102 protein-coding genes, 2 rRNA genes and 4 pseudogenes are annotated in these 110,986 nt (G+C 65.7%); 65 read left to right on the forward strand and 43 right to left on the reverse strand.

What is annotated here, in order from left to right; translation table 11 throughout:
• Together rrf (AC1DGC_RS10565) and rrf (AC1DGC_RS10570) are read left to right on the forward strand one after the other, a co-directional pair.
• Window positions 1-109 (forward strand): 5S ribosomal RNA (rrf, locus tag AC1DGC_RS10565); the annotation flags it as partial.
• Window positions 110-239: 130 nt separating this feature from the next.
• Window positions 240-354: ribosomal RNA gene (gene rrf / locus AC1DGC_RS10570) — 5S ribosomal RNA — on the forward strand.
• Between the two features lie 906 nt (window positions 355-1,260).
• Here rrf (AC1DGC_RS10570) and AC1DGC_RS10575 read toward each other — a convergent pair.
• Window positions 1,261-2,991: a M28 family metallopeptidase gene (locus AC1DGC_RS10575; protein ID WP_478047819.1), complete on the reverse strand. Its 1,731-nt coding sequence runs from the start codon at window positions 2,989-2,991 to the stop codon at window positions 1,261-1,263.
• Window positions 2,992-3,043: 52 nt separating this feature from the next.
• Entirely contained in the window at window positions 3,044-3,706 is a 663-nt protein-coding gene (locus AC1DGC_RS10580) for a DUF4097 family beta strand repeat-containing protein (protein WP_259210203.1), read from the reverse strand.
• 97 nt (window positions 3,707-3,803) lie between these two features.
• Here AC1DGC_RS10580 and AC1DGC_RS10585 point away from each other — a divergent pair, with 97 nt between their 5' ends.
• Together AC1DGC_RS10585 and AC1DGC_RS10590 are read left to right on the forward strand one after the other, a co-directional pair.
• The gene (locus AC1DGC_RS10585; RefSeq protein ID WP_478047820.1) at window positions 3,804-5,129 is read left to right on the forward strand and encodes a murein hydrolase activator EnvC family protein; all 1,326 of its coding nucleotides are present in this window, start codon (window positions 3,804-3,806) and stop codon (window positions 5,127-5,129) included.
• A 124-nt stretch (window positions 5,130-5,253) separates the two neighbouring features.
• Window positions 5,254-6,711 (forward strand): S41 family peptidase, encoded by a 1,458-nt coding sequence (locus AC1DGC_RS10590; RefSeq protein WP_478047821.1) that lies wholly within the window; start codon window positions 5,254-5,256, stop codon window positions 6,709-6,711.
• A 109-nt stretch (window positions 6,712-6,820) separates the two neighbouring features.
• Here the strand turns inward: AC1DGC_RS10590 and AC1DGC_RS10595 are convergent, their stop codons facing one another.
• Window positions 6,821-7,513, reverse strand: a complete 693-nt coding sequence (locus AC1DGC_RS10595) for a rhomboid family intramembrane serine protease (protein ID WP_259210206.1) — start codon at window positions 7,511-7,513, stop codon at window positions 6,821-6,823.
• A gap of 227 nt (window positions 7,514-7,740) precedes the next feature.
• Here AC1DGC_RS10595 and AC1DGC_RS10600 point away from each other — a divergent pair, with 227 nt between their 5' ends.
• Window positions 7,741-9,084: an outer membrane protein transport protein gene (locus tag AC1DGC_RS10600; RefSeq protein ID WP_259210207.1), complete on the forward strand. Its 1,344-nt coding sequence runs from the start codon at window positions 7,741-7,743 to the stop codon at window positions 9,082-9,084.
• Window positions 9,085-9,217: 133 nt separating this feature from the next.
• The gene (locus AC1DGC_RS10605) at window positions 9,218-9,811 is read left to right on the forward strand and encodes a hypothetical protein (protein WP_478047822.1); all 594 of its coding nucleotides are present in this window, start codon (window positions 9,218-9,220) and stop codon (window positions 9,809-9,811) included.
• Here the strand turns inward: AC1DGC_RS10605 and AC1DGC_RS10610 are convergent.
• Window positions 9,781-10,271, reverse strand: a pseudogene (locus AC1DGC_RS10610) (ThuA domain-containing protein). The gene AC1DGC_RS10605 and the pseudogene AC1DGC_RS10610 overlap by 31 nt on opposite strands.
• Before the next feature lie 373 nt (window positions 10,272-10,644).
• Between AC1DGC_RS10610 and AC1DGC_RS10615 the strand changes: the two are divergent.
• Window positions 10,645-11,289, forward strand: a complete 645-nt coding sequence (locus AC1DGC_RS10615; protein WP_394164871.1) for a hypothetical protein — start codon at window positions 10,645-10,647, stop codon at window positions 11,287-11,289.
• 94 nt (window positions 11,290-11,383) lie between these two features.
• Here AC1DGC_RS10615 and putA read toward each other — a convergent pair whose 3' ends face one another.
• Window positions 11,384-14,608 (reverse strand): bifunctional proline dehydrogenase/L-glutamate gamma-semialdehyde dehydrogenase PutA, encoded by a 3,225-nt coding sequence (putA, locus tag AC1DGC_RS10620; RefSeq protein WP_259210211.1) that lies wholly within the window; start codon window positions 14,606-14,608, stop codon window positions 11,384-11,386.
• Between the two features lie 12 nt (window positions 14,609-14,620).
• Between putA and AC1DGC_RS10625 the strand changes: the two genes are divergently transcribed.
• From AC1DGC_RS10625 to AC1DGC_RS10655, 7 genes are all read left to right on the forward strand, one after another.
• Complete coding sequence (locus tag AC1DGC_RS10625; protein WP_394164872.1) at window positions 14,621-14,800, forward strand: hypothetical protein; 180 nt, start codon at window positions 14,621-14,623, stop codon at window positions 14,798-14,800.
• Window positions 14,801-14,883: 83 nt separating this feature from the next.
• Entirely contained in the window at window positions 14,884-15,360 is a 477-nt protein-coding gene (locus tag AC1DGC_RS10630) for a DUF2244 domain-containing protein (protein ID WP_259210213.1), read from the forward strand.
• A gap of 11 nt (window positions 15,361-15,371) precedes the next feature.
• Window positions 15,372-16,310, forward strand: coding sequence for a cytochrome c oxidase subunit II (gene coxB / locus AC1DGC_RS10635; protein ID WP_259210214.1), 939 nt, complete (start codon window positions 15,372-15,374; stop codon window positions 16,308-16,310).
• 64 nt (window positions 16,311-16,374) lie between these two features.
• Window positions 16,375-17,985 carry a cytochrome c oxidase subunit I gene (gene ctaD, locus AC1DGC_RS10640; RefSeq protein ID WP_259210215.1) on the forward strand — a complete coding sequence of 537 codons (1,611 nt, stop codon included), beginning with the start codon at window positions 16,375-16,377 and terminating at the stop codon, window positions 17,983-17,985.
• A gap of 7 nt (window positions 17,986-17,992) precedes the next feature.
• Window positions 17,993-18,127: a hypothetical protein gene (locus AC1DGC_RS10645; protein ID WP_259210216.1), complete on the forward strand. Its 135-nt coding sequence runs from the start codon at window positions 17,993-17,995 to the stop codon at window positions 18,125-18,127.
• Window positions 18,124-18,720, forward strand: a complete 597-nt coding sequence (locus tag AC1DGC_RS10650; RefSeq protein ID WP_259210218.1) for a cytochrome c oxidase assembly protein — start codon at window positions 18,124-18,126, stop codon at window positions 18,718-18,720. Before AC1DGC_RS10645 ends, AC1DGC_RS10650 begins: the two co-directional genes overlap by 4 nt.
• A 21-nt stretch (window positions 18,721-18,741) precedes the next feature.
• Window positions 18,742-19,617: a cytochrome c oxidase subunit 3 gene (locus AC1DGC_RS10655; protein ID WP_259210220.1), complete on the forward strand. Its 876-nt coding sequence runs from the start codon at window positions 18,742-18,744 to the stop codon at window positions 19,615-19,617.
• A gap of 42 nt (window positions 19,618-19,659) precedes the next feature.
• On the opposite strand, the gene AC1DGC_RS10660 is transcribed toward AC1DGC_RS10655, so the two are convergent.
• Window positions 19,660-19,878: a twin transmembrane helix small protein gene (locus tag AC1DGC_RS10660; protein ID WP_070208839.1), complete on the reverse strand. Its 219-nt coding sequence runs from the start codon at window positions 19,876-19,878 to the stop codon at window positions 19,660-19,662.
• A gap of 57 nt (window positions 19,879-19,935) precedes the next feature.
• Between AC1DGC_RS10660 and AC1DGC_RS10665 the strand changes: the two genes are divergently transcribed.
• The 6 genes from AC1DGC_RS10665 to AC1DGC_RS10690 all read left to right on the forward strand — a co-directional run bounded on the left by AC1DGC_RS10665 (window position 19,936) and on the right by AC1DGC_RS10690 (window position 25,243).
• Window positions 19,936-20,670 carry an SURF1 family protein gene (locus AC1DGC_RS10665; protein WP_478047823.1) on the forward strand — a complete coding sequence of 245 codons (735 nt, stop codon included), beginning with the start codon at window positions 19,936-19,938 and terminating at the stop codon, window positions 20,668-20,670.
• 18 nt (window positions 20,671-20,688) lie between these two features.
• Window positions 20,689-21,273: a hypothetical protein gene (locus AC1DGC_RS10670; protein ID WP_259210222.1), complete on the forward strand. Its 585-nt coding sequence runs from the start codon at window positions 20,689-20,691 to the stop codon at window positions 21,271-21,273.
• Window positions 21,274-21,284: 11 nt separating this feature from the next.
• On the forward strand, window positions 21,285-22,493 hold the full coding sequence (locus AC1DGC_RS10675; RefSeq protein WP_394164876.1) for a COX15/CtaA family protein: 1,209 nt from the start codon (window positions 21,285-21,287) through the stop codon (window positions 22,491-22,493).
• Window positions 22,494-22,497: 4 nt separating this feature from the next.
• Window positions 22,498-23,400, forward strand: coding sequence for a heme o synthase (gene cyoE, locus AC1DGC_RS10680; RefSeq protein ID WP_394164877.1), 903 nt, complete (start codon window positions 22,498-22,500; stop codon window positions 23,398-23,400).
• 722 nt (window positions 23,401-24,122) lie between these two features.
• Window positions 24,123-24,497: a hypothetical protein gene (locus AC1DGC_RS10685; protein ID WP_478047824.1), complete on the forward strand. Its 375-nt coding sequence runs from the start codon at window positions 24,123-24,125 to the stop codon at window positions 24,495-24,497.
• Window positions 24,498-24,502: 5 nt separating this feature from the next.
• A complete protein-coding gene (locus tag AC1DGC_RS10690) occupies window positions 24,503-25,243 on the forward strand; it encodes a hypothetical protein (protein ID WP_394164878.1) in 741 nt (246 codons plus the stop codon).
• Window positions 25,244-25,294: 51 nt separating this feature from the next.
• On the opposite strand, the gene AC1DGC_RS10695 is transcribed toward AC1DGC_RS10690, so the two are convergent.
• The 6 genes from AC1DGC_RS10695 to rpsU form a co-directional block, all read right to left on the reverse strand.
• Window positions 25,295-26,293, reverse strand: a complete 999-nt coding sequence (locus AC1DGC_RS10695) for a bile acid:sodium symporter family protein (protein WP_394164879.1) — start codon at window positions 26,291-26,293, stop codon at window positions 25,295-25,297.
• 51 nt (window positions 26,294-26,344) lie between these two features.
• The gene (locus AC1DGC_RS10700) at window positions 26,345-26,875 is read right to left on the reverse strand and encodes a protein tyrosine phosphatase family protein (protein ID WP_478047825.1); all 531 of its coding nucleotides are present in this window, start codon (window positions 26,873-26,875) and stop codon (window positions 26,345-26,347) included.
• Between the two features lie 14 nt (window positions 26,876-26,889).
• On the reverse strand, window positions 26,890-28,620 hold the full coding sequence (dnaG, locus tag AC1DGC_RS10705; RefSeq protein WP_259210228.1) for a DNA primase: 1,731 nt from the start codon (window positions 28,618-28,620) through the stop codon (window positions 26,890-26,892).
• Between the two features lie 63 nt (window positions 28,621-28,683).
• A complete protein-coding gene (locus tag AC1DGC_RS10710) occupies window positions 28,684-29,640 on the reverse strand; it encodes a YihY/virulence factor BrkB family protein (RefSeq protein ID WP_449336078.1) in 957 nt (318 codons plus the stop codon).
• A gap of 163 nt (window positions 29,641-29,803) precedes the next feature.
• Window positions 29,804-30,250: a GatB/YqeY domain-containing protein gene (locus tag AC1DGC_RS10715; protein ID WP_259210229.1), complete on the reverse strand. Its 447-nt coding sequence runs from the start codon at window positions 30,248-30,250 to the stop codon at window positions 29,804-29,806.
• 136 nt (window positions 30,251-30,386) lie between these two features.
• The gene (gene rpsU, locus AC1DGC_RS10720) at window positions 30,387-30,602 is read right to left on the reverse strand and encodes a 30S ribosomal protein S21 (protein ID WP_002808376.1); all 216 of its coding nucleotides are present in this window, start codon (window positions 30,600-30,602) and stop codon (window positions 30,387-30,389) included.
• Between the two features lie 166 nt (window positions 30,603-30,768).
• Here rpsU and tsaD point away from each other — a divergent pair, with 166 nt between their 5' ends.
• On the forward strand, window positions 30,769-31,794 hold the full coding sequence (gene tsaD, locus AC1DGC_RS10725) for a tRNA (adenosine(37)-N6)-threonylcarbamoyltransferase complex transferase subunit TsaD (RefSeq protein WP_394164881.1): 1,026 nt from the start codon (window positions 30,769-30,771) through the stop codon (window positions 31,792-31,794).
• 12 nt (window positions 31,795-31,806) lie between these two features.
• Here the strand turns inward: tsaD and AC1DGC_RS10730 are convergent, their stop codons facing one another.
• Window positions 31,807-32,469: a hypothetical protein gene (locus AC1DGC_RS10730; protein ID WP_478047826.1), complete on the reverse strand. Its 663-nt coding sequence runs from the start codon at window positions 32,467-32,469 to the stop codon at window positions 31,807-31,809.
• Between the two features lie 393 nt (window positions 32,470-32,862).
• On the opposite strand from AC1DGC_RS10730, the gene folB reads away from it, so the two are divergent.
• The 3 genes from folB to AC1DGC_RS10745 all read left to right on the forward strand — a co-directional run bounded on the left by folB (window position 32,863) and on the right by AC1DGC_RS10745 (window position 36,848).
• On the forward strand, window positions 32,863-33,231 hold the full coding sequence (gene folB, locus AC1DGC_RS10735) for a dihydroneopterin aldolase (RefSeq protein ID WP_259210232.1): 369 nt from the start codon (window positions 32,863-32,865) through the stop codon (window positions 33,229-33,231).
• A gap of 27 nt (window positions 33,232-33,258) precedes the next feature.
• A complete protein-coding gene (locus AC1DGC_RS10740; RefSeq protein ID WP_394164883.1) occupies window positions 33,259-34,536 on the forward strand; it encodes a mechanosensitive ion channel family protein in 1,278 nt (425 codons plus the stop codon).
• 137 nt (window positions 34,537-34,673) lie between these two features.
• Window positions 34,674-36,848: a glycoside hydrolase family 3 N-terminal domain-containing protein gene (locus tag AC1DGC_RS10745; RefSeq protein ID WP_394164884.1), complete on the forward strand. Its 2,175-nt coding sequence runs from the start codon at window positions 34,674-34,676 to the stop codon at window positions 36,846-36,848.
• 1,030 nt (window positions 36,849-37,878) lie between these two features.
• Here the strand turns inward: AC1DGC_RS10745 and AC1DGC_RS10750 are convergent.
• Window positions 37,879-38,835, reverse strand: a pseudogene (locus tag AC1DGC_RS10750) (PQQ-dependent sugar dehydrogenase); the annotation flags it as partial.
• Between the two features lie 176 nt (window positions 38,836-39,011).
• On the opposite strand from AC1DGC_RS10750, the gene yiaA reads away from it, so the two are divergent.
• Window positions 39,012-39,449 (forward strand): inner membrane protein YiaA, encoded by a 438-nt coding sequence (gene yiaA / locus AC1DGC_RS10755; protein WP_259207407.1) that lies wholly within the window; start codon window positions 39,012-39,014, stop codon window positions 39,447-39,449.
• A 28-nt stretch (window positions 39,450-39,477) separates the two neighbouring features.
• On the opposite strand, the gene AC1DGC_RS10760 is transcribed toward yiaA, so the two are convergent.
• The 7 genes from AC1DGC_RS10760 to AC1DGC_RS10790 all read right to left on the reverse strand — a co-directional run bounded on the left by AC1DGC_RS10760 (window position 39,478) and on the right by AC1DGC_RS10790 (window position 46,127).
• Window positions 39,478-39,825: a hypothetical protein gene (locus AC1DGC_RS10760; RefSeq protein WP_394164346.1), complete on the reverse strand. Its 348-nt coding sequence runs from the start codon at window positions 39,823-39,825 to the stop codon at window positions 39,478-39,480.
• Window positions 39,826-39,932: 107 nt separating this feature from the next.
• On the reverse strand, window positions 39,933-41,231 hold the full coding sequence (locus tag AC1DGC_RS10765; RefSeq protein ID WP_449336132.1) for an APC family permease: 1,299 nt from the start codon (window positions 41,229-41,231) through the stop codon (window positions 39,933-39,935).
• On the reverse strand, window positions 41,228-42,037 hold the full coding sequence (locus AC1DGC_RS10770) for a L,D-transpeptidase family protein (RefSeq protein WP_394164344.1): 810 nt from the start codon (window positions 42,035-42,037) through the stop codon (window positions 41,228-41,230). Before AC1DGC_RS10770 ends, AC1DGC_RS10765 begins: the two co-directional genes overlap by 4 nt.
• Before the next feature lie 30 nt (window positions 42,038-42,067).
• Window positions 42,068-42,916 (reverse strand): MurR/RpiR family transcriptional regulator, encoded by an 849-nt coding sequence (locus AC1DGC_RS10775; RefSeq protein ID WP_259207395.1) that lies wholly within the window; start codon window positions 42,914-42,916, stop codon window positions 42,068-42,070.
• A 174-nt stretch (window positions 42,917-43,090) separates the two neighbouring features.
• Window positions 43,091-44,197, reverse strand: a complete 1,107-nt coding sequence (locus AC1DGC_RS10780) for a dipeptide epimerase (RefSeq protein WP_259207394.1) — start codon at window positions 44,195-44,197, stop codon at window positions 43,091-43,093.
• Window positions 44,194-45,636, reverse strand: a complete 1,443-nt coding sequence (locus AC1DGC_RS10785) for a C40 family peptidase (protein WP_478047827.1) — start codon at window positions 45,634-45,636, stop codon at window positions 44,194-44,196. The genes AC1DGC_RS10780 and AC1DGC_RS10785 overlap by 4 nt, the downstream gene beginning before the upstream one ends.
• Before the next feature lie 44 nt (window positions 45,637-45,680).
• The gene (locus AC1DGC_RS10790; RefSeq protein WP_394164342.1) at window positions 45,681-46,127 is read right to left on the reverse strand and encodes a hypothetical protein; all 447 of its coding nucleotides are present in this window, start codon (window positions 46,125-46,127) and stop codon (window positions 45,681-45,683) included.
• 135 nt (window positions 46,128-46,262) lie between these two features.
• Between AC1DGC_RS10790 and AC1DGC_RS10795 the strand changes: the two genes are divergently transcribed.
• The 10 genes from AC1DGC_RS10795 (at window position 46,263) to hglS (ending at window position 58,064) form a co-directional block, all read left to right on the forward strand.
• A complete protein-coding gene (locus tag AC1DGC_RS10795; protein WP_478047828.1) occupies window positions 46,263-47,759 on the forward strand; it encodes a transglutaminase-like domain-containing protein in 1,497 nt (498 codons plus the stop codon).
• A gap of 43 nt (window positions 47,760-47,802) precedes the next feature.
• Complete coding sequence (locus AC1DGC_RS10800; protein ID WP_394164340.1) at window positions 47,803-50,829, forward strand: TonB-dependent receptor; 3,027 nt, start codon at window positions 47,803-47,805, stop codon at window positions 50,827-50,829.
• A gap of 97 nt (window positions 50,830-50,926) precedes the next feature.
• Window positions 50,927-52,516, forward strand: coding sequence for a serine hydrolase domain-containing protein (locus AC1DGC_RS10805; protein WP_478047829.1), 1,590 nt, complete (start codon window positions 50,927-50,929; stop codon window positions 52,514-52,516).
• Entirely contained in the window at window positions 52,470-53,207 is a 738-nt protein-coding gene (locus AC1DGC_RS10810) for a M15 family metallopeptidase (protein WP_478047830.1), read from the forward strand. Before AC1DGC_RS10805 ends, AC1DGC_RS10810 begins: the two co-directional genes overlap by 47 nt.
• Window positions 53,208-53,265: 58 nt before the next feature.
• On the forward strand, window positions 53,266-53,643 hold the full coding sequence (locus AC1DGC_RS10815; protein ID WP_259207379.1) for a hypothetical protein: 378 nt from the start codon (window positions 53,266-53,268) through the stop codon (window positions 53,641-53,643).
• Window positions 53,644-53,863: 220 nt separating this feature from the next.
• Window positions 53,864-54,286 carry an EF-hand domain-containing protein gene (locus AC1DGC_RS10820; RefSeq protein ID WP_259207377.1) on the forward strand — a complete coding sequence of 141 codons (423 nt, stop codon included), beginning with the start codon at window positions 53,864-53,866 and terminating at the stop codon, window positions 54,284-54,286.
• Window positions 54,287-54,401: 115 nt separating this feature from the next.
• Window positions 54,402-54,815, forward strand: a complete 414-nt coding sequence (locus AC1DGC_RS10825; protein WP_259207375.1) for a hypothetical protein — start codon at window positions 54,402-54,404, stop codon at window positions 54,813-54,815.
• A 48-nt stretch (window positions 54,816-54,863) separates the two neighbouring features.
• Window positions 54,864-55,613: an HAD family hydrolase gene (locus AC1DGC_RS10830; protein WP_449336126.1), complete on the forward strand. Its 750-nt coding sequence runs from the start codon at window positions 54,864-54,866 to the stop codon at window positions 55,611-55,613.
• 31 nt (window positions 55,614-55,644) lie between these two features.
• Window positions 55,645-56,193 carry a hypothetical protein gene (locus AC1DGC_RS10835; RefSeq protein ID WP_478047831.1) on the forward strand — a complete coding sequence of 183 codons (549 nt, stop codon included), beginning with the start codon at window positions 55,645-55,647 and terminating at the stop codon, window positions 56,191-56,193.
• Between the two features lie 503 nt (window positions 56,194-56,696).
• Complete coding sequence (gene hglS, locus AC1DGC_RS10840; RefSeq protein WP_478047832.1) at window positions 56,697-58,064, forward strand: 2-oxoadipate dioxygenase/decarboxylase HglS; 1,368 nt, start codon at window positions 56,697-56,699, stop codon at window positions 58,062-58,064.
• A 238-nt stretch (window positions 58,065-58,302) separates the two neighbouring features.
• Here the strand turns inward: hglS and AC1DGC_RS10845 are convergent, their stop codons facing one another.
• The gene (locus tag AC1DGC_RS10845) at window positions 58,303-59,817 is read right to left on the reverse strand and encodes an acetyl-CoA hydrolase/transferase family protein (protein ID WP_478047833.1); all 1,515 of its coding nucleotides are present in this window, start codon (window positions 59,815-59,817) and stop codon (window positions 58,303-58,305) included.
• Window positions 59,818-60,347: 530 nt separating this feature from the next.
• On the opposite strand from AC1DGC_RS10845, the gene glnE reads away from it, so the two are divergent.
• The gene (gene glnE / locus AC1DGC_RS10850; RefSeq protein ID WP_478047834.1) at window positions 60,348-63,167 is read left to right on the forward strand and encodes a bifunctional [glutamate--ammonia ligase]-adenylyl-L-tyrosine phosphorylase/[glutamate--ammonia-ligase] adenylyltransferase; all 2,820 of its coding nucleotides are present in this window, start codon (window positions 60,348-60,350) and stop codon (window positions 63,165-63,167) included.
• 59 nt (window positions 63,168-63,226) lie between these two features.
• Here glnE and AC1DGC_RS10855 read toward each other — a convergent pair whose 3' ends face one another.
• The 7 genes from AC1DGC_RS10855 to AC1DGC_RS10885 all read right to left on the reverse strand — a co-directional run bounded on the left by AC1DGC_RS10855 (window position 63,227) and on the right by AC1DGC_RS10885 (window position 67,876).
• Entirely contained in the window at window positions 63,227-63,853 is a 627-nt protein-coding gene (locus tag AC1DGC_RS10855) for a hypothetical protein (RefSeq protein WP_478047835.1), read from the reverse strand.
• Window positions 63,854-63,924: 71 nt separating this feature from the next.
• Window positions 63,925-64,479, reverse strand: coding sequence for a queuosine precursor transporter (locus tag AC1DGC_RS10860; protein WP_449336121.1), 555 nt, complete (start codon window positions 64,477-64,479; stop codon window positions 63,925-63,927).
• 75 nt (window positions 64,480-64,554) lie between these two features.
• Window positions 64,555-65,082 carry a hypothetical protein gene (locus tag AC1DGC_RS10865; RefSeq protein WP_394164331.1) on the reverse strand — a complete coding sequence of 176 codons (528 nt, stop codon included), beginning with the start codon at window positions 65,080-65,082 and terminating at the stop codon, window positions 64,555-64,557.
• Between the two features lie 29 nt (window positions 65,083-65,111).
• Window positions 65,112-65,633, reverse strand: a complete 522-nt coding sequence (locus tag AC1DGC_RS10870; protein ID WP_394164330.1) for a hypothetical protein — start codon at window positions 65,631-65,633, stop codon at window positions 65,112-65,114.
• A 61-nt stretch (window positions 65,634-65,694) separates the two neighbouring features.
• Window positions 65,695-66,558 (reverse strand): DUF2145 domain-containing protein, encoded by an 864-nt coding sequence (locus AC1DGC_RS10875; RefSeq protein WP_478047836.1) that lies wholly within the window; start codon window positions 66,556-66,558, stop codon window positions 65,695-65,697.
• A 51-nt stretch (window positions 66,559-66,609) separates the two neighbouring features.
• Window positions 66,610-66,831, reverse strand: coding sequence for a hypothetical protein (locus AC1DGC_RS10880; protein WP_478047837.1), 222 nt, complete (start codon window positions 66,829-66,831; stop codon window positions 66,610-66,612).
• Between the two features lie 73 nt (window positions 66,832-66,904).
• A complete protein-coding gene (locus AC1DGC_RS10885) occupies window positions 66,905-67,876 on the reverse strand; it encodes a mitochondrial fission ELM1 family protein (protein ID WP_449336117.1) in 972 nt (323 codons plus the stop codon).
• Between the two features lie 129 nt (window positions 67,877-68,005).
• On the opposite strand from AC1DGC_RS10885, the gene AC1DGC_RS10890 reads away from it, so the two are divergent.
• The 3 genes from AC1DGC_RS10890 to AC1DGC_RS10900 all read left to right on the forward strand — a co-directional run bounded on the left by AC1DGC_RS10890 (window position 68,006) and on the right by AC1DGC_RS10900 (window position 70,693).
• Entirely contained in the window at window positions 68,006-68,596 is a 591-nt protein-coding gene (locus AC1DGC_RS10890; RefSeq protein WP_259207345.1) for a malonic semialdehyde reductase, read from the forward strand.
• An 87-nt stretch (window positions 68,597-68,683) separates the two neighbouring features.
• The gene (locus tag AC1DGC_RS10895) at window positions 68,684-69,385 is read left to right on the forward strand and encodes a YceI family protein (protein WP_478047838.1); all 702 of its coding nucleotides are present in this window, start codon (window positions 68,684-68,686) and stop codon (window positions 69,383-69,385) included.
• Between the two features lie 456 nt (window positions 69,386-69,841).
• Window positions 69,842-70,693, forward strand: a complete 852-nt coding sequence (locus AC1DGC_RS10900; RefSeq protein WP_478047839.1) for a hypothetical protein — start codon at window positions 69,842-69,844, stop codon at window positions 70,691-70,693.
• A 1,052-nt stretch (window positions 70,694-71,745) separates the two neighbouring features.
• Here AC1DGC_RS10900 and AC1DGC_RS10905 read toward each other — a convergent pair.
• From AC1DGC_RS10905 to AC1DGC_RS10915, 3 genes are all read right to left on the reverse strand, one after another.
• A complete protein-coding gene (locus AC1DGC_RS10905; protein ID WP_394164324.1) occupies window positions 71,746-72,183 on the reverse strand; it encodes a hypothetical protein in 438 nt (145 codons plus the stop codon).
• Window positions 72,184-72,240: 57 nt separating this feature from the next.
• Window positions 72,241-73,038, reverse strand: a complete 798-nt coding sequence (locus AC1DGC_RS10910) for a siderophore-interacting protein (RefSeq protein WP_259207336.1) — start codon at window positions 73,036-73,038, stop codon at window positions 72,241-72,243.
• A gap of 103 nt (window positions 73,039-73,141) precedes the next feature.
• Window positions 73,142-73,645: a PadR family transcriptional regulator gene (locus AC1DGC_RS10915; protein ID WP_394164323.1), complete on the reverse strand. Its 504-nt coding sequence runs from the start codon at window positions 73,643-73,645 to the stop codon at window positions 73,142-73,144.
• A 753-nt stretch (window positions 73,646-74,398) separates the two neighbouring features.
• On the opposite strand from AC1DGC_RS10915, the gene aceE reads away from it, so the two are divergent.
• From aceE to AC1DGC_RS10935, 4 genes are all read left to right on the forward strand, one after another.
• A complete protein-coding gene (aceE, locus tag AC1DGC_RS10920; protein WP_259207332.1) occupies window positions 74,399-77,086 on the forward strand; it encodes a pyruvate dehydrogenase (acetyl-transferring), homodimeric type in 2,688 nt (895 codons plus the stop codon).
• Window positions 77,087-77,319: 233 nt separating this feature from the next.
• Window positions 77,320-78,123: a DNA-methyltransferase gene (locus AC1DGC_RS10925; protein ID WP_478047997.1), complete on the forward strand. Its 804-nt coding sequence runs from the start codon at window positions 77,320-77,322 to the stop codon at window positions 78,121-78,123.
• A gap of 335 nt (window positions 78,124-78,458) precedes the next feature.
• Window positions 78,459-80,012, forward strand: a complete 1,554-nt coding sequence (locus AC1DGC_RS10930) for an AAA family ATPase (RefSeq protein WP_478047840.1) — start codon at window positions 78,459-78,461, stop codon at window positions 80,010-80,012.
• Window positions 79,981-80,574, forward strand: a complete 594-nt coding sequence (locus tag AC1DGC_RS10935; RefSeq protein ID WP_478047841.1) for a hypothetical protein — start codon at window positions 79,981-79,983, stop codon at window positions 80,572-80,574. Before AC1DGC_RS10930 ends, AC1DGC_RS10935 begins: the two co-directional genes overlap by 32 nt.
• Before the next feature lie 167 nt (window positions 80,575-80,741).
• On the opposite strand, the pseudogene AC1DGC_RS10940 reads toward AC1DGC_RS10935, so the two are convergent.
• A pseudogene (locus AC1DGC_RS10940) lies at window positions 80,742-81,133 on the reverse strand (integrase core domain-containing protein); the annotation flags it as partial.
• A 2-nt stretch (window positions 81,134-81,135) separates the two neighbouring features.
• Between AC1DGC_RS10940 and AC1DGC_RS10945 the strand changes: the two are divergent.
• Window positions 81,136-81,737: pseudogene (locus tag AC1DGC_RS10945) on the forward strand (integrase core domain-containing protein); the annotation flags it as partial.
• A 117-nt stretch (window positions 81,738-81,854) separates the two neighbouring features.
• On the opposite strand, the gene avs5 reads toward AC1DGC_RS10945, so the two are convergent.
• The 3 genes from avs5 to AC1DGC_RS10960 all read right to left on the reverse strand — a co-directional run bounded on the left by avs5 (window position 81,855) and on the right by AC1DGC_RS10960 (window position 85,952).
• Entirely contained in the window at window positions 81,855-84,134 is a 2,280-nt protein-coding gene (avs5, locus tag AC1DGC_RS10950) for an AVAST type 5 anti-phage protein Avs5 (RefSeq protein WP_478047842.1), read from the reverse strand.
• Between the two features lie 691 nt (window positions 84,135-84,825).
• Window positions 84,826-85,599 (reverse strand): HNH endonuclease, encoded by a 774-nt coding sequence (locus AC1DGC_RS10955; RefSeq protein WP_478047843.1) that lies wholly within the window; start codon window positions 85,597-85,599, stop codon window positions 84,826-84,828.
• 137 nt (window positions 85,600-85,736) lie between these two features.
• Window positions 85,737-85,952 carry a hypothetical protein gene (locus tag AC1DGC_RS10960; RefSeq protein ID WP_478047844.1) on the reverse strand — a complete coding sequence of 72 codons (216 nt, stop codon included), beginning with the start codon at window positions 85,950-85,952 and terminating at the stop codon, window positions 85,737-85,739.
• A gap of 333 nt (window positions 85,953-86,285) precedes the next feature.
• On the opposite strand from AC1DGC_RS10960, the gene AC1DGC_RS10965 reads away from it, so the two are divergent.
• The 9 genes from AC1DGC_RS10965 (at window position 86,286) to AC1DGC_RS11005 (ending at window position 91,046) form a co-directional block, all read left to right on the forward strand.
• A complete protein-coding gene (locus tag AC1DGC_RS10965) occupies window positions 86,286-86,585 on the forward strand; it encodes a SymE family type I addiction module toxin (protein ID WP_478047845.1) in 300 nt (99 codons plus the stop codon).
• 200 nt (window positions 86,586-86,785) lie between these two features.
• The gene (locus AC1DGC_RS10970; protein WP_478047846.1) at window positions 86,786-87,112 is read left to right on the forward strand and encodes a hypothetical protein; all 327 of its coding nucleotides are present in this window, start codon (window positions 86,786-86,788) and stop codon (window positions 87,110-87,112) included.
• A 164-nt stretch (window positions 87,113-87,276) separates the two neighbouring features.
• Window positions 87,277-87,666 (forward strand): DUF1963 domain-containing protein, encoded by a 390-nt coding sequence (locus tag AC1DGC_RS10975; protein WP_478047847.1) that lies wholly within the window; start codon window positions 87,277-87,279, stop codon window positions 87,664-87,666.
• 43 nt (window positions 87,667-87,709) lie between these two features.
• A complete protein-coding gene (locus AC1DGC_RS10980; protein ID WP_478047848.1) occupies window positions 87,710-88,042 on the forward strand; it encodes a hypothetical protein in 333 nt (110 codons plus the stop codon).
• 491 nt (window positions 88,043-88,533) lie between these two features.
• Window positions 88,534-88,860: a hypothetical protein gene (locus AC1DGC_RS10985; protein ID WP_478047849.1), complete on the forward strand. Its 327-nt coding sequence runs from the start codon at window positions 88,534-88,536 to the stop codon at window positions 88,858-88,860.
• Between the two features lie 18 nt (window positions 88,861-88,878).
• On the forward strand, window positions 88,879-89,259 hold the full coding sequence (locus AC1DGC_RS10990) for a zeta toxin family protein (RefSeq protein WP_478047850.1): 381 nt from the start codon (window positions 88,879-88,881) through the stop codon (window positions 89,257-89,259).
• A 397-nt stretch (window positions 89,260-89,656) separates the two neighbouring features.
• Window positions 89,657-90,298 (forward strand): DUF1629 domain-containing protein, encoded by a 642-nt coding sequence (locus AC1DGC_RS10995; protein WP_478047851.1) that lies wholly within the window; start codon window positions 89,657-89,659, stop codon window positions 90,296-90,298.
• Between the two features lie 174 nt (window positions 90,299-90,472).
• On the forward strand, window positions 90,473-90,676 hold the full coding sequence (locus AC1DGC_RS11000) for a DUF1963 domain-containing protein (protein WP_478047852.1): 204 nt from the start codon (window positions 90,473-90,475) through the stop codon (window positions 90,674-90,676).
• A gap of 121 nt (window positions 90,677-90,797) precedes the next feature.
• Entirely contained in the window at window positions 90,798-91,046 is a 249-nt protein-coding gene (locus AC1DGC_RS11005) for a hypothetical protein (protein ID WP_478047853.1), read from the forward strand.
• Between the two features lie 300 nt (window positions 91,047-91,346).
• Here the strand turns inward: AC1DGC_RS11005 and AC1DGC_RS11010 are convergent, their stop codons facing one another.
• Window positions 91,347-92,213, reverse strand: a complete 867-nt coding sequence (locus AC1DGC_RS11010) for a hypothetical protein (RefSeq protein ID WP_478047854.1) — start codon at window positions 92,211-92,213, stop codon at window positions 91,347-91,349.
• Between the two features lie 320 nt (window positions 92,214-92,533).
• On the opposite strand from AC1DGC_RS11010, the gene AC1DGC_RS11015 reads away from it, so the two are divergent.
• Window positions 92,534-93,034, forward strand: coding sequence for a hypothetical protein (locus tag AC1DGC_RS11015; RefSeq protein WP_478047855.1), 501 nt, complete (start codon window positions 92,534-92,536; stop codon window positions 93,032-93,034).
• A 762-nt stretch (window positions 93,035-93,796) separates the two neighbouring features.
• A complete protein-coding gene (locus AC1DGC_RS11020) occupies window positions 93,797-94,297 on the forward strand; it encodes a hypothetical protein (protein WP_478047856.1) in 501 nt (166 codons plus the stop codon).
• Between the two features lie 211 nt (window positions 94,298-94,508).
• Here the strand turns inward: AC1DGC_RS11020 and AC1DGC_RS11025 are convergent, their stop codons facing one another.
• From AC1DGC_RS11025 to AC1DGC_RS11035, 3 genes are read right to left on the reverse strand one after another with little or no spacing between them, the layout of a single operon-like run.
• Complete coding sequence (locus AC1DGC_RS11025) at window positions 94,509-95,552, reverse strand: XVIPCD domain-containing protein (RefSeq protein ID WP_478047857.1); 1,044 nt, start codon at window positions 95,550-95,552, stop codon at window positions 94,509-94,511.
• 21 nt (window positions 95,553-95,573) lie between these two features.
• A complete protein-coding gene (locus AC1DGC_RS11030; RefSeq protein WP_478047858.1) occupies window positions 95,574-95,936 on the reverse strand; it encodes a hypothetical protein in 363 nt (120 codons plus the stop codon).
• Window positions 95,933-96,535 (reverse strand): hypothetical protein, encoded by a 603-nt coding sequence (locus tag AC1DGC_RS11035; protein WP_478047859.1) that lies wholly within the window; start codon window positions 96,533-96,535, stop codon window positions 95,933-95,935. The genes AC1DGC_RS11030 and AC1DGC_RS11035 overlap by 4 nt, the downstream gene beginning before the upstream one ends.
• Before the next feature lie 548 nt (window positions 96,536-97,083).
• On the opposite strand from AC1DGC_RS11035, the gene AC1DGC_RS11040 reads away from it, so the two are divergent.
• The 4 genes from AC1DGC_RS11040 to AC1DGC_RS11055 all read left to right on the forward strand — a co-directional run bounded on the left by AC1DGC_RS11040 (window position 97,084) and on the right by AC1DGC_RS11055 (window position 102,885).
• A complete protein-coding gene (locus tag AC1DGC_RS11040; protein WP_478047860.1) occupies window positions 97,084-97,296 on the forward strand; it encodes a DUF1963 domain-containing protein in 213 nt (70 codons plus the stop codon).
• 178 nt (window positions 97,297-97,474) lie between these two features.
• The gene (locus AC1DGC_RS11045) at window positions 97,475-98,116 is read left to right on the forward strand and encodes a DUF1629 domain-containing protein (protein WP_478047861.1); all 642 of its coding nucleotides are present in this window, start codon (window positions 97,475-97,477) and stop codon (window positions 98,114-98,116) included.
• Between the two features lie 31 nt (window positions 98,117-98,147).
• Complete coding sequence (locus AC1DGC_RS11050; RefSeq protein WP_478047862.1) at window positions 98,148-101,612, forward strand: XVIPCD domain-containing protein; 3,465 nt, start codon at window positions 98,148-98,150, stop codon at window positions 101,610-101,612.
• 127 nt (window positions 101,613-101,739) lie between these two features.
• Window positions 101,740-102,885 (forward strand): YncE family protein, encoded by a 1,146-nt coding sequence (locus tag AC1DGC_RS11055; protein ID WP_478047863.1) that lies wholly within the window; start codon window positions 101,740-101,742, stop codon window positions 102,883-102,885.
• A 63-nt stretch (window positions 102,886-102,948) separates the two neighbouring features.
• Here AC1DGC_RS11055 and AC1DGC_RS11060 read toward each other — a convergent pair whose 3' ends face one another.
• On the reverse strand, window positions 102,949-103,635 hold the full coding sequence (locus AC1DGC_RS11060; RefSeq protein ID WP_478047864.1) for a hypothetical protein: 687 nt from the start codon (window positions 103,633-103,635) through the stop codon (window positions 102,949-102,951).
• 116 nt (window positions 103,636-103,751) lie between these two features.
• On the opposite strand from AC1DGC_RS11060, the gene AC1DGC_RS11065 reads away from it, so the two are divergent.
• On the forward strand, window positions 103,752-104,801 hold the full coding sequence (locus AC1DGC_RS11065; protein ID WP_478047865.1) for a hypothetical protein: 1,050 nt from the start codon (window positions 103,752-103,754) through the stop codon (window positions 104,799-104,801).
• A 685-nt stretch (window positions 104,802-105,486) separates the two neighbouring features.
• Here the strand turns inward: AC1DGC_RS11065 and AC1DGC_RS11070 are convergent.
• Window positions 105,487-106,605, reverse strand: a complete 1,119-nt coding sequence (locus tag AC1DGC_RS11070; protein WP_478047866.1) for a hypothetical protein — start codon at window positions 106,603-106,605, stop codon at window positions 105,487-105,489.
• A 191-nt stretch (window positions 106,606-106,796) separates the two neighbouring features.
• Here AC1DGC_RS11070 and AC1DGC_RS11075 point away from each other — a divergent pair, with 191 nt between their 5' ends.
• Window positions 106,797-107,606: an alpha/beta fold hydrolase gene (locus AC1DGC_RS11075; RefSeq protein WP_394164300.1), complete on the forward strand. Its 810-nt coding sequence runs from the start codon at window positions 106,797-106,799 to the stop codon at window positions 107,604-107,606.
• 8 nt (window positions 107,607-107,614) lie between these two features.
• Window positions 107,615-107,788 (forward strand): hypothetical protein, encoded by a 174-nt coding sequence (locus AC1DGC_RS11080; protein WP_394164299.1) that lies wholly within the window; start codon window positions 107,615-107,617, stop codon window positions 107,786-107,788.
• A 46-nt stretch (window positions 107,789-107,834) separates the two neighbouring features.
• Here AC1DGC_RS11080 and AC1DGC_RS11085 read toward each other — a convergent pair whose 3' ends face one another.
• A complete protein-coding gene (locus AC1DGC_RS11085; RefSeq protein WP_259207285.1) occupies window positions 107,835-108,737 on the reverse strand; it encodes a class I SAM-dependent methyltransferase in 903 nt (300 codons plus the stop codon).
• A 112-nt stretch (window positions 108,738-108,849) separates the two neighbouring features.
• On the opposite strand from AC1DGC_RS11085, the gene AC1DGC_RS11090 reads away from it, so the two are divergent.
• The 3 genes from AC1DGC_RS11090 to AC1DGC_RS11100 all read left to right on the forward strand — a co-directional run bounded on the left by AC1DGC_RS11090 (window position 108,850) and on the right by AC1DGC_RS11100 (window position 110,774).
• A complete protein-coding gene (locus AC1DGC_RS11090) occupies window positions 108,850-109,383 on the forward strand; it encodes an RNA 2'-phosphotransferase (RefSeq protein WP_478047867.1) in 534 nt (177 codons plus the stop codon).
• Complete coding sequence (locus AC1DGC_RS11095; protein WP_478047868.1) at window positions 109,380-110,165, forward strand: hypothetical protein; 786 nt, start codon at window positions 109,380-109,382, stop codon at window positions 110,163-110,165. Before AC1DGC_RS11090 ends, AC1DGC_RS11095 begins: the two co-directional genes overlap by 4 nt.
• A 126-nt stretch (window positions 110,166-110,291) precedes the next feature.
• On the forward strand, window positions 110,292-110,774 hold the full coding sequence (locus AC1DGC_RS11100) for an REP-associated tyrosine transposase (RefSeq protein WP_259207277.1): 483 nt from the start codon (window positions 110,292-110,294) through the stop codon (window positions 110,772-110,774).
• Window positions 110,775-110,986 lie beyond the last annotated feature (212 nt).

The following is a 110,986-nucleotide window of genomic DNA, read 5'->3' on the forward strand; positions in this document are numbered from 1 at the left end:
GAAATTAGCGCTGTGGAACCACCCGATCCCATCCCGAACTCGGAAGTGAAACGCAGCTGCGCCGATGGTAGTGTGGCTCAAGCCATGCGAGAGTAGGTCATCGCCAGGGTTTATACCCAAAACCCCGCTGCTCACGCAGCGGGGTTTTTCTTTTTTTGCAGGCACCCGGTTTTCGAAGGTGCTTGTTTCTCGGAAGAGACCCATGCCGAGCTGGCGCAACGCGCTGCTCCAACCGTCTCCCTGGTGAAATTAGCGCTGTGGAACCACCCGATCCCATCCCGAACTCGGAAGTGAAACGCAGCTGCGCCGATGGTAGTGTGGCTCAAGCCATGCGAGAGTAGGTCATCGCCAGGGTTTATACCCAAAAACCCCGCTGCTCACGCAGCGGGGTTTTTTCTTTGTGCGTCTTCCCGGCGTCGATCGTGCTCCTGTCTAGGCACAGTCCCGGCATCGCTTCAGCGTGTTCCCGCCTCGGTAGAGCCGAGTCATGCTCGGCTGCTTTCCCCACACCTGTGCATGATCCCCACCGCTGCGGTGCCGAGCATGGCTCGGCACTACCGGGCCGTAGGAAATGCGCTCACCTGAGGTGATTGACATGGCTGGGCACTGTCCCTGTGTCGGTTCCCCGTGTCCCTACCTCGGTAGAGCCGAGCCATGCTCGGCTGATGTCCCCACCCCTCTGCATGAKCCCCACCGCTRCGGTGCCGAGCATGGCTCGGCACTACCKGRCCGYAGGRAATGCGTTCACCTGAGGTGACTGACATGGCTGGGCAYTGTCCCTGTGTCGGTTCCCCGTGTCCCTGCCTCGGTAGAGCCGAGCCATGCTCGGCTGCTTTCCCAACACCTCTGCATGAGCCCCACCGCTACGGTGCCGAGCATGGCTCGGCACTACCTGACCGCAGGGAATGCACTTACCTGCGTTGCCGAGCATGGCTCGGCGCTACCTGACCGCAGGGACTGCACTCACCTGCGTTGCCGAGCATGGCTCGGCACTACCCGACCGCGGGAAATGCACTCACCTGGCCCGCCACGGTCGTTTCCCGAGCCCCTCGATCCTGCCTGCGACCGCATCCACGCATGCACCCCTGATCCCGATCCCCTGTAAACACGGCCTTGCCCATCCTTGCCACGCCATTACCGGGCCGAGGGACATCTACCGGCTGCTGGCGCGCTACCGGCGGCCGATCACGTGCGGAGCCCCCAACAAAAAACGGCGCCCCAAGGCGCCGTTTCGTGTTCAACCTGACAACCGCGAGCCGCTCAGGGGGCCGGTGCTGCCGGTGTCGGGGCAGCGCCCTTGTCCTTCATCATCGCGTCGCGCGCCGCCTTGAACGGGTTGCCGTCATACCAGTTCGGCCAACGATCGCCGCCAGCCAGCTCCTTGCCCACCCCGTACAGCAACTGCAGGTCTTCCACGGTGCCGTCCAGCTTCCACGTGGCCGGGTCGAACTCATCCTTCGGCCCGTGGTAGCGGTCGCGACCATACGCTTCGGCTGCCTTGCGGCCGGCCTCGACGCCGCCGTCGCGCAGGTCTTCGCCGCCATCGGCATACAACGCCGGCACGCCGGCCTTGGCGAAGTTGAAGTGGTCCGAACGGAAGTAGAAGCCGCTCTGCACCGAGGTCTCGCCATGCAGGGTGCGGCCCTGGTTGGCGGCCAGCGGCTTGAGCATGTCCTCCAGCTCGGAACTGCCGAATCCGGTCACGGTGACATCCTTGGCGCGGCCGGCTACCGACATCGCGTCGATGTTGATCACACCGGCGATCTTGTCCAGCGGGAAGGTCGGATGGCTGACGTAATACTTGGAGCCCAACAGGCCCGACTCCTCCAGCGTCACGGCCAGGAACACCACCGAGCGCTCCGGCGCCGGTTGCTGGTGCGCCATCGCGTCGGCCACTTCCAGGATCCCGGCCACGCCGGTCGCGTTGTCGACCGCACCGTTGTAGATGTTGTCGCCCTGCTCACCCTCGTGCTTGCCCAGGTGATCCCAATGGGCCATGTACAGCACCGCTTCGTCGGCTCGCTTGGTGCCCGGCAGCACGCCGACCACGTTGCGCGATTTCTTCTCGGCGATGGTGCTCTTCAGGTCGAACGAGACCTTGGCCTTCAGCGAGACCGGCTTGAAGCCACGCTTGCTGGCGTCCTTGTAGGCCTTGTCCAGGTCCAGCCCGGCGTCGGCGAACAACTGGCGTGCCGCCTCGGCGCTCAGCCAGCCCTGCGCAGGCAGGCGTGCGTCCGGATCGTCCTTGGCCGGCAGGTCGTACTGCGGGCCCGCCCACGAGTTTTTCACCACGTCCCAGCCGTAGGAGGCGCCGGCCGTGTCGTGCACGATCAGCGCGGCAGCGGCGCCCTTGCGTGCGGCCTCTTCGAACTTGTACGTCCAGCGCCCGTAATAGGTCATGCGCTTGCCGTCGAACAGCTTGGCGTCGTCCACGTGGAAGCCGGGGTCGTTGACGAACATCACCACCGTCTTGCCCTTCCAGTCCTGGCCGGCGTAGTCGTTCCACTTCTGCTCCGGCGCATCCACGCCATAGCCGACGAACACCAGCTCACTGCCATCGACCTTTACCTCCGGCTGCCCGCTGCGGGTGCCGATCACCATGTCGGTGCCGAACGCGAGCTCGCGGGTCTTGCCGGCCTGGTCCAGCCTGAGCACGGTGGACTCATCAGCCGTGGTCTCGGTCATGGCCACGTCCTGGAACCAGCTGTCGCCGTTGCCCGGCTGCAGGCCGATGCGCTGCATCTGGTCGCGGATGTAGTTGACGGTGAGCTCTTCGCCCTTGCTGCCCGGGGCGCGGCCTTCAAACGCATCCGAGGCCAGCGTCTTGACCAGCTCGGCGAAGTCGGCCGCATTGATGTCGGCGGCAAAGGCATGGCTGGCCGTGGCGGCAGGTGCCTGCGTGGCGGCGGTCGGCGGCGGTGCGGTGGCTTCGCCCTTGCACGCGGCAAGGGCGGCGGTGGCGGCAAGGCACAACAGAAGTTTGCGGGGCATCATCGATTCCTGGATCCAGTGGGCCGGTGCACAGGGGCACCGGGAAAGGGTATCAATCCTGCGGTGCGGCGTCGGTGTCGAAGGTCAGCGGTTGTGCACCGCTGACCGGGCCGATATGCGCGGTGCGGTGCACGTACAACGTGACCTCGCGCTCGAACTGCAGGCTGCCGGCGACGCTGGCCTTCGGGCCGATGATCACGCGCGGCTTGCGACCGCCGGTCAGCGACAGGTTGAAGTTGGGCTTCTTGACCCGGATGCCGCCCTCGACCTGCGAGCCCACCCCGACCGTGATGTCACCGTTGACCGTGTCGATGTTGCCGTTGAGCCGCGTCTCGACGAGTCCGATGCCGCCGTTGACGGTCTCCAGGTTGCCCTCGATCACACTGCCGCGGTCGATGAAAATGCCGCCGTTGACGGTCTCCACGTTGCCGGCAGCGACCACGTCGCGCCCGATCCGCAGGTTGCCGTTGACCGTGGACACACCGGTGGTGCGCGCACGGTCGCCGACCTTGATGCTGCCGTTGACCGTCTGGATCTCGGCCGTGACCACGCCTTCGTCGACGGTGATGCCGCCGTTGACCGTTTCCAGGTCACCGTAGACCTGGCCACCGGTGGCGTGGATGCTGCCGTTGACCTTGCTGATGTCCTCGCTGGCCAGGGCCGGTGCGCAAGGCAGCACCAGGGCCAACAGCAACAAGAGCGAAATGCGTTTCATGGTGACCTCGTATCGGGTATGCGGCTGGCAGGCCGCCTGTGGGGATGTCACCATGCATCGCTACAATCCGCATCTGCCTGAAGTCACTGGAAAGCCCTTGCGCCACAACGCCTTGCCCTCACGCCGGAATAACAAACCGTCGCCCGGAGACCGCGGCGGCATCGTCCCGCCCTGGCTGGCGCGCGGGCTGTTGCTGGCGCTGGCAGTGCTGGTGGCGGGCCCGGTGCTGGCACAGAGTTCCAAGGAAGCCGAGCGCAAGCTGCAGAAGCTGCGCACCGAGCTCAAGGACGTGGCCCAGGAGCGCAGGACCCTGGAGGGCCAGCGTGGGCAGGCCTCGCGGCAGTTGCGCGATGCCGATGAAAAGGTCGCGCGCACCGGGCGGGTGCTGGCCCAGACCGAAACCGCGCTGCAGCGCGAAACCCGTGCCATGGAGGAGCTGCAGCGCAAGCGCAGCGACCTGCAGGCCGGCATGACCCGGCAGCGCGACGAGCTCGCGTCCCTGCTGCGTTCGGCCTACCGCATCGGCAACAACGCACCGCTCAAGTTGCTGCTGTCCCAGGACCGCGTCGCCGACGCCAATCGCAGCCTGGCCTATCACCGCTACCTGCAGCGCGAGCGCGCCCGGCGCATCCAGCGGATCACCCACGATCTGGCCGAACTGCAGGCCGTGGAAGCCCAGATCGTCGAGCGCCGCCAGGCGCTGGAAGGCACCCGCCAGCAGCAGAAGCAGCAGGCCGCCACCCTGGCCAACGACCGTCGTACCCGTGCGGAGACCGTGGCCAGCCTGGAGGAGCGCTACAAGGACCGCAGCGAACGCGAGAAGGCCCTTGGCCAGGATGCCAAGGCGCTGGAAACGCTGTTGGCCAACCTGCGCGCCGCCGCCGCGCGCGCCGAGGCCGAACGGCGCGCTGCCGCGCGCAAGGCGGCCGCCGAGAAAGCCGCCGCGGAAAAGGCCGAACGCGCGGCGGCCGCCAACGGCACCCGCCCGCCGCCGCGCCCGGGCAAGACCCCGCCTGCGGTGGCCTCGGCGCCGCCGCCCAAGGTGGGTGGGCTGGGCTGGCCGCTGTCGGGCAACCTGTTGGCGCGCTACGGCGGCAAGCTGCCGGATGGGCGCACCAGCAGCGGCGTGCTGATCGGCGCGCCGGCCGGCAGCACGATCACCGCCGTGGCCGACGGGACCGTGGTGTTCTCCGACTGGATGACCGGCTACGGCATGATCCTCATCGTCGACCACGGCAATGGCTACATGAGCCTGTATGCGCACAACGACACCCTGCTTCGCGATGCCGGGGCCACGGTCAAGAAGGGCGATGCGGTGGCCAAGGTCGGCAACTCCGGCGGGCAGGGCGTGACCGCGCTGTACTTCGAGCTGCGTCGCAATGGCCAGCCGGTCGATCCGGGCGGCTGGCTGCAGCGACGCTGACACCCAGCCAAACGGCGCACGGTCGCAGCGCCGCGGGTTCAACGGGAATTTATCGTCGCTTCGCGCATAATCGGGCGACGCACCCCGTGCGTGTTTTCCGTCCCCCGCCGACCTGGAGTGCTTCATGCGCGTAGCCCGTACCGCCACCTTGCTGCTGGCCCTGCTGCCTGCCGTGTCCTGGGCGCAGCAGACCAGCGAGGCCGCCAGCAGCGCCAGTGACGCCGCCAGCAACGAGGAAGCGGTGACATCGCGGGTACCGCTGGAAGAGATCCGGCGCTATGTGGCGGTCTACAACGCGGTGCGCGCCGCCTACGTGGACCCGGTGGATGACAAGAAATTGATGCAGTCGGCCATCCGCGGCCTGCTGCTGGACCTGGATCCGCACAGCACCTACTTCGACAAGGAAGACGCCGAGGCCTTCGACGAGCAGGCCACCGGTGCCTACGACGGCATCGGCGTGGAGCTGCAGCAGCAGCCGGACAACAGCAGCCTGAAGGTGATCTCGCCGATTGACGACACCCCGGCCGCGAAGGCCGGCATCCTCGCCGGCGACCTGATCATCGCCATCGACGGCAAGCCGATCAGCGCCATCGAGGCCACCGAGCCGCTGCGTGGCAAGGCCGGCAGCAAGGTGGTGCTGACCCTGGTGCGCACCGGCAAGCCCAAGCCGTTCGATGTCACCGTCACCCGCCAGACCATCCGCGTGACCAGCGTGCGCAGCCGCATGCTGGAGCCGGGCTATGGCTACATCCGCCTGAGCACCTTCCAGGCCGATACCGGGGCCGATTTCCAGAAGCAGGTCGGCCAACTGCAGCAGCAGGCCGGGGGCAAGCTCAAGGGCCTGGTGCTGGACCTGCGCAGCAACCCCGGTGGCCTGCTCACCGCGGCGGTACAAGTGGCCGACGACCTGCTCGACAAGGGCAACATCGTCAGCACGCGCGGTCGGATCTCGATCAGCGATGCGCGCTTCGACGCCACCCCGGGCGACCTGTTGAAGGGCGCCCCGGTGGTGGTCCTGGCCGACGCCGGCTCGGCCAGCGCCTCCGAGGTGCTGGCCGGCGCGCTGCGCGACAACGGCCGCGCCCGCGTGGTCGGCAGCCGCACCTTCGGCAAGGGCTCGGTGCAGACCGTGTTGCCGCTGGACAACGGCGACTCGGTCAAGCTCACCACTGCCCGTTACTTCACCCCGAGCGGCAAGTCGATCCAGGCCACCGGCATCGTGCCGGACGTGGTGCTGCAGCCGGACAAGCGCGACGGCGATGACGAGCTGCCGGCCAGCCTGGCCGACTACAGCGAAGCCACCCTGCCAGGCCACCTGCGCGGCGACGAAGAAGGCGGCGACGGCTACAAGGCCGGTGACGTGCTGCCCGGCGATGGCCCGATCAACGCTGCGCTGGCGGAGCTGAAGCAGCCGGGGTCGGTGGTCGCCAGGCAGAAGGCCGAGGGCGCCAGGACGGCGGCGCAGAAGAAGCCCGAAGCGAAGCCCGAAGCCAAGCCCGAAGCCAAGCCCGAAGCCAAGCCCGAAGCCAAGCCGGCGGACGTGCCGGCCAAGCCCTCAGCAGACGTGCCAACCAAACCGTGACCGGTAGTGCCGGCCGCTGGCCGGCGCTGCAGTCGACCGGCGTTGCGGAAAGCGGCCAACGGCCGGCTCCAGCGGGCGCATCCGCGCCTAGCCGCAGCCGACCGCCGATTCAGAATCCGTGTCGCTTGCGCAGCCGGCGGGCGATCGCGGCGCGCACGTACACGCCGTAGCCCAGGCCGAACAGGAAGCCGGCGATGTGCGCCCACCAGGCCACCATGCCGAAGCTCGGGCCGATGTGGGCGAACACCACCTGCAGCCCCGCCCAGACGCCGATCAGCAGGTAGGCCGGGGCGCGCACGAATTCCAGGAACAGCCCCAGCGGGATCACCACGCCCAGGCGTGCGCCGGGGAACAGCGCCAGGTAGGCGCCGATCAGCGCCGACACCGCGCCGCTGGCGCCGATGATGATCTGGTCGGGACTGCCCATGGCGTAGATGGCGGTCAGGTTGGCGATCGCCCCGCCGACCAGGAACAGCAGCATCAGCCGCCACGGGCCCAGCACCCGCTCGGCCGGCAGCCCGAAGATCAGCAGGAACACCAGGTTGCCCAGCAGGTGCGACCAGTCCGCATGCAGGAACAACGCGGTGAACAGGCGCAGCACGCTGCCGTCCTGCAGGGTCGCCCACCAGTCCTGTGGATGGGTCAATCCCGTCGACAGCGCGCCCCAGTCCAGCCACAGGCTGCGACGGGCATCGTCCGGCCGCGAGATCGACCACAGGAACGCCAGCCACAGGGCGGCGAACAGCAGCGGGGTGGCCCAGCGGAAGGCGGACTTCTTGCGGGAAGGGATCGACACGAACATGGATGGCGCTAGCCTAGCGCGGCAGCAGCCCCGACGGGGAATTGTCGGCTTCAGCCTGAATAGCCGCTGGGGCGGCCCACGTTATTGTTTCATTAACCGGTCTCGGTATACTCCAATACGGCGTCGTATGTCGGGAGGGGAATCCGGCGCGTTGTTCCGGCCGCAAGGCGCGGGATGACGCAGGCGCGCGTTGCCAAACATCACCGCAATTCCGGAGAGAACCAAACATGCATACCGCTTCCACGCTTGCCCGCGTCACCGCCCTGGCCGTCGGCATTGCCGGTGTCCTGGCTGTCGGCCACGTCCACGCTGCTGCCTTCCAGCTGAAGGAAAACAGCGCCAAGGGCCTCGGCCGCGCCTTTGCCGGTTCCGGCAGCGCCCAGGGCGACGCCTCCATCATCGCCGTCAACCCGGCCGGCATGCGCCAGCTGGAAGGCACCCAGATCCAGGGTGACCTGAGCGCGATCAGCTTCTCGGCCAAGTACAGCGGCACCGGCCGCAAGCCGACCGGCCAGCCGCAGACCGGCGGCAATGGCGGCGACGCCGGCATGATCGCGCCGGTCCCGGCCGCGTACTTCCACATGCCGATCGGCGAGCAGGCCCACTTCGGCGTGTCGCTGACCGCTCCGTTCGGCTTCAAGACCGAATACGACAACGGCTGGGTGGGTCGCTACAGCGGCCTGAAGACCGACCTGAAGGCGATCGACCTGGGCTTTGCCGCCTCGTACGACGTCAACCCGTACGTGTCCTTCGGCGCCTCGGTGTTCGTTGAGCACCTGACCATCGAGCTGAGCAACAACATCGACTTCGGCACCGCGCTGGCGCAGTCGCGCGTGCCGGGCTTCGCCCCGGGCAGCGCCGATGGCAAGCTGACCGTGGAAGGCGACAACAATGCCGTGGGCTGGACCGTCGGCGGCTTGTTCAGCCCCGATGAGAACACCCACATCGGCATCAGCTACCGCTCCAAGGTCGAGCACAAGATCACCGGCGGCGACGCTACCTTCGACGTGCCGGCCAACGCCGCTGCTGTGCTGGCCGTGGCCCAGCCGGGCCGCTTCACCAGCACCTCGGGCAAGGCCACGCTGACCCTGCCGGCCTCGGCCACCCTGAGCGTGACCCACAACGTCAACGACCGCTGGACCGTGATGGGTGACGTCACCCGCACCGCCTGGTCCACCGCCTTTGACCAGGTCACCATCGACTACGCCTCGGCGCAGCCGGACTCGGTGCTGGAATTCGGCTACCGCGACACGACCTTCGTCTCGCTGGGCACCGACTTCAAGCTGAGCGACACCGTCACCCTGCGCGGCGGTATCGCGCTGGATCAGACCCCGACCACCAACGCCCACCGCGACGTGCGCGTGCCGGACACCAGCCGCAAGTGGCTGTCGCTGGGCGTGGGCTGGACCCCGTCGGAGAACATCGAGTACAACTTCGGTTATACCCACCTGTTCACCAGCGATCCGGACGTGAACATCGCCGGTACCACCAACAACCAGGGCAACTCGCTGACCGGCAAGTACAAGGTCCGCGGCGACGTGCTGGCCGCGTCGGTCAACTACAAGTTCTGATCGACACAGCCGCACCGGTTGTTTGAACGGCAGAAGGCCCCGCGAAAGCGGGGCCTTTTGTTTGCGCCGCGTCCGCCGCGCGCCGCGAGCGCATCCCTGTCGGCCCCGCTCTTGGTGACCGGCGCTTGTCTGCATGCACGCGGGCTTCCGCTCCACCGCATGTGCAGGGCACTCCGGCGGCGACGCCTTCAGTAGACTGGCGGCCCGTTTGCATCCCATCGTCATGGACCGCCGATACCTCAAAAAGATGCGCGCTTACTGGGCGCGCGAAGAAGCGAAGAACCTTCGCTATCTTCAGAAGACGCTTGCCAAATCGACCTGGTTCGATCTCTGGCACGTGCACCCGGACTGGTATGGCAAAGCTGCACGTGACCCGTCCGACCGCGAGGCCGTCGCGCATTCCGCCTTGCGCCTGCTCGACCATGCGCAGCGTTCGCTCGATGCAGACGCACGCGAGGCGCAGTGTTGGGCGCAACTGCATCCGAACACGATGAACGACGGGGTGTACCTTCATTCGGCCAATCCCAATGGTCGGGCGAACTACCCGCATGAGTTCACCGGCTACATCTGGGGGGCGACGATCCCGGTGTGGCTGGAAGCGCTGCTCGACGCCTCGCGCTTCGAGGTCGGTGCGAAGGACGGCGAAGACGGGACGATCTACGTGGTGAGGGCGCGCGCGAGGGTGCTCGATGCCACTCAGCAGCGCGACGATGAGCCGGCCGCGTAGCGCAGCCCCTGCCGCAACTGCGCGACGAAGTCTTGATCGCGATACACCGCCTCGTCATGACCCAGCCCGGTGTACCAGCTGTGGCCGCCATCGAAGGTGTGGCACCAGGTGATCGGGTGGTCATCGCCCATCCACCGCCATCGTAAAGACGTTCGTCCACCGTGGCGACCACGTGCGCGCGCGCGTGGGTTGTCGCGGTAGGTGTAAATTTCGCCGCGTATCGGCCAGGCCGTGCCACGTGTGCGGCCATCGCGTTCGGGCTGTACGCGGGTGTCCTGCAGGCCCGGTGGATGTGCCCTGAAGTAGGCGCCCACCCGTGCGCCATACCACGCCAGTCGTACTCGGTATCGGCCGCCGCATGGAGGCCGGCGAAGCCGCCGCCAGCGCGGATGAAGCCTTCCAGCGCACGCTGCTGCGCGGCATCGAGCACGTCGCCGGTGGTATTGGCGAACACGACCACGCGGTAGCGGGCGAGGCGGACCGGCGTGAAATCGGCGGTCAACCTCGGTGGCGTCGGCCTGCATGCCTTCGGCGGCGGTCACGCGTTGCAGCGTGGCGATGGCGGTGGGGATTGCATCGTGGCGGACCTGCACGGTGCGCGTGGACACCAGGACGCGGTCGGCCGCCGGCGCCGCGCAGGCCGTGGGCCCGGGCATCGATGCCAGCAGAACGATCGGGAGCAGGGCAGCGCGGATGTCCGGATTCTGCCACGGTGTTGGCCCATTGCAACGATGGGGATGGGCCTTTTCAGCGCGGTCCGCGCCGGCCCAGCGCGTACAATCCCGCACCGCTCCCGCACGGCGGGAGTCATGCTGTCTGACAAGGATCTGTACATGTCGTCTCTCGCGTTTCGTTCCACCCTTTTCCTGGGCCTGGCCGCACTGTCGGCCCCTGCCTGCGCGGCCGATTTCGGCGCCTGTTTCACCCTCACCCCGGGCCTGACCTGGTCCACCGCCGATGCAACGCTGACCATCGAGAAGGCGACTTTCGCCGGCAAGGAGGCGATCAAGGTCAACAGCGCCGGCGGCGGCATCGGCACGGCCAGCTACTTCGATGCCAGCGGGCGCGCCTTCCTGGGCGAGGAGCGCTACGGGATTTCCGCCTGGGGTGGGGAGGCGGGCACGCCGGTGATGACCGACGCCTTCAACCCCGCGCCGACGTTCCCGGCGACGGCCAAGCCGGGCGACCGCTTCCAGTACACCGGGAAGGGCGAGCGCACCCACCACGTCGAAGAGACCGTCGAGCCGCTCGACTTCGAGGGGTTCTCGGATTACACCTTCGTCGGCTTCGAGGACGTGGACGTGGAGATCGATGGCCAGCCGCGCACCTTCAAGGCCACCTGCCACCTCAGCGCGAGCTTCGAGGACAACCGCATGGAGGGCTGGTACGCCCCCGGTTTCGGCCGCATCCGGTTCGAGCGCTACATGGGCAACGAGTTGCTGATGCGCGATGAAATCGAGTCGATCGACGCCCCGTAACCGCGGCCGCGGCGCGGCGCTGCATGGCGCCGGATGACGCCCACAAAAAACCCCGCGTTCGCGGGGTTTTTCGTTCAACACCTGCTGCCGTGCATCAATCGCCCAACGTCAGCAGCGAGGCATTGCCACCGGCCGCGGTGGTGTTCACGGTGACGGTCTTTTCGGTGGCGAAGCGCAGCAGGTAGTGCGGGCCGCCGGCCTTGGGGCCGGTGCCGGACAGGCCCTGGCCGCCGAACGGCTGCACGCCCACCACCGCACCGATCTGGTTGCGGTTGACGTAGACGTTGCCGACATTGATGCGCGAGGAAATGCGCTCCACGGTTTCATCGATGCGCGAATGCACGCCCAGGGTGAGGCCGTAGCCGGTGGCGTTGATCTGATCGATCACCGCGTCGAGCTGGTCGCCCTTCCAGCGGATCACGTGCAGCACCGGCCCGAAGATTTCCTTGTGCAACTGGTCCAGGTTCTTCAGTTCGTACGCGCGCGGGGCGAAGAAGGTGCCATGCGCGGCCGCTTCGCTGAGTTCGGCGGCAGCGATCAGGCGCGCTTCCTTCTCCATGCGCACGGCGTGGTCCTGCAGGATCCGCAGGGCGTCGGCATCGATCACCGGGCCGACGTCGGTGGACAGCAGGCCCGGGTCACCGACCTTCAGTTCGGCCATCGCGCCGGACAGCATGGTCATCACCTTGTCGGCGATGTCGTCCTGCACGAACAGCACGCGCGCGGCCGAGCAACGCTGGCCGGCCGAGGTGAACGCCGAACCGATCGCATCCTTGACCAGCTGTTCCGGCAGCGCCGAGGAGTCGGCGATGAAGGCATTCTGGCCGCCGGTTTCGGCGATCAGCACGCCAATAGCGGCGTCGCGCGCGGCCATCGCGCGGTTGATCGCGCGGGCGGTGTCGGTGGAGCCGGTGAAGGCCACGCCGGCCACGCGCGGGTCGGCGGTGAGCGCGGCACCGACGGTGGCGCCGTCGCCGGGCAGGAACTGCACCACGCCTTCGGGCACGCCGGCCTCGAGCAGCAGCTGCACCGCGTAGTAGCCGATCAGGTTGGTCTGCTCGGCGGGCTTGGCGATGACGCTGTTGCCGGCGGCGAGCGCGGCGGCCACCTGGCCCAGGAAGATCGCCAGCGGGAAGTTCCACGGGCTGATGCAGACGAACACGCCGCGGCCGTGCAGCTGCAGTTCGTTGGACTCACCGGTGGGGCTGGGCAGCTTCTCGGCATGGCCGAACTGTTCGCGCGCCTGCTTGGCGTAATAGCGCAGGAAATCGACGGCTTCGCGCACTTCGGCGATGCCGTCGGGCAGGCTCTTGCCGGCTTCCTTGACGCACAGCGCCATGAACTCGGGCAGGCGCGCCTCGAGCTGGTCGGCGGCGTGTTCCAGGATCGCGGCGCGGCTGGCGGCCGGGGTGCGGTTCCACGCCGGCTGCGCGGCCACGGCATTGGCCAGCGCCTTCTCCACGGTGGCGCTGTCGGCCGGCTGCCACTGGCCAACCACCTGACGGGTGTCGGCCGGGTTGGTCACGTTCAACAGCGCGCCGGTCGGGTTGGCGCCGGGCACCAGCGGTGCGGCCTTCCACGGCTTCACGGCGGCGTTGAGCTGCTCGGCCAGGGCGCGCAGATCGTTGTCGTTGGCGAGATTGACGCCCATGGAGTTCTTCCTGTCATGGTTCTGGCTGCGCAGCAGATCGACCGGCAGCGGGATTTTCGGATGCGGGATGGACGCGAAGGAGGACACCGCCTCGACCGGATCGCGGATCAGGTCGTCGATGGCCACCGCGTCGTCGGTGATGCGGTTGACGAAGCTGGAATTGGCGCCGTTTTCCAGCAGGCGGCGCACCAGGTACGGCAGCAGGTCTTCATGCGAACCGACCGGCGCGTACACGCGGCACGGCACGTTCAGGCGATCGGCCGGCACCACTTCGGCATACAGGTCGTCGCCCATGCCGTGAAGCTTCTGGTGCTCGTACTGGCCCCCCTTGGCGATCGCCTTCACCGCGGCGATGGTGTGCGCGTTGTGCGTGGCGAACATCGGGTAGAGCGCATCGGCATGGGTGAACAGCCGATGGGTGCACGCCAGGTAGGACACGTCGGTGTTCTGCTTGCGGGTGAACACCGGGTAGGCGGGCAGGCCATCGATCTGCGCGCGCTTGATTTCCGCGTCCCAGTACGCGCCCTTGACCAGGCGGACCTGCAGGCGGCGACCGATGCGGCGGGCCAGGTCGGCCAGGTAATCGATCGTGTACGGGGTGCGCTTCTGGTACGCCTGCACGACCACGCCGAAGCCTTCCCAGCCCACCAGCGAAGCGTCGGTGACCACCGCTTCGATGATGTCCAGCGACAGCTCCAGGCGGTCGGTTTCCTCGGCATCCACGGTGCAGCCGATGCCATAGGACTTGGCCAGCTGCGCCAGCTCCAGCACGCCCGGGACCAGGTCGGCCATGACGCGCGCGCGCTTGGCGTGCTCGTAGCGCGGGTACAGCGCGGAGAGCTTGATCGAGATGCCCGGGGCCGCGTTGACGTCGCCATCGGGGCGGCCACCGCGCGCCTTGTGGTCACCGCCGATGGAGTGGATCGCGCGGCGGTAGTCTTCCAGGTAGCGCTTGGCGTCCTTCATGGTCAGCGCGCCTTCGCCAAGCATGTCGAACGAATAGCGGTAGCTGGCGTTGTCGCCCTTGTGCGAGCGCGACAGCGCTTCGTCGATGGTGCGGCCCATGACGAACTGGTGGCCCATGATCTTCATCGCCTGGCGCACGGCCAGACGGATCACCGGCTCGCCCACGCGGCCGATCAGGCGCGCGAACGCACCGGGCACGTCGGCGCGGGTGGCATCGTTGATCTGCACCAGGCGGCCGGTCAGCATCAGGCCCCAGGTGGAGGCGTTGACCAGCACCGAGTCGCTGCCGCCCATGTGCTTCTTCCAGTCCGCATCGCCGAGCTTGTCGCGGATCAGCTTGTCGGCAGTGTCCTGGTCGGGGATGCGCAACAGCGCTTCGGCCACGCACATCAGCAGCACGCCTTCTTCGCTGCCCAGGTCGTACTGGCGCATGAAGGCTTCGATCGCGCCCTGGTCCTTCGCACGCACGCGCACGCGCGCCACCAGGTCGGCGGCCACCGCCTGCACCTGCGCCTGTTCGGCGGCGGGCAGGCGGGCCTGCTCCAGCAGTTCGCGCACATGGCTGGCCTCGTCCTTCATCCAGGCATCGGTGATCGCCTGGCGGAACGCGGGGGGAGGCGTCGGCAGCTCGGGCGACAGCAGCGGCGGACGGAGAGCGCCGGACGGGGCCGGGGCAGGAATCGGTGCGGAGGGTGCGGTCATGCCGGTCGGCTCGTGGAAAACTTGACCATTTTAATCGTTTTTCTGGCCGCGGAAGCAATATCCACGGCAACCCTCATCATGGTCATAGCCTTTGATACAAAGGGATTCGGCGTTTCACAACGGGGCGCCGGTTATTGTGCTGATTTCGTCAAAAGTGCCGCCGATCTCGATGCTGTATTGCACCATTCCTGAAAGTGTGAATGGACCCTTGCTACTGTCGCGAGTGCAGGGCTACCATCGAGACGTTTCCCGCGGCAGGAAAACGCGGTTGCGACATGATCGAGGTGCTGACAGCTCCGGACGGATCAGGGACGCGACTGCGGCTGCGTCCCCCACGGGCGCTCGATGCCCGGCAGTTCGTCCTGTTGTTTGCTGTGTTGTGCGGGGTGATGGGGTTGGCGGCCAGCCTGGGTTGGTTGGCCGGCAACGTATTTGCCCCGTTGTTCGCGCTGCTGTACAGCCTGTTGCTGGCAGCGGCACTGCGTAGTGTGTGGCGTAGTGGAGAACGGCAGGAAGAAATCCGGGTGGTTCCGGCGTGTGTGGAGGTCATCCCCGCACCCGGGCACTCGCCGGTGTTCAGCGCGCACCCGCACTGGGTCCGCCTGATCGCCGACGAGCAGAGGGTCCGGCTGGCGTCCAGCGGCAGGCAGGTGGAAGTGGGGGCTTTCCTCGCACCGGCCGAACGCAGGGCACTGGCTCAGAAACTAGAAGGCTTGCTCGCGGCCAGCGATGGCTGCAACCGACGACGCTAAGGGTCTAGGCAATGAAGCAACGCATCAAGTGGGGCAGTACGTTCGGGAAGACAGCAACAAGCGGGGCCGCGCTGCTGGCGCCCGCATTGGCGTGGGCCCAGGCGGCCGACCCCAAACCGTGGCAGTTGAACATGGGCAAGGGGGTGACCCAGAGCGCGCGGTTGGCCTGGGAATCCAACCTGTTCTCGCTCTGGGTGTGCACGATCATCGGCATCCTGGTGTTCGGCGCGATGTTCTACGCCATGTTCAAGTTCCGCAAATCCAAGGGCGCGGTCGCCGCCACCTTCAGCCACAACACCAAGGCCGAGGTGATCTGGACGGTGATCCCGGTGATCATCCTGGTGGTGATGGCCTGGCCGGCCACGGCCAACCTGATCAAGTTCTACGACACCCGCGATTCGGAAATGACCGTCAAGGTCACCGGCTATCAGTGGATGTGGAAGTACGAATACCTCGGCGAGGATGTCACCTTCACCAGCCGCCTGGACCGCGAGTCCGACCGCGTGCGCCAGAGCGGCACCGTGCCCACGCTGGAATCGCACCCGCATTACCTGCTGGAAGTGGACAACCGGCTGGTGCTGCCGGTGGATACCAAAGTCCGCTTCGTGATCACCTCCGACGACGTCATCCACGCCTGGTGGGTGCCCGCGTTGGGCTGGAAGCAGGACGCGATCCCCGGCTTCATCAACGAAGCCTGGACCAACATCGAAAAACCCGGCGTCTACCGCGGCCAGTGCGCCGAGCTGTGCGGCAAGGACCATGGTTTCATGCCGATCGTGGTCGAGGCGGTGTCCAAGGAGGACTTCAAGAAGTGGCTGGCCTCGCGCAAGCCTGCGCCGGCTGCTGCTCCCGAGGCGGCTCCGGCGGCACCCGCGCCGGCCCCGGCTGAGGCGGCACCGGCCGCCACGCCCGAACCGGCCGCGGCGGCCCCGGCAGACAGCAACGCCTGAAATCGAGCCACGCCTGCCAACCGGCAGGCGGGGGTACCACCGGATCCAGTGAGGTGTAGTTGCGATGGCGCATTCCGCAGTTGACCACGACGGGCACCACGGGCATCAGCAGAGCTTTGTGGAGCGTTGGTTGTTCTCGACCAACCACAAGGACATCGGCACGCTCTACCTGCTTTTCAGCTTCATCATGTTCATCATCGGCGCGGCCATGAGCGTGGTGATCCGCGCCGAGCTGATGCAACCGGGCCTGCAGTTCGTCAAGCCCGAGTTCTTCAACCAGATGACCACCGTGCACGCACTGGTGATGATCTTCGGCGGGGTGATGCCGGCCTTCGTCGGCCTGGCCAACTGGATGATCCCGCTGCAGATCGGCGCGCCGGACATGGCCCTGCCGCGCATGAACAACTGGTCGTTCTGGTTGCTGCCGGTGGCCTTCAGCCTGCTGCTGGTCACCTTGTTCCTGCCCGGCGGCGCACCGGCCGGTGGCTGGACGCTGTACCCGCCGCTGTCGCTGCAGGGCGGCTACAACGTGGCCTTCAGCGTGTTCGCCATCCACGTCGCCGGCATCAGTTCGATCATGGGCGCGATCAACATCATCGCCACCGTGCTCAACATGCGCGCGCCGGGCATCGACCTGCTCAAGATGCCGATTTTCTGCTGGGCCTGGCTGATCACCGCGTTCCTGCTGATCGCGGTGATGCCGGTGCTGGCCGGTGCGGTGACCATGCTGCTCACCGACAAGTTCTTCGGTACCAGCTTCTTCAACGCGGCCGGCGGCGGCGACCCGGTGATGTTCCAGCACATCTTCTGGTTCTTCGGGCACCCGGAGGTGTACATCATGATCCTGCCGGCCTTCGGCGTGGTCAGCGAGATCATCCCCACCTTCAGCCGCAAGCCGCTGTTCGGTTACCAGGCCATGGTCTACGCGGTGGCTGCCATCGCGTTCCTGTCGTTCATCGTCTGGGCCCACCACATGTTCACCGTGGGCATGCCGTTGGGCGGCGAAATCTACTTCATGTTCGCCACGATGCTCATCTCCATCCCGACCGGGGTGAAGGTGTTCAACTGGGTCAGCACCATGTGGCGCGGCTCGCTCACCTTCGAGGCGCCGATGCTGTGGGCGGTGGCCTTCGTCATCCTGTTCACCATCGGTGGGTTCTCCGGGCTGATGCTGGCCATCGTGGTGGCCGACTTCCAATACCACGACACCTACTTCGTGGTCGCGCACTTCCACTACGTGCTGGTGACCGGCGCGGTGTTCGCGTTGATCGCGGCGGTGTACTACTGGTGGCCCAAGTGGACCGGGCGCATGTACAGCGAGAAGTGGGCCAAATTCCACTTCTGGTGGTCGATCGTGTTCGTCAACCTGCTGTTCTTCCCGCAGCACTTCCTCGGCCTGGCCGGCATGCCGCGGCGCATCCCCGATTACAGCGTGGCGTTTGCCGACTGGAACATGATCAGTTCCATCGGTGCGTTCGGCATGTTCGCCACGCCCTTCATGATGGCCGCGATCCTGCTGGCGTCGCTGCGCAACGGCGAGAAGGCGGCTGACCGTGCCTGGGAAGGCGCACGCGGGCTGGAATGGACCATTCCCTCGCCGGCACCGGCGCATACGTTCACCACGCCGCCGACGATCCGCCCCGGCGACCTGGCTCATGACGACATCACCCACTGAGGCAACCATGGACAGCCATCCTGACATTGCCGAGGTACAGGCCCTGCAACGCCGCCGCGCACAGCGCACCGCCTGGAAGGTGGGGCTGGTGGCGGTGGCGGTGTACGTGGGCTTCATCCTCAGCGGGGTGATCGGGCGATGAGCGCAGACCGCCCGGTCGCCCCCGCGCGCACGGCGGGCCTGCCCCGCCTGATCGGGGTGGCGCTGGCGGTGTTCGTGCTGACCTTCTCGCTGGTGCCGTTGTATCGGATCGCCTGCGAGAAGGTGTTCGGGGTGCGGCTGGAGCGTGGTCCGGGCGCAGCGGCCGGCGGCGCGGTCGCCACCGGCAAGCGCACCGTGCGGGTGGAATTCGATGGCGGCGTCAACTCCAAGCTGCCCTGGGCCTTCCACCCCGAACAGCTGACCATGGACGTGGTGCCCGGCGAGCTCAACGAGGCGCTGTACTTCGCGCGCAACGACAGCGACCGCGCGCTGGTCGGCAGCGCGGTGCCCTCGGTGGCACCGGCCAAGGCCTCGGGCTATTTCAGCAAGACCGAGTGCTTCTGTTTCACCGCGCAGACCCTGCAGGCGGGCGAGAAGCGCGACATGCCGGTGCGTTTCATCGTCGATCCCGACCTGCCGGCCAACATCAAGACGATCACCCTGTCCTACACCTTCTACAAGAACGACGCGCTGTCCGCGCAGCTGCCTGCCGCCGCCGCGGCGGTCCCGGCCAACGCGCACGCCGCTCCCTGATACGCACCGGATCCTGAGACCATGGCCCAGCAAAATCCCGATGCCACCGTGTATTTCGTGCCCACGCACAGCAAATGGCCGTTCATCGGTTCCATTGCGATGATGGTGACCATGGTCGGCGTGGCCAGTTGGCTCAACGATTCCAGTTGGGGCAAGTGGACCTTCTATACCGGCATCGCGATGCTGGTGCTGACCCTGTTCTGGTGGTTCAGCGACGTGGTGCGCGAATCCCAGGCCGGCAGCTACAACCGCCAGGTCGACGGCTCGTTCCGCATGGGCATGGTCTGGTTCATCTTCTCCGAAGTGATGTTCTTCGGTGCGTTCTTCGGGGCGCTGTTCTACACCCGCAACCTGGGTCTGCCGTGGCTGGGCGGCGAGGGCGACCGGGTGATGACCAACGAGCTGTTGTGGACCGGCTACTCGGCGGCATGGCCGACCAACGGCCCCGGCGCGATCGGTGGCCACTTCCAGACCATCCCCGCGTGGGGCCTGCCGCTGATCAACACCCTGATCCTGCTCACCTCCGGTGTCACCCTCACCATCGCCCACCATGCGCTCAAGGCCGGGCATCGCCGTCAGCTGCTGGTCTGGCTGGGGCTGACGGTGGCACTCGGCGTGTTCTTCCTGACCCTGCAGGCCGAGGAATACATCCACGCCTACAAGGAACTCAACCTCACCCTGGGCTCGGGCATCTACGGCTCGACGTTCTTCATGCTCACCGGCTTCCACGGCGCGCACGTGCTGCTCGGCACGATCATGCTGGGCGTGATGTGGCTGCGCTCGGCCAAGGGGCACTTCACCCGTGACAACCATTTCGGCTTCGAAGCGGCCGCGTGGTACTGGCACTTCGTCGACGTGGTGTGGCTGATGCTGTTCCTGTTCGTCTACGTGCTGTAGCGTCGGCGCGACACCGCGTGCCGCACCGAGGCGGGTGCGGTTTCAGCCGCCGATGCCGTGGGGTTTGATCCAGCCGGTGTAGATGCCGATGGCCACCAGCGCGATCAGTGCCACCGACACCGCGATGCGGCGGGTGAGCGCGTTGACGGTGCGCTTGGTCTGGCCGCGATCGACCAGCAGGTAATACAGCCCGGCGCCCAGATTCCAGACGATGACGATCAGAAACGCGATTACCAGCAGGGTCTTCAACGAATCATTCATGCGCGGCTCGATGGCGGGGCGGGTACGCCTATATCACCGCGTTTGGTCGCCGTTGTCATGATGCGCAAGCACACACGCCTGATCGCCTGGGTGGCCGCGCTGCTGGTGATCGTCGGTTTCTGCCAGCTGGGGCGCTGGCAACTGCAGCGCATGCACGAAAAACAGGCCCTGCTCGACCAGCAGGTCCCCGTGCGTGTGCAGGCGCTGCGCCTTGCCGAGGCGCTGGCGGCACCGCTGCGGCTGCGTTGGGTGGAGGACCGCGGCCGTTACCTGCCGGGCACCGTGCTGCTGGATAACCAGACCCGCGCCGGGCGCGCCGGCTTCAAGCTGTACCAGCCGTTCCTGAGCGAAGACGGGGCGCACGTGCTGGTCGACCTGGGCTGGCAGCCGATGCCGTCGGACCGGGTGCTGCCCCGCCTGCACGTACCGCAGGGGCCGGCCCGCATTGCCGGGCTGCTGGCGCCACCACCGGCCAGCGGCATCGCGCTGGGCCCGGCGCTGGCCACCACCCCGCAGGCCGGCGTGTGGCTGGCCAACCGCCTGCCACCGGACGAGGTGGCGCGCGCGCTCGGCTTGCCGCCGCGCAGCTTGCCCGAGCGGGTGCTGCGGCTGGACCCGGCGCTGCCCGGCGGCTATGCGCGCGACCTCGACCTGCTGCCCAACACGCTGCCGCCCAGCCGCCATCTCGGCTATGCGGTGCAATGGTTCGCGCTGGCGTTGACCGTCCTGGTGGTCGCGCTGGTCCTGGAATTCCGCCTGCGTCGCCGCCCTGCCGCCGGTTCCCGGCGCTGAGCGTCCCAACATGAGAAAATGCCGCCCATGAATGCCACTTCCCAGGATCGGCTGCCCTCGCGCTCACGCGGCCGCTGGACGTTGATCGCCTTGTTCGCGCTGTTCTTCGGCGCAATGGCCCTGGCCGGCGTGCTGCGCTTCTCCGGCTGGCAGCCCACCGCGCACCGCAACGCCGGGCAGCTGCTGCAACCGCCGGTCGATCTGCGCCAGCGCCCGCCGCTGCTCGCCGATGGCCAGGTCTATCCGTGGAACCCCGACGCGCGCACCTGGCGCATCCTGGTGGCGCCGTCTGCAGGCTGTACGAGCGAGTGCGTCACTTTGTCGCAGGGATTGGGCAAGGTGTGGCAGCTGTTCGGGCATAACGCCGATAATGTCGAGATCCTGTGGCTGGGCACGCCGCCGGCCGAGGTCCAGGGCTTGCCCGCATTGCGCGCGCTGCGCGACCAACCGGCCCTGCGTTCCGCCCTTCCCGCCGTGGATGACGCCGCCGGCACGCCGGTGTATGTGATCGACCCCAACGGTTTCGTGATCATGCGCTACGCACCGGGATTCGATATGGCCGGTCTGCGCAAAGACCTGGCCACGCTGCTGAAACTGAAGTGAGTTCCGTTTAGATGAGCCTTTCCGCACGCCCGGTGCTGCACCGCAATTTCCACCGTCTGGCGTGGTTTGCGCTGATCATGACCGCCAGCACGATCATGTTCGGTTCGTTCGTGCGCCTGTCCGATGCGGGCCTGAGCTGCCCGGACTGGCCGACCTGCTATGGCCGGGTCACCTGGCCGCAGCATGCCGCCGACGTGGTGGGCCACGAGGCCGCCAAGATCCGGCCGCTGGAAACGCACAAGGCCTGGCGCGAGCAGGTCCACCGCTTCCTGGCTGGCGCGCTGGGCATCGAGATTCTCACCCTGGCGCTGCTGGCCACGCGTCGTCGCCGCTGGGGCAGCACCGCGGTGGTGACCGCGTGCGTACTGGTGGCCACCGGCATACCGCTGTACATGATGGGCATGCACGTACCGGCCAGCATTCTGGCCATCCTCGGCGAGGCCATCCTGCTGATCGCCGCGCTGCGCTGGAACAACATCGACCTGGCCCGCGCCGCGTTGCTGACCCTGGCGGTGGTGATCTTCCAGGCGCTGCTGGGCATGTGGACGGTGACCTGGCTGCTCAAGCCGATCGTGGTGATGGGGCACCTGCTGGGCGGCATGTTGATGTTCAGCCTGCTGGTGTGGATGGCGTGGCGTGCCACGCACATGCCGATCACGCTGGTGGAAGCACCGAAGCTGAAGTGGCTGATCCGGGCCGGCGTGGCCGTGCTGGTGCTGCAGATCGCGCTGGGCGGCTGGGTCAGCGCCAATTACGCCGCGCTGGCCTGCGGCGGTGGCAGTGCGTCGCTGGACAACTTCCCGCGTTGCGTCAGCCAGTGGTGGCCGCAGCATGATTTCAAGGAAGGCTTCACCCTGTGGCGCGGCATCGGCGTGGACTACGAAGGCGGCGTGCTCGATGGCGCCTCGCGGATCGCGATCCAGCTGGCGCACCGGATGATGGCGATCGTGGTGGCGGTGTACCTGCTGTGGCTGTCGGTGCGCCTGTTCAAGCTGCCGAGCATGCGCGGCTGGGCCAGCGCATTGGGCCTGCTGGTGGTGCTGCAGATCACCCTGGGCATCCTCAACGTCAAGTTGGCCGTGCCGCTCGAAGTGGCCGTCGCGCACAGTGGCGGGGCCGTGGCGCTGCTGTTCGTGCTGGTGACGTTGCTGGCACGCCTGCGCGCGCCGGATGCGGACGGCAAGGCCGTCTCCGCGTCGTCCACCGTGCAGGCAGGCTGACGGCATGGCCAGTTACCGTCAGTACTGGGACCTGACCAAGCCGAAGGTCGTCGCCCTGATCGTGTTCACCGCACTGGTCGGGATGTTCCTGGCCATTCCGGGGGTGCCCACCGCGCAGCAGGCCATCGACGGCGCGCTGGGCTTCCTTGGCATCTGGCTGGCCGCCTCGGCCGCCGCGGCGATCAACCAGCTGCTGGACGCGCGCATCGACGCGCAGATGGCGCGCACCTCGTGGCGTCCGTTGGTGGTGGGCAAGGTCAAGCCGTGGCAGGTGCTGGTGTTCGCCGGCATCCTGATCGCGTTGTCGATGACGATCCTGGTGGTCTGGGTCAATGTCATCACTGCGGTGCTCACCTTCGCCTCGCTGATCGGTTACGCGGTGATCTACACCGTGTACCTCAAGCGCGCGACCTCGCAGAACATCGTCATCGGCGGCCTCGCCGGTGCCACCCCGCCGTTGCTAGGCTGGGCGGCGATCACCGGCATGCAGGGCCCGTGGGACTGGGCCTATGCGTCGCTGCTGGTACTGATCATCTTCATCTGGACCCCGCCGCATTTCTGGGCACTGGCGATCTTCCGCCGCGAGGATTACGCCAAGGCGGAAATCCCGATGCTGCCGGTCACCCACGGCGTGGCGTATACCCGCAAGTCGATCATGGTGTATTCGATCGCGCTGGCCGTGGTGAGCATTCTGCCGGTGGTACTCGGCATGAGCGGCGTGTTCTACCTCGGCGGGGCGATCGTGCTCAACGCGGTGTTCCTCTGGTACGCGTGGCGCATGCTCAACCCGCCGGACGAACTGTTCTCGATGAAGATGTTCGGCTACTCCATCTTCTACCTGATGGCGCTGTTCGCCTTCCTGATGGTGGACCACTGGATGTTGCCCTGGTTGCGTCAATCGCTTTGAATCGGTGGTTTGCCGGCGCCATTGCTTCTTGACCAAGCATGAAGTGACGGAATAAAGCGATGGCGCTGGGGTGGTCGGGATGGCGTCTGGTGCGGCGGTGCCTGCGGCCGGCAGCGCCAGCGGACGACTCTGCTGCGCAGATCACATGGCGTGCAGGCGACGCGCGCCTGATCGTACCGGGCGAGTGCCACGGCGCCCCTGAAACGCCTCGGGTCGTGGCCGATCTTGTCGAGCGCTACAGCCGCGACAGTGACATGGTTTCGCTGGCGATGGAGATGCCGATGAGCGGGAACGTCGCGCGCCCGCGCTCCCTGCGCTCCAATGGTGATTCGGACGCGCATGAAGCACTGCGGACCTCCCCGTTCTGGCTCGCCGAGGACGACCAGCACGACGGGCGGCAGTCTGGCCATGCTCGGCGCTGCGGATACAGGGACGCGATGCAGGCGTCGCCGACTATGACGTGGAGACCGGATTGTCCGCTTGAGACGGGGCGCACAATGACGTCGTGGCCGCGCACTTACGCCGGTAGTTCAGCGCACTGCGGCCCGGTGCCCTGATGCGGGGATTGACGGGCAACGTGCCTGTGGGCCGTCGGTGTATGCCGCGTCGGTCTGTCGGTCACCTATCAGCTTTCAAAAACTCGGATCAGTGACTCGTTCTTACTCTCGGATGGCGGCCTATAGAGTCGGTGCGAGCTGGCTCGCCAAGCAGAGGGAGTTACCATGAAATCAACAAAAGTTCTTGGCTATAGCATCCTGTTGATGTCTGGGTTTACCGGTTGGAACGCATCCGCAGAAGTAAAGGCCATTAGTCGCGCGAACTGTATGGGCTTTGTCAATGAATCAATTACCTATGACAGGCCGCAGTTCAGAAGCATACAAGGCTCTGCGGCCAGTAGGCACATTCCATTGGGAAACACGCAGCCTAAACATATCCTGGGTGCACCAAACAATGGCGCATTTGCATGGCGCTTCTATGCAGGCGACAGGTCAGATCCTGAGCGAATGCTCGTGCGTGGGTATCACACCTGGATTCTAAACAGAATTGTACATACACGGCATACCGCCGCTGCCGACTGCAGTCTTAGCGAATGGTGATCTCAATGAAATCGACGTCAACCCTGGTATTGATTGCCATGCTGTCGCCAATCGCAGTTGCGCACGCTGAGTCGAGCGACGTGGATGCCGTTGGGCAATGGCTGCAGGCGCGCGCGATGCGTGCTGCGTCCAGCGACGATTTTGCCGACGCACGACAGGCCGCTGATGAAGGTAGCTATCGCATCGTTAAGTTGGCCGATCTGGATGCTCCGGAGGCAGTCAAGGAGCAACTTCGGGCGCAGATTGGTCGCAGTCGAAATGAGCCGATTCGTGTTCCTGGTGGGGCTATCCCATCGCAATCTGAATTACTGAAAACCTTGCCGAGAACTCAGCGATCGGATGCGATTCTGCGCCAACGCCTGCCGAGTCCGCCGACCAATCTTCTGGGGACGGTGCTCGGTGCCGCGGAGGTGATCGGCATGGAGCCCAGTGGTGCATTGAATGGTGTGAATTCCACCGGCTTGACGCGGTTCTATCGGTTGAGCGACGTGGGCATCGTCGCGTTCAATGAGGAGAACTTCCGGGTTCCCGGTACCCTCATTGAGGTCATTGCCGAAGCCCAGAACACCGCGGTCAACGGCTCGCCTGCGCAGTTCGAGATGAATGTTGATGGCCAAGGACGTGGTCGCGTGGTGTTGTCGTGGGCGGCCGGGGAAAAGGCGTACACACTCACGGCAACCGGCGACAGCGACGTGGATCACAAGGCGCGCGTACTGCAGGAGATCGCTGCGGCAATCACTGATTGATCCTGAGCAGCCTGGAAGTGAGGTCTGACAAACGGAGGCAGTCGAGCGAGCTCAACTGCCTCCGTCACCCTTCACCGGCTCCACCGGATCACGCGCATACCGCTGGGCGATCATCGCGCAGACGATGAGCTGGATCTGGTGGTAGATCATGATCGGCAACACGATCGCGCCCAGGCTGCCGCCAGCGAACAACACCTTGGCGATCGGAACGCCCGTGGCGAGGCTCTTCTTGGACCCGCAGAACAGGATGGTGATCTCGTCTTCGCGGTTGAAGCCCAGCCGGCGTGCGATGAAGCGGATCAGCGGCATCGCGATGCCGAGCAGGACGGCGGCCACGACCGCCACGGTCAGCAGCGACAGCAGCGGCGTCTTGCTCCACAGGCCTTCGCTGACGGCCTCGCCGAACGCCGAATACACCACCAGCAGGATGGTGGCCTGGTCGGTGTAGCGCAGCAGCGCGCGCTGGCGCTCCACCCAGCCGGCAATCCATGGGCGCAACAGGTGGCCGGCCACGAATGGCACCAGCAGCTGCAGCATGATGCTGACGATGGCCTGCACCGGGTTGTGCATGCCGCCCTCGGTGCCGGCCAGCAGGGCCAACAGCAGCGGGGTGAGGAACACGCCGAGGATGCTCGACAGCGAGGCGCTGCAGACCGCCGCCGGGACGTTGCCGCGCGCCATCGAGGTGAAGGCGATGGACGACTGCACGGTGGACGGCAGCGCGCACAGGAACAGCACGCCGATGTACAGCTCGGGCGTGAGCAGCCAGCCATCCAGTGGTTTGAACAGCAGCCCCAGCAGCGGGAACAGCACGAAGGTGCAGGCCAGGATGGTCAGGTGCAGGCGCCAGTGCAGGACGCCGGCCACGATCGACTCACGCGGCAGGCGCGCGCCGTGCAGGAAGAACAGCGCGGCGATGGCCACGTCGGTGACGTCGTCGAGCACCATCGCCGCCGCGCCGTGCATCGGCAGGAGGGAGGCCAGCAGCACGGTGCCGAGCAGGGCGAGGGTGAAGTTGTCCGGTCGCAGGCGCGACCACCAGGGCTTCATGCGCGGCATGCTCCTGTCATGGGGAAAAAGAATGCGGGAACGCGCGCGGGCTCAACGCGCGCCGGCCTGTTCGATGCGGGCGCGGGTGGGCGCCTCCAGCGAGGTCATGCCGGCCTTGCGGCCGAATTCCAGGGCCTGGTCCAGCGAAGCTCCCTGGCGTGCCTGCAGCAGCGCCAGCAAGGCACCGGCGCGGTTGCCGGAGGCGCAGTGCACCAGCACCGGTCCCTGGCTGTTCTCCAGCACGGCGTGGAGTGCGCGTGCATTGGCCTCGGTGAGGCCGGCGGCGCCGGCCACCGGGATGCGCACGTAGCGCAGGCCCAGCCGTTCGGCGGCGGCGGTCTCATCGAAACCCCGATCTTCCTCGGGCTGACGCAGGTCGATCACGGTGCGCACGCCGGCGTCGGCGGCCTGGTGCAGCTGCGCGGCGCTCGGCTGGCCCGCGCTGTAGAGCTGGGGGCGTGGCTGCGCGAAGGGCAGCTCGCTGGCCCAGGCGCACGGGGCCAGCGCGATCAGGGTGGCCAGCGTGCCACGCAGCAGGCAGCGGGCGAACGCTGCGGCGGGATTCACGGTGGGAAGCGCCATGGCGGCTCCGTCAGTCAGAAGCGGAGGGTGCTGCGCGCCTTCAGCAGTTCACGCAGCTCGTACTTGTCAGTATCGTCCAGACCCTGCTGGCCCTGCTTTGCCTGAAGCTCGTCAAGGCGTTGCATCAACAGCTGTTTTTCCAGCTGGGCCACGGCATCGTGCAGTTCCTGGGTCCACATCGCCTCGTCGCCAGGCAAGGTCTGCGCGGCCAGCTTGTGCAGCGATTCCTGTTCTTCGCGGCCCTCGAAGTGCTCCAGCAGCGCGCCGGTGCTGATGTCGGGGCGCTGCTCCACCAGGCCCAGCAACTCCAGCAGCAGCTCGATGCCGGGCAGGCGCAGGCCGTTGAAGTGATGCCCTTCCAGGGTCATCGCCAACGACGGCTGCTGCAGCAGGATCGCGATCGCCGCGCGCACCAGGCTGCGCCGCTGGGTGGGCGCGACCGCGCGCGAGGGCGGGCGCGAGGGCTGTGCAGCGGCGCTGGGCTTGGCACCCAGCCCGGTCAGCGTGGTCAGCTGCTGCTTCATCAGGTCGCCAAAGGCGCCATCGGGGATCTGCGCCAGCATCGGCTTGGCCCGCTCGGCCAGCCGCGCCTTGCCATCCAGCGTGGCCATGTTGACCTCGCGGGTGAGCTCGTCGAAGAAGAACTGCGACAGCGGGGTGGCCTGCTGCAGGCGCGCATCGAAGGCCTCGCGGCCCTCCTTGCGCACGATGGTGTCGGGGTCTTCGCCATCGGGCAGGAACAGGAAGAACGCCTGGCGGCCGTCCTTCATGCGCGGCAGCACCGACTCCAGCGCGCGCCAGCCTGCACGGCGGCCAGCGGCGTCACCGTCGAAGCAGAAGAACACGTCCGGCGCATTGCGGAACAGCAGCTCGGCGTGGTCCGGGGTGGTGGCCGTGCCCAGCGTGGCCACCGCCTGGGTGACCCCGTACTGGAACAGCGAGACCACGTCCATGTAGCCTTCGACCACGATCAGCCGCTCGATCTTCTGGTTGGCCTGGCGCACCTGCCACAGGCCGTACAGTTCGCGGCCCTTGTGGAACAGCGCGGTCTCGGGCGAGTTGAGGTACTTGGGGCCGTCATCCTTCTCCATGACCCGGCCGCCGTAGGCGATCACCCGGCCGCGGCGGTCGAAGATCGGGAACATCACCCGGTCGCGGAACTTGTCGTAGACGTGGCCGCGATCGTTCTTGGAAAACAGCCCGGCGCGGTCGAGCAGCTTCATCCGCCGCTCGTCCTTGCCCAGCGCATCCTTCAGTGCGCTGTAGCCGTCGGGCGCGTAACCGATCGCAAAGCGGGTACGGTTTTCTTCGTCCACGCCACGCTGGTCGAGGTAGGCGCGGGCCTTGTCGCTGCCTTCCAGCGACTTCTGGAAAAAGCGCGTGGCCGCATCCAGCGCCGAGTACAGCTCGCGGCTGTCGTCCTGCTGCTGGGCGGTGCGCGGCTGGGTGTCGCGCGGCACTTCCATGCCCACGCGCTTGGCCAGTTCGTCGACCGCGTCGAGGAACTCGAGGCGGTCGTAATTCATCAGGAAGCTGATCGCGGTGCCATGCGCGCCGCAGCCGAAGCAGTGGTAGAACTGCTTGGTGGGCGAGACCGTGAACGAGGCCGAGCGCTCGTCATGGAACGGGCAGCGCGCGGCGTACTCCTTGCCCTGGCGCTTCAACGGCACGCGGCTGCCCACCACCTCGACGATGTCGGAGCGGGCCAGCAGGTCGTCGATGAATGCGTCGGGGATACGGGCCATGGGCAGCAGGCAGGGGCATGGCCGGCGACGGCCACGCGCGGAAGCGAGGGTCGGACTAGTCTACTAGCTGCCGGTCGCTTCGCCCGGTTTCGGCTCGGGGATCCCGGCCACGGCCAGGTGATGACGCGCGCGCAGGCGCTCGTCGATTACTGCCGTCATCAGCGCGCCCACGAAGAACACCACGGTGGCGTAGTAGATCCACACCAGCGAGATCACCAGCGCGCCCATCGAGCCGTACGCGCTGCCCGGGGCGACGGTGGCGATGTACAGGCCGATGGCGTAGCGGCCCAGCGCGAACAACGCCGAGGTGATCGCCCCGCCGATGAACGCCTGGCGCCACGCGACGCGGCGGTCGGGCAGGTAGTGGTAGAGGAAGGCGAAGCCCACCGTGTACAGCGCCAGGCTGGTCAGGTAGCCCACCGCCGGCAGCACCGAGGGCAGCTGTGCGAAGGCGACCTGCAGCATGGTGGTGGCGGTCATCGACAGGATCAGCAGGAAGCCCAGCGCCAGCACCACGCCGAACGAGAACACGCGCTTGCGCAGCCAGGCCACGAGGCCGTCGAGGCGCTCGCCACTGGTGTTGAAGATCAGGTTCAGCGCGTTCTGCAGCTGGGCAAACACCGCCGTGGCGCCGATGAACAACAACAGGGTGCTCCACACGCCGGCCAGCGAGCCCACATCGGGCTGGTTGTCGGCGTTCTTGAGCACGGTGTCGGCGACAGTGGCGGCACTGCTGCCGGCCACGTCATTGATCTGCGTGATCAGGGCCTGCTGCGCGGGCGGGTACAGCGAGGCGGTCAGCCACAGCAGCAAGACCAGCAGCGGCGCCATCGAGAGCAGGGCGTAGAAGGAGACCGAGGCGGCCTGGGTGAGCACGTCGATATCGACGAAGCGCTTGCCCACGGCCATCGGGAAGCTGCGTTGCAGCCGGTCGACGTACTTGTGCAGGCGTTGCGGTACGCCGGCGTGGGCGGGCGTGGGAGCGGCGTCGGGAGCGGGGGCGGGCGGCAGTGAAGACATGCCACCGATTTTTGCAGGCCCGGGTCGAAGGCGGGGTGAAGCGGGGCGTGCGTCGATGCACCACCATCCACTCTCGGTGCCTGCCGCAATGCCGGTGGTGCCGGATGTTGGCGCATCCGGCCGGGCAGGTAGCGACCGTGGGTCGCTACCTGCCCGGCGCCGATCACCCGGCCAGCTGCTGCTTGACCAGCTTGGACACCAGGCCCATGTCGGCCTGGCCGGCAAGCTTGGGCTTGAGCGCACCCATCAGCTTGCCGATGTCGGCGGGGCTGGCTGCGCCGGTTTCGGCGATGGCGGCCTGGATGGCGGCCACGATCTCGGCTTCGCCCAGCTTGGTCGGCAGGTACTGGTCGATGACCAGGATTTCCTCGCGCTCGATGACCGCCAGGTCTTCGCGGTTGGCCGCTTCGAACTGGCTGACCGAATCCTTGCGCTGCTTGACCATCTTTTCCAGCACGGCCAATACGGCGGCGTCGTCCAGCTCGATGCGCTCGTCCACTTCCTTGCGCTTGATATCGGCCAGCATCAGGCGGATCACGCCCAGGCGGTGCTTCTCGCCGGCCTTCATGGCCGCCTTCATGTCATCGGTGAGCTGCTGTTTCAGGCTCATGGAACACCTCGTATCGGTCAAAAGTGCGGGACGGACGCCAGAACGACTGGAACGCAAAAAGCCGGTAACGCTCGCGCGTTCCGGCTTCGGCTCCGCCGCGACAGACACAGGGCCTGCCGCATCGAAGTTGCGTAGATCAGTACAGGCGCTGACGCTTGGTGACGTCGCGCGAGGAGCGACGCAGCTGACGCTTCACAGCAGCAGCAGCCTTACGCTTGCGCTCCTGGGTCGGCTTTTCGTAGAACTCGCGCTTGCGGGTTTCGGCCAGCACGCCGGCCTTTTCGCAGGTGCGCTTGAAGCGACGGAGCGCAAACTCGAAGGGCTCGTTCTCGCGGACTTTAACGCTGGGCATGGAATCTCCGGGACACAGTAGAACCGGGTCACGCCCGGTGAGAGCCGCACATTATAGCGGCGACAAAAGAAGTTGCAACCCACCCCGGCGAACTTCTTGGCCACAGGTGGTGTCGGGTGGGCTGGCGGTAACGCTGCCGGGGCCTCAGCGGTCCATAATACCCGGTATGCGAGTCCTTGGTATCGAATCTTCCTGCGATGAGACCGGCGTGGCGGTGTACGACACCGCCCTGGCCGGCCCGGACGCCCTGCGCGCCCATGCGGTCTACAGCCAGATCGCCCTTCACGCCGAGTACGGCGGGGTGGTGCCTGAACTGGCCAGCCGCGACCACGTGCGCAAGCTGCTGCCGCTGATCCGGCAGACCCTGGCCGAGGCCGGGATGGACGTGGCCGACATCGACGGGGTGGCCTACACGGCCGGCCCCGGCCTGGTCGGGGCGTTGCTGGTGGGCGCGGGCGTGGCCCGCTCGCTGGCCTGGGCGCTGGAGGTGCCGGCGGTCGGCGTACACCATATGGAGGGGCACCTGCTGGCCCCGCTGATGGAAGACGACCCGCCGCAGGCACCGTTCGTCGCCCTGCTGGTGTCTGGCGGTCACACCCAGCTGGTGGCCGTGGACCGGATCGGCCAGTACCGCCTGCTTGGCGAGACCCTGGACGACGCGGCGGGCGAGGCCTTCGACAAGACCGCCAAGCTGATGGGCCTGCCGTACCCGGGCGGACCGCAGTTGGCTGCGCTGGCCGAGCGCGGCACCCCGGGGCGGTTCAAGTTCACCCGCCCCATGACCGACCGCCCGGGGCTGGATTTCAGCTTCTCCGGTCTGAAGACCCAGGTGCTGCTGGCCTGGCGCGATAGCGACCAGAGCGAGCAGACCCGGGCCGACATCGCCCGTGGCTTTGAAGACGCGGTGGTCGATACCCTGGCGATCAAGTGCGAGCGCGCGCTGGATGCGGCCGGCACCGATGTGATCGTGGTGGCCGGCGGCGTGGGCGCCAACAAGCGCCTGCGCGCCAAGCTGCAGCAGATGGCCGCCCGCCGCGGCGGCCGCGCCTGCTTCCCGCGCCCGTCGCTGTGCACCGACAACGGCGCGATGATCGCCTTTGCCGGCGCGCTGCGCCTGGAGGCTGGCCAGCACACCCCGCCGCAGGTGCAGGTCACCCCGCGCTGGGATATGGCGACGCTGCCGGCGGTGTGAGTACTCCGCCGGTCACGGCGGGCGATTGCGCAGCAGCGGGGTGACGGCCTCATGCCCGGCCATCCAATCGGCGGTGCGTGTACAGCGCAGCGCCACCAGCCGCTGGATGGCGGCGAAATCCTCGTCCAAGGCGCGCGCAAAGATGGGTTCATGGTGGGCGATACGGTTGCGCAGCCGCCGGATCTGCTCCAGATCATTGTGTATGCGGGCGCGGGTGACATGCCGGGGCGCAGCCTCGCTGGCGCCGGGAAGTACGGTCCCCATGCATCGTGACCACACCCGGACATCGAAGCGTTGCGTGAACATCTTCTGCCAAAACACGAAGCTGAGCGTGGAGACAACCTGCGCGGTGCCGTGACTGCAGCGTGTGGTCGCGCGTTGCAGTTCACGGCGTGGGTTGTAGCCGCTGCTTGGACTGGGCAGGCTGTCGGCGAAGCCCTGCACCCACGGCCATCGTGGTCCGTGAATCCGGGTCAGTGCATCTGAAACCGCGTTGCGGATGACCACTTCGCCGATATGCAGCGGCACCAGGAAGGCGGCGGAAATGCGGGCATTCCACAGATACAGTTCAAGCGGGGTACTACGGGTATCGAGGCGGGCCACAGCGTTCTCGTACGTGCCCATCCGGTCGGCTGACAGCGCCCGCTTCACGGCATCTTCGATCTGCATGGTCATCGCATCCCTGGTCCCTGGAGACGATCGAGGCTACGAGCGTGGCTGGATGCCGGGCATCGGGAATCCGGCCGTTGCGTGATTGTTCTGATTACCGTTTTTCCTCATTCGATTGCCGCGTTCAATTGAGGCGTCGCAAACCACGCGCCCCGTCCCGTTTTGCGTCAACAATGGTTGACGCGGCCGGGTCGGCCCCGTAATTTTCCGCCTACGCGCCACCGGGACTCGCGGATGGGAATCCCATCTCCCCCCGGGGACAAGAGGTAAGCAAAGGGTCCCGAAAGGGGCCCTTTGTCTTTTCCGCCTCGGGCGCTGCACCAGGGCGCCTGCCCCTGGTTCCCGGCACGTTCCGGGCCGGGCCGTTACCATGTCCGGCATCTTCCACGTGGCATGGCTATGGACAAGGTATTCATCGAAGGGCTCGAGATCGATGCCCTGATCGGCATCTACGACTGGGAACGGCGGATCCGCCAGACCCTGCGTTTCGACCTGGAAATGGGCTTCGACAACCGCCGCCCGGCCGCCAGCGACGACATCGCCGATACGCTCAACTACAAGGCGGTGAGCAAGCGCATCGAGCAGTTCGTGCGCGAGTCCGATTTCGGCCTGGTTGAAACCCTGGCCGAGCGCATCGCCGAGATCGTGCTGCGTGAATTCAAGGTGGAGTGGCTGCGGCTCAAGCTGAGCAAGCCCGGTGCGGTGCGCGGTGCGCGCGCGGTGGGCGTGATCATCGAGCGCAGCGCGCCGTCCCCGGCACACCCCTGACAGCCCCCAAACGGAGATCGATACACGATGTTGAATGCAGTAGTGGCGGTACGTTGGCTGGACGACCTGCAGCGCGCGCTGGAACCCTGGCCGTGGGCCTATACGGGCGCGGTGCTGTGCCTGCTGGCGCTGGCGGCGTGGCTGGCCAATTTCGTCACCAAGAAAATCCTGCTGCGCGGCCTGCGCGGGTTGATCAACCGCCTGCCCGGCGGCGCCGCCCACGGCGGGCGCGGCAGCAACGTGATGCGGGTGGTGTCGCGGTTGTCCAACGTGGTGCCCAGCCAGGTCATCGCCGCCGGCATCACCGTGGTGCCCGACCTGCCGCCGCCGCTGGTGGCCTTCGTCATCGGGGCCTGCCAGGCTTGGGCGATCCTGACCGTGACGCTGGCGATCTCGCACGCGCTGGATGCGGCCAACGACATCTACGAGCGCCGCCCCGACGCACGCAACAAGCCGATCAAGGGCTACCTGCAGGTGGCCAAGATCGTCATCTTCGTCATCGCCGGGCTGTCGATCGTGGCCACCCTGGCCGGCGTGGACCTGCGTTACCTGGTGACCGGCCTGGGCGCGGCCACCGCGGTGCTGATGCTGATCTTCCAGGACACCATCCTGTCGCTGGTGGCCAGCGTGCAGATCAGCGGCGATGGCCGGGTGCGGCTGGGCGACTGGATCGAGATGCCCAGCCAGAACGCCGATGGCGATGTGATCGATATCGCCCTGCACACCATCACCGTGCAGAACTTCGACAAGACCATCACCACCATTCCGACCAAGAAGCTGGTCACCGAGTCGTTCAAGAACTGGCGCGGCATGCAGGAGGCGGGCGGGCGCCGGATCAAGCGCGCGCTGTACCTGGACCAGCACAGCGTGGGGTTCGTGGAGGCGCCGATGCTGGCGCAGCTGGAGCAGTTCGCGGTGCTGGGCGACTACCTGCGCGACAAGCAGGCCGAGCTGCAGCAGTGGAATGCCGGGCTGCAGGCCAAGGGCATGGCGGCGGTCAACGCGCGCCGGGTCACCAACCTGGGTACCTTCCGCGCGTATGTGGAGCGCTACCTGCAGCAGCACCCGGGCATCCATACGGACATGACCTTGCTGGTACGGCAACTGCAGCCGACCACCGAAGGCCTGCCGCTGGAAATCTACTGCTTCACCCGCAGCACGGCCTGGGGCGAGTACGAGGGCGTGCAGTCGGACGTGTTCGACCACCTGCTGGCGATCCTGCCGGCCTTTGGGCTGCGCGTGTTCCAGGCCTCCAGCGATGCCATGTTGATGGCGGGGCAGCAGCGCCTGGCCGCCGCAGAGTAAGCTCCTGAGCCTGCGTCGCGGTGCTCGCGGCGACGGGCGCTTCCCCCGCGGGAAGAAAAATGAACGCCAAAATCATTCACAACGGGTCCGGGAACGCTAGAATCCCGGCCTTGTAAACGTTTTCATAAGGACAGCCGGTGGCCGCCGATCGTATCGAAACCCTCATTGCCCAGATGACCGTCGAAGAAAAAGTCGGCCAGCTGGGTGTGTTCGCCGACATGGTCCGGCCGTTCGCCCCGGACGTGAATCCGGAAGCCAACGTGCTCAACGCCGACCAGGTGCTGCAGCAGGTGCGCGAGGGCAAGGTGGGGTCGCTGTTCAACGGCGTGGGCGTGGAAGCCGGTCGCCGCATCCAGCAGGTCGCGCTGGAAGAAAGCCGCCTGGGCATTCCGGTGATCCTGGCCGCCGATGTCATCCACGGCATGCGCACCGTGTTCCCGATCCCGCTGGGCGAAGCGGCCAGCTTCGAGCCGGACCTGGCCGAGCGCACCGCCCGCGCCACCGCGGTGGAGGCCACTGCTGCCGGCCTGCACTGGACCTACGCGCCGGCGGTGGACATCGCCCGCGACCAGCGCTGGGGCCGTGGTGCCGAGGGCGCCGGTGAAGACGTGGTGCTGGGCTGCCGCTTTGCCGCCGCCCGCGTGCGGGGCTTCCAGGGCCCGGACCTGCGCGCCGCCGATGCGCTGCTGGCCACGCCCAAGCACTTCGCCGCCTACGGCGCGGTGATGGCCGGCATGGAATACAACATGGTCGACATCTCGCCGCAGACCCTGCGCGACGTGCACCTGCCGCCGTTCCAGGCCGCCTTCGACGCCGGCGCACTGACGGTGATGTCCTCCTTCAACGACATCAACGGCGTGCCGGCCAGCGCCAACGCCGAACTGCTCACCGACATCCTGCGCGGTGAGTGGAAGTTCCCGGGCGTGGTGATCTCCGACTACACCGCCGACATGGAGCTGGTCGCGCACGGCTATGCGGCCGACGACCGCGATGCCACCGCCAAGGCCTTCACCGCCGGCCTGGACCTGAGCATGCAGAGCGGCTTCTATGCCGAGCACCTGCCGGGCCTGATCGAAAGCGGCGAGGTGCCGATGGCCACGCTGGATGAATCGGTGCGCCGCATCCTGCGCCTGAAGGACGCCATCGGCCTGTTCGACGACCCCTACCGCTCGCTGGACCTGGACCGCGAAGCGTCGACCGCGCATATCGCCGCGCACGACGCGCTCTCGCGCGATGCCGCGCGTCGCTCGATCGTGCTGCTCAAGAACACCGACGCGGTGCTGCCGCTGAAGAAGACCGGCCAGAAGATCGCGTTGATCGGCCCGTTCGTGCAGGACCGCGAGAACATCGAGGGCTGCTGGACGCTGTTCGGCGACAAGACGCGCTACGTGAGCCTGGAAACCGGCGTGCGCGCGGCGATCGGCGATGAGGCGCTGTTGGAAATCGTGCCCGGCTGCGACCTCGAAGCGCCCGTGCAGGATGGCATCGAGCAGGCCGTGGCCGCCGCGCTGCGGGCGGACGTGGTGGTGCTGGCGCTCGGCGAGCCGCAGCGTTACAGCGGCGAAGCGCAGTCGCGCGTGGAAATCACCCTGCCGGCGGCGCAGCAGGCGCTGGCCGAAGCGGTGGCGATGACCGGCAAGCCGCTGGTGGTGCTGCTGCGCAATGGCCGTGCGCTGGCGCTGCAGGGCGCGGTGCGCAACGCGCACGCCGTGGCGATCACCTGGTACCTGGGCACCCAGACCGGCCACGCGGTGGCCGATGTGCTGTTCGGCGATTACAACCCGTCCGGGCGCCTGCCGGTGAGCTTCCCGCAGGTGTCGGGCCAGCAGCCGTTCTTCTACAACCACCCGCGCACCGGTCGCCCGGAGTTGCCGACGATGTCCGAGTTCAAGGCGCGCTGGCGCGAGATCCCGAACGAGGCGCTGTACCCGTTCGGCCATGGCGTGGGCTACACCACCTTCGGCTATGGCGTGCCGCAGCTGAGCAGCCAGACCCTGTGCTGGGACGACAGCCTGACCATCAGCACCACGCTGACCAATACCGGTGCGGTGGCGGGCGAGGAAGTGGTGCAGCTGTACATCCACGACCGCGTGGCCAGCCGCGTGCGGCCGGTGCGCGAGCTGAAGGACTTCCGCAAGGTGGCGCTGCAGCCGGGCCAGAGCACCCAGGTGGTGTTCACCCTGGACCGCCACGCGCTGGGCTTCACCGGCCGCGATGGCGTGTTCCGCGCCGAGCCGGGCCAGTTCGAGCTGTGGGTGTGCGCGTCGTCGGCAAGCGGCGAGCCGGTGATCTTCGAGCTGCTGGCCGGCTGAAAGCATAGCGGCGGCCCCGTAGAGCCGACCGTTGGTCGGCTGCCTTTGCGTGCCACCGCCCACATTCCAGTCCGCCCTGGATGAACGCAGCCGACCAACGGTCGGCTCTACCCGGCGGCCGTCAATCGTAGAGCCGACCGTTGGTCGGCTGCTCTTACGCGCCACCGCCCACGTTCCAGCCCGCCTTCGATGAACGCAGCCGACCAACGGTCGGCTCTACAACGCAGCCGACCAACGGTCGGCTCTACAACGCAGCCGACCAACGGTCGGCTCTACAACGCAGCCGACCAACGGTCGGCTCTACGCGGTGGCCGTCATTGGCGGCTGACAGGGGGGCGGGTACGCTGGCGTCCTTGCGAAACCGATGGAGCCGAGCATGCGTGTGATCCGAATCCTGCTACCTACCCTATTGCTGGCGGCATGTTCGCAGCCGGCACCGCCGGCGGCTGACGGGGCTGCCCCGGCCACCTCGCCGCCGGCCGCCACGGCCACGCCCAGCGAGGATGCCCCGGTCGCCGGCCTGTCCCCCGATGCGGTAGACGCCACGGCGCCGCCGGCCGCGACCGACCCGCTGCCAGCGACGGAGCCCGCCTCAGCGGCGGCCGCTGCGGGGGACATCGATGCCGACACCGATGGCGATGTACGCCAGCGCATCGAGCGCCTGCTCGGCGATGCGCCCCGTTACGAAGCGGTGTTCACGGCCCTGAAGAAGGGCGTGGCTGCGCATGATGCCAAGGCCGTCGCCGCGCTGGTGCTGTATCCGGTGAACGTCAACGTGGGCGGCAAGAAGCGCAAGGTGGCCGATGCCGCCACCTTCGAGCGCGAGTACGACCGCATCATCACCGCCGATATCGCCAAGACCATCGCCGCGCAGACGTTCGAGGGCGTGTTCGTCAACGGGCAGGGGGTGATGCTGGGCAACGGGCAGATCTGGATCAACGGCGTGTGCCCGGCCAATGATTGCAGCCAGGCCAAGGTGGGCATCGTCACCGTGCAGGATTGATCCCCGGGGTGGCGGCCCCGGGGCCCGGCCCCCCCACTGCGGGAACAGCGACCCGCTGTAGATGATGAAGCCGGCCGGCGAAATCACCGGGGTCCAGGTCACCTTGGGGGCAGCGAATTCCGGGCGGGTGGCGTGGTCGGGGATCTCGCGGCCGTCGTAATGGTTGCCGTTGGAGACGATCGGATACCCGTAGTTGGCGCCGCGCGTGATCAGGTTGAGTTCGTCGCCGCCGGCCGGGCCCATTTCATGCACCCACAGCTTGCCGCGTGCATCGAAGGCGATGCCCAGTGCGTTGCGATGGCCGAGCGACCAGACCTGAGCGGCCACGCCGCCCTGCGAGGCGAAGGGATTGTCGGCCGGAACGCTGCCGTCGTCGTTGAGGCGCACGATCTTGCCGAGGTTTGCCGCCATGTCCTGGGCCGGGTCGAACTTCTGGCGTTCGCTGGAGGTGATCCACAGCTTGCCATCCGGGCCGAACGCCAGGCGGTGGCCGTAATGGCCCTTGCCCTCCACCTTGGGGGTCTGGCGCCAGATGACCTTGAGGTCATTGAGCGATCCGCTGCCATCGGCGGCCAGCACCAGTCGCGCGCGCGCCACGGCGGCACCACTGGTGGCGCCATCGCCGGCTTCGGCGTAGCTCAGGTACACCCACTGGTTCTTCGCGAAGCCCGGGTGCGGCAGCACATCGCCAAACCCGCCCTGGCCGCCGTAGGCCACCTTGGGCACGCCGGTGATGCGGGCCGCCTTGCCGGTGGTCAGGTCCACGTGCTGCAGCACGCCGGCCTTTTCGCTGACCAGCAGGCTGCCATCGGGCAGGAAGCTCATCGCCCACGGTTCGTCGAAGCGGGTCACTTCGGTGGCGGCGAACGGCCACTGGGCCTTCTCCAGCACGGGGGCGGCGGCCTTGTCGGCGGCCACGCAGGCGGTGGTGAACACGGGCAGGGTGAGGGCGATGGCGAGCGAAAGCAGGCGCTTGCGGGTCATGAGGTATCTCCGGGTGGGGATGCGATGGCCAGCCCTCGTTGTACAGCAAGCCCATCAACACCGCGTGCACCATACGTCACTGCCGGTAGGCGCGCGCACCGGGATCGGCTAACGTTGGCGCCGGCCGCCCGTGGGGCGGCGCGTGCGGCTTGCCGCCATCAAAGGGAGTTGGATCCATGAAGCAACAGGTGCACAAACCGTCCCCGGCCTTCATCGCCGCCTCGTGGAGCGCGCTGCTGCTCGGCGCGGTCGCTTACCTGATCGGCCTGTTCAACGCCGAGATGGCCCTCAACGAGAAGGGCTATTACCTCACCCTGCTGCTGTTCGGCCTGTTTGCCGCGGTATCGCTGCAGAAGAGCGTGCGCGACCGGGTGGAAGACATCCCGGTGAGCGGGCTGTACTACGCGCTGTGCTGGTTCGCGCTGATGGTCTCGCTGTTGCTGCTGCTGGTCGGGCTGTGGAATGCCACCCTGCTGCTCAGCGAGAAGGGCTTCTACGGCATGGCCTTCGCGCTGAGTCTGTTCGGTGCGGTGGCCGTACAAAAGAACACCCGCGACCTGATGGCCGCGGGTGGTCGTGAACGCGAGGTGCCGCCGCTGCCCAGCAGCGACTGAGTCACCCCCGGGAATGCCGCGCGCGGGCTCAGGTGCCGCGCGGCACGCCCTTGTCCAGGTGCGACTGGCGCAGCGCGGTGGATTCATCCCAGCCGCGGCGCACGGCATTGCGGGCCTGTTCCCAGGTCAGCTTGCTCTTGCCACGTTCCTGCGCCCAACGCGTTTCCAGCTCCGCTTCGACCTGCTCGTAGGCGCGGATCACATCATCGGCGCGCGAGTTGTGGCCCAGCTGATACGCGGGCTCGTAGTCATCGAAGAACTGGGTGTTGTCGTAATACGGCTCGCTGGGAAAACGCTCACGCCAGTAGTCCGATACGGCCTGGCGCGGCACGCCGTCTTCCGGCACCCGGCCGGGGATCTGGTAGTCAGTAGGCATGGGATGGCTCCGGTTGGGTGAGGTTCCACCCTACCCAGCGGCCGGTTAACGCCATGGACCGACGAGGTGAATGCTGGATCAAGCACGCTTCAGCGCGAGGCTGCCGTTCAGGCCGGCCGGTCCTTGCGCGGCAGCAGGTAGATCACCGCGCCCACCGCGAAGGCGATACCGGCCGCGGCGATGTTCTGCCAACTGGCGCTGACGAACAGTGCCACGCACAGCAGCAGCGCCAACACCGGAATCAACGGGCCACCGGGCAGCTTCAACGCGCCGGGCCGGTCGCGGAAGCGCCGCGCCAGCACCAGCACGGCGGCCGCCGTGCCGATGTAGGCGAACAGGCGGGTGGTCATCGACAGCAGCGCCAGCTGCACGAACGAGCCGGACAGGGCCAGGGCCAGTGCGATCACGCCCTGGGTGACGATGGCCGCGGCCGGCGTGCGGAAGCGCGGGTGCACGTTGGCCAGCAGCTTGGGGCCATAACCGTCGCGGGCCAGCGCGAACAGGAAGCGCGGCCCCATCATCATGGTGTTGCTGTTGGTGCCCAGGATGGAAATGGTGGCGCCCACGGTGAGGATCAGGGCCAGCGCCTCACCGCCGAAGCGGGAGGCCGCATCGGCCAGGGGCGTCGGCGACGCCGCGAGGTTGGCCAGCGTGCCCTGCGCCACCAGCTGCACCGCGCCGTAGATGACGGTGACGCTGACGATCATGGTGATCAGCGCGAACGGGATGTCGCGGCGCGGGTTCCTGTACTCGCCCGCGGCGGCCGGGATGTTCTCGAAGCCGGCATAGGCGTACAGCAGCAGCAACGCCGCCTCGCCCATGCGCTGCAGGTCATGCGGGTCCGGGCGCACGCCGGAGAACGCCAGGTCCATGTCCACGTAGAACGCGCCGATCGCCACGAACAGCAGCAGGGGCACCAGCTTGCCGATCACCAGGATCACGCCGGTGCGCGCGGCCGAGCGCACGCCCGCCACGTTGACGGCGGTGAGGAAGCCCAGCGACACCACGATGATCGCCACGCGGCCCAGGTCGTGCCCGGCCCACGGCCAGAAGCGTGCAACCGCATCGGCCAGTGCATTGCTCAAGGCCGCCGCCGAACTGATCCGGGTCAGCCAGATCATCCAGCCGATCTCGAACCCGGCAAACCGCCCGAACGCCTCGCGTGCATACAGGTAGCTGCCGCCGGGTTCGTCGAAGTAGCTGGCCGCCTGCGCATAGCAGAGCACCAGCAAGGCCACCACGATGCCGGCGGCGACCACGCCCCACAGGCTGAACGGCCCGAGCAGGGCGACGGTGGCGGCGGGCAGCAGGTAGATGCCGCTCCCGATCACGTCGTTGATCGACAGCCCGACGATCTGCCAGCGGCTGACCGCGCGTTCCAGTTGCGGATCGGCCGGGGCGCTCATGACGCGGCGTCCGGTTGAACCGGCAGGTTCCAGTCGTACTGCAGCTGCTGGTACTGCGCGCGCGGCAGCAGCACGAACAACGGCCGCTGGGCCGGGTCCAGCCAGGCCAGCAGACTGCGCATGTGCCCGGGCTGCATTGCCGTGCAGCCGGCGGTCGGCTCACCGGGCGTGCGCCACAGGTGGGCGAAGATGCAGCTGCCGCGGCGGGGTTCGGCCTTCGGGTTGTGCTCGATCACGAAGCCCTCGCGGTAGCGCACGTCGCCCTTGTTGTGCAGGTCCAGCCGCATCGGTTCGGTGGAGCCTTCCACCGCGTCGGCGCCCACCGCCTCGGCATCGACGATGCGGTTGTAGTACGGCGAATCGGGGACGTCCATGCAGTAGCTGCTGGCCTGCATCGGCTGGTAGGGCAGGGCCGTGGCGATCGTCGGTGCATAGCCGAAGGCCGGACCAATGCTGAAGATGCCGGCCGGGCTGCGGCCATCGCCTTCCTGCTTTACCGGGTCGCCGGGCTTCACCGGATCACCCGGCTGATGCGGGGCACTGCCCTGGGCCGGCAGCACGCCCTCGCCCCAGGCACTGCCGTTGCGGCCGACGGCCACCGCGAATGCGTCACCGTGCGGTACCCATCCCCGGGGAGTGCGCGCATAGGCCTGCAACCGGCCATTCGTGGCGTCCCAGCCGTCGGTGATGACCACGATCATCTGCTGGTGGTCCTGCAAGGGCGCCACCGCCGGCGTGAGCGCGATGGCGGGCAGGGCGCTGGCGGCCAGCACGACGGCGAATACGGAGCGGAACATCGGCAGCATCGTGGCGGACTCCAAAAGACCAGGTGTCGATCAGGTATCGATCAGGTGTTCGATCCGTTCCAGGTTCACCCCGAGCTGGCGGTGGCGGTCCGGGTTGGCGTGGCACAACAGCACGAAGACGAAGTCCAGCAGGGACTGCAACGACGCACGGTACAGCAGTTGCGCGATGTGCGGCGCCGGGTCGTGGGCGCAGACCACCAGCGCTGCGTCGGCGTGCGCACGCAGCGGGTTGGCGCTGTGCCGGGTGATCGAGACTACCTTGCCGCCCACGTCCTGGAACTGCCGCGACAACTGGAACAGCTGCGGCAGCTTGCCGAACTCGGAGAACACCAGCATGGCATCGCCGGGGCGGGCGGCCGACAGGTTGGCCATCATCAGGATCGGGTCGGCGTGGTGCACGGTGAGCATGCCCAGCAGCGACAGCCGCATGGCGAACTCGCGCGCATACAGGCCGTCATCGCCCAGCCCGTACACGAACACCTTGGGCGCGCCGTCGAGCAGGCGCACGATCGCCTCCACGTCGGCCGGCGGGTTGGCCAGCCGGGTTTCTTCCTCGGCCGCGGCCTTGCTCAGGCGCAGGCGCTCGGCGATGCGGCTGTAGTCATCGCCGTCACTGGCCACCGGCGCCTGTGCCTGGGTGCCGTTGCCGGCGCGGGCCACGGCTTCGCCGATCGAGTACTTCAGGTCCGGGTAGCCCTTGAAGCCGAGTTTCTGGCTGAACTTGACCACGCTGGACTGGCTGATCCCCAGCGCGCTGGCCAGCTGCTGTGAGGAGTAGTCGCGCAGCAGGTGGGCGTTGTCGAGGATGAAGTCGGCGATGCGGCGTTCGATCGCCGACATGTGGTCACGCTCGGAGCGGATTTTCACCAGGGGCGGCATGGAAAGGGCGTCAGGTCCGTTTGGGAGAGAATACGCAATGCACCCGGTAGAGCCGACCGTTGGTCGGCTGCACCGGGCAGGAGCGCGCGAAAGAGCCCCCATGGGGTGGCTCAACCCCGGGTCGGCCCGCCCGGCCAGGTGGACGCGGTGACGCCAACCGCGTGGATGTCCGGGTTACCACCGCGGCGGGGTGATCATCTCCAGCCCGCGTACCTCGGTGATGCCCAGTCCCGGGGCATCGCTGATGGTGATCTCCGACTCGTTGAAGTTGACCCCGCCGGTGACCGGGTTGAACTGGCCCAGCGACGGGCCATCCAGGTCGACCTTGGTGATCACCTCGCTCTTGGCCACGGCCAGGTGCACGGCGGCGGCCACGCTGATGCTCGACTCGATCATGCAGCCGATCATGCACGGCACGCCGTAGATGGCGGCGATGTCGGCAATCCGGATCGCATTGGACAGCCCACCGGTCTTCATCAGCTTGATGTTGATGATGTCCGCGGCGCGCTGCTGGATCAGGTCGACCACCTGGCCGGGGTTGAACACGCTTTCGTCGGCCATCACCGGCGTGTTGACCCGGTCGGTGACGTACTTCAGGCCACTGATGTCGGCCGCCTTGACCGGCTGCTCCAGCAGTTCCAGCACCACCCCGGCATCCTCCAGCGCGCGCATCGCGTGCACGGCCTGCTTGGCGGTCCAGCCCTGGTTGGCGTCCAGGCGCAGCAGCGCACGGCCCTGCACGGCGGCGTGGATCGCCTTGACCCGCTCGATGTCCAGCCCGATGTCCTTGCCGACCTTGATCTTCAGCGACTCGAAGCCGCGTTCGATCGCCGACAGCGAGTCGGCCACCATCTTGTCGATGTAGTCCACGCTGATGGTGATATCGGTGGTGATCACCGGGTCGCCACCACCGAGCATGCGGTACAGCGGCGCGTTGTGCAGCTGCGCCCACAGGTCGTAGACGGCGATTTCCACGGCCGCCTTGGCGCTGGTATTGCGCTCCAGCGAGGTCTGGATGAGCGCGCACACGCGGTTGAGGTTGGCCACGTCCTGGCCGATCAGGCGCGGCTTGATGAAGCTGTTGATGGCCTCGATGATCGAGCCATGGGTGTCGCCGGTGATCACCGCCGTCGCCGGCGCTTCACCGTAGCCGGTGTGGCCGCTGTCGGTGCGCACCAGCACCACCACGTCCTCGACGGTATCCACCGTGCGCAGCGCGGTCTTGAACGGGGTTTTCAGCGGCACGCGCAGCATGCCGAGTTCGATGTCGGTGATCTTCATTCAGGGGTCTTGGCTCGAAGGCGCTGGATGTTGGTGATGCGATCGATGTAGCTGACGGTGTCGCTGGCCATCATCGGCTCCAGCGGCGTGACCGACACGCCGTTCAGATGCGCCTGGACGCGCGTGCCGTCGGCGCCGAACCAGCTGCCGCCCGCGGTGTCGTGGATGACCCAGGTGCGCCCGTCGACATGGCCGATGGCCACCATGACGTGGCCCGGGATGTAGACCAGGTCGCCGACCTGGAGCTGGTTCACTGCCTGCGCGCGCCTGGCCTTGCCGTCCTTCGGATCGAACGCGATCCGATCCAGTGCCGGGCTCACCGCCTGCGCGCTGGTATTGCGCGGCACCAGCACGCCGAAGCTGCGGTAGATCTCCGAGACAAAGCCGCTGCAGTCGCGGGTGCCGTAGTCATGGCCCCAGCCGTAGCGCTCGCCCAGGAACTTGAAGGCCTGCGTGAGCAGATGGCGCGGGGTCAGCGGCAGGTAGTCGGCGGCGCTGTCCTGGGCGCGCGGCAGCAGCGCGGGCACCAGCGTCAGGCTGCCATCCTCGTTGCGCACCGGCAGTTGCAGCACGTAGGCGGCATGCGCCTGCTGCCCGTTGACGGGGGTGGCCTGCGGCCAGTCGGCCAGCACCGGCAGGCGCACCCCCATGTCCAACTGCAGGCGCGAGACGCGGGGTTCGTCCGGGGTGTAGGCGGTGAACGCGGTGGCGCCGGTGATCACGCGATACGGCCCGCGCTGGCCATAGCCCAGCACCGTGGCCGCATCGCCGATGCCGACGTAGCGTTTCTCCATCCATGCCGAATAGCGTTCGCTGGTGACGAACACCCACTGGCCGTCCGCGCTTTCATGCAGCACCGCGACCGCGTCGCCGGGGAACAGCGCCGATTCCTGCATGCGGTCGATGTCGGTGTCGCCCTGGGTGGTGAACACCCGCAGAGCGGTCGGGAACGCGCGCAACGCAGCGCGGTGGGTGACCAGGCCGTAGCGCAGCGGTCGCTGCGCGGGGATCGCATCGAGGGCGAGGTTGGCCGTGGCCTGCGCGCGCTGGCGTGCATCGAGCGGCTGGCCGTCCTGCCCGAAGCTGGGTTTGGTCGGCCAGTTGGACAGCGCCTGGATGGTGGCGCGTACCTGCGCACGCGGCAGCTGCGCAGGCAGGGCGCGCAGGTCGTGGATGGAGGCGTCGTCGGCGCGCATGCGCGCGTTCTGCGCGGCGATCTGGGCTGCATCCAGGAGCAGGGCATCCGGCGAGGGCAGCCGCGCAGCCCAGTACTGCGGGGTGAGGTAGGCCTCGTGCAGGCCCACCACGTAGGGCAGCGGCGCGCCGGGATCGGGTGCCGGCGTGTCCGCCGCCCAGGTGGGTAGGCTGGCCACGGCCAGCAGCAGGCCCAGCACGTGCCGCGCAGGCGAGCGCCACGACGAGGTAAGGGATGCGGTCATGCAGGCGGCGTCCTTGGTGGGCGGGCAGAAGCGGTGCGCGGGGATCATGCCGCCCATTCCGTCGCGACATCGTCCGGGTAGCGCGCCGGGAGCGGTGCGGCCGCGCGATAACCATCGGCAGCGCGGACGTAGGCGCCGGCGCGCCACGGGAAACGCGCGATGGCCGCGGCGATGGCTGCATCCAGCGTGGCCCGGTCAGGCCAGGTGTCGCCGCAGCTGCCACAGCCCCAGACCGGCGGTGCCAGGGTATCCACGAAGCAGGCCACCCCGGTGCAGGCGCGGGCCGGGCAGGGCAGCTCGGGCAGTCGTGGCGCGGCACGTGGCTGGCCGGGGGCGGCTGGGTCCACGGCGGTGCCGTGCAGGCAATGCGGGCAGTCGAGCATCAGGAAACGCATGCCCTTGGCGCGCGACCGCGCAAACAGCGCCGCCTGCGGTCCCTCTGCCACGAAGGTGGCCTCGCAATGGTCGCAGCGCAGCTCAGGGGATGTCATCGCGCTCGTACTCCAGCCGCTGCGGGTGTCATGGAATACTTATTCCTTTCGATCTGGAATGCAAGAATAAATTATTGACCGGTGTCACGGCCCGTGTTACACAGCCCTTACCACCCGCGCTGGGGAAGTGTCGCTGTGGATCACGCCGTTCGCAAACCGCCTGTGCCCGTTGCCGTTGCCCTGCTGGCGGGGCTGCTGCTGTCGGCCGTCTCGGTGGCCGCAACGCCGGTGCCTGCGGACGACTCGGCCGAGGCGGCAGCGCTGGCGCAGGTGATCGACCTGATCGACGCGGGCCACTTTACCCGTGCCGCGATGCTCATCGACGCGCACGCCACCGCCGCCAGCGAGCCAGAGGATGCCTGGGCCTTCCAGCACGAGCGCATGCGCCGGATCCGGCTCGACTTCACCCTGGACGAGGCTGCGGCAAAGGCGGCGGTGCGCCGCGCCGTCCCGGACCTGCGCGATGCGGAGTTCGAGCGCTGGGACCGCCAGGGCCTGCTGGAACACCTGGACATCGATGGCACGCGGCGGTACTTCAAGCGCGCGCCGTCCAACCTGTTCCGACTGAGCAGCGAGGCGCGCGCACGCCGTCACGCCGATGCGCCGCTGCCCAGCGCGGGCCCGCTGGAAACCCTCAACGCCTACCACGCCAAGGTGGTGCAGGCGGCCACGGCCAGCGGCCGCACCTCGGTGCTCCCGCAGCGGGTGGAGGTGAGCCAGTCGCTCACGGTGAAGGCCGATGCGGTGCCGGCCGGCACCACGCTGCGCGCCTGGATTCCCTATCCACGCGAGATCGCCGGCCAGCAGGACCACCTGCAATGGCGCGGCAGCGCGCCCGGCCAGGCCCGCATCGCCCCGCCCGGCACCCTGCAGCGCACCGCCTACCTGGAAGGCACGGCCGTGGCCGGGCAGCCGACCCGCTTCGAGATCCGCTACGCGCTGACGGTCTCGGCGCGGCATACCGCGATCGACCCGGCCACGGTGCGGCCCACGCCCAATGATCCGGCGCTCGCCCCGTACCTGGCCGAGCAACCGCCGCACGTGCGCTTTACCCCGGCACTGCGGCTGTTCTCCGCGCAGGTGCTGCAGGGCGAGACACGACCGTATGAAGTGGCACGCCGCCTGTTCGATGCGGTCGATCAGATTCCCTGGGCCGGCGCGCGCGAGTACTCCACGCTGTCCAACATCAGCGACTACGCCCTGCGCGCCGGCCACGCCGACTGCGGCCAGCAGACGCTGCTGCTGATCACGCTGCTGCGCATGAACGGCATTCCCGCGCGCTGGCAGTCGGGCATGGTCTACGCCGACGACGCGGCGCACTACAGCAATTTGCACGACTGGGGCGCGCTGTACCTGGCGCCGTACGGCTGGGTGCCGATGGATGTGACCAGCGGCCGCCTGGACAGCCCGCAGCCGGCGCTGCGCGACTTCTATTTCGGTGGGCTCGATGCCTACCGCATCGCCTTCAACGACGACATCGGCCAGCCGCTGCTGCCAGCCAAGCGCTACCCGCGCTCGGACACGGTGGATTCGCAGCGCGGCGAAGTGGAGTGGGACGGCGGCAACCTGTACTTCGACCAATGGGACTACGACGTCCAGTCGCACATCGTGCCGCTGGACGCCACGCGGTAAACGGCGGTATCCACGATTCCATATCTGCAGGAGAGAGCAGGGAATGAATGCACATCGTATGAAGCGCGCGGCGTTGTACGCCGCGCTGGGTGTCTGTCTGGGCAGCCTGCTGCCGACCCTGGCCTCGGCCCAGAACGTGAGCGGCGCGGTCGCCGGGCGGGCCACCGCCGGTGACCAGGTCACCGTGGTCAGCACCGCCACCGGCCTGACCCGCACGGTCACCGTCAGCGGCGACGGCAGCTATCGCCTGGGCCAGCTGCCGATCGGCGACTACCGGCTGCAGCTCAGTCGCCAAGGCCAGACGCTGGGCGAACCGGTGGCGGTGAGCGTGGCCGTGGGCGGCACCACCACGGTCAACCTGGCCGGCGGCGGCGGGGTGGTCAACCTGGATGCGCTGCAGGTGGTCGGCACTCGCGTGGTCAACCGCGTCGATGTGTATTCCACCGAGACCTCGTTCAACGTCAATCGCCAGGAGATCTCGCGCCTGCCGGTGGCGCAGGACCTGTCGGCGGTGGCGCTGCTGGCACCGGGCGTGGTGGGCGGCAATTCCTCGTTCGGCGGGTTGTCCTTCGCCGGCTCTTCGGTGGCCGAGAACGCGGTCTTCATCAACGGCCTCAACGTCACCGACATGTACACCCGGCGCGGCTTCTCCAGCGCCCCGTTCGCCTTCTTCAACGAGTTCCAGGTCAAGACCGGCGGCTACTCGGTCGAGTTTGGCCGCTCCACCGGCGGCGTGATCAACGCGGTGACCCGCTCGGGCAGCAACGAGCTGCAGGGGGGCATCGAAGTGACTGCCGAGCCCAGCGCCTGGCGCTCCAGCGGCCGCGACCACTTCCATCGCGACGGCACCGCGCATTCCTACGCCAGCCGCGACGACAATTCGTTCTTCAAGACCAACGTGTGGGGGTCTGGCGCGCTGGTGCAGGACAAGCTGTTCCTGTTCGCGATGTACGAAGACCGCAGCGACAAGGGCCACAACACCTCCTCCGACGCGCTGACCTGGTTCAACAACAAGGCCGACAACGGCTTCTGGGGCGCCAAGCTGGACTGGAACATCACCGACAACCACAGCCTGGCGCTGCTGGCCTTCTCCGACGAGGGCGAGGTCACCAACGCGTCCTACAACTACGACTGGGACGATGCGGAACTGGGTGCTTACGGCGGCGACTCGGTCACCGAAACCGGCGGGCGCAACTGGTCGGCCACCTACACCGGCCACTTTGGCGAAACCTTCACCGCGCGCGCCATGGTCGGCCAGAACAACCAGCGCGCCTTCACCAGTTCCTCGCTGGATGAGGCCTGCAGCCCGGTGTTCACCGACAGCACCTACGCCTCGCGCCTGTCCAAGCTCAACGGGCTGCGCCCGGGTTGCCACCCCACCGGCGCCGCCGTGGCCGAGCGCGACGACACCCGCGACGTGGCCCGGCTGGACTTCGAATGGCAGCTCGGCCAGCACCTGTTGCGCTTCGGCGTCGACCGCGAGCTGATGACCACCGATCAGTCCACCCGCTACCCCGGCCCGACCCAGCTCAGCTACACCGCCTACGTGGCGCGCCCGGGCGATGAAGTGTGGGATGGCGCCAACGCCTACGTGCCGGCCGGCGTCACCGAGATGCTGCGCGCACGCAACCGCGTCTCCGGCGGCACCTTCGAAACCGAAGCCAACGCGTTCTACCTCGAAGACATCTGGAACATCACCCCCAACCTGATGCTCAACCTGGGCGTGCGCTGGGACCGCTTCGAGAACCGCACCGCCGACGGTGACGCCTTCATCAAGATGGACGACCTCATCGCCCCGCGCTTCGGCTTCTCCTGGGACATGAAGGGCGACGGCAGCACCAAGCTGTTCGGCAACGCCGGCCGCTACTACCTGCCGGTCACCAACAACATCAACGTCAACTTCGCCGGCGGGCTCACCGACGAGTATTCCTACTACGTGCTCAACGGCTGGCAGCAACAGGCCAACCCGGTCACTGGCGCCCCGTACATGGCCCCGATCATCGGCCAGCAGATCGGCCCGGTCGACACCCGCATGAACACCGGCGCGGCCGATCTGCGCCAGAGCGTGGACAAGGACCTCAAGGCGGTCTACCAGGACGAGTACATCCTCGGCTTCCAGACCATGATCAACCAGGCCTGGTCGTGGGGCATCAACGCCACCTACCGGCGCATGACCCGCGCGCTGGACGACATGCGCATCAACTACACCCCGTGCGGCCCGACCCCCAGCACCCTGTGGCCGATCGCCAACCCGGGCGAGAGCCTCACCCTCTGGGGCGATTCCAGCATCGGCTGCGCCGAGGAAGGCTGGATCACCATCGACACCGCCAACAGCGGCTACCGCAAGGGCGGCAGCGGCGAGGTGGTGGGGTACTCCAAGCCCCGCCGCACGTACAAGGCGCTGGAGCTGCAGATCGATCGTGCGTGGGATGAGAAGTGGTTGTTCAATGCGTCCTACCTGTGGTCGCGCAGCGACGGCAACGTCGAAGGGCCGGTCAACTCGGACACCAACTACGGCGATACCGGCATGGTCCAGCACTGGGACCACCCGGCCAACAACGAGCGCTATGGGCCGCTGTTCAACGACTTCCGCCACCAGTTCAAGTTCCGCGCCGCGTACGCGTTGAACGAGCAGTGGTCCTTCGGCACCACCCTGCAGGTGATGTCCGGTGGCCCGATCACCGCCTTCGGCGTGATGTGGCCCAACGACACCGTTGCCGGCGGCAGCACCTCCAGCGAAGGCAGCGGCGGCGGTACCGGCTGGCTGTGCGTGGCCAACTGCTCCGGCCCGTACAACCAGCGCCAGTTCGAGTACTCCCCGCGCGGAGCATTCGGTCGCCTGCCGTGGACCTGGACCATGGGCGCCAATGTCACCTGGCGCCTGCCGGTGGAGGGCATCGACCTGAGTGCGCGGCTGTCGGTCTACAACCTGTTCAACAACCAGACCGTGGTCAACGTGCACCAGCGCTACGAGGCCCAGCCGGGCCAGGTGCGCGAGAACACCTTCAACACCGGCACGCGCTGGCAGGCCCCGCGTTACACCCAGCTGATGGTGACCTGGAACTTCTGAGCCGGGCACCGTTGCCGGCCCGCACTGGGTAAGCTGTGATCCACCGGCGCCCCGCCTCGACGGGGCGCCGGTTTCCTTTCAAGGCCCCGTCCACTCCATGCCTTCCTGCCTGCCATCGCGTATCCATCGCCACCGCACCACGCTCGCGCTGGCCGCCGCGCTGACCCTGCTGCCGGGCGTTGGCGTCGCCGCCACCGGCGCTGACGCGCGCGCCGTGTTTGACCCGATGCTCGAGCAGACCGTTGCCCGCGAGGACCTGCCTGGTATTGCCATGGCGGTGGTCGAGGACGGCGAGGTGGTGTTCTCGGCCACCCGCGGCGAGCGGAGGGCCGGCACCGGCCAGCGCATCGACGCCAACACGTTGTTCAAGATCGCCTCCAACAGCAAGGCGATGACCGCCGCGCTGCTGGCGCGGCTGGTCGACCGCGGCCTGCTGCGCTGGGACGATCCGGTCACCCGCTACCTGCCGCAGTTCCGCATGCACGATCCGTGGGTGACCGAGCACATGCAGGTGCGCGACCTGCTCATCCACAACAGCGGGCTGGGCCTGGGCGCGGGTGACCTGATGCTCTGGCCCGAGCCCAATGCCTTCACCCGCCAGGACGTCATCGCCGGGCTGGCCCACCTCAAGCCGGTGACCAGCTTCCGCAGCGGTTATGCCTACGACAACCTGATGTACGTGGTGGCCGGCGAAGTGGCCGCCGCTGCCGGTGGCAAGCCCTACGACCACCTGATGCGCGAGGAGGTGTTCGCACCGCTGGGCATGCAGCGCTGCCAGGTGGGGGCCTGGTCGGTCACCCAGGTGGGCAACGTGGCCCAGCCGCATGTGCGCATCGATGGGCGCAACGCGATGCAGGGGACCGATGCGGACATGACCACCGACCGCCCCTCGATGGCTGCCGGCGGCATCCGCTGCAGCCTGGCCGACATGACCCGCTGGATGCAGGTACTGCTGGACCCGGCGCGTGCGCCGGGCTGGCTCAGCGCCGCCCAGCGCCGCGCGCTGTGGACCGCGCACATGCCGATGCCGATCAGCGAGCGGCAACGCCAGTGGGACAACGCGCACTTCTCCGCCTACGGCTACGGCTGGCGCCTGTCGGACATGGACGGGCAGTGGAAGGTGGCGCACACCGGCACCCTGTCTGGCATGTATTCCTCGCTGGCGCTGCTGCCGGACCGCCGCGTGGGCGTGGTGGTGCTGATCAACGGCGAGGCCGAGGATGCGCGCACCGCGCTGGTGCAGGCCGCGCTCAAGCACTACACCGATCCCACCGCTACCGAGGGTGTGGGCGGGTACCTGGACGCACTGGCCTGGGAGCGACAGCAGCGCGCGGCCGCCGGCCACGTGCGCCCGGATACCGGTGCGCGGCGCCCGGCCGACCTGCAGGCCACCCGCGCCTGGCAGGGGCGTTATGAAGACCCGTGGCTGGGCCCGGCCAGCGTCTGCCCCGACCAGGGCCAACTGCGCTTCCGCGTGGCCCGGTCGGGCTGGCTGCACGGCCAGGTGATGCAGGTGGGCGAGCGCTGGCTGGTGCAGTGGGATAACCTCGGCGAGGACACCCAGCCGTGGCTGCAGGTGCAGCCCGGCGTGCCGCCCACGCTTACCCTGCGTGCCATCGATCCGGACATCGACTTCAGTTATGACTACCAGGACCTGCAGTTCACCCGCGTCGGCGATTGCCCGTAGCGCCGTCGCGTTGTTGCTGCTGGCCGGCGTGGCCAGCGCGCAGCCGGGCACGGTGACGGTATCGCCGGCGCGCGACGCGGCCGCCGCCGGCCTGGTCGACATCCGCACGCTGGCGCCGGACATCGCCCTGGACATGCGCTATGCCGGCGCGGACAACTTCACCGGCCGTCGCGTGCCCGGCTACGACGCGCCCACGTGCTACCTGCTGGCGCCGGCGGCCACCGCGCTGGCCGCGGTCGAGGCCGAACTGCACGCCGATGGTTACGCCCTGCGCGTGTTCGACTGCTACCGACCGGTGCAGGCGGTGCGCGCCTTCGTGGCCTGGGCGCACGACCCGACCGAGCAGTCGCGCAAGGCGCTGCACTACCCGGGCCTGGACAAGCCCGCGCTGCTCGACGGCTATATCGCCGAAACCTCCGGCCACAGCCGGGCCGCCACTGTCGACCTGACCCTGCTCGACTGCCGCAGCGGCCCCTGCGTCGCCCTGGACATGGGCAGCGAGTTTGATTTCTTCGGCCCGCGCGCGCATACCGACGCGGCCGACATCAGCGCCGTGCAGCGCGCGAACCGCCAGCAGTTGCGCGCCGCGATGGGGCGCCATGGATTTGCCAACTACCCGCTGGAATGGTGGCACTACACCCTCCGCCCCGAGCCAGACCCGCATACCGCCTACGACGTCCCGGTGCGCTGAGCATCGGCCGGGCAGGGCGGGCCGCTACACTGTGCGCTCACCGCACCCCCGGATCACGATGAACCTGCCGTTGCACTTTGGATTGCTGGGAACGCTCGAGGCGGGCCTGATCGCGCTGTTGGTCGGGCTGCTGGTGTATGCGCTGTGGCATCGCCTGGCCCGCGCGTTGGCATGGACGGCCGGGCATGCGATCGGCTGGTCCTGCGTGATCGCAGTGGTGGTGTCGGCCGGCATCGATGCATGGAAGCTGTTCTACATGGGCATGGTGCGGCTGGAGTCGCCGCTGTACGCGCGGTTGTTTCTCTCCAGCATCCACGATCCCAACGAACTGGGCTCGCGGGTGGTGCTGGAGGTCGCCGGCGCGCTGGCCGGCGTGGCATTGGGGTGGGTGGTGTTCAGTTCCCGCTCAGGCGAAAAAAGCGCCAGCGAACCGTGAGGTTGCGTTCGCATCCCGTTAAATCCGGGGCCATTGAATGCGCGTATTACCACGCGCTCACCCACGCATAACCACTGCGGTAAACGAGCGCCGCGCGCAGGTGGTTAAGACCGCGTGCGCGCCCCGATTGCGGCGCAAAGTCGATTCACAAACGGGCTGGCAGGGTGGAGGCCGTGCGGAAACAACGAACCGTGCGACATCCCCAAAGGAGACCACCCACATGACTATTCGCAACCGCAAGCCCCTGATCGCCCTGATCGTCGCCGCCGGCAGCGTGTTCGCCCTCCCGGCGATGGCCCAGTCCTCCGCCCAGCAGAGCGCCGCGCAGGCACAGAACCAGGCCGCGCAGGCGCAGCAGGCAGCGGCACAGGCCGGCCAGGCGGCGGACTCGGCGGCGGGTGCTGCCGCGCAGGCCTCGCAGCAGGCCAACGGTGGCGGCGGCCAGACCTGGGCCAGCGTGGACACCGACGGCAACGGCACCATCAGCAAGCCCGAGGCACAGGTCAATGCGGGCCTCGCCCAGGTGTTCGACCAGGCGGACAGCAACAAGGACGGCGAGCTTTCCGCCGACGAGTACAAGGCCTACGTGGCTGCCCAGCAGGGCAAGGCCGCCAGTGGCAGCGGCGCGCAGCCCGGCAACTGATCCACGGGCCCATCCCGCAGTTCATTGAGCGCAGAGGCCTGATGCCGCTGGACACCGGCGTCAGGCAGTGAGGGGGAAGGGCGGCTTCGGTCGCCCTTCTTTTATGATGAAGACCATGGATCATCCCGGCCGCCGGCCTCCCTTCGACGTGTACCTGCCCGTTCCGGGCGAACCCCCACCGCAGCGGGTGTCGCATATCGCGCCCGGCGAGGTGGTGCTGGTCACCGGAGCGTCGCCGGGCGGCGTGTCCGACGCCATCGCCTTCGACGACCATGGCCCGCGCTGGGCCAACCCGGGCTTGCAGGAGCTGCTGGCCGAGCTCAATACCCGCGGCCTGCCCTTCCAGTACCAGCCGCACGCGCCCGACGGGCCTGCGGCGCTGATGGCGTGGTGGCAGGAAACCGGCCAGCTGGGCAGCAGCTACCGTGAATTCAGCTGGCAGGGCCCGGGCCAGTGGCGGCTCACCCGCATCGAGCTGCCGCAGCGCGGGGTGCTGGGCTGGGGTGGTCCGCAGCCGTTCGGCTACTGAGCCGATGCGGTCATTGGGCCGTCCGGCCGCTGTTGTTATCCTTACCCGATGATGACCTCCCTGCCCGCGCCCACCGGCGCCATCGGCCTGGTCGGTTTTGACGGTGACGACACGCTGTGGAAGAGCGAGGACTACTACCGCAAGGCCGAGCAGGACTATCTCGACATCCTGTCGCGCTACATCGACGTACACGACACCCAGACCGCGCGCCACCTGCTGGAAGTGCAGCAGCGCAACCTCGGCGTGTTCGGCTACGGGGTGAAGGGCATGACCCTGTCGATGGTCGAGGCGGCCATCGACATCACCCGGCAGATGATCACCGCGCGCGACCTGCAGCAGATCCTGGACATCGGCCATGACACCCTGCGCCACCCGGTGGAACTGATCGACGGCGTGCGCGAGTCGGTCACCGCGATCGCCGGCCAGTACCCGGTGGTGCTGATCACCAAGGGCGACCTGTTCCACCAGGAGGCCAAGATCAAGCTGGCCAACCTGCGCGACCTGTTCCCGCGCATCGAGATCGTGTCGGAGAAGGACCCGGCAACCTACGCCCGCGTGCTGGAAGAGTTCGACCTGCCGATCGAGCGCTTCTGCATGGTCGGCAACTCGCTGCGTTCGGACATCGAGCCGGTCATCACCCTCGGTGGCTGGGGCATCCATACCCCGTACGCGGTGACCTGGGCGCATGAAACCCAGCATGGCGTGGCCGACGATGAGCCGCGCATGGTCGACGCGCCGACCGCCTTCGATTGGCCGCAGGCGCTGCAGGCCATCGAGCGCAAGGCATCGCAGGCCTGACACGCATGCAGCGCTGCGGCAGAATCGTTCCATGACCCTGCGCGCGCTGCTTGTGCTGCTGTGGCTGATGCTGCCTCTGGCGGCCTCGGCGCAGCAGACCGCCGAGAAATCCGAGGCCTATGTCGTCGCTACCGGCGACGCCTGGGTGGATGGGCAGTTGCAGGACATCAACCACTACGCCGAGCGCTACCCGGACAGTTTCCTGGACGAGGTGGCGCGCTACGCCGGCGTGTCGCGCGGCTACATCGCCGCATTGATGTACACCCACGGCTGGCAGGCCGGCGACATCTACTTCGCCTGCTTCTGGGCGCACGCGATCGAACGCGCGTGCCGCGACAGCGTGCAGGCCTGGAGCCGCGCGGTGCCGGAGGAGGGCGAGCCCAAACGCTGGGAGACGGTGGTGGCCGATCTGCCGGTCAAGCCCACCAACCTGCACTGGCGCGCGCTGCGCCATGCCATCGTGGCCAGCCACGACCACTGGGACCGCCCGATCAAGCTCGACGCCACCCTCCAGCGCCAGCTCGGCGATCGCGCCCAGCGCCAGCGCGACGCCGCCATCGCCGCGCCAGCCGGGCGCTGAGCAGGCGCGCGGCCGGGATTCCGCGCAGCAACCCATGGGGTGGCTCTACAGGCCCACGTAGAGCCACGCCATGCGTGGCTGCCGTTCGCGCGCACCGGATTCCCCGCGCAGCCACCCATGGGGAGGCCCCACGTAGAGCCACGCCATGCGTGGCTGCTTCTCGCGCAGACCGGATTCCCGCGCAGCCACCCATGGGGTGGCCACGTAGAGCCACGCCATGCGTGGCTGCCGTTCGCGCAGACCGGATTCCCGCGCAGCCACCCATGGGGAGGCCCCGCGTAGAGCCACGCCATGCGTGGCTGCTTCTCGCGCGGACCGGATTCCCCGCGCAGCCACCCGTGGGGTGGCTCTACAGCCCCACGTAGAGCCACACCATGCATGGCTGCCGTTCGCGCGAACCCTGCACTCGCCCGCCTTTGCTGCTGTGCAGATCGCGGTATCGCCCTTGCCTCGGCGACAATGGGCACCTGCTGTTCCCCCCGTGATCCGTTGCCGAGTACGTAATGAGCGCCGACCGTTTCGTTTCACCCGACGATATCCGCAGCCTGTTCGCCCAGGCCATGTCCACCATGTACCGCACCGAAGTGCCGCTGTACGGCACCCTGGTCGACCTGGTCGCCGAGATCAACGATGCCGTGCTCACCGCCGATCCGGCGCTGGTGGAGCAACTGGATCGCACCGACGAGCGCGCGCGCCTGGACCAGGAGCGCCATGGCGCGATCCGGGTCGGCACCGCCGAAGAACTGGCCACGCTCGGCCGCCTGTTCGCGGTGATGGGCATGCACCCGGTCGGCTACTACGACCTCTCCGTGGCCGGCGTGCCGGTGCACTCCACCGCGTTCCGCCCGCGCACCGCCAAGGCGCTCGCGCACAATCCGTTCCGGGTGTTCACCTCGCTGCTGCGGCTGGAGCTGATCGAGGACGCCGCGCTGCGCGACGAAGCGGCGCGCATCCTCGCCCAGCGCCGCATCTTCACCGATGCCGCGCTGGCGCTGATCGCGCAGGCCGAGCGCGATGGGGGGCTGGACGAAGCCGACGCCCGCCGCTTCGTCATCGAATCGCTGGAAACCTTCCGCTGGCACGGCGATGCCACCGTGTCGCTGGCCACCTACCACGCCCTGCATGACGCGCACCGCCTGATCGCCGACGTGGTCAGCTTCCGCGGCCCGCACATCAACCACCTCACCCCGCGCACGCTGGACATCGACGCGGCGCAGGCGGCCATGCTCGCCCGTGGCATCGACGCCAAGGCCGTGGTCGAAGGCCCGCCGCCGCGCCGCTGCCCGATCCTGTTGCGCCAGACCAGCTTCAAGGCGTTGCAGGAAACCGTGCATTTCCCCGCCGGCGATGCCGCCGACGCCGGCACCCACACCGCGCGCTTCGGCGAGATCGAACAGCGCGGCCTGGCGCTCACCCCCAAGGGCCGCGCCCTGTACGACCAACTGTTGGCCCAGGCGCGCGACAGCGGGGGCGCCGGCAGCACCGGCCAGGATTACCCGACCCGCCTGGCCGCCGCGTTCCAGGCGTTCCCGGACGACCACGACACCCTGCGCCGCGAAGGTCTCGGCTACTACCGCTACGCCCTCACCGACGCCGGCCGCGGCGACCCGGCCGCCATCGGCGACCTCCCGGCAGAGGCCCTGATCAGCGCCGGCCTGGCCAGCGCCGATCCCATCGTCTACGAGGATTTCCTGCCGGTCAGTGCCGCGGGCATCTTCCAGTCCAACCTCGGCGGCGAAGAGCAGCGCGCCTATGCCGCACATGCCAACCGCGATGCGTTCGAGCAGGCGCTTGGCATGCGGGTTGACGACGAGTTCGCCATCTACGAACGCCTGCAGGCCGAATCGCTGGCGGCCCTGCGCGCCGCATGAGGTAAGGGCGCATCCCGACCAACCGCCGTGGCAGCTGCCGCGATCGGGAAGGGCATGACCTTCGTCGGGGAGTGCGTTCGCTGCGTGCCAGGGTCATGCGTTTCCGCACGTTGAGCCGGCCACGGCGCTCGTTCGGGAACCGACCCCACCTCGGCGGCGTACCCGGCGGCGGCACGGGCCGCTAACCCACTCGACCGCGGTCGAAAAAAAGGCCGGGCATCTGCCCGGCCTTTCTGCATCACGCCTTCATCGTCCCGGTATCCAGCCATCGCTGGTGCCACGACAACGCCTCGGGCAACAGGTGCGGGGTGTGCTTGCCATAACTGTCACGGCTGGCACGGTCGAAATAATCGTTGAGCGGGTCGCGGAAATCCGGATGCGCGCAGCGGTCGATCACCACCCGCGCGCGCTTGCGCGGGGGCAGCCCGCGCAGGTCGGCCAGGCCTTGCTCGGTCACGATCACCGACACGTCGTGCTCGGTGTGGTCGACGTGGCTCACCATCGGCACGATCGCCGAAATGCTGCCGTTCTTGGCCGTCGACGGGCTCAGGAACGCGGACAGGAAGCCGTTGCGCGCGAAGTCGCCCGAGCCGCCGATGCCGTTCATGATCCGCGTGCCCATCACATGGGTGGAATTGACGTTGCCGTACAGGTCCGCCTCGATCATCCCGTTCATGCCGATGCAGCCCAGGCGGCGCACCAGTTCGGGATGGTTGGAGATTTCCTGCGTGCGCATGATGATGCGCTCGCGGTAGAAATCGATGTTCGCCTTGAACGTCTCGTTGGCCTGCGGGCTCAACGCGAAACCGGTGCACGAGGCGTAGCTCAGCACGCCGTCGCGCAGCAGGTCGAGCATGCCGTCCTGGATCACCTCGGTGAACGCGGCCAGATCGCGGAAACCACTCTTGGCCAATCCTGCCAGCACCGCGTTGGGAATATTGCCCACGCCACTCTGCAGCGGCAGCAGGTTGGCGGGCAGGCGGCCCTTGGCCACTTCGTGCTTGAGGAAGTCGATCAGGTGGGCGGCGATCTGCTCGCTGGTCGCATCGATCGGACTGAACGGGCTGTTGCGGTCCGGGCCGTTGGTGCGCACCACCGCCACGATCTTGTCCGGGTCGCAGCGCAGCGAGGTCTCGCCGATGCGGTCGTTGGCGTGCACCAGCGGGATCGGCTTGCGGTGCGGCGGCAGCGCGGTGCCGTAGTAGATGTCATGCATGCCATCCACGCCGGCCGGTTGCCACTCGTTGACCTCGATGATCACCTTCTTGGCCAGGTCCAGCCAGGTTTTGTTGTTGCCCACCGAGGTGGACGGCACCAGCGAGCCGTCCTCGCGGATCGCCGAGACCTCCACCACCGCCGTATCGATCTGTCCATAGAACCCGAACCACACGTGCTGGGCCACGTGGCTGAGGTGGATGTCGATATAATCCAGCTTGCCTTCGTTGATGCGGTTGCGCGCATCCGGGTCGCTCTGGAACGGCATGCGCATGGCGATGCCGTCGGCCTTGGCCAGGGCGCCGTCCAGCTCCGGGGCGGTGGACGCGCCGGTCATCAGGCTGATCTGGAAGGGCAGGCCTTGGGCGTGCATCGTTTCGATGCGCTGGGCCAGCGCCACCGGCACCGCCTTGGGGTAGCCCGAGCCGGTGAAGCCGCTCATGGCCACGGTTTCACCGGGCTGGATCAGGGCGGCGGCCGCTTCGGCGGTTACGACGCGATCACGCAGACGCGCGTTGGCAATGCGATCGACAGACATGACGACAACGTGTGTGGGGGACCATCATTATCGGCGATCCCTGCCGCACAAGGTGTGCGACCAAGGTGGCATGGCAATCGCGGCTACAGCCGGCCCCTGTTCAGCTTTGCGCGCGCTTCTGTACCCGCCAGTATTGTTTTGCAGTGCAGCGTGCAACTTTTACGAGGACCCTAGAAGATCGACCTGCATCCCGACGTGGGGGAGGGAGCAGAGCCCGCTGGCAGTTCGCTGCAAGCGGGCTTTTTATTGCCTGACGTTCGGGATCGGCGTCCCGCCCCGACGTCATGAACGCCGGTCCAGGCCGCGCAGAGCCCAGAGCGGCGGCGGCGCCATCGCGACATGGCCGCATCCCGTTGCACGCCGGCGAACCCACCCGGTACGGACGAATCCCGCTCCACCACCGATACCGCCCATCAACGCGGTAAACGCATGACCTTGGCCGGGGAGCGACCGACGCCGGTCTCACTACCGCCCCTGCTTCGACCATCCGGCCATGCGTAGGCGCGCCCGGCGCCCTGCATAATCCCTGCATGCCGATTCCCGCCGACGCTGTCCCCGCCGCCCTCGTTCCCCTCGTCGACCGCGCCCTGGCGCGCCTGGCCCTGTCGCTGGCCGACAGCGGCAGTTGGCCGCCACCGGCCGAGGTTCTGGACCAGATACGCCTGCTGGCCATCACCAGCGATTTCGCCCTCGACACCCTGTGCCGGCAACCGGCATTGCTGGCGCATCTCACCCAGCCCGGCTGCCCGCCCTTGCCCCTGCCCGAGCTGGCCCCCCAGCAGCCCAGCGACTGGCCGCAGCGCCTGCGTCGTTATCGCACCGCCGCCTCCACCCGGCTGATCTGGCGCGACCTGGCCGGGCTCGACGACGTCCCCGCCACCCTGGCCGGCGCCACCGCCCTGGCCGAAGACTGCCTCGGCATTGGCCTGGCCGCGCTCGAGCAGGAATTTGCCGGCCGCCATGGCGTGGTCCGCGCCGCCGACGGCAGCGCCCAGCAACTGGTGGTGTTCGGGCTGGGCAAGCTCGGCGGCGGCGAGCTCAACTTCAGCTCCGACGTCGACCTGGTCTACGCCTACCCGCAGGGCGGCGAGTCCGATGGCGCACGTCCGCTGGCGGCGGAAGAATATTTCGCCCGGCTCGGCCAGCGCCTGGCGCGGCTGCTGGACGAAACCACCGTGGATGGCTTCAGCCACCGCGTCGACCTGCGCCTGCGCCCGTTCGGCAGTGCCGGGCGGGTGGCGCTGTCGTTCGCCGGCATGGACCAGTACTTCCAGCGTGAAGGCCGTGACTGGGAACGCTACGCCTGGCTCAAGGCCCGCGCCGTGGCCGGCGACATCGCCGCCGGCGAAGCGTGGCTGCAGACCCTGCGCCCGTTCGTGTACCGCCGCTACCTCGATTACACCGCGCTGGACGGCCTGCGCGACATGAAGGCGGCGATCACCGCCGAAGTCTCGCGCCGGGACATGTTCGACGACATCAAGCGCGGCCCCGGCGGCATCCGCGAGATCGAATTCCTGTCGCAGGCACTGCAGTTGATCCGCGGCGGCCGCGAGGCCAGCCTGCGCGAGCGCCGCCTGCTGCATGCGTTGCCGGCGCTGGTGGCCTGCGGGCAGATGGCCGCGCAGGATGGCCAGGACCTGCTGCACGCGTACGGTTTCCTGCGCCGCCTGGAAAACCGCCTGCAGATGCTGCGCGACGCGCAGACCCACGCACTGCCGGCCGATCCCAGCGACCGCCTGCGCATCGCCACCGGCCTGGGCTACCCCGACTGGGACGCCCTCGTGGCCGCGCTCGATGTGCAGCGCACCCGGGTCAGCACCGAGTTCGGTGCGCTGCTGGCCCCGCGCAAGGGCCAGGCCGCACCGGATGCGTTGTCCAACTACTGGCGCGGGCTGCCCGACAACGGCAGCGCGGAGATCCTCGCCGAGGCCGGCTTCCACGACCCGCACAGCGCCGACCAGTCGCTGCGCGATTTCGCCCAGTCACTCGGCGTGAAGTCGCTGTCCGACAGCGCGCGTGCGCGGCTGGACCGGGTGCTGCCGGCCCTGCTGCACGCGGCCACCCGCTCGCCGCAGCCCGATGCCGCGCTCAAGCGCGTGCTCGGCCTGCTGCAGGCCGTCCTGCGCCGCACCAGCTACCTGGCGCTGCTCGACGAACAACCCAGCGCGCTGGCCCGTCTGGTCGACGTGCTGGCGCGCAGCGCACTGTTGGCCGAGCGCCTGGCCGCCTATCCGCTGCTGCTGGACGAACTGCTGGACGTGCGCGTGTCCGGGCCGATGCCCGACGCCGGCGAGATGCAGGCCGAGTGCGATGCCGCGCTGGCCGTGGACGATCCCGAGGCCGCGCTGCGCCTGCTCAATGAAACCCGCCTGGCGCTGAGTTTCCGCATGGCCCTGGCCACGCTCGATGGCCGCCAGCGCGCGGTCGACAGCACCCGCCAGCTGGCCGAACTGGCCCAGGCGGTGGTGGTCACCGTGCACGCCATGGCCGAGGCCGACATGGGCAACGCGCACGGGCGCATTCCCGGCGGGCGCTTTGCCATCATCGGCTACGGCAGCCTGGGCGGGCTGGAACTGGGCTTCGGCTCGGACCTGGACCTGGTGTTCCTGCACGACCACCCGGCCGACCAGGACAGCAGCGACGGCGCGCGCCCGCTCGACCCCGGCCGCTGGTACGCGCGCCTGGCGCAGAAGGTGATGGCCCTGCTGGGCGCGGTCACCGCCGCCGGCCGCCTGTACGACATCGACGTGCGCCTGCGCCCGGACGGCGGCAAGGGCGCGCTGGTGTCCTCGCTGGCCAGCTACACCGAGTACCAGCGCGAGCGCGCCTGGACCTGGGAACACCAGGCCCTGGTGCGCGCGCGGGGGATCGCCGGCGATGCCTCGCTGCTCGCCGATTTCGAGCGCGTGCGTGCGCAGACCCTCGCGCGTCCGCGCGAGGCCGAGGTGGTGTATGCCGACGTGCTGAAGATGCGCGCGCGCATGCGCGGCGAACTCGACCGCAGCGATGCCGCCCGCTTGGACCTCAAACAGGGCCCCGGCGGCATCGTCGATCTGGAATTCCTGCTGCAGACCGGCGTGCTCGACAGCGCCGGCAGCCATCCGCAGGTGCTGCAGCCGCGTGACACTCCCCACCTGATCGACGTCCTCGCCGACATCGCCTGGCTGCCCGGTGGCACCCGCCAAGGGTTGCACGAGGCGCACGCCGCGCTGTTGGACGTGGGCCTGGCCTGCACCCTCGACCGCCGCCCGCGCCTGGCCGCACCCACGCCCGCATTGGAAGAAGCCCGTGCGGTGATCAGTGCCGCCTGCGAGGCCGCCGGCCTGCCGTTCCAGGCGCCGCTCGCGTAGCCCTGCGCCACGCGCGGCGGCGCTGCATCCGGCACCGCGCAGCCACGCAGGGCGTGGCGCTACGCGGGCAACACGCGTTGCACCAGGGCCTGGTCGCGCTGTCCGCGGCGCATGATCGCGCGGCGTTGCAGCGCGTCGCGCAACCGGGGGTCGTCGGCGCGCAGGCCATTGCGCGTGGCGATATACAGCACCGTCTGCAGCGGCCACGCGTAGAACGCGGCGTGCGCCACCACGTCGTCGACCAGCGCCACCGGCACCTCGCGCCAGGCCAACGCACGCGCCAGCGCCGCAGCGGCCAGGCGGTCCACCAGGTGCGCGGCCAGCGCATCGGCATCGTGGGTGCCTGCGCGCACGATCACCCCACTGTGACCGGCAAAGCCGGGCATGCCGTGCGCAGACGACATCGTGGCCATCAGCAGGTCCGGGTTCGGCTGGGTCGACACGCTGCCATCGGCCCATGTCCTGCAGAACGCCAGCGCGGTCGGGCATTGCACCACCAGGCTTGCGGCCCAACCGCGTGCCGCGCGCAGCGGGTACAGGCCGGCGCTGGCGAGTTCCGTCTTCCCCTCACGCACCACCCAGTCCAGCCCGCGCGTACGCACGCCCGGGTGGCTGGCGGCCACGTCGGCCATGCGTGCGCGCACCTGGCGCTCCACGGCGATCTTGTAAGCAGCATCGGTTTCCATCGCCACAGCCTGCGCACCCGGGGGCGCGCTGTCCAGCCGGCGCAGCACCTGCAACGGTGATCGCGGATCGGTTACGCCGTGCGCGGCGCCATCTTCCACAGCAACGCGCGGAACGGCGCCAGCAGGAACACGCCGATGGCCAGCTTCACCGCCAGGTCGCCGGCGGCCCAGCTCACCCACGGCAGGCTGGAACCGGCGAACGCGATGCTCCAGAAGATCGTCGTGTCCAGCGTGGCGCTGCAGGTGGTGGCCACCATCGGCGCACGCCACCAATGCCCCCGGCGCAGCCGGTCGAACACGGTGATGTCCAGCAGCTGGGCGGCGATGAAGGCCAGGCACGAGGCGACCGCGATGCGCGGCGTGGCGATCCAGATCGACAACAGCACCGCCAGCGCAAAGCCGGCCCACGCCACCTTGCGCGCGGCCTGCGGCCCGAAGCGGCGGTTGATCAGGTTGCTCACCAGGAACGCCACCGGGTAGCTGAAGGCACCCCAGGTCAGCCAGTCGTTGATCGGGTACTGCACCAGCACGTTGCTGCCCAGCACCACCACGCCCATGGCCAGCACCGCCAGCAGCAGCGACGGCACGGTCAACGGGGCAAAGGCGATGGCAGGACGCACAGGCATGGCGCACCGGGGGAGTCGGGGAAGCGGCGGATTATCCCGGCTTGGCCCGCGCAGGGCCAGCCCGGGCCGGTTCACCTACCAGCGTTCGCTCATGCTGGTGGCCGCCGCGCCGTCCGTGGGCAGGAACGCCAGCGCCGCGCCGTCGGCGTTGGCCACCATCCAGCCGGCACCGGCCGGGGTCGGGGTGAACTCCAGTACATCGCCCACGTTGACGCCGGCGGCCGGGTTGTCGGCGCGCGCCGGCCACTCCACCACGGCCGGTTGATCCGGTGCCTGCGGGTTCTTCAGGTCCACCCGGTAAGCGCCGTCGGGCTGCTGCGCCACGCGCTCCACGGTGAGCGGTGGCAGCGGGCCGGCCTTGTGCTTCTTCGCGGCCCGCGCGGCCCGGTTGTGCGGCATCGAGGCGTCATGCAGCTCGCTCACCCCCACCGCGCTGAGCCACACCGGCGCGGTGATCACCGCCAGGCTCACCACCGAGGCGGTCAGCACGCTGCTGGTGACCGGCGAAGCACGGCTGAGGTCCTGGGCCGGGGCGGGCAGGCCGGTGGCCAGCAACGCCAGCGCCAGCAGCGGCGACAGGGAGATCGGGGCAGGCCGTTTCATAACGTGGTTCCTGGGTACGGAGGAGGGGCTTACCAGCGCGCGCTGGGCTGCGCCGCGTCCGGGTCGGTGGGCAGGAACGCCAGCGTCGTGCCCTCGGCATTGGCCACGTTCCAGCCGGCGCCGCCCTGGGTGGGGGTGAAGTCCAGCACATCGCCCACCTTTACCGCGTTCACCGACGTATCGGCCCCTGCCGGCCAGGCCAGCACCGCCGGTTCGTCCGGCGCCTGCGGGTTCTGCAGTTCCAGCTGCACGCCGCCCTCGGTGGTGCGCTCCACTTTCTCCACCGTCAGCGGTGGCAGCGGCTTGGCCTTCTTCGCCTCGGCGCGCGCGCGACTGCGCCGGGCCGAGGCATCGCCGGCCTTGCTCACCCCGGCCGAGACCAGCCAGATCGGTGCAGTCACCACCACCACGCTCACCACGGAGGTCACGATGACGCTGCTGGCCACCGGGTGCTTGTTGCCCGTCAACAGCTGGGCCGACGCCGGCACGCTGGTGGCGCACAGCGCAACGGCCAGCAACGGGGAAACAACGAGGCGGCAGATCCGTGTCATGGGGCAGTTCCTGGGGTGCGTCGAGAGGGGGCAGTATGCGGGTAACGCGCGGCTTGGGGGCTCAGGGCTTGGGCGCGGTGATGCCCTGCACCGGCACGTGTGCGATCGGCAGTTCCATCTGCAGGCCTTTCTGCTGCTGTACGAAATCGAACACCGATTCCACCGTCACCACCGAATAATTGCCCGAGATGCGCTCGCTGGCCGGGTGGTCGGTCACCGCCGCATTGGGCACGAAGAAGCGCGCACCCAGCCGCTTGGCCACGCCGATGTGCAGTGTGCTGGGCCGGTACTGGTGCTGCTTCAACCAGGCCTGCACCTGGGTGCGGTTGACGATCAGCGTGTCGTCTTCGATCTGCGCCAGCGCCGCCGCCAGCACCTCCAGCACCCACTGGTTGGAGTTCTGGTACTCGGTACTGAACGGGTAGGCCACCACGCTGTAGCGCGCCTCGTGCAGGGCGCGCGCCTGGATCGCCGGCTTGGTCAGCATCGCCTTGAGCGCGGTGCGCAGCGCAGGCGAGGGCACGCCGATGCGCAGGTCGGTATGCGCGGAGGTCTCGCCGATGAAGGTGGCCACGCCTTCGCGGAACAACTGCGAATCGGCGGTCTTGCACGGGTTGAGCAGGTGCACCGCGCGCCACTGGCCATCGTCCTCGCGCAGCAGGAACGCCACATGGCTGTGGCGCAACCCGTACTTGCTCAGGTCCTGGCCACCGCGTGCGATCAGCACCACGTCCACATCCTCCAGCGCGTCCAGCCGCTCGGTGGTGGCCAACGCCACGTCGAACATCGAGGCCAACCCCGCCGGTGTCGGGTAGCGCTCCACGCACTGCGGGTCGGCCTGCGCGATGCCGGCGCTGGCAAGCAGCGCCGCGCACAGCACGGCGGGGTACAGGCGGTTGATCAGCGCAGGGCGGGCGTCGTCCATGGCGGCATTTCTCCAGCGGCACCGTGCCGCGCGCGCATCATAGCGCCGCGCTCAGCGTGCCGGTTCGCCCCGGCGCATTTCCCGTTCACAGTCGGCGCTGATCGGTGCGACCGGCAGCGGCGGTCGTTCGCCCTTGCGATCGCGCAGCGCGGGCTGTTCGCGCGCGGCATCCACCTGGTGCTGGCAGTGCCAGGACAGCGGGTCCTGCGCGGTCTCCAGGCTCGAACAGGCGGTCAGCAGCAGGGCCGACGCCGACAACATCCACATGCGCATGCGGGTTCTCCATTCCATGGGGGTATGAATCTACTGCGCGCGTCGCGTGATCGCTAGCGTGTCCATCGCGGCGTCAGTCCGTCAGGCCCAGGCGCGCACGCACCTGCGCGGCCACCCGCGCGGTCTCGCGCAACGGTTCGATACGGCCTTCAGTGTGCCAGTCAAGCCAGCGCGACTGCAGCCGCCCGCGTTCGCGCAGGGCCTGCTGGAACCGTGCCAATCGCGCCTGTGCCTGGTCGGCCAAGGCCACCGCCACCGGCATGCGCGTGGCGCAGGCCTCCGACAGCAAATTCACCGAATCGGGCGACACCACCACCCGGTTCGCCCAGCCCAGCAGCCCGGCATACGGGTTCACTCCGTCGCCACCGTCGCCCCAGATCACATGCGGCAGCTCGGCGAACGCACTGCGCAACGCGCCCACCAATGCCGGTGGCGTGCGCCGCGAGGTGGTCGCCAGCAGGCTGCCACCCTCGGCGCGCAGTTGCGCGGCCAATTGCTGGAATACCTGCACCATCGCCGGCTCGTGCCACGGCGCGTGCGGGGTAGGCCCGCCCACCAGTAGTGCGGTGCGCGGCCCGGGCAGCGCACTGAACGCGGCAAACGCGGCCCGCCCGCAGGCCAGCCAATCATCGTTGACCGGGTTGAGGCTGCCCAGCAGGGTCAGCACGTTGTCGCCGCGCAGGCGGTCATGGTCGGGCACCACCAGCAGGTCCCAGTGGCGCGCGCTGATGCGCGGGTCGAGGATCTGCACCACCTGGCTGCCGCGCCGGCGCAGTTCGCGCAGCGCGCCGGCGGCCTGCCGGCCACAGCCGATGGCCAGCGGCGGCGGCATGTCCGCCAGTTGCCGGAAGCCCTCGCCGAAGCCGTCGGCGGCGCCCGGCAGCCAGCGCGGCGCCAGCCAGCGCCACGGCGCACGCGGGCTCAATACCAGTGGCTGGTGCGCCCCCAGTTTCAATGCGGAGGCCAGCGCCACCGCCTGCCGCACATTGCCGGCACGGCCGTCAGTGATCGTCCAGGGCGGACTCGATCGTTTCACGTATGGCATTAATTCGTTTCAGTCAGGCTGGGTGTTGCAACTGTCGCGACACTCTACACTGCCAGCCTTCGCCGATCGCGCGGCCGCCTGGTAACGGTAGCCGATGTCGCCCAGGTTCCCCTGTCCTCCGGAGGCTTCATGTCCAACGTACTCAACGATGCTGCGCTCGACCAGTTGTTCCGTACCGCCCGCACCCAGAACGCCTTCCTCGACAAGCCGGTGGAAGAAAGCCAGCTCAAGGCGCTGTACGAACTGTTGAAGTGGGGCCCCACCGCGGCCAACGGCAGCCCGGCGCGCTTCGTGTTCGTCACCTCCCCGGAGGCCAAGGCCAAGCTCGCCCCGGCGCTGTCCGAAGGCAACCACGACAAGACCCTGGCCGCCCCGGTCACGGTGATCGTGGCCTTCGATGAAGACTTCCACGAAAAGCTGCCCTACCTGTTCCCGCACACCGACGCCAAGGCGTGGTTCGACGGCCCGCGTGAAGCCCGCACCGAAGGCGCCTTCCGCAATGGCAGCCTGCAGGGCGCCTACCTGATCCTGGCCGCCCGCGCGCTGGGTCTGGACGCTGGCCCGATGTCCGGTTTCGACAACGCCAAGGTCGACGAGGCCTTCTTCAAGGGCACCGCCATCAAGTCCAACTTCCTCGTCAATCTGGGGTACGGTGACGCCTCGGGCCTGTTCCCGCGGCTGCCTCGCCTGAGCTTCGACGAAGCGGCCCGCATCGAATAAGCGTTCCCGCCGGACCCTGGCCCGTCCGCGCGGACGGGCTGTTTGCACGACCTTTTTTCTTCCCTTCGCTTTCGAGAGAGACCTGACATGACCATGACCCGCAAACTCCTGCTGCCGCTGGCCCTCACCCTGGCCATCGCCGCCTGCTCCAAGCCGGCCGACGACGCCGCTGCCCCGGCTGCCGACGCCGCCCCGGCCGCTGCCGCCACCACCCCGGCGGCCGATGCCGCGGCTGCTGCCCCCGCCGCAGAAGCCATCAAGATCGCCTCGGGCACCTACAAGCTCGACCCGAGCCACACCGACGTGCTGGCGCAGTGGAGCCACTTCGGCTTCTCGCACCCGACCGCGCACTTCGGCGCTGCCGAAGGCACCCTGGTGTACGACGCCGCCGACGTCAGCAAGTCCACCGTGGAAGTGAAGCTGCCGCTGACCGGCCTCAACAGCTTCACCGCCAAGTTCGACGAGCACCTGAAGAGCGCCGATTTCTTCGACGCCGCCAAGTTCCCGGCCGCCACCTTCAAGAGCACCAAGGTTGAAGCCAACGGCACCAACAAGCTCACCGTCACCGGCGACCTGACCATCAAGGACATCACCAAGCCGGTGACCCTGGATGTCACCATCAACGGCGGCGGCGAACACCCGATGGCCAAGGTGCCGGCCGCCGGCTTCGATGCCACCACCACCATCAAGCGCAGCGATTTCGGCGTGGGCGCGTATGCCCCGAACGTCAGCGATGAAGTGACCATCCGCATCACCACCGAAGCCACCGGCGAAAAGCCGGCTGCGTAATCGGTCGCTGATGTAGAAACAGCAGAAAGCCCGCCGAAAGGCGGGCTTTTTGTTTGCGCAACGGGTGCAGCCTGTCGCCGGCGCCCTGCGCGTGATCCGGCCCGCCCGGTGCTCGATGACCCGGGCCACACCGGTGCTCGACGACCGTCCCCGCCCTGTAGAGCCACGCCATGCGTGGCTGCGCTCCGCGCATGCCGTCCGCTTCGCGGCAGCCACGCATGGCGTGGCTCTACGCGCGCACCGTCTGCCTTGCGGTAGCCACGCATGGCGTGGCTCTACGCGCGCATCGTCCGCCTTGCGGTAGCCACGCATGGCGTGGCTCTACCTCGCATCGTCCGCCTTGCGGTAGCCACGCATGGCGTGGCGCTACGCGCGCACCGTCCGCCTTGCGGCAGCCACGCATCCGCATCTCGTACACTTCCCCGCTTCACGCGCCACCGCGCAAAGGAGCACCCCGTGCAAGACGCACAGTATTGGATGATGGAATTCTGGACCGGCCTCAGCCTGCTCGACCTGGTCGGCGGCACCGTGCTCGGCGCGTTTGTCGGCCTGCTGCTCGGCATCGCCACCTGGCTGGCCATGCATCGCCGCGGCTGGCTGGCCCGGCGCAACCGCTGGCACCACTGGACGCTGGCCACCTACGTGGTACTGCTGCCGCTGCTGTTCTGCGCCACCGGCCTGCAGCTCGGCTTCACTGCCGGCGCGCAGCGCGCCCTCTACAAGCAGATCGATCATTTCCAGCCGCACCTGCAGACCCTCGTCGCCAGCTGGATGGTGGACATCGAACGCTCCCTGGACGACCCCGCGCTCGCCACGCTGATGCGCAGCGATGCCACCGTGCACCAGGTCACCCGCCAGGTGGTGGACGACTACCTGGCCGACCACCCGCTGCCCGGCGCCGGCTACCTGCAGGGCGAGGGCACCCTCCAACGCTGGACCCGCCGCGGCGTTGACCACGTGCGAAGTGCGCTGATGTCGCAGTGGGTGGAGGACAGTCTGTCCAAGGAAGCCGCCGGCGTCAGCGGCGTAGACAAGAAAGTCTTCCGCGAAGCGCTCGGCATGCGCATGAACGAACTGCTGCACACCCAGGGCGCCATCCGCCTGCTCAAGGCCCAGCTCACCAGCATGATGCCCGGCATCTACCTTGGCCTGGTGCTGCCGTTGCTGATCGCCATGACGCTGGTGCTGCTGGAAATCGGCCTGGCCCGTCGATACGGCTGGCGCCGCCCGGCGGTGGCGCCGACCGGCACGAAGCCGCCCGCTCAAACGATGCGCGTGGCACCACCCGATACAACTCCGGCGACCTGAACCAGCTCTCCGCCACCGCCCGACGCAGATCGGGCGGGCCCACGCACGGTAGAGCCGAGCCATGCTCGGCTGCCCTCCGTTCCGGCTCATGAACTCCGCCAGCCGGGCATGGCCCGGCTCTACCTGCTCCGCAAGGGCCATGCACACCGCCAAACGCACACCCGACGCGCCCCCACGGTAGAGCCGAGCCATGCTCGGCTGCCCTCCGTTCCGGGCCATGCACACCGCCAGCCGGGCATGGCCCGGCTCTACCTGCTCCGCAAGGGCCATGCACACCGCCAGACGCACACCCGACGCGCCCACACACGGTGGAGCCGAGCCATGCTCGGCTGCCCTCCGTTCCGGCTCATGCACACCGCCAGCCGGGCATGACCCGGCTCCACCTGCTCCGCAAGGGCCATGCACACCGCCCGACGCACACTCGACGCGCCCACGCAGGGTAGAGCCGAGCCATGCTCGGCTGCCCTCCGTTCCGGCTCACGCACACCGCCAGCCGGGCATGGCCCGGCTCTACCTGCTCCGCAAGGGCCATGCACACCGCCAGACGCACACCCGACGCGCCCACACACGGTAGAGCCGAGCCATGCTCGGCTGCCCTCCGTTCCGGGCCACGCATACCGCCAGCCGGGCATGGCCCGGCTCCACCTGCTCCGCAAGGGCCATGCACACCGCCCGACGCACACCCAACGCGCCCACATAGGGGTAGAGCCGAGCCATGCTCGGCTGCCCTCCGTTCCGGGTCACGCACACCGCCAGCCGGGCATGGCCCGGCTCTACCTGATGCGTAGGGGTCATGCACACCGCCAGACGCACACCCGACGCGCCCACGCACGGTAGAGCCGAGCCATGCTCGGCTGCCCTCCGTTCCGGGTCACGCACACCGCCAGCCGGGCATGGCCCAGCTCTACCTGCGCCGTAAGCGGCGGTCAGCCTGCGGCCACCGCTGCGACCACACAGGGGTAGAGCCGAGCCATGCTCGGCTGCCCTCCGTTCCGGGTCACGCACACCGCCAGCCGGGCATGGCCCGGCTCTACTTACGCCGTAAGCAGCGGTCAGCCCGCGGCCACCGCCGCGACCACCTTGCCCAGCCACGCGGTGGTGAAATCGGTGGGCACCCGCCGGGCCGGTGCCGTCAATCCGCTGTCGCGCAGAAACGCGTGGGTGGCCTGCGCGTAACCCTGCCGGGCGATCAGCGAGGCCTGCTTCACCGCCGCCTGCTGCTTGCGCAGCTGCACGATCTGCAGGCTCGGCTTACCCGGCGCCGCATACTTCTGGTACCGGCGCAGCTCATCGGCCACCAGGCCGATATCGAGCGTGGCCTGCACCAGCGCGATCTGCGCCTGGGCCAGCGGCACCAGCGCCGCGCGCAGCGGCGCCACGTTGCCGGCCACCGAGGGCGCCAGCGCGTTCAAGGCCGCATCCAGGGCGGGGTCGGCGCGCTCGGCGCGGTCGATCAGGTCGGTCAGCGCCGAGGAAGAAACTGCTTGCATGGAAAGGCACCGGCCCAAAACGCGATTGTCGCATCCGTGGCCGGTGCCCGTCGCGGCTCAGTCGCCGTCGTGCTCGTCGGCGTGGGCCTTCCAGTAGCCCGTCGAGCGGATCCACTCCTTGGGCACGCCCAGGTGACCCTCGATGTACTTGCGCATCATCCGCGCCCGGCGCGACTCGGCGGCGATCCAGTAGAACGTATCGCCCTCCGGTTCCTCGAAGTCGGTGAACACATCCTCCAGCAGCGTGCTGCTGGACGCGTCGAAGCCATTGCGCTCCAGCCACGACACCCGGATGCGGTCGTCCTCCGGCAACTCCTGGCGGTCGCCGGATTCGGGGATCTCGATATACACCTCCGCATTGGCACCCTCCGGCAGCGTCTCCAGCCAGCGGCCGATCGCCGGCAGCGCCGTCTCGTCGCCGATCAGCACGTAGGTGTCGAAATCACGCGCGGTCATGTGCGAACCGCGCGGGCCGCCCACTGCGATCGCATCGCCCGGCTGGGCGTTGGCCGCCCAGCTCGAGGCCACGCCGTGCCCGTGCAGCACGAAATCGAGCGCCAGCTCACCGGCCTCCAGGTCCCACCAGCGCGGGGTGTAGTCGCGGGCGGGCGAGGGCTGCTGGCCCTCCGGGTAGCGCGGGCCCTCCGGGGTCATCGTGGGCACCACGAACTGGCCCTCGGCGTTGGGGAAGAACAGCTTCACGTGGTCGTCCGGCGAGGGCGAGTCGAAGCCTTCCAGTGCCGGCCCGCCCACGATCACCCGACGCATGCACGGACTGATCTCCTCGGTGCGCAGCACCTGCAGGGGGCGGAACGTCACGGTATGACGCAGCAGCTTGTTTTCATGCAAAGCCATGGGGAACACCTGTACTCAAATGCGCCGCAGCGCGGCGTAGGGGGAAGACCTGGCTGGCCGGGGCTGGCGGGGTCGAATGCGTTGAACAATGGGGGAGGGCATCTCAGCGTCCTTGCCCGCGGATGTGCGCGGCCGCCTCGCGCAGCGCCTGCGCCACGCTGCTGGCGTTGTCCTCGTTCCAGCGCCCGTGGCACTGGCCCAGGGCCGCCTTCAGCTCGCGCAGCCCGTCGCGCACGCTCGGCGGCAGGTTGGCCTTGGTGATCGTGCGCGCGCTGTCGCGCACCCGGCGCAGCGCCGCGTCCACCTCTTCGCGCTGGCCGGTCAATTCGGCCTGGCCCAGCGCGCTCAGCTGGTAGCGCTTGCGCCCGCCTTCCTCGATGGCACCCACCCAGCCGGCCGCCTCGAACTGCGCCAGCACCGGGTAGATCGAACCCGCGCTGGGCGTGTACACCCGCACGAACATGTCGCTGATCAGCTGGATCAGCTCATAGCCATGCCGCGGCTGCTCGTCCAGCAACGCCAGCACCAGCAGGCGCAGGTCGCCGCGGCTGAGCGGGCGTGCGGTCAGCGGGCGGGCAGGGCGGTCGAGGTCACGCGGAGTGGTCATTTCGATATATCGAATGCGATGGCGGAACGATATATCGAAAACCCACCCGCGGCCAGCAACGGCGCGCGCACGGCAGGGATGCGTTCAGGTGAATCGACCTACGTCGACACTTGGGCGAACCGCACGACCTGCGGCTTTCCGCCAGGCCATTCCCGCGTCACCGCCTGACGCTCCGGCCATGCGTTCCGCCGTCACTGCGCCTTCCACGCGCGATCGCGCCACCAAGCGAGATTCCCTCCCGACCCCACCGGTAATCCCGCGATCCACTCGTAATCCCGCCCCGGTGATCCCCGCCCCCGGTGATCCCTTGATAACCGTGATCCTCCGCCCCCCGGTGACCCCACGACCCAGCCGGTAGAGCCGGGCCATGCCCGGCTCACCGCGCGCAGCGCGGCGCTCCCCGGCGGCCGTCACCGCGACGGTGCGTACCCCGCATGGAACAGTCACTGCCAACGCCTCGCAAAAACGCCCCTGTTCCACACCCACCCGACCACGCCATCCACGCATCCCGCAAACGCCCCACACGCCCGCACTGTCCCCCTTCAACGCCCCGGCCATCGCACGAAGCGCAGCCAAAACACCGCGTGGAACCACCATCGCGCACCCACCCACCTGTCCCCCCACTGTCCCAAAGACAGCCCCCTCCGCTTCCATACGCACCCGTAGCGAAGTAAGCAAACCCCTTGGTGCGCTACACTTTGCGGCTAGAAATCTAAAACAGTCGCGCGCGTGCGTGCGGTCATGGGAGCGCAAATGAACTGGTTGAACGAGGTGCTGAACAACGACCCGAATCCTGTGGAAACCCAGGAATGGATCGAGTCGCTGAAGGCCGTAATTGATGTCGAGGGCCCTGAGCGCGCGCATCAACTGTTGGAAGGCATGGTGGAGCTCACCCGTCGTTCGGGCGCGTACCTGCCGTTCTCTCCCACCACCGAGTACGTGAACACCATCGCGCCGACCCTGGAGGCCAAGAGCCCGGGCAACGCCGAACTGGAATGGCGCATTCGTTCCATCATCCGCTGGAACGCGATGGCCACCGTCGTGCGCGCCAACCGCAAGCCCGGCGACCTGGGCGGTCACATCGCCTCCTTCGCCTCCGGCGCCACGCTGTACGACGTGGGCTTCAACCACTTCTGGCGCGCCCCCAGCGACAACCACCCCGGCGACCTGCTCTTCATCCAGGGCCACAGCGCCCCGGGCATCTATGCGCGCTCCTTCCTGGAAGGCCGCATCGACGAAGCCCAGCTGGACAAGTTCCGCATGGAAGTGGACGGCGGTGGCCTCTCCAGCTACCCGCACCCGTGGCTGATGCCCGATTACTGGCAGACCCCCACCGTCTCGATGGGCCTGGGCCCGCTGGCCGCCATCTACCAGGCGCAGTTCCTGCGTTACCTGGAAAACCGTGGCCTGATCGAGAAGTCCGACCGCAAGGTGTGGTGCTTCATCGGCGACGGCGAGAGCGACGAGCCGGAAACCCTGGGCGCGATCGCCCTGGCAGGCCGCGAAGGCCTGGACAACCTGATCTTCGTGGTCAACTGCAACCTGCAGCGCCTCGACGGCCCGGTGCGTGGCAACGGCAAGATCATCCAGGAACTGGAAGGCGTCTTCCGTGGCGGCGGCTGGAACGTGATCAAGCTGCTGTGGGGCGGTTACTGGGATGCCCTGCTGGCCAAGGACACCAACGGCGTCCTGCGCAAGCTGATGATGGAAACCGTCGACGGCGAATACCAGAACTGCAAGGCCTTCGGCGGCGCGTATACCCGCGAGCATTTCTTCGGCAAGTACCCGGAGACCGCCGCGATGGTCGCCGGCCTGTCCGACGACGACATCTGGCGCCTCAACCGTGGCGGCCACGATCCGCACAAGGTGTATGCCGCGTACCACGAAGCGGTGAACACCAAGGGCATGCCCACCGTGATCCTGGCCAAGACGGTCAAGGGCTACGGCATGGGCAGCGCGGGTGAAGCACTCAACCCGACCCACCAGACCAAGAAGCTGGACGACGACGCCGTCCGCCACTTCCGCGACCGCTTCAACATCCCGGTGACCGATGCGCAGTTGGCCGATGGCCAGGTGCCGTTCTACCACCCGGGCCCGGATTCGCCGGAAGTGAAGTACCTGCAGGAACGCCGCGCCGCCCTGGGGGGTTACCTGCCGCAGCGCCGTCGCAAGGCCGAAAAGAGCTTCGTCGCGCCCAAGCTGGAAAGCTACGAGCGCCTGCTCAAGAGCAGCGGCGAGCGCAGCTACTCCACCACCATGGCCTTCGTGCAGAGCCTGAACATCACCCTGCGCGACAAGGAACTGGGCCCGCACATCGTGCCGATCGTGGCCGACGAAGCCCGTACCTTCGGCATGGAAGGCCTGTTCCGCCAGATCGGCATCTACGCCCCGTTCGGCCAGAAGTACAAGCCGGTCGATGCCGACCAGCTCATGTTCTACCGCGAAGACCAGAGCGGCCAGGTGCTGCAGCAGGGCATCAGCGAGCCGGGCGCCATCGCCTCGTGGATGGCCGCCGGTACCAGCTACTCGGTCAGCAACGTGCCGATGCTGCCGTTCTACATCTACTACAGCATGTTCGGCTTCCAGCGCGTGGGCGACCTTGCCTGGCAGGCCGCCGACATGCGTACCCGTGGCTTCCTGCTGGGCGGCACCGCCGGCCGCACCACGCTGAACGGCGAAGGCCTGCAGCACGAAGATGGCTTCAGCCATCTGGTGGCCGGTGGCATCCCCAACGTGCGCAGCTATGACCCCACCTTCGGTTACGAAGTGACGGTGATCATGCAGCACGGCACCAAGGCCATGATGGAAGATCAGATTGACGAGTATTACTACGTCACCCTGATGAACGAAAACTACACCCACCCGGAAATGCCGGAAGGTGCCGCCGAATCCATCGTCAAGGGCATGTATCTGCTCACCGACGCCGGCAAGCCCAAGAAGGGCGAGCTGCGCGTGCAGCTGCTGGGTTCGGGCACCATCCTGCGCGAAGCCATTGCCGCGGCCGAGCTGCTGGACAAGGACTTCGGCGTGACCGCCGACATCTGGAGCTGCCCGAGCTTCAACGAGCTGCGCCGCGACGGCTTCGACGTGGAGCGCTACAACCGCTTCCACCCGGAAGGCGAGCAGCGCAAGGCGTTCGTGACCGAGCTGCTGGAAGGCCGCCAGGGCCCGGCGATTGCTGCCACCGACTACGTGCGTGCGTACGCGGACCAGATCCGCTCGTTCGTGCCGATGTCGTACACGGTGCTGGGTACCGATGGCTTCGGCCGTTCGGACACGCGTGCCAACCTGCGTCGCTTCTTCGAGGTTGACCGGTACTACATCGCGCATGCCGCGATTGCGGCGCTGGCGAAGGAAGGGAAGATGACCGGTAAGGATGTGGCGCGGGCGATCAAGCAGTACAAGATTGATCCTGAGAAGGCTAATCCTGTCGGGGTTTGAGTCAGTGAGAGCTTGGTGAACCAAGGGCGGCCGCAAGGCCGCCTTTTCCTTTGTTAGGATAGCGGCAACGTCTGAGTGAGCTCTCGGCCTCTCCGAAGTACCGGTAGCAGTTGCTCGGCATTCCTAGATGAACATTTAGTATGAATAGTGAACAAGTGTTGGCCAACCAAGCTGATTTGGCTGACTCCGAAGTGTCCATCGGGACTCCTGGGACCTCCTCTTTCGCCAAATTGATGGGGTCTGGTGAACGATGGAGCGTTTACTGCGGAGATGCGAAGCAGGTAATTGAATCAGTACTCCAAAATGAAAGCGTGGACTGCGTCGTTACCTCGCCTCCCTACTACTCTCAGCGTGACTATGGGGTAGAGGGGCAGATTGGTCTTGAGAGCTCTATTGATGAGTATGTTTCACGCCTCGCTAGCGTATTTCAAGAAATAAAAAGTAAGCTAAAAAAGGATGGCATAGTATTCATTAACATCGGAGATACATACTATTCTGCAAAAGGATTGCCGAAGGGAGGAGATCGGAAACATCGCGCGCGAAGGTTCGGACTGCGGCCTGTCGATGGCCCAGGTCTTGGTCTTCCAAGAAAGTCATTGATCGGGATTCCATGGAGAGTTGCACTCGCACTGCAGAAGGATGGCTGGACTTTACGGTCCTCCGTGATTTGGGTGCGGAGTGAGGCAATGCCGGAGCCGACTGCGCATGATAGGCCATGGAGAACGCATGAGAACGTTTTCATCTTCTCCAAGAGTCCGAAGTATCATTTTGATCGCGACGCACTGGATGGAGTGGAGGACGTATGGGAAATTTCTGCACGCCCTCGGCGAGAGGATAGGGCTCACGTAGCACCATTTCCTGATGCACTGGTGGAGAAGTGCATCTCCTTGGGCTGTAGAAACGGAGGGTTGGTGCTTGATCCGTTCTTGGGTAGTGGCACCACTGCGAGGGTTGCAGTGGCAATGGGGCGCCATGCCATAGGTGTGGACCTCAATGCTGATTATTGCCAGCACGCTGTAAAGCGAATCGAGGGGTAAAGATGTTTGTCTCATCAAACATGGTGGCAGATGCGCTAGTCGCCCTCCAAGGTGTTCATGCGTTCTACGGTTTTGCTTACCTCGCGTTTAAGCGTGCTGGATTGCCAGTGGGAACTCCCGCTGAGATAAATTTCAGTTCAGTGATGAACCAGCATCTCAATACACATTTCCGCCCTTTGCCTGGCGTTTCTGGTTACTACAGTCCATTCAAATCCTCTAGGCCTGCGCAGCGTTGGCTGGCTGAGCGTTACGGAAGCACTAGTCTCCAGAGAATCGTAGTTGATACATTTCAGCGCGCTTTTGTTCATGAAAAAGGTACCTCCTCTTGGTGCTGGGTGGACAATTACACTGAAGTTCTTTATCAGCTCCAAGAGGGGGTAAAGATTCCCGCGGCATCGCTGGCGAGTTGGCTTTACAGAGAGATTGATCTCGGAGATCATGCAACAATTGACGGGATGCTAGAGCGTCTTGTATCCGATTTCAGAATAACGAAAACCGAGTTCGCTGCTCTCTTTTACATCGAGGATAAATTTCGGCGAGATTTCGCAGATCTGCCCATGGGTACATCTGTGCTAGAGGACTTAATTGGCTCTCCCCCAGGTGCTGTGTCCACGAAAGGCGTTGCGTTGAATGAGCTTAGGATTAAGGGCGTCGGGCCCATTAATTCAATTTCGTATAGTCCCGGTCCCCGGATGAATATCATCACTGGGGACAATAGTCTCGGCAAGAGCCTTCTATTGGATGCGATATGGTGGGCACTTACTGGTTCTTGGGCTGCAAATAGTTTGCTTCCTCCGTTGCACTCTGGGCGAGAATCTCAGCTATTCGCGATTCTATCGATGAGGAAGGAGGGTGATACTAAAAGGAAAGCTCTCTTTAGCTGGAAGAATCGCTCATGGCTTATGGATGCTGCTGTACCCGGTGCCTCACTCGTGATCTATGCAAGACATGATGGCTCTGCGCTGGTGTGGGATCCTATGATTTCACCAGACGCCGTGGATGATTTGGTGAGATTACAACTCAGTGCCGACGAAATACGTAACGGCAAGACGAATAGGGATTATCGAATTTCGCTTTGCAACGGACTTATGTACGACTGGGTAAGCTGGCAGCTAAATCCATCCCGGCACCGTGAGCGGTGGGAGGCGCTGGAGGCGGCGCTTGCCTCCCTCTCGCCGGACGACGTAGTACTCCGTGCAGGAGACCCTGTGAAGCTCCCGCCCAACGAAATGGAGCTTCCAACCATAAGGATGCCTTATGGGGACGTTCTGCTCTCGCAGGCTTCGGCGGCTACCTCTAGGGTGCTCTCTCTCGCGTACTTGCTTGTCTGGGGGTGGTATAGGCATGTGGACGCAGCCCGAAGCTTTGATAGGCCGTCTGCAAGTAACATTGTCATCATTGTGGATGAGTTGGAGGCCCATCTCCATCCAAAGTGGCAGCGAACTGTACTCCCGTCGCTTTGTACCGCGATTGCTAAGGTTTCTGCGGCGAACGTGCAGCTGCATGTCGCAACGCACTCCCCCCTTGTGCTGGCTTCGATTGAGCCAGTATTCGATGAACAGCTCGATACTTTGTTCAAGTTCGACTACAGAGATGGAGAAGTCGAACTCAGAGAAATGGAATTTCAAAAGGAGGGTAGTGTCGATAGGTGGCTTACAAGTGATGTATTCGGTCTCGGTCAATCCCGCTCGCTAGTTGGTGAGCGCGCCATTGAGAGCGCTCATCTCGTGATGCTATCCAGAACCGAGAATAGAGAGTTCGCTGCGGAGGTTCATAGCAAATTGCTCTCTGCGCTCGCCGGAGACGATGACTTCTGGCCCAGGTGGTTACCTTACGCGATAAAAATGGGGATCGTAGATGCTGCCGGTAGTGCCGAAAGAGCCGATTAACCAACCGGATTTTGAGAGTAAGGTAAGGGCACCAGGGCTCAAATTCTTAATGGAGGTTCCTCGTCCCAAGGGCCGCCAATGGCGGGGAAAGGAGTATTGGCGAAACGCGATATCAATGATGCGCGATGTGTATGGCGGGGTTTGTCAATATTCCAGTCACTTTGTCCCTGATGATACAGGGGCGAACTCAGTGGAGCATTTCCTTCCTAAAGACCACAGGCCGGATTTGGCCTACGAGTGGAGTAATTTTCGATTTGTGTGTGGTCGTTTGAATGGACGGCGCGGTACCCGCAGTGTGGTCGACCCGATGTCCATACCCCTTGGCTTATTTGAGATTGTGTTTCCCGCACTGCTAATTCGAGTGGGAGAGGGATTTGACGCCGAACTGACTGCGTTGGCAGATGCTACTATCGGATATCTTGGTCTCAATGACGAGACAACTTGCGTGAGAACTCGTGTAAGGTGGTTTGGAAACTATAAAAGCGGCGCGATTAATTTTGCAGTGCTGGAGGAAATGGCGCCGTTTCTGGCTTTTGAAATAAAGCGACAGAACATCAGATAGCTGTGTAACTTGGGCCCGGCCTGGATGCCCCGGCTGTCGGGAGTGTCAGGAATCTTGTGTTGGGCATAACATGTTGAAAGGCAAAATTTATGCCAACCGGCGTCTCCCAGTCTGATTAACGGCCAACTTTAGAGTCCGTTGCTGATGTTATCTGTCTTCATTGCCATCTACGCGGCATCCTCGGCAGGTGTAATGCCACCAAATGCTTTTGGGGTCTTTCTTCGTTGTAGTCCCGTCGCCAGCTTTCGATGCTGGTTCGGGCATGGAGCAACGTCGGGAACCAGTGCTCGTTGAGACATTTATCGCGCAGACCCCGTTGAAGGACTCGGCGTGAGCATTCTGGTTCGGCTTTCCGGGCTCGATCAGACGCAAGGTGACGCCCTTCTTGAGCCCGCGCCACCAAGGCCTTACCGCAAAATGCCTTGCCGTTGTCTGTGCTGATCACCCGTGGCAAGCCGCGCTGCATGGCCAGTCTGCCCAGCACCCTGGACCCGCCTTGGCCGGATATGGCGCGCTCTGCTTCGATCGCAACTGCCTCGTGGGCGGCATCGTCAACGATAGCGAAGCTATCGCGCGTACAAGGCCATGAAGCTCAACGTGAGAAAAGCGGCCGAGCGCCGTCTTCCAAAACGTTAGCGGGTGCGCTGTATCTCCCAAGCATTCCCATACTATCTGGTCCATGGACTTAATGAGTGACGCACCGGCCTGCGGCAAACGATTCCGAACACTCAATATGGTCGATGACTCCAACCGCGAGGTGCGGCACATTGCGGGAAACCTCGCTCAACTCCGGGCGTCTGGTACGCGTATTCGAGCGGCTCAACCGCGATCATGGATTTCCGCAGGTTCTAAGATCGGAAGACGGTCCCGAAGTCCCTGGCGAAGTGTTTACCCAGTGGGCCAAGCTCTCTGGCGTAGCGCTGCGATAGATCCAAACTTGAAAACCCAACCAGAACGCCTTCATCGAACGCCTCAATCACACCTGCCTCGGGGAGGTGCTGGGCCGACACCTGTTCGCACGCCTAGAGGAAGTGCGCGAGGCAGTGCATTGGTGGATAATCGATTACAACGAGATCCGCCCACATGACTTATTCAGCGGCATGGGCCCCGTCGAGTACCGTACCGCTCACGCCAGAAGCTCCACTTTAGAAATGTCTGATTGACGGGGAGCTTACGAGAGAAAAGATGAGTTCCAGGCAATAGAAGACCCTGATCAGGCCGGAATCCGAGCAACAGAAAGACCTGCCACGGATCCCGGCGCGATGGAAGTTGGGGGGGGGTCAGCCAAAAAAGCTCGTGATATGTTGTATGCGCTCTCGTTGGGGGAGGAGTTCCAGTATTGCAGCATCGCGCAGCGCGCGGACTGTTTGACGCACCTCACTGACTTTTGCCATGTCATCGACATGGCGACGGTTATTGGCGTAGTTGCTAATTGACTCGTAACATGGATCAACAAATGAAACTAAATACTTCTTGTCTTTTGTAATTTTGTACCCGCGGGCAAAAAGCTGTGTCAACACTAATGTCGCACTGAAATAGGTGCGATTTTTCGTATCCGCTGTATCGAGCCTGACCTTCTTCGCATGGCGAACCCCGTCGGCAATCTCCTCTGCGTTCTGCGCCGAAATTAGCTCGGCTTTGGCGCGCTGCAACCAGTAATGTGAATCACCCTTATATATTTCAGAGATTTCAGTATAAAGGCTGCGAATAAATATTTTAACATTGCCGCCGCCTGATAGCTCATTGAGCTTGTCGAACCTAATCAGGTCCCTTGCTAATGTGGAAAATCCCTTGCTTTCCAGCGAAACGATTACGCGAACGAAGTCCTTGTAGGCCTGTTTGTCCTTATGAACAAGATCCTGGACGGCCTTGAGAAGCCAGACTGGCGAGTTGCAGGTCAAGACTGGGGAGCCAACCGGGGGGTACTCGATCTCAAACATACGGTCATTGGCCTTCACAAAGCCATCCACATCGAAGTGCTCCAGGACAGCGTCAATGTGCGTCTTCTCGGCTCCTCCAAATGCCGCGATCAAGATTAGAACCAGATATGTTTCATTCGCGAAGCTTTTGGAGAAAAGCTCGGAGTTGCCAAGCTCTCCCTTAAACTCCTCATAGCAACGGAAAGCAAAGCTGAGAAGGGTCTCGTCGTTCTTGTACAGAGGCAAGCCGCTTCCAGATAGGCTGCCTCTAAATGCTGCAGCTTCCGTATTGTCGAGGTCACTCTTCAGTGAGATCTCCTCAAACTTAATTTGCTTGTCTACCAGCTTGTGCCTGAGACTCTCGGCATCACCATTACTCGAGATGAATACTATTCGACTGGTCTGTTGGATCTCTGCCTTTAGTACCTCGTATGACGACTCGTGATCGAGAGAATTCGAGTCGAACAAAAATATATGAGATTGCAGCGATTGAAGCTCTCGACGGGAAGATGGGGAGTAGGAGTCTGTAGACCCCCAGAAAGTTATTCCATACTCTTTCAGTGCGAGGGCAAGCTGGAAGGCGAATATGGTCTTTCCAGAAAATCTCTTTCCGGTGACCAATAAGCACTGGTTATTTCTTAGTGATTTTACTGCCTCGTTTACCAAGGTTCTCGGCGCAAACGTACTGCTGGACCGCGCAATGCGCTTGCCGTCAGATATTTGGTAAACCGGACCGCCGCTGGCTATTAGCTTAATGGCGTCCTTCTGTGTCAGTCGGGAATCATTGAAGCCAAGGTCCCGCGTTGGACTAGTTCTTTTGACGCCTTGTAGTGTCCCAAAAATCCATTCATATATCTGGTTGTAATTGTCAAAGAAAATTACGGTTTCAATCCCGTAGTCTCTAAGTGTGATCTCTTCGGACAGGGTCGCTTTCCCTCTCTTTATGAATATGGATTTCGAAAATGGAGTGTTCTTTGTGAGGTGCATGAGGTCCATTTCCGCATCGAGGCTGCATCCGATAAACAGTAATGACGAATTCTGCGCCTCTTCCTCTAGGAATCCAAGTAACGCCTTGTTGCTTTCAATGCTATGGGCGTAATCTCTCCATGTAAATATCAAATTTGAGTCGTCCTCGGCGCAGAATTCTGAGATGTCGCCGTGCACCTTAAAAAGACATCTGTGTGAGCTTATGAACTCGCGTGATGTTTTTCTGTTCGGCCTTAGAATCTTATAAGAGCTGGAAACTCTCTCGATTGCATCGTCAATGTTGAAGGAAAAAATATGTGGCCAGTCTAGTCCCAAGAGGCGAGTCTTATGATTGTCGGAGAGGTCGACTTCAGAAAATATGCTCGCTAGTAGAGCTTGAGACTTCTTCTTTGTTATGTAGGCCGGCATCTCGAGCAGGCCGAATGCCAGCTTAAGCGAGCTAATGCCCTTAAGCTCCGCGGCCGCATCGGGCCTGCTCTCCATTGCGACCTTTACAATCAAGGCGGTCAGGCCGGCAGCGTCAGGGACTCGCCCGCGCTTCGCTGGTGCGTCCTTTGTGAAGCCGCTTCCGAAAAATGGAATAAGGCGAGAGGACTTAAATAGAGTTTGAATCCGATCTTTAGCCATTGCATCAGAAAAGTGAATCTGTTCCATCAGTATTTCCTTCTGTCTGCTAGTTATGAACGTTATTCGAAAGCTGCGGCGCGGGCCGGGGGGGCGATATTCATTCGCTCCATCACGATAATGTGAGCGTCAATCTGATTCTCCAATAGTCTCCGTTGACGCAGGGCGTATTATGGTTCGCACCTTGCCTGTCATCCGAGAGACATAAATAGAAGGGCGGAGCGGTTGCGATTCGCGAACTAGTCAATGGAAGAGCCTTCTTGCAGCGCCTCTAGGAACGTAGAGAATAAAGCGTTCATAGTCCATTGGACGGATGCTGGAGAACGGCCGACTCAAAGGCGTCAGGGTTGGGGTTCCCTCTGGCCAGCCAGTCTTCTCCGAACACTCGCATCTGCGCACTGGCAAGGTCTTCTGCACTAGCACCTGAGAATCCAGAGCCAGGGAGGCCCGACTCTTGCTGAACAACAAGGAGAGTTAGAGGCGGCAGCCCTTGCAGAATGCAGTACGACTGAATCGGCTCAAGCATCCTGCCGACGCCGCTTCGCGGAACCCCTATTAGGGACGAAACCTGGCTATAGGTGAGCGACTGCCTATTCTTTGCTGCCCAAGCCAGTAGTGCCCAGATTTGGCAAGCTCTTTCAGATCGAGTCATTTGTGCAAGTCCTTCAATTCAGGTCTCGTACGAGCGATGGGTCCCGGCTTTCCGGAGATTCGATTCAGACTACCAACGGCACATAGACCGATGCCACTCGAGTGACAGCTTGCCTGCGGTTGGGAAGCCCGTAGCAGTGTCTGGAAGCGGCACCCCGTGAAGCACACCGTATTCAGTCCGTTCTAGCTTTGGACTAACTACTACTCGCCTGGTCTCTGGGTCGACGGAGAGCAAGTAGAGATCAAAAATGGTGTGGATGTCAGCGCGAAGCAACAGGCCATTGCTAACAACATCTGTCTCACCATCTAAATATGGAAATACATGTGCAGCCTCCAGCACATCAACCACACCACATCCTGATACGGCGCATCGCCCTCCATAAGCCTCTATCAACGCCTTTCGAAACGCTAGCTGCCCTCTCCTTTGAACGATGCTTCTCATCGCCCGGACACGTTGATCCTGGGCGGTGGTCGGCGAGAAGTTTTCATCGTAGCCGAGCCCTGCCGAGGCATCAGCGAGCTCGGCCCTTACTGCCCTATCGGCCAACCCCGCCTCTACGTCACCAATGCGGGCCTGGATCATTGACGCCAAGCGCTTGGTCACGTTGGTGCCGACATTGGGCAGAGGTTTCAGGCCGGGAGTGAGGCGATAACCCAGCTCGTCCATCACCTGGGAGATGTTTCCGAACCTGCGAGCCCACGCGCCTACGTCCTTACCATGCTCCTCGGCCAGAGCGCGATAGGTTTGGGTCTTGTTGACCCTTTCGCCATTAACCAATTGCGCCCTCATGGCTAAATAGCCATCCACGGACGCCTGCAGTTGTTCATGAGTCCACCTCTTCATGCATCCATGCCCTGCTATGCGAACTCTTAGTTCGATAGGCAGAGTGTATGTCGAAGCAGGTGGGTGTGACGCAATCAGCTACATGTAATGTCCTGAAGCGGGCTAGGAATAGAGCACGGGCGGGGCTAAAAGGCCCCTTAGCTGCTCAGTCCGAGCCCCCGGACGGGCCGAAACGTATCCACGCGGGAAAGCTCATAGTCCTCCCCAAACGCCAAAGCAGCCTCCCTTGCCGGCAAGTCCGAGTAGCACTCCAACAGGTGCTGATCCATGCCCGCATCCGCACGGTCGATAGCGAAGACGCCCAACATGGCCTCGTCGAACGCCTCAAGCCAATCCCCGTCAATCCTGGTCATCTGTGGTCCTCCCGATAGGCCAGAGAGCATGCCGCCACCCCGTCCCAAGGCCTGCGACTGAACCGGGCCAGTTGCGTCGCACCGTAGACGCAGCCAACCAACCCCCGCCACATCAACAGGAACAAGCGATTTCCCATCCTCCGCACCAACGCGCATGGTGTTCATCGGAGCGTAGAAACTCTTCTAGTAGCAGAATGTTGGACGTCTATTTGTCGGGAGGGTGGCTAATACAACACCCTCGTGGAAATACGCCCGCCGGTTGCTACTAGACGGTTTCTAACCTCCCGACGCCCTTGCCATCCGGGCAAGGGCAAGCCCTGCAGGAGGTCCAACATGTTGACGCCGTGGGAAGACGAACCCGATGACGCGCGCCCCAAGCGCAAACCCTACGCCCGCCCCGCGCGCAGCTACCGCGTAGGCGCGCTGACGTACCCGGACCGCGAAGAGTACGGTCCCACCGAGATTGTTCCCTACCTCAAGCTGCGCGGCCGCTGGCTGGACAAGCTCGGCTTCGACGTAGGCGCCCGCCTGAAGGTGGAGGCCACGCACGGCATCATCACCCTTACGGTGGTGGAGCGGCCGGTGGTGGTGCCCCCAAAGATCCCCAGGAAGTTGCAGCGGCAAGCCCGTTGAGCGGCAGCGCTCACCCGGGCGGTGGGTACTTGCCCGGCTGTCGCGTGTCCGCCCGCATGAGCCGCATCGCTTCATGGCGCCACCGTGTGCCCGGGCCAGGCAACGTTGTGCGGCGGCAGGCGCAACGCCAACACGTCGCCGCGCGCCCGGTGCGGCGTGGATGTGCAACCCCTGTCATTACCCAGCAGAAGGAGCAACTCATGAACCAGAGTGTCTTCATGCAGCTAGAGATGGACGCCGCGTTACGCGCCCGCTTCCAGGATGCCGCAGCACGCGAGCAGCGCCCCGCCTCCAAGGTGCTGCGGCAGTTGATGCGGGAGTATGTGGCCAGGCAGTCCGAACCCGACGCAGTGCGGGCGGCCGGAGGCTTGGATGCCCCCCAGTATGCGATGTGCGGTGTGGGTGCATCGCCGGCAGGCGGTGACTTGGCCGAAGAAGCGCCGGCCTTTGCCCCAAATGATTGGGATATGGAGGAGATGGCGCGGCGGCAGCAAGGGTGGCACTGCTGTCCGTTTGGGATGGGTTGAGGCGGAGGTTTGTGTCATGTCTCCCTGCACGGTGCTCGCTCGATGGGAGAGTTGCCGCTGGGGATTTTCAGGGGTTTCCTATATCCGGCCCTATGGGCCGGGTTTCAAACTAGCCCGGCAATGCTGAATGACTTGCCTCGCCTCGTCCCTTGGAGATACAACGAATGGATTCCTGCTTCCCGTACGACGCCGCTTTGCGCGACCATCCCGCCGGAGCCGAACTGGAGGCGTACTTCCCCAGGCACCGTAAGACAGGGACCATGCTACAGCGTCCTCATCCACCCACGGCCTTCCCACAGGCGAGGAGCCGCTTGGGCGGACTTCTACAATTGCCGCCGGGACTGAAATGGCTGATTGGCGCAACTTACGGCGAGCCAGCGCCCAATCACTTCCTGGCGCAGATCGATTGCGCTGAGTTGCCCCGCATGGAGCCGCAGATGCCCGAGCAGGGCATGTTGTTCTTCTTCGCTGCGAATGACGAAGAGCAGAGGCGGGATGAAGACACACCTCAGAAGCGCGTGCACGAGCGGAACCGAGTTCCGGCTGACATGTGATCATTGAAGAGGCATTGGCCGCAATGAAAAAGGGAGCGCCATCTTGACCACTAATCATCCCCCCGTTCCTGCGAAGCTGCTGGAGAAGCTCCGCGACTACCCCGATCATATAGAGCGCCTCCAAGAGGTGCTGAACATCGTTGCGGCAACGCCACCTTCGTTAATTCCCAGATTGGAACGCGCCATAGAAGCGTTGCAAGGACGGTTGGGTACGTTCATAGTCGAAGCAAGGCGTGAACTCAACCAGGTAATGTCCAGTGGCGATCCCCGTCTGATTGCAGCTGCGGAAGCGAAGGCCGGTCTAGTGTCGCAAATTCGTCTAAAGCACGTATGGATGACTGATAAGGTGTTTTCCGTGTACTTCTCAGGTGTATAACGACGGGCGTGTTCTACGTCATCCGAACGGACTGGCCTTCAGCCCTGAGCAGAGCGCCGCGTTCGTGTCCTCCTCCGGTGGCGACGTCGCCGGCGGGCGAGGTCCGTATCCCGCTGGAGCCGAGGGCTTCGGCGTAGCGCTGGATGAGGCGCGCGATCGCCGGGGAGCGGCAACACCTTCCCGTTGCACGGGTACTCCGGGTGTTGATGCGGGGGTGCGCCGCCACGCAGCCAGACTGTCCTGGATTCAATCTGCTCTCTTTTGACCTGGTGGCCGACCATCACGCCTCGCATGCCTTGATCTCAGCGCAGATTCGGTTCCGACCTCCCTGCTTCGCTCCATAGGGAGCAGCTGCCCATATCGTCGCGGCGCTGCTGACAGATGTGCGATAGCGCCAACGCGGGCGAAATGGGATCCAGAGCTCTAGATAATGCGAATCCCAACGTGTGATAGTTCCCCAGGCACAAAGTTCGCTCTAAAGGATGCACTTCATGCCTGTTTCTCAGCCACCGGTTCCCGCCAAACTCGTAGAGAAGCTACAACAGTATCCAGAACTCATCGATCGTCTTCAGGACGTTTTGAACGATGTTGAAGCGAAGCCTGCTTCCATCATCCCTCGATTTGAGCGTGCGGTAGACGCTTTGGAGGGACGCTTGGATAGCTTCATGGTCGAGGCGAGAGGCGAGCTCGAGCGGATGAGGGCTTCCGCTGATCCAGGCCTTGTGGCCGCAGCAGAGTCAAAGTTCCGCCTGATCTCCCAGATTGGCCTGAAGCAGTTCTGGATAGGCGATGAGGCGCTTTGGCAATTTTTCAAATAAGCATAAGGATGTGCTGAGATGGATCGTTCGAGCGATGTGCTGCCGGATGAGGAACATGCCCGTATCTTCAGAGATCCGGTTGTTCCGGCTCTCAACCTGGACCTGGCTGCGTCGCAGCAACGACCTGCTGCTGTGATTTTGGGAGGGCAACCTGGCTCCGGCAAAGGCGGCCTCGCCAGGGCAGCCCAACTCGAGTTCGGCAGCGATGTCATCACCGTTGATCCTGACGAACTTCGCAGGTTTCATCCTGGGGTAAGCGACTTTAGACGCGAAAATCCATATACATGGTCTGGACGGACGCATGCAGATGCTGGCGCTTGGGCTGCAGAGTTGCTGGAAGCTACTGTCTCCGAAAGAAAGAACCTTATATTTGACACCACCCTGAGTAATGGCAAGTGAGCGTCGGAATCGCTGATCAAGGACCTGCAGAGCAAGGGCTACCACGTCGAGGTCCGAGTCGTAGCTACCCCTGGACCGCTCCTCAATAGATTGGCGGAGACACCATCGCGATCGATCATCAAATTCGGCTGGCGCCTTCACGTCAGAGCAGTGCAAATGGGTCTTTGCTGATGCACGGATCTGGGTGGTGGTATCCGTGCATGGTCTTAACTCCAAGATGGACACCGCCCCCCAGGCTGCAGACCACTTAGACACTCCGGGAGGTCGCCTCACGGCCATCGGCTCAATGTCAGAGACTTGCATAGCACCCCGAGGGACCACGCCGCTGGAACAGAATGCACAGCTCGCGCTAGTCTGTGTCGGACACAATAGCTACAACTGCTACAGGCTCAAAAAAATGGAGGCATCAAGGGAAAATCTGCCAACTCGCGGCGAGTTCTATCTCCTCATGCCAGATACCACCCGGGGTGGGCGAGGGCACGGCGTAGAGATCGAAAACGAAGAGGCGCTGCTGACGCCTCCAAGAATGATAATCCGACCGCGCGAAGGTGGCTTCCCGGTTCTCAAAGAAAAGCCTCGCCTGCGTCACTATCCAGAGGTAGGTGATCCGCCAGAGGACCTGGAGGGTGGTCTGAGCGGCTACTGGCTTGTATCAGGGCACCTGAAAGACGTGCTCTCCAAGGTGGATCCGGCCGGCTTCGAGTTCGTGGAGTGCGATTATCGTCAGGCCGACGGATCGGAAGGGTCACGCTACTACTTGTGTGAAGTAGCACGTCAGTTGGATGCGCTTGACGAACGCAACTCAAAGCTGACTATCGAAGTCAGCGATGAGTTCGTCGCCGGAAAGTTCTATGACCTGTCGGGCGGCACCAGTCTGGCTTTTCGCAAGGACGTCGTTGGTGAGGCGCATGTGTTCCGCACGCCATACTCGGGTTTCACCCTCTGTGACCGATTGCTGCGGGATGCCGTTTGGGACGCAGGCATCGGTGGCCCTGAAAAGTCTTCGGGACTTCGCTTTAAGGATGCCGCCGACCTTTGATTCATCATCTGGGCTCAAGGAAGAGATTGGGAAATGCCTCGTAAAGGACCTGTTTCTCAAGGCAGCCACGTAATTGAACGGCATCCACTCAGAAGGGATGAGCTACCGAAGATCAGCCGGTTGGGCTGGTTCAGCAGGATGCCTTTGAACTGCCGCCGGGTCTGAAGCAGCCGATTGGCGCACCTACCGCCAGTAGGCGTCCACTCCCCCCTGGCGCAGATCGATTGCGCCGAGTTACCCCGCGTGGATACGCAGGTGCCGGAGCAGGGCATGTTGTCCCTCGTCGCTGCGAATGACGAAAAGCAGAGATGGGACGGAGACGCCCCCAGGAGTACCTCCGCGTGGGCAGCCGAGTTCAGGCTGACATGTGACAAATAAAGAGGCATTGGCCGCAATAGAAGGAGAGCGCCATCTTGACTGCTGATCGCCCCCCCCCCGTTTCTGTGAAGCTGCTGGGGAAGCTCCGCGACTACGCCGATCATATAAAGCGCCTCCAGAGGTGCTGAACATCATTGCAGCAGCGGCACCTTCGGTCATCCCCGGACTGGAACGCGCCATAGAGGCGCTGCAAGGGCAGTTGGGTACGTTCATGGTCGAAGCAAGAAGTGAACTCAACCAGGCAAACGCCAGTGGCGATCCTCGTCTGATTGCAGCTGCCGAAGCGAAGTTCAGTCTGATGTCGCAGATTCGTCTACAGCATGCATGGATGACTGATAGGGCATTTTCTGGACACTTCGCAGGTGCATAAGGATGGTCGTGCTCCACGTCTTCCGAACGGACTGGCCATCAGCCCCTAGCAGAACGCCGTGTTCGTGACCTCCTCCGGAGGCTTGGGCGACGCCGCCGACCCAGCCCAGGTGGTGCGTCTCAACCCGGGGTGCTGGCGGTCGAGGTGCGTATCCCGCTGGCGCGCGAGGGACTCGGCGTGGTGCTCCATGAAGCGCGCGATCGCCTGGGGCGCCAGCACCTTCCAGTTGCACAGGTGCTCAGGCCGCTGATGCGGGAGTACGTGGCCACGCAGCCAGACCGCCCTTGATTCAATCTGCTCTCAGTTGACCTGGTACCTGTCCATCACACCGCGCATGGCATCCTCCATGCGCCTCCAGTCCTTGAGCAGGACGCGTGGATAGCTCACGTCGAAGGCGATGCGCTTCTGTGCATCCACGAAGTGATGGCTGCACATTGCGGCTCGCCCACTTCCGTCGGGAGTCACCTGGTCTCCGCTTAATAGCAGCCCATCCTGTCTCAGGCGCTGACTGCTACACGCGATGAAGGTAACCAGCGCTCCGTCTGTCGAACGGGCGATGTACCAGTCTTTCTCGCCATCGGGATTCCGCAGAAGCTGCTGACCGTATGTGGCTTCATACTCCGCGGCGAACGGCGGCATGCGGACTTCGTCGATCACGTACGGGGACAGGCCGAAAACCTCCGGTTGCCTTGCGCGAAGCTCGAGACGCGCGCGCGGATCCCGGCGGCGCAGCGAACCGGCTTCCGTGGTCCCATCGGTGGTGACCATTCGATCAAGCACGGACTCGATCGGTATCCTGTCTATGGGTACAACGGTCGCGCTGACCTGACGATACTGCTCATCTGCCGTTCGCACCGGGTAGTTGCCAGGCGGAGCTGCGTCCAGCGTTGGCCAGAACAACGTTAGCTCAAGCCCTATGTCCGGAGAGGGGCCCACCTGGTCGTTGAAGTAGTTGGCGGGGATCATGAAGCGATGCAGCCCAAGGCGTGCCTCTGCCGGCGCGTTGGTGTACGTGCGCCCAGCCACGTCCTTCTTGAGGATCGGCTCTCCTGACGGGCCAGCCTCCCTGCCTTGGCCGTGCACGTCCGATGTCTTCGCACAGCCGCCGACGCTCACGATCACACCCAGCACCAGTGCCACCCATCTGCGATAAGACAGTTCGCTCATGATCATTCCATTGCATGCCCTGCTCAAGACTATCTGATATGGAGGAGCCGAGCGCATGGCGCCTGGAATGTTGCTCAGACCGGTACGGTCTTTGGCATCCAGCACCAGCAAGCGGCGATCCAGGTCAGTGCTGGGGGCGCACCTGGAGAAAGGCGCTCTCGGCGGGCTTGTTCAGGACGACGGACTGATCGAGCATGGGCCCAGCCCAGCATCGAAGAGCCACCATCGCGGCATGCCTCGCTTTCTTTTATGCAGTATGTTTGTTGGGCAATGAGGGGGAATTGAATGCCGCGCAATCGACACGAGCTAAAGGACGCGTGATGCCTATCGATTTCAAGCCCACGGCCAGCGCCGCCTTCGATGAGCGAAGCGGCGTCTCGATCCCCCAGCCTCGAATGCTGCCAGCCACTCTCCCGGACGGGAGGGATGGCGTTGAGTACCAGTACGTGTTTCGCCTCAAAGACGAACGTATCGGGGCGCTGGGCATCTTTGGTTCCGAAGTTGCACTGGAAGTGTCGGGACAACGCGAATGGCTGTACACCCTTGATCTCAGCCAGGACGCGGCATTCGAGGCGTTGTTCCGCTTCAAGCAGGCCATTGGCAATGCAGACAGTGATTTCGACTTCATTCGCGATGTTGCGTGTGGCCTGGTCAATGTTTTCGCAGGACGAAACAACGACGCCGATGCTCAGCGAAATGTGGTGGTGACCACTGTTGAGGCGCTTGGGCGCCACGGCATTGGGGTGCCAGACGCAGTGCATCCACTTCCTGATGGCACGATTGTATTGGCCAATGTTTTCGTTCCCGCCGATGAGGCATGAGCCGAGAGGTGATGCATCGCTCTACTTCTCACGATCTCGTACGAACCACACCCGGCGCGGCGGCAGCCAGAGCAATCTATAGTCCGGTATGCCTCAAGCCGCATCACCATTTCCGCCGATCTCCACGAAATGATGGCGGATTGTTTGAAGCGCACTGGTACCGAAAGAAAGCGTCCCAAAACGCTTGGCCATCAGGATGATGGCGAACACATGGACCAAGGTCAGAGGATGCGACCCGGTAGGCTTGCTCCCCGCGCCGCAAGCGTTAACATCTGGTTCTCCCTCAGTGGACGAGGCGCATCAACAAGCCTCTACGTGCAGGAGGGCGCCAATCGACGTCTCGCCGTCCATGCAGATCAAGGATGAATTGTGCCTCTCTGTTTCCAGGCTGAACCCGCTTCGTCGTTTGATCCGAGTACGGGCATCTCAATTCCGCAACCGCGGGTTCTGGTGTTGGCCTACGCGGGGCGAACCGATAACAGGGCCAACGTTCGGTATGTAGCTGTCACAACAGCTGAAGCGCTTGATCGGGCTGGAGTCTCGATCCTGGTCGCAGGCGCGCCCAGGCCAACGGGCAATATTGTGTTGGCGGAGTCGGCCGTTCCGGCCAACCTCACGTAGTGCAGTGGTCCGCGCCGATGTCTTTGTCCGTGACACAGCCGCCGCGTTGTCGGATGGCGCTGTTGAGTTGGCCGAGGCGGCGACAGGTGGCCGCCGGACTACATTCCACGCTCTGGATCCGTCCAAGTTGAAGGGCCCGCCATGCGATTGAATTTCACGCCTCAACCAGGCTCCGCCGTTGATCAAGGCAATCGAATCGTAATCACATCACCTCGAGTGCTTCCCGCCAGTCCACCGGAGGATCCAAGTCACGACGAGTATCAGTACCTGTTCTACGTTGATGGTGTGCGCGTAGATGGGTTGGGATTGTTTGGAAGTGAGGCGATGATGGAAGCTGAGCGTGGGCGCGAACGAGTGTTTACGCTCGACATGGGACGTGACTGGGTGCTTGAATCCGTTTTTAGCTTCAAGAGAATATTGGGAAGTACAGACGAAGATCTCACCTTCTTGATCGGACTTGCACAAGGACTTGTAATGGCGAACATGGATCAGAGCAGCAGTAAGTACAGTATCCGGTATGTTGCCGTTACTACAGATGACGCGCTCTCGCGTCGTGGTATCAACCCTTCCCAAATGAACCTTCCTTCTGAAGCAGGCCGTATCGTCCTGGCCGAGGGACGTATCCCAGTCCGCGCCGGCTGACGACGTGAGGGTCTTGGGCGGGCACGACGAAGATGCCTCTGATGTGGCCGCGTCAGTCGGAAACGGTTGCCCTCCAGCCGCGCCGGACAGGCGTCGCGCCGCGGCGAGCGGGACAAGTGGCAACAGTCGCGCAAGCCGAGGACCATGGAAGTGCGCTCGCTGAAGCGGCGGGCGCATTTCAAGCCACTGGTCTACCGGCCCTCCTGACCGACTACCTGGCATGGAGCGGCGGGGGCTCCTGGCGCTCCACAGCCCGCTGCGTGTCCATTACCTGTGACTGCTGCTGTTCCATCGCTGCGGCTTGCTCCAGGCTCTCTTGTGCAGACCGTTGCACGGTCTGCGATGCAAGCACATGTGCACGCGGTGACGTGGGATTGGTCAGGTCACCTTGCACTATGTGCAGCGTATGACCAGCAGGAACGTTCGCGGTCGCGTTGCTGGAAATAACGTGATCCACACTGCTCAATCCTGCCATTTTCGCACTGACAAGCAGACTGGCCGATACGCGCTCACTTGTCTGGTCGAACTGGCGTCCGTGTGCTCTATCCAGTTCACCCACCTTGTCCCGAATCTGATTGAGCAGGTGTCGGTCATGCGCGCCAAGCTCGATAGACGGCGGGCCATCCGACGGAAGCGCACGATTGGGGGGATCAGCCCTCCGGCCATTTGCACCGGTGTTGTTCAGCTCGATCCTGCCAAAGCCATCCTTCCCAAAGTCTGAGACAGGGAAAACTCTGGCGGAACCGAGGTCCAATCCGTTTCGCTCAAGCTGTCTGGGCTCCAGGCCGAGCTCTCGAAAGTCAATGCGCACCTCGGGCGGCTGGCGTCCGCGTGACTGATAGGCGTAATCCTGGGCGACGCTGGTTATCGGTGCTACACCATAGTAATTGCGGTAGTCCGAGTCGCCATGCCGCCCCAAGGTGCCCTTTCCATCGTAGAAGCAACGTTCGACCGCGTGGTGTAGCGGCCTGTCGCCGTCGGCAGTCCGTCTCGAAATCTCCTCGTAGGAGAGCCCTGGCGCGAGCCTGCGGTCACCGGCACCTCCTTCTACACACCGTGAGGTTGAAGACGACAGCAGCTTCGCTGCCATATCATCCTTGGATGCGGTTGGGTCTGCATGGGCGATTCGACTGTTCAGTGCTCTCAAGCCCGCCACCTCAGCCAGCGCTTCCTCCTGCCGCCCTCTGTCCAGGTAGGTGCGGACTGGACCAGTGAGATCCACCACTGCAGCTCTGGATTGATAGGCCTCATCCATCAAGCCTCTGTAGCTGCCAACTTATTCCGATAGTGCCTGCGCTCGATGCTTGGTTAGAACCCCGTGCATCGTTTCATGCCCCAGGATCTCAGTCAGCACGTTGAGCCTCTGCGCTTCGTTGCGGTCCACAAAGGAAGCTGAACTCACGTAGATGGTGCCAGGCCCTCCATTGGGTCCATCCTGGAAATGTCCGACGTTGTTTTCGCCGTACGAGATCGCTATCCGTCCGATCTGTCGATCACCGGCAGCATTTGCAAGAAGGTTTGAGAGGAACGGCGATTCAGAGATGGCTCGACGAATGCTCTCTTCGGTGCCCTTGGGCAGCCTTGGGTCGCCGGACAGGCCTGCCAGAAGTGGTTCGATGCGAGCGTCAAGCGGCTTCATGGATTACCCCCAGAGAAGCGAATTGCATAGACGCACGTCTTTTCCTGCCCAGCCACCGTCGTGTAGGTAAGCAGATGTACATAGAACTCCTTTTCGCTGTCTTCAATTGGCCGCCAGAATTCCTGTCGCCTGCCGCGCTGAAACGGTCGTTCGCCACCCGCCTGATAGCCAATCGACTCCAGACGCTGCCGCGCTACAGCGGCGTCCCAGACGCAGGGTGATCTCTCGTCCTCAGTGAATGCAGGTCCGCCGTGTCGATAGATGCCGACCTCGTAATCGCCGAACGTATGCGGTGGCTGGGTTGCCAACGAACTGGCGTAGAACATGTAGCCACCGCTCAGTGGCATGTCCTTGACGCGTCCGCTCTTTGCGCCGGGTGCGATGGGGGTCAGAGTTACGCCCAGCATGGAGGTGAAGACGTGCTGGGCGGGGTCCTTTGGCTGCTTCAGGGAATCGGCGTAATGAATCAGCCGATTCTGGAGCTCGGGGAGCGTAGCTGCTGGCTTGGCGCCCGCAGCAGGGGGTTCAGGCGGCCCGGGCTCTGCCGGGCTCGCGCAGGCGGGCAAAAGCGTTGAAAGCAGCACGAGGGGCGGTGACATCAGGCAGCGCCGGATACAGCTCATGAAAGTCCCTCGGTGGTATTGGCGGTGTGCCACGCACTGCAAGCGTACTCACATCTTTGCGCAGCAACAAATGCTGACAGCGTAGGGTGGACAATCCCATGTCAGCAGGGGGAGGTTACGACGCGGCGTGCCAGCATCGAGGGATCACGAGCGGCGGAGCACGGACTTGCACAGGGACTTGTAATGGCGAACATGGATCAAAGCAGCAGCAGGTACAGTATCCGGTATGTCGGCCTTACTACAGATGACGCGCTCTCGCGACGTGGCATCAGCCGCTCCCAAACGAAACCGCTGCGCGTAGCTGGCCGCATCGTTCTCGCCGAGGGGGTATATCCCAGTTGGCGAGGGCTGGGGAAGAGTTGCAACCCGATAAGCCAGCACCCGATTGGGCTCTATGGATCAAGAATGTGTAGGAAATATCCTATATCCCTGAGCCCGGTCCAGGCGGCAAACTCTCTTTACGCCGCCCTGAGGATAGCCACTGCACCCATCATGATGGACGCAGGCAATGCGCCGAGCCAAGGGTGCATCAGATGCTTGGGCATGTTCCGCTTCTGCAGGGCGTCATGCCCGACGTAGAAGGCGAGGGCGGTGAGGTTTGCCTATTGCAGCTTGCCTCGGATCCTGCGATCGACCTGACGTTCGGCGACTGCGGCCAGGCAACGTTCTGGATCAGTCGGGAGGATTTGGCCAGCCACCGCTTTGATCGTGTTGCGGTGGTGGTGGAGTCGCATTGATTTGAGGGTGGGCGAAAGCGGCAGTGCCGCCTTCCATTGCCGCCATCTTGTGCCGCGTCGGATGCGTCAGGTAGGGGAATGCTGATAGCCTTGCGCCAGATATCCTCGTTGCAGCGACGGGCCCAGATTGGTTTTCCTAGGCGGTAGTACTCAATCAATAGCAGAAGGAAGTCTCCAGATGGCGAATACAACCAGTGACCAGCCTAAGCGCGGGCAGTTCTTCCTGTTTGGGCCCGAAATGGGGAGCGGTGCTCGTTTTCGAGGTGTGATACTCGAAAACATACAACATCTGTTGTCCCCCCCGCGACGCATTCTTCGGCCGGAGTCAGGTGGATTTCCTCGTATATTGGAAACGCCTCGCCTAAGATTTGATGAATCCAAAGGCCCCCCACCGCGAGACCTTGAAGGAGGGTTTAGTGGCTATTGGCTGGTATCCGACCGCCTCCGCCAAGTGATGCTCGCGGTGGATCGCGATGCTTTTGAATTCGTCGAGTGTGAAACCAATTTCGTGGATGGCTCGAAAGGTCCAACTCACTTCCTATGTGATGTGGTTCGAGAGTTGGATGCTCTCGATGAAGACGCGTCTCAACTGGAGATCAATGTTAGTGAAGACTACGTGCGCGGAAAATTCTATTTCTTGGGAGGCGGTGCGAGGCTGGCCTTCAAGCGAGATGTGATTTGCGGCGCGCACGTCTTCTTGACGCCATTCAATCCCTCCGCGTTCTGCGATAGATCGTTTAGGGATGCGGTCCGTGAGGCAGGCGTGCCGATTGATTCAGGCAAAAGTGGTATCTCATTCGTTGACGTAAGAAACATCTGAGAGCGGCACATCCAAGGAAGGAGAATAAGCGATGCCGAGCAAGCCGCCAAGCAAGCCTCCGCTATTCCAGGGGCATCATGCTATTGAGCAGCAGACCCTGAATCTGAACACCTTTCTCCAGACTCTAGAAGAAGGCGGACGATTCAAGATGGATGCAGGTACGAACCTTATAAATATGCCAAGCGATAAGGCGCTTGCGCATTTGCTTGGTGTTTCTCCGCATAATGGAAGGCCAATAAAAGACTATCAGGCTGGACTGGCGGAGGCGCTCAATAGGCTGGCTGCGACAAAGGACGGGCAGGCTGCGTTAAGCGGAGATGCACAGGCCTTGGATCGAGTTTCGCTCAAAGTCCATAGATTGGGCGACCTCATGCAGGTTGCCCTAATCAATGGCGATCTGCGCACAAACAAAGGGGTGGATCTGTCCGTTGTTCAGGCGCGAGAAATTACTCAAAGTTTCTATAGAAATGCCAGCGACTACGCGGTCAAGAATGAATCACAGTTCGAGCTGCACCTGCGGGCCGCGCCAAATGAGCGTCAGTGGAGTGTGGTAACGCAAAGCGAAAGACGTGTGATCTCCACCTTGGAGACCTTTCAGGCATCAGGGCATCCATTGGTCGCAGGCGGTAATCCCGACCTCCAGCGGCACAGTCTTTCACAGGCCATCAATGCTGCTCATCAAACTGGCCGCCTGAACATCTCGGAAAGAGGCGTTGGCGTCGTCGAGAACACATTGGGCGAAGAAGCGGCGCGCGCCCTCCGCAGTTACCATGGACAGAGTGGTGCAGTGTCTATGGAGCTTCTCATGGGTGAAGCTTCGGGCCGTATGCTCGTACGTTCCGGGGGCCTACTGGCAACTGGTGTCGACGCCACGCTAACCGCCCGCCGCGCCTCCGAACTCCTGGACCAAGGCAACGCCACCGCCGCACGCTCAGAGGTCACCCACGCCGTCGCTCGAAACGTTGGCGGATGGGCAGGCGGTACCTCCCTGGCCATGGCACTGGGCGGCAGCGGGTTCGTGCCTGCGGCCGCAGTTGCTGCGGATGCGTTGCTCCTCGCCAAGGCGTTCGAAAAGGGGGCCGACCTTCTGGACAACCGCGCCATCTACCACCAGACCGTGGCTGGAGTGGAGTGGAAATTCGATGGCATCAACTGGACGCGTGAGGCGGCCTTCGACCGCGCTCAGGAGGGCCGCAGCAACCCCACTGAAGAACGTGTAGCGGCCAGCTACCAACAGTCGCAGAAGTTGGGGGCCTTGGCGAGCGCCAAGGCTGTGGAATTCGCGCTCGGCAAAGTGCCCCCGCCGCAGGACCCGTTCAAGATCCCCGCTCAACCCAGTGACCAGCGCGGCTTGGACAACCAGGACTGGCGCCACAACCCGGACACGGCTACGTGGGAACGCCGGGTCAAGACGGCTTTCTCCGGCGCAAACGACCGCGCCTCCTATGAAACCCAGACTGCAACCCCCGAGCGCGCTCGGCAGCTCAACCAGGAGGCTTTGGGCCGTATCGAGGAGAACATCGCCACGGGTCGAGAGGCCATTGCTACGTACTATCTGGAGAACCATGCGGCACAACGCTCCCAGGACCAAGGCGTAGCGGTCCCGGAAGCGGTCGAGTACGCGCGGGCCAGGCCCGATGCCGTACTTGGCTCCGACAACCGTTTATATCACCGCGACGAAACGGGGCAGTGGGAGAATCAGGGCGCGTTGGCCAGCGGCAATCTTGCGATGGAGCTGGAGCTCACCAACCAGATGCGTCTGCTGTCGATAGAGCGCGCCGAGGAGAGCATTGCGGCCATCCAGGCGCTACCGCCGCCCACCACCGCCCAGGTCGCCAAGAACGAACTGCTACACACATACAGAAGCGCTGGCGTCGATCTCAATGTAAATCCCGATACTCAGCAGGCCATCGAACTGGCCGTGAGTCGGACGCGGGAGGCCAATGGCATCCCTGGTCCCACCATGCAGCAGATTCAGCGCAACGACGCCGGCGTTTTCGGATACGACAGCCCGATTGCCCACTTCCAGACGGGTGAAGATGGCGTCGCGCGACACGTTGCAACGACGAGCTCGGAGGAGCTGCGGCAGGCGTTGAGAGATGTTCGCGCCGTCGGCCAGCAGCAGTCGCCCATTCCTGGCACACCCGTGCTGGAGATCGCCGCGCTGTCGCCACAGGAGCGCGATGCTTACCAACAGGCGATGAGTGAGGCAAATCGCCAAGGAGGCTCCACCGAGGAGGTGCAGCACGTTGCCACGCTGGCGGCGGTGAATGTGCATGCTTCTACCCCGGAGCTTGCTCGCGCACCGCAGGAACGCGGCGCGGACCGTGCTCCCGCTGATCTCTCGGCGCCTGTTCTTCAGCAGCAGACCGTGACGGTCTCGCCGGCTGCGGTGACGCTACCGGCGGCCGCACTCATGCCCGATCAGGGTCGAGTGTCCTCTCGGGGCGAAAAGCCGCCCGCCGAGGTCAGCGAGCCTGCAGTAAGTCACACCTCTGCGCACCAAGGCTCGCTTGTCGGTCAGCACGGGCATGATCAAGCAGCTGAACAGAAGGATCCGACGCCAGAAGCGCGGCCGGCAGCCAGGGCGGGCGCCATCGCCTCGCACAGCTCGCCCCAATCGGCGGCGTACGAGCACGCCGGGGCGAGTGGCGCTCATCCTGACCATGCGCCACAACAGGTGAGGGGTGCGCGTTTGCCTCAGCATGAGGATAACGCCGGCCACGTGGATGAGTCGCCGCGCGTCCTTGGCAATCCTGCAGTTCGCGAAAAAGCCACGCTTGTCACGCCCGTGGAGGTGGAGCGGAAGGAGCGGCGTGCACCCGAGGAGACGGCGCTGCCGTTTGCCGCAGATACGCCTTATGACGACCAAGACCTCGAGCGATCTGGGTTCACCTTCCACGAGACGCGCCCAGTTCGATTGTCGTCCAACGATCTACCGGCCGCGAAACCCGCGCCACAAACTGCCGGGTCGGATCACACCCCCCTGGAAGGTGGCGTGTGGGCTCCAACCCAGCAGGATGCAGAGCGAAACCAAGCGTGGCCAAGCAAACCAGACCACCCAGACTATCCACTCTTCCAGCAGATACGCGATGGCGTAGCGGCCGTGGATGCCGAATATGGACGGACCTTCGACGCGACCAGCGAACGGATGTCGGCAAGCCTGTTCGTACTCGCAAAGGGCAACGGGCTGACGCGGGCAGACCATGTGGTGATGAGCAGCGCAACGGCCACGTCCCCCGAGGCAGAGTTCGTCTTCCTGGTAGAGGGCGACATCGGCGACCCCGCAGGCCGGCGTGCGTCGATACGTACGCGGCAGGCGGTGGAGACGCCGGTGGAAGAGGCCATGCAGCAGTTGGAGGCGCAGAATCAGGAACAGCAGCAGTTGCAGGCACAGCAGATGGAGCAGCAGGCCCAGGGGCAGCAGGCGCAGTTGGAGGCCAACGCACGCGTCATGACCATGGATGGCGACGGCGGGGGCGGCGGAGGAGAATAGCGGCCCAGCTGCTACCATGTCCCCGCCAGCCAGCCTTCCCACACCGTCCCCTGCGTGTGGATGGCCGCTCCCCAGCGGCCACGCGAGCCAAGGATCTCTCTCCTCTGCCTCTCACAAGGACGCTCGCATGCACCCACGTTCCCTCCTCCGTTCGGCCACCTTGGCCCTCGCCGTCAGCCTCACCCTCGGCGCCCCGTCGGCCTTCGCCCTCGGCAAGACCACCCCGTCCGCTGCCACTGAAGCCGCCGTCCAGCGCAAGCCGGTGGCCCAGGGCCTGTATGAGCTGGCCTTCAGCCCGAGGCAGAACGCCGTGTTTGTCGCGTCCTCCGGTGGCTTCGGCGATGCTGCCGGCCCGGCCCAGGTGCTGCGCCTGAACCCGGACACCTTGGCGGTAGAAGCCAACATTCCGCTGGAGCGCAAAGGCTTCGGCGTGGTGCTCGATGACGCGGGCGATCGCCTGTACGTCGGCAATACCGTCGATACCTCGGTAACCGTGGTCGACACCGCCGCCAACAAGGCCATCGGCACCGTGCAGCTGATGGAGAAAGTGGTCGGCAAGGATGGCAAGGCCGCCTACACGCACGACCTGCGCGAGCTGGTGGTGGATGCGCCCAATCACCGCCTGTACGTGACCGGCCACTCCGGTGACGGCAGCGTGCTGTTCGTGGTGGATACGCAGACGCTGAAGGTGATCAACACCATTTCCGGCCTGGGCAATGCCAAGGCGCCGGGGCTGGCGCTGGATGCCAAGGGCAAGCGCGTGTACACCTCCAACCTGCTGGCCGAAGTGGTCACCGTGGGCACCGACAGCGGCAAGGTGGAGCAGCGCTTCAAGGTGGGCGCCGAGCAGCCGATGAACATCGCGCTGGACCCGGCCGGCAAGCGCCTGTTCGTGACGGACCAGGGCTCGGAGATGATCCGCAAGTACCAGGCCAGCAGCTCGGGCTTCACTTCCTCGCACCCGGGCCAGCGCGTGCTGGTGCTGGACCGCACCAGCGGCAAGGAACTGGCCAGCATCGCCACCGACGCCGGCCCGCTGGGTATCCTGCTGGATGCGCCGCGCAAGCGCCTGTACGTGACCAACCGCGACGGCGGCAGCGTGACGGCATACAACAGCGATACCTACACGCAGGTGGCCAGCTACGCGGTGCCCACCCATCCGAACAGCCTGGCATTGGATGCCCGCAGGAATGTGCTGTACGTGACAGTGAAGAACGGCGACAAGGATGCCAAGGGCAGCGAAGAGTCCGTGGCCCGCATTGCGCTGGACTGATGCCGCAACGCGTTGCCCGGTGCCGTGAGCGGCTGGGCAACGCGCGTAGTGCCGGCGGCTGGGTCAGTCGCTCAGCACGGGGCTGTCGGCCTGTACGCGTGTGTAGAGCGCATGGGCATCCAGCAGTTCGGTAGCACCGAAGGTCTCGATCTGCTCGGCCGACAGCGCGGGCAGATCGTCGCTTTCCAGGCCCACGGCGCGGTCGAGCAGCGCGCGGCCCTTGAGGGTTTCGGTCACCTGGGCGGCCCATTGCTTCGGCACGCGGTAAGGGGCGGCATTGCCCAGCACCACGTCGAACATGGGGGCGCCCTCGAACTGGAAATAATGGTTTTCCGGGAAGAACACCGCGGCACGCGTGGTGCCTTTCACGATGGCTGCGTAGTCGTTGTAGAACCCGGCCAGGGTGCGGGCCACGGTGAGGTCGCCCTGCACGCCCAGCATGCCGCCGGTCCACACCGAGCCGGCCTGCAGGTTGCCAAGCACGTACAGGCCGGTGGCGGGCTCGTCGCAGTCCACGCAGGCGCCGTCGATGACGAGGTTGCCGGTGACCACCAGGAAGGCGAGGGGCTCGCCGAGGGTCAGTGACGGCAGGTGCAGGTCGCCGTCTACCACGACGGCATCGTAGTCGTTGCCCAGCAGATCGTCGTCCAGCAGCGCGCTGGCGTAGTTGAAGCCTGCGGTGAGGGCCGCCAGTTCCTCCAGGGTGATTTCACCGCGCTGGTAGGAGCGCCCTTGAAGCGTGGTCTGCATGGTTTCGGTCCGTGAAAAGCAGTGGCCGCAACGATAGCAGGTGTTTGCTGGCACGCTGCGGAGCCCGCGATGAATCTCGGTCATACTTCCCGACACGCCGTCGCATGAGATCAAGGATGTCCACTGCCCCCGCGCACCAGCCGCAGCCGCTGTCGCCTGAGCTTCGCACCCGCCTGCAAGCCGACCTCGCCTTCCAGCAGGAAACCGGCACGGCCTGGGTGTTGCTGGCCGCCTGTATCGGCCTGCTCGCCACCGCCTATTTCGCGTGGCTGGGGCTGTATCCGGCAAATGCAGCGCCCACCGTGATACCGATGTGCGTCGCGGCCCTGCTGGGCGTGGCAGGCATCGTCGCGGCGGTCATCGCGCGCCGGCGGCGCACGGAGGCACTGCGCGCGGTGTTGGCCGACGGGCAGGTAACCGTGGTGGAGGGGCGGCTGGATACGGCCGATATCCTGCCGCAAGGCGGCGCGTTGGGCGCACGGCCGCGGGTGTACGCCGTGGACGGTGCGGTGCACGCGGTGCTGGAGGAATCGCCAAGCAGCGACGAACAGCTGGGCTTCGTGCCACGGCAGGTGACCGGGCCGCCGGCCGGTACGCAGGTGCGACTGGTGTTCAGTGCATTGCGGCCCGGCCATCTGCTGCAGGTGGCCTACCCGGACCTCGACGCGCTGCCGGCCAGCGAGTCGCCGATGCAGGCGCGCGACTGGACGGGGCTGATGGCGCGCCCACGCGCGGTGCTGCGCGCGGCGGCGTGGCTGTGTGGGGCGATGCTGCTGGGGCTGGTGGTGCTGGCGATCCTGCCGGCAGTGAGCCGTGGTTTCAACGTGTGGCTGGGCAGCGGCATGGTGCTCACCGCGCTGTGGGCGGTGTGGCAATGCCTGCCGCCTCTGCGCATGTGGGGCCGGCGACGCCTGGTGACCCGGTTGGAGGTGAGTGGGCCGGTGCAGGAAGTGATGCAGGCGCGCGAGCGGGCGAGCCGGCAGGGCGCGGACACGGCAACGTTCGTGCGCGTGGGTGGGGCCTGGTACCGGCTTGATGAGGCGCATGCCATGGCGACGCTGCAGCCGGGCGCGCCGCTGCCCGGTGGCGTTGCACTCGCTTACGCGGTACTGGGTGAGCGCCGGCTTGCGCTGCGCCAGGTGGCAACGCTAGGTAACGCGGGCTGACCACCGCCGCGCGGCCCGGTACGCGCCTGCGTGCCCGGTTGCGGTTACTGGCGATGCCGCATGAGACGGTTGCTCGCGCTGGTTGGGCTGTGCCTGGCCGGGACGGCCGTGGCGGCGTCCTCGCCTGTGAATCAGCCGTTGCCGGTGTTCGATGGCGTGTCCCGCTTTGCCGCCAGCGACGTGGGGCTGATCACCCCGCCAGCCGCTTCGTCCATCTGCACGCGTGGGACATGGAGCGCCCAGGCGTGGAGGGTGGCGACAACCGCGTGACCGTCGCGCCGGCCAAGACTGCCGAGGTGCGTCACTGCCGCGGGCGCGGCGCTCAGGCGCTCGCGGCGACCGCCGTCTCGGCGCGCGGGGCGCCCGCGAGTGCCGCTGGTCGGCTGCTTACGCAGGTGTTCAACGGATGCTGGCCCAGGCAGCAAGTGCACCGCGCGGCCTGGCCGGTGCGGCGCAACGCCTGGCGCAAGGCAAGCCGCGACGCCGGGTGCGCCCCCAGCCCGTGCAGCAGCAAGGTGCGGGCGAGGCCGCCGCAGGCCACGCGGGGCAGGGCGAGGACAGCGGGCGCGGTGGCGCGGGGGTATAGCGGGCGAAGGTCCATCTGGGCCGCCTCGGGAGTTGGATCAGGACACGATGCTGCGCTTGGCGCGTCTCACATAATGAGACGCGCCAGTGGTCCATGGGGCTACTGGCGTGATGGACACACCCGTACCGCCTGGATGTCGGCCTTTTTGATCCGGAACACGGTGTCTGGAATATCGCGCAGACGTACCTGGACGCTATCGTCGTAGGGCGCGATGACGCGCAGGGGCTGTGTCCATGAGGACGGCGCCGACGCTGAGGGCGCCGCGCCGGCCGCGTCGGTCATGATGTTGGCGCTGTAGCCTGGGGGAAGCGCCAATTGCACGCACGAAACCGGGCCGGTGGTACTGATATTGAAGACCCACCGCGAAACGAATACGGAGGTGGTCGGAACCAGGCACACCAGCGTGACCAGCACGGCTCCGCCGATCACGCACTGGCGAAGGACGCCACCATGGCTGCTGGTACGTGCGATGGCCAGTGCGGCGACGAACTGCAGCCCGGCCAGGAGTGCCGTCACGGTCAGCGTCCACGCGGCGATCCCCCAATCACCGTACCCCTGTTCGCTGTAGTAGCGAATGGCGATCACGATGGCGGTCATCATGAGGATGCTCTGCACGACGCCGGCAAGCAGCAGGGTGGAGCGCGATTTGCCCACGGCACGGTTTCGATGCGGACGACGGATGCGCAGGGAGAGCCACGACATCGCCACGATTGACATTGCAAGGCCCAACAGAATCATCACGATATAGCTGGCGTCTTCGCCATCGAGGGCAACGGTGATCAGCCCAAGCCCGATGAAGATCAAGGCGGGTGACCAGTAGGCAAGCAGCCATGCGCCAGCCGCCACCAACGCAGCACGCCGCACCGGCGCCGTCATGAACTCACCACGGCCAGTGGGGACGATTGGCACGGCAAGGAGGCGCCCGCGTTGATCGCGCGCCGCGCCCTCCAAGGTCACCATCGAGGTCATTCCAAGGCTGAAACTGAGGAGTATGACCAGTAGCGTGATGATGGAAAAATAGAGCGGGATGGAGGCCACCAGCTCGGCCGACATCACGTTGATGGCCACCTTCTCGCTGTTCGAGAAGTTGTAGATGGAGGCACTGGTGAGGAACACCACGCCCGCTGCGATCAATGGGCTGTTCTCACGAATGGCGGTTGCAATCAGGGCAACCTCCTTCTTCCAGTTTGGCTCGGTCGAGGATCCGATAAGGGACATGGCGCTGTCCGTTGCTGAGGAGGGGGGAGCTTGCCCGCCGATGCGTTGCGCGTGAATAGGAATATTCCCTACTTTCACCGCTGGCCGGTGAAACGTGCACGCCATGTCATCAATCCACCCGTTTCTTTCACAACATCTGTCAACCGCGCCACCTAGCATCGACCACCTATTCGACCGACAGGAGCGCCCCCATGGCATCACGCGTCAAGCTGCACGTTGAAGACACCGGTGGCTCCGGCCGCCCGGTGGTGTTGATCCACGGCTGGCCGCTCTCGGCCGAATCGTGGAAGGCGCAGGTGCCCGTGCTGAAGAATGCCGGCTACCGCGTCATTGCCTACGACCGGCGCGGCTTCGGGCGCTCGGAAAAGCCGGCCGACGGCTATGAGTACGACACCCTGGCCGATGATCTGGCGGGGGTGATCGACGACCTCGGCCTGCAGGATGTCACCCTGGTGGGCTTCTCGATGGGCGGCGGCGAAGTGGCCCGCTACATCGCCCGCCACGGCGAGCAGCGCCTGCATAGCGTGGTATTCGCCTCGGCGGTGCCGCCGTACATGCTGCAGACCGCCGACAACCCCGACGGCCCGCTCACCCCGTCCAAGGCCGACCAGATGCGCCAGGACCTGGAGCGCGACCGCGACGGCTTCTTCGACAACTTCACCACCGATTTCTTCAGCGCCAAGGGCGAGTTGAAGGTGAGCGAGAGCGAGCGCCAGGCGGCGATCAAGCTGTGCCAGCAGGCCGACCAGACCGCGGCCTTGGGCTGCATGAAGGCCTTCGGCACTACGGATTTCCGCGAGGACCTGAAGAAGGTGAGCGTGCCCACCCTGGTGCTGCATGGTGACAGCGACGGCACGGTGCCCTACGAGGGGTCGGGCAAGCGCACGCATGCGGCCATTGCCGGTAGCGAGGCCGTGGTGCTCAAGGACGCGCCGCATGGCTGCAACGCCAGCCATCCGGAGCAGTTCAACGCGGCGCTGGTGGCGTTCCTGAAGAAGTAACGGCCAACATGCCCGCGCCTCGCACGCCCCCTTGGAAGAAGCCGACGCCCAACAAGGGCAAGTCGCGGCCGTTGTCGCCGGCCCAGAAAGCGGCCGCGCGGCAGCGGGCCGAAGAAAACGGCCGCGCCTATCCCAACCTGGTGGACAACATGTGGGCGAAGAAGCTGCCCCGCGAGGACTGACCCGGGCGGTCATCGACCGCTCGGGTTCCGGCGTGCGATGCCGCGCTCAGCGTTTCACGGCGAGCACGCCATCGAGCGCCAGGTCGGCCTTGAAGCCCGCCTTCTCCAGGCGCTTGGCCACCTCGCGCGGCACGTCGCGGCCACTGGTGAGCTTGTTGGGCGCGCCGGTGTAATGGAACATGCGCCCGCCCTTGCGGATCACCCGTGCCAACTGGTCGTAGAACACCTGCGAGTACAGTTCGCCGGCGATGCCAAAGCGGGGCGGATCGTGCAGGATGGCATCCACCGAACTGCTTTCCAGGCCCTCGATGGCCACGGAGACGTCGGCGTGGGTGAGCGACAGCCGGCCGCCACTGACCGGCGCGTCCGGGTCGGGTGACCACGGATTGAGCGTGCGCAGCCAGAGCACGTCCGGGTTTTTCTCGAACGACTGGATGCGGGCGACGCCGCCTTCCAGACAGCACGCGGCGAAGTAGCCGAGCCCGCCACAGGTATCCAGCACGGTCTTGCCCGCAGGGGCGATCAGCGCCACCTTGCGCCGTGCATCCTCGAACGGCGACACCTGCGCGCTGGGCAGCATCTTGATGCCGTCGATCTCGAAGGTGGGCGCATCCCAGTCGGTGGGCACCAGCTTGATCAGCGCCGTGCCGAACCGCGACACCGCCAGGAACTCCTCGCCGTCCCAGTAGTACAGGGTGCGGTCCTTGGTCTTGCCGGGGTAGGGGTAGCGCTGCTCTTTCCAGGTCCAATGGTCGGCGGCCAGGGTCGCGGTGCCGGTGGAGCGGGCAAGATCGAGCGAGCCGGTCCAGCTCCCGGCGCCACTGTCGCGGGCGCGCAGGAGGGCTTCGGCAAGCGGGCGGGTGAGCAGGGGACCGGTGTAATGGGGCACGGGAGGGGGGCGCCGGGGCTGCGGAACAGCCGGTGGGCGGCATGGCCAAGGGGTGGGCATCGTACCCGAGAAGGCGGCAACAGGGCCTGAGGGCTCGGGCCGGTGTCGTGCGCCGCTATAGTGCGCCGGTGTGCGGCGCTGCCCGCTCGACCTGTTTTCACATGGACCAACGATGAGCACCGACGCCGAGACGACCAGCCGCTTCCTCAGCCGCGTACTGCGCCACGCGCCCGACAGCATTGGCCTGCAGCTGGACGCGCAGGGCTGGGCGGGGGTCGAGGACCTGCTGCGCCAGGCACGGCCGCACGTGCGCCTGGACCGCGCGCTGCTGGACGAGCTGGTGCGCAGCAGCGACAAGCAGCGCTTTGCGCTCAGCGACGATGGCCTGCGCATCCGCGCCAACCAGGGCCACTCGGTAGCGGTGGACCTGGGCCTGCCAGCGGTGGTGCCGCCGGCGCAGCTCTACCACGGCACGGCCAGGCGTTTCCTGGCATCCATCGGTCAGCAGGGGCTGCAGCCTGGCGCGCGCCACCACGTGCATTTGTCGGCCGACCGCGACACCGCCCAGGCCGTGGGCCAGCGCCACGGCAAGGTGCACATCCTGGTGGTGGAGGCCGGTCGCATGCATGCAGCGGGGCATGTCTTCCATTGCACGCAGAACGGGGTGTGGCTCACCGCTGCCGTGCCGGTCGAGTTCCTGCAATGACCTTGCGGCGCGCGCTGCTGCTGGTCGCCATGGCAGCACTGGGCGGATGCAGCGGCGGCCATGCGCCACCGCCCGGGACGGCGATCCAGGACATCCGTGCGATCGAGATCCGCTACAGCTACTCAGGCTGGGATCGCGTGGATGAGGTGCATCGCCTGCAACCCGGCCCCGGCCGGCGTGGCTTCGTACGACGCTCGCCGCCGCCGCCGCCGGCCGCTACCGATGGCCAGGCGAGTACCGACAGCGTGCCGGCGCAGCGCGTGGCCGAGCTGCTGTGGGCAGTGGACGCGCCCGCCTGGAGCCAGCAGCGCGCCGCCACCGAGATGGCGCGCCGCGTGCGCCCTGCTCAGGTGTTGAAGCATGCCCCGATCGCGGCCTCCGATACGGTGCCCGCCTGCACCATCGCGCGGATCCAGGGCTACCTGCAGCCGATGCTGGGGGTGACGGCATTGCGCAGGCGGTTGGACGCCTACTACGCGGGGGGCGTGTGGACCGACGATGACCCGGTGATCAGCGTGCGTATCGAGTACGAAACGGCCCCCGCGCAGGTACTGGCGTCGCGTTCGCAGAAGCTGATGATGCTGCCGTGGACGGTGGGCGAGGCGCCGGCCGGTGGCGCTGATGCACCTCGCAGCTATTCGCTGCCGATCAGCCAGGCGGTGCGCCGGCTGCTGCCGGATACGTCCAGGGCCGTGGCGCGGCTGACCGCGCGTGAGGACGACTACCTGTTGGACGACCTCGCCCGCGATGCGCGCATGGCATGCGAGGCGGCGCAGCGCTGACGGCGGTGGCCGCATGGTCTGATGTGGCGCATGCGGCGATGCCTATAGGCCGGTGCGACCAAGCCCGAAACCAGGATAAGGCGCAGGCCGATCCTCGCAGCGCGCCATGGATCGCACACTGCGGCCATGTCCTGCGATCACCGCCCCTGGCAACCCGGCAACGCGTACTTCTTCAGTGCGCACCTGCGCGATCAGCGCAGCCGCCTGTTGGTCGATCACGCGCAGGGCCTGCGGCTGGCGTTCCGGGTGGCACAGCAGGCGCGGCCGTTCCGTCTGGATGCGATCGTGGTATTGCCCGACCACCTGCATGGCGTGTGGACGCTGCCCGCGGCCGATGATGACGGGCACCGGCGCTGGAACCAGATCCAGGCCATCTTCGACCGCCAGCTGCCGGGCATGCCGCCGCGCGCGGTGTTGCGCCGCGACCGCAGTGCGCGACCGCTCTGGCACAGCAGTTTCCGCGAGCACCGCATCGTGGACGGGGAGGATTTCCTGCGGCATGTGGCGTACGTGCACGAGAACCCGGTCAAACATGGCCACGTGCGTGACGCGGCGGACTGGCCCTACAGCTCGATCCATCGCCGTGGCCGGGGCAAGGGGCCATGTTGAAGTACGGCCGGACACTGCCGCCCTGTACGCGCGTGCACGCGGGGCGCTGCACGCGGCGGTTGTTGAGGTCGCTGCTGGGGGAGAAGGCGCGGCCGGTGGCGCGGGGAGCGGGCGCACGCGTGGCACGGTGCACGGACGCGCCGGCACGCGGTGGTCTGGCGATGGCGGCGAGGGCGGCTGGGGCATGGGAAGCCGCCGATAGCGGCCGGACG

This window comes from Stenotrophomonas sp. 05N37 (assembly GCF_056397365.1).

What these genes read in the sequence shown, in the direction of transcription:
- AC1DGC_RS10575 (WP_478047819.1), bottom strand. Translation starts at nt 2,991, where the DNA reads ATGCCCCGCAAACTTCTGTTGTGCCTTGCCGCCACCGCCGCCCTTGCC.
- AC1DGC_RS10580 (WP_259210203.1), bottom strand. Translation starts at nt 3,706, where the DNA reads ATGAAACGCATTTCGCTCTTGTTGCTGTTGGCCCTGGTGCTGCCTTGC.
- AC1DGC_RS10590 (WP_478047821.1), top strand. Translation starts at nt 5,254, where the DNA reads ATGCGCGTAGCCCGTACCGCCACCTTGCTGCTGGCCCTGCTGCCTGCC.
- AC1DGC_RS10595 (WP_259210206.1), bottom strand. Translation starts at nt 7,513, where the DNA reads ATGTTCGTGTCGATCCCTTCCCGCAAGAAGTCCGCCTTCCGCTGGGCC.
- AC1DGC_RS10600 (WP_259210207.1), top strand. Translation starts at nt 7,741, where the DNA reads ATGCATACCGCTTCCACGCTTGCCCGCGTCACCGCCCTGGCCGTCGGC.
- AC1DGC_RS10605 (WP_478047822.1), top strand. Translation starts at nt 9,218, where the DNA reads ATGCACGCGGGCTTCCGCTCCACCGCATGTGCAGGGCACTCCGGCGGC.
- AC1DGC_RS10615 (WP_394164871.1), top strand. Translation starts at nt 10,645, where the DNA reads ATGTCGTCTCTCGCGTTTCGTTCCACCCTTTTCCTGGGCCTGGCCGCA.
- putA (WP_259210211.1), bottom strand. Translation starts at nt 14,608, where the DNA reads ATGACCGCACCCTCCGCACCGATTCCTGCCCCGGCCCCGTCCGGCGCT.
- AC1DGC_RS10630 (WP_259210213.1), top strand. Translation starts at nt 14,884, where the DNA reads ATGATCGAGGTGCTGACAGCTCCGGACGGATCAGGGACGCGACTGCGG.
- coxB (WP_259210214.1), top strand. Translation starts at nt 15,372, where the DNA reads ATGAAGCAACGCATCAAGTGGGGCAGTACGTTCGGGAAGACAGCAACA.
- ctaD (WP_259210215.1), top strand. Translation starts at nt 16,375, where the DNA reads ATGGCGCATTCCGCAGTTGACCACGACGGGCACCACGGGCATCAGCAG.
- AC1DGC_RS10645 (WP_259210216.1), top strand. Translation starts at nt 17,993, where the DNA reads ATGGACAGCCATCCTGACATTGCCGAGGTACAGGCCCTGCAACGCCGC.
- AC1DGC_RS10650 (WP_259210218.1), top strand. Translation starts at nt 18,124, where the DNA reads ATGAGCGCAGACCGCCCGGTCGCCCCCGCGCGCACGGCGGGCCTGCCC.
- AC1DGC_RS10655 (WP_259210220.1), top strand. Translation starts at nt 18,742, where the DNA reads ATGGCCCAGCAAAATCCCGATGCCACCGTGTATTTCGTGCCCACGCAC.
- AC1DGC_RS10660 (WP_070208839.1), bottom strand. Translation starts at nt 19,878, where the DNA reads ATGAATGATTCGTTGAAGACCCTGCTGGTAATCGCGTTTCTGATCGTC.
- AC1DGC_RS10665 (WP_478047823.1), top strand. Translation starts at nt 19,936, where the DNA reads ATGATGCGCAAGCACACACGCCTGATCGCCTGGGTGGCCGCGCTGCTG.
- AC1DGC_RS10670 (WP_259210222.1), top strand. Translation starts at nt 20,689, where the DNA reads ATGCCGCCCATGAATGCCACTTCCCAGGATCGGCTGCCCTCGCGCTCA.
- AC1DGC_RS10675 (WP_394164876.1), top strand. Translation starts at nt 21,285, where the DNA reads ATGAGCCTTTCCGCACGCCCGGTGCTGCACCGCAATTTCCACCGTCTG.
- cyoE (WP_394164877.1), top strand. Translation starts at nt 22,498, where the DNA reads ATGGCCAGTTACCGTCAGTACTGGGACCTGACCAAGCCGAAGGTCGTC.
- AC1DGC_RS10685 (WP_478047824.1), top strand. Translation starts at nt 24,123, where the DNA reads ATGAAATCAACAAAAGTTCTTGGCTATAGCATCCTGTTGATGTCTGGG.
- AC1DGC_RS10690 (WP_394164878.1), top strand. Translation starts at nt 24,503, where the DNA reads ATGAAATCGACGTCAACCCTGGTATTGATTGCCATGCTGTCGCCAATC.
- AC1DGC_RS10695 (WP_394164879.1), bottom strand. Translation starts at nt 26,293, where the DNA reads ATGAAGCCCTGGTGGTCGCGCCTGCGACCGGACAACTTCACCCTCGCC.
- AC1DGC_RS10700 (WP_478047825.1), bottom strand. Translation starts at nt 26,875, where the DNA reads ATGGCGCTTCCCACCGTGAATCCCGCCGCAGCGTTCGCCCGCTGCCTG.
- dnaG (WP_259210228.1), bottom strand. Translation starts at nt 28,620, where the DNA reads ATGGCCCGTATCCCCGACGCATTCATCGACGACCTGCTGGCCCGCTCC.
- AC1DGC_RS10710 (WP_449336078.1), bottom strand. Translation starts at nt 29,640, where the DNA reads ATGTCTTCACTGCCGCCCGCCCCCGCTCCCGACGCCGCTCCCACGCCC.
- AC1DGC_RS10715 (WP_259210229.1), bottom strand. Translation starts at nt 30,250, where the DNA reads ATGAGCCTGAAACAGCAGCTCACCGATGACATGAAGGCGGCCATGAAG.
- rpsU (WP_002808376.1), bottom strand. Translation starts at nt 30,602, where the DNA reads ATGCCCAGCGTTAAAGTCCGCGAGAACGAGCCCTTCGAGTTTGCGCTC.
- tsaD (WP_394164881.1), top strand. Translation starts at nt 30,769, where the DNA reads ATGCGAGTCCTTGGTATCGAATCTTCCTGCGATGAGACCGGCGTGGCG.
- AC1DGC_RS10730 (WP_478047826.1), bottom strand. Translation starts at nt 32,469, where the DNA reads ATGACCATGCAGATCGAAGATGCCGTGAAGCGGGCGCTGTCAGCCGAC.
- folB (WP_259210232.1), top strand. Translation starts at nt 32,863, where the DNA reads ATGGACAAGGTATTCATCGAAGGGCTCGAGATCGATGCCCTGATCGGC.
- AC1DGC_RS10740 (WP_394164883.1), top strand. Translation starts at nt 33,259, where the DNA reads ATGTTGAATGCAGTAGTGGCGGTACGTTGGCTGGACGACCTGCAGCGC.
- yiaA (WP_259207407.1), top strand. Translation starts at nt 39,012, where the DNA reads ATGAAGCAACAGGTGCACAAACCGTCCCCGGCCTTCATCGCCGCCTCG.
- AC1DGC_RS10760 (WP_394164346.1), bottom strand. Translation starts at nt 39,825, where the DNA reads ATGCCTACTGACTACCAGATCCCCGGCCGGGTGCCGGAAGACGGCGTG.
- AC1DGC_RS10765 (WP_449336132.1), bottom strand. Translation starts at nt 41,231, where the DNA reads ATGAGCGCCCCGGCCGATCCGCAACTGGAACGCGCGGTCAGCCGCTGG.
- AC1DGC_RS10770 (WP_394164344.1), bottom strand. Translation starts at nt 42,037, where the DNA reads ATGCTGCCGATGTTCCGCTCCGTATTCGCCGTCGTGCTGGCCGCCAGC.
- AC1DGC_RS10775 (WP_259207395.1), bottom strand. Translation starts at nt 42,916, where the DNA reads ATGCCGCCCCTGGTGAAAATCCGCTCCGAGCGTGACCACATGTCGGCG.
- AC1DGC_RS10780 (WP_259207394.1), bottom strand. Translation starts at nt 44,197, where the DNA reads ATGAAGATCACCGACATCGAACTCGGCATGCTGCGCGTGCCGCTGAAA.
- AC1DGC_RS10785 (WP_478047827.1), bottom strand. Translation starts at nt 45,636, where the DNA reads ATGACCGCATCCCTTACCTCGTCGTGGCGCTCGCCTGCGCGGCACGTG.
- AC1DGC_RS10790 (WP_394164342.1), bottom strand. Translation starts at nt 46,127, where the DNA reads ATGACATCCCCTGAGCTGCGCTGCGACCATTGCGAGGCCACCTTCGTG.
- AC1DGC_RS10800 (WP_394164340.1), top strand. Translation starts at nt 47,803, where the DNA reads ATGAATGCACATCGTATGAAGCGCGCGGCGTTGTACGCCGCGCTGGGT.
- AC1DGC_RS10805 (WP_478047829.1), top strand. Translation starts at nt 50,927, where the DNA reads ATGCCTTCCTGCCTGCCATCGCGTATCCATCGCCACCGCACCACGCTC.
- AC1DGC_RS10810 (WP_478047830.1), top strand. Translation starts at nt 52,470, where the DNA reads ATGACTACCAGGACCTGCAGTTCACCCGCGTCGGCGATTGCCCGTAGC.
- AC1DGC_RS10815 (WP_259207379.1), top strand. Translation starts at nt 53,266, where the DNA reads ATGAACCTGCCGTTGCACTTTGGATTGCTGGGAACGCTCGAGGCGGGC.
- AC1DGC_RS10820 (WP_259207377.1), top strand. Translation starts at nt 53,864, where the DNA reads ATGACTATTCGCAACCGCAAGCCCCTGATCGCCCTGATCGTCGCCGCC.
- AC1DGC_RS10825 (WP_259207375.1), top strand. Translation starts at nt 54,402, where the DNA reads ATGGATCATCCCGGCCGCCGGCCTCCCTTCGACGTGTACCTGCCCGTT.
- AC1DGC_RS10830 (WP_449336126.1), top strand. Translation starts at nt 54,864, where the DNA reads ATGATGACCTCCCTGCCCGCGCCCACCGGCGCCATCGGCCTGGTCGGT.
- AC1DGC_RS10835 (WP_478047831.1), top strand. Translation starts at nt 55,645, where the DNA reads ATGACCCTGCGCGCGCTGCTTGTGCTGCTGTGGCTGATGCTGCCTCTG.
- hglS (WP_478047832.1), top strand. Translation starts at nt 56,697, where the DNA reads ATGAGCGCCGACCGTTTCGTTTCACCCGACGATATCCGCAGCCTGTTC.
- AC1DGC_RS10845 (WP_478047833.1), bottom strand. Translation starts at nt 59,817, where the DNA reads ATGTCTGTCGATCGCATTGCCAACGCGCGTCTGCGTGATCGCGTCGTA.
- glnE (WP_478047834.1), top strand. Translation starts at nt 60,348, where the DNA reads ATGCCGATTCCCGCCGACGCTGTCCCCGCCGCCCTCGTTCCCCTCGTC.
- AC1DGC_RS10855 (WP_478047835.1), bottom strand. Translation starts at nt 63,853, where the DNA reads ATGGAAACCGATGCTGCTTACAAGATCGCCGTGGAGCGCCAGGTGCGC.
- AC1DGC_RS10860 (WP_449336121.1), bottom strand. Translation starts at nt 64,479, where the DNA reads ATGCCTGTGCGTCCTGCCATCGCCTTTGCCCCGTTGACCGTGCCGTCG.
- AC1DGC_RS10865 (WP_394164331.1), bottom strand. Translation starts at nt 65,082, where the DNA reads ATGAAACGGCCTGCCCCGATCTCCCTGTCGCCGCTGCTGGCGCTGGCG.
- AC1DGC_RS10870 (WP_394164330.1), bottom strand. Translation starts at nt 65,633, where the DNA reads ATGACACGGATCTGCCGCCTCGTTGTTTCCCCGTTGCTGGCCGTTGCG.
- AC1DGC_RS10875 (WP_478047836.1), bottom strand. Translation starts at nt 66,558, where the DNA reads ATGGACGACGCCCGCCCTGCGCTGATCAACCGCCTGTACCCCGCCGTG.
- AC1DGC_RS10880 (WP_478047837.1), bottom strand. Translation starts at nt 66,831, where the DNA reads ATGCGCATGTGGATGTTGTCGGCGTCGGCCCTGCTGCTGACCGCCTGT.
- AC1DGC_RS10885 (WP_449336117.1), bottom strand. Translation starts at nt 67,876, where the DNA reads ATGCCATACGTGAAACGATCGAGTCCGCCCTGGACGATCACTGACGGC.
- AC1DGC_RS10890 (WP_259207345.1), top strand. Translation starts at nt 68,006, where the DNA reads ATGTCCAACGTACTCAACGATGCTGCGCTCGACCAGTTGTTCCGTACC.
- AC1DGC_RS10895 (WP_478047838.1), top strand. Translation starts at nt 68,684, where the DNA reads ATGACCATGACCCGCAAACTCCTGCTGCCGCTGGCCCTCACCCTGGCC.
- AC1DGC_RS10905 (WP_394164324.1), bottom strand. Translation starts at nt 72,183, where the DNA reads ATGCAAGCAGTTTCTTCCTCGGCGCTGACCGACCTGATCGACCGCGCC.
- AC1DGC_RS10910 (WP_259207336.1), bottom strand. Translation starts at nt 73,038, where the DNA reads ATGGCTTTGCATGAAAACAAGCTGCTGCGTCATACCGTGACGTTCCGC.
- AC1DGC_RS10915 (WP_394164323.1), bottom strand. Translation starts at nt 73,645, where the DNA reads ATGACCACTCCGCGTGACCTCGACCGCCCTGCCCGCCCGCTGACCGCA.
- aceE (WP_259207332.1), top strand. Translation starts at nt 74,399, where the DNA reads ATGAACTGGTTGAACGAGGTGCTGAACAACGACCCGAATCCTGTGGAA.
- AC1DGC_RS10925 (WP_478047997.1), top strand. Translation starts at nt 77,320, where the DNA reads ATGGGGTCTGGTGAACGATGGAGCGTTTACTGCGGAGATGCGAAGCAG.
- AC1DGC_RS10935 (WP_478047841.1), top strand. Translation starts at nt 79,981, where the DNA reads ATGCTGCCGGTAGTGCCGAAAGAGCCGATTAACCAACCGGATTTTGAG.
- avs5 (WP_478047842.1), bottom strand. Translation starts at nt 84,134, where the DNA reads ATGGAACAGATTCACTTTTCTGATGCAATGGCTAAAGATCGGATTCAA.
- AC1DGC_RS10955 (WP_478047843.1), bottom strand. Translation starts at nt 85,599, where the DNA reads ATGAAGAGGTGGACTCATGAACAACTGCAGGCGTCCGTGGATGGCTAT.
- AC1DGC_RS10960 (WP_478047844.1), bottom strand. Translation starts at nt 85,952, where the DNA reads ATGACCAGGATTGACGGGGATTGGCTTGAGGCGTTCGACGAGGCCATG.
- AC1DGC_RS10965 (WP_478047845.1), top strand. Translation starts at nt 86,286, where the DNA reads ATGTTGACGCCGTGGGAAGACGAACCCGATGACGCGCGCCCCAAGCGC.
- AC1DGC_RS10970 (WP_478047846.1), top strand. Translation starts at nt 86,786, where the DNA reads ATGAACCAGAGTGTCTTCATGCAGCTAGAGATGGACGCCGCGTTACGC.
- AC1DGC_RS10975 (WP_478047847.1), top strand. Translation starts at nt 87,277, where the DNA reads ATGGATTCCTGCTTCCCGTACGACGCCGCTTTGCGCGACCATCCCGCC.
- AC1DGC_RS10985 (WP_478047849.1), top strand. Translation starts at nt 88,534, where the DNA reads ATGCCTGTTTCTCAGCCACCGGTTCCCGCCAAACTCGTAGAGAAGCTA.
- AC1DGC_RS10990 (WP_478047850.1), top strand. Translation starts at nt 88,879, where the DNA reads ATGGATCGTTCGAGCGATGTGCTGCCGGATGAGGAACATGCCCGTATC.
- AC1DGC_RS10995 (WP_478047851.1), top strand. Translation starts at nt 89,657, where the DNA reads ATGGAGGCATCAAGGGAAAATCTGCCAACTCGCGGCGAGTTCTATCTC.
- AC1DGC_RS11010 (WP_478047854.1), bottom strand. Translation starts at nt 92,213, where the DNA reads ATGAGCGAACTGTCTTATCGCAGATGGGTGGCACTGGTGCTGGGTGTG.
- AC1DGC_RS11015 (WP_478047855.1), top strand. Translation starts at nt 92,534, where the DNA reads ATGCCTATCGATTTCAAGCCCACGGCCAGCGCCGCCTTCGATGAGCGA.
- AC1DGC_RS11020 (WP_478047856.1), top strand. Translation starts at nt 93,797, where the DNA reads ATGCGATTGAATTTCACGCCTCAACCAGGCTCCGCCGTTGATCAAGGC.
- AC1DGC_RS11025 (WP_478047857.1), bottom strand. Translation starts at nt 95,552, where the DNA reads ATGGATGAGGCCTATCAATCCAGAGCTGCAGTGGTGGATCTCACTGGT.
- AC1DGC_RS11030 (WP_478047858.1), bottom strand. Translation starts at nt 95,936, where the DNA reads ATGAAGCCGCTTGACGCTCGCATCGAACCACTTCTGGCAGGCCTGTCC.
- AC1DGC_RS11035 (WP_478047859.1), bottom strand. Translation starts at nt 96,535, where the DNA reads ATGTCACCGCCCCTCGTGCTGCTTTCAACGCTTTTGCCCGCCTGCGCG.
- AC1DGC_RS11045 (WP_478047861.1), top strand. Translation starts at nt 97,475, where the DNA reads ATGGCGAATACAACCAGTGACCAGCCTAAGCGCGGGCAGTTCTTCCTG.
- AC1DGC_RS11050 (WP_478047862.1), top strand. Translation starts at nt 98,148, where the DNA reads ATGCCGAGCAAGCCGCCAAGCAAGCCTCCGCTATTCCAGGGGCATCAT.
- AC1DGC_RS11055 (WP_478047863.1), top strand. Translation starts at nt 101,740, where the DNA reads ATGCACCCACGTTCCCTCCTCCGTTCGGCCACCTTGGCCCTCGCCGTC.
- AC1DGC_RS11060 (WP_478047864.1), bottom strand. Translation starts at nt 103,635, where the DNA reads ATGCAGACCACGCTTCAAGGGCGCTCCTACCAGCGCGGTGAAATCACC.
- AC1DGC_RS11065 (WP_478047865.1), top strand. Translation starts at nt 103,752, where the DNA reads ATGTCCACTGCCCCCGCGCACCAGCCGCAGCCGCTGTCGCCTGAGCTT.
- AC1DGC_RS11070 (WP_478047866.1), bottom strand. Translation starts at nt 106,605, where the DNA reads ATGTCCCTTATCGGATCCTCGACCGAGCCAAACTGGAAGAAGGAGGTT.
- AC1DGC_RS11075 (WP_394164300.1), top strand. Translation starts at nt 106,797, where the DNA reads ATGGCATCACGCGTCAAGCTGCACGTTGAAGACACCGGTGGCTCCGGC.
- AC1DGC_RS11080 (WP_394164299.1), top strand. Translation starts at nt 107,615, where the DNA reads ATGCCCGCGCCTCGCACGCCCCCTTGGAAGAAGCCGACGCCCAACAAG.
- AC1DGC_RS11085 (WP_259207285.1), bottom strand. Translation starts at nt 108,737, where the DNA reads ATGCCCACCCCTTGGCCATGCCGCCCACCGGCTGTTCCGCAGCCCCGG.
- AC1DGC_RS11090 (WP_478047867.1), top strand. Translation starts at nt 108,850, where the DNA reads ATGAGCACCGACGCCGAGACGACCAGCCGCTTCCTCAGCCGCGTACTG.
- AC1DGC_RS11095 (WP_478047868.1), top strand. Translation starts at nt 109,380, where the DNA reads ATGACCTTGCGGCGCGCGCTGCTGCTGGTCGCCATGGCAGCACTGGGC.
- AC1DGC_RS11100 (WP_259207277.1), top strand. Translation starts at nt 110,292, where the DNA reads ATGTCCTGCGATCACCGCCCCTGGCAACCCGGCAACGCGTACTTCTTC.